Source organism: Streptomyces sp. NPDC096105 (genome assembly GCF_044763335.1).
GTDB lineage: Bacteria > Actinomycetota > Actinomycetes > Streptomycetales > Streptomycetaceae > Streptomyces.
Genome location: NZ_JBIWGC010000013.1, coordinates 1 through 112,450 on the forward strand (window position 1 = coordinate 1; position 112,450 = coordinate 112,450).

At 71.3% G+C, this 112,450-nt stretch carries 104 protein-coding genes, 4 tRNA genes and 1 riboswitch (1 of these 109 cut by a window edge); of the genes, 34 read left to right on the forward strand and 74 right to left on the reverse strand.

Annotated elements, in window-relative coordinates:
* Positions 1-460: 460 nt before the first annotated feature.
* Both ACIQ8B_RS20510 and ACIQ8B_RS20515 read left to right on the forward strand, forming a co-directional pair.
* Positions 461-1,021, forward strand: a complete 561-nt coding sequence (locus ACIQ8B_RS20510; RefSeq protein ID WP_290010890.1) for a Pycsar system effector family protein — start codon at positions 461-463, stop codon at positions 1,019-1,021.
* Between the two features lie 47 nt (positions 1,022-1,068).
* Positions 1,069-2,364 carry a M48 family metalloprotease gene (locus tag ACIQ8B_RS20515; protein ID WP_403548553.1) on the forward strand — a complete coding sequence of 432 codons (1,296 nt, stop codon included), beginning with the start codon at positions 1,069-1,071 and terminating at the stop codon, positions 2,362-2,364.
* 52 nt (positions 2,365-2,416) lie between these two features.
* On the opposite strand, the gene ACIQ8B_RS20520 is transcribed toward ACIQ8B_RS20515, so the two are convergent.
* The 11 genes from ACIQ8B_RS20520 to ACIQ8B_RS20570 form a co-directional block, all read right to left on the reverse strand.
* Positions 2,417-2,947: a DUF1707 and DUF4190 domain-containing protein gene (locus tag ACIQ8B_RS20520; protein WP_290010889.1), complete on the reverse strand. Its 531-nt coding sequence runs from the start codon at positions 2,945-2,947 to the stop codon at positions 2,417-2,419.
* A gap of 170 nt (positions 2,948-3,117) precedes the next feature.
* The gene (locus ACIQ8B_RS20525) at positions 3,118-7,029 is read right to left on the reverse strand and encodes a DNA-directed RNA polymerase subunit beta' (protein WP_106412917.1); all 3,912 of its coding nucleotides are present in this window, start codon (positions 7,027-7,029) and stop codon (positions 3,118-3,120) included.
* A 95-nt stretch (positions 7,030-7,124) separates the two neighbouring features.
* The gene (gene rpoB, locus ACIQ8B_RS20530) at positions 7,125-10,610 is read right to left on the reverse strand and encodes a DNA-directed RNA polymerase subunit beta (RefSeq protein ID WP_290005847.1); all 3,486 of its coding nucleotides are present in this window, start codon (positions 10,608-10,610) and stop codon (positions 7,125-7,127) included.
* Between the two features lie 580 nt (positions 10,611-11,190).
* Positions 11,191-11,580 carry a 50S ribosomal protein L7/L12 gene (gene rplL, locus ACIQ8B_RS20535; protein ID WP_106412919.1) on the reverse strand — a complete coding sequence of 130 codons (390 nt, stop codon included), beginning with the start codon at positions 11,578-11,580 and terminating at the stop codon, positions 11,191-11,193.
* A gap of 114 nt (positions 11,581-11,694) precedes the next feature.
* Entirely contained in the window at positions 11,695-12,225 is a 531-nt protein-coding gene (gene rplJ / locus ACIQ8B_RS20540; RefSeq protein ID WP_006130602.1) for a 50S ribosomal protein L10, read from the reverse strand.
* 336 nt (positions 12,226-12,561) lie between these two features.
* Complete coding sequence (locus ACIQ8B_RS20545) at positions 12,562-13,485, reverse strand: hypothetical protein (protein WP_403548557.1); 924 nt, start codon at positions 13,483-13,485, stop codon at positions 12,562-12,564.
* Between the two features lie 165 nt (positions 13,486-13,650).
* On the reverse strand, positions 13,651-14,376 hold the full coding sequence (gene rplA / locus ACIQ8B_RS20550) for a 50S ribosomal protein L1 (protein ID WP_106412921.1): 726 nt from the start codon (positions 14,374-14,376) through the stop codon (positions 13,651-13,653).
* A gap of 82 nt (positions 14,377-14,458) precedes the next feature.
* Positions 14,459-14,893, reverse strand: coding sequence for a 50S ribosomal protein L11 (rplK, locus tag ACIQ8B_RS20555; protein WP_006130605.1), 435 nt, complete (start codon positions 14,891-14,893; stop codon positions 14,459-14,461).
* 177 nt (positions 14,894-15,070) lie between these two features.
* Complete coding sequence (gene nusG, locus ACIQ8B_RS20560) at positions 15,071-15,892, reverse strand: transcription termination/antitermination protein NusG (RefSeq protein WP_290005840.1); 822 nt, start codon at positions 15,890-15,892, stop codon at positions 15,071-15,073.
* A gap of 80 nt (positions 15,893-15,972) precedes the next feature.
* Entirely contained in the window at positions 15,973-16,239 is a 267-nt protein-coding gene (secE, locus tag ACIQ8B_RS20565; protein WP_403548560.1) for a preprotein translocase subunit SecE, read from the reverse strand.
* Positions 16,240-16,347: 108 nt separating this feature from the next.
* Positions 16,348-16,420: transfer RNA gene (locus ACIQ8B_RS20570), tRNA-Trp, on the reverse strand.
* Positions 16,421-16,703: 283 nt separating this feature from the next.
* Between ACIQ8B_RS20570 and ACIQ8B_RS20575 the strand changes: the two genes are divergently transcribed.
* Entirely contained in the window at positions 16,704-17,930 is a 1,227-nt protein-coding gene (locus ACIQ8B_RS20575; protein ID WP_106412924.1) for a pyridoxal phosphate-dependent aminotransferase, read from the forward strand.
* Positions 17,931-18,054: 124 nt separating this feature from the next.
* Positions 18,055-19,128: an adenosine deaminase gene (locus ACIQ8B_RS20580; RefSeq protein WP_290005835.1), complete on the forward strand. Its 1,074-nt coding sequence runs from the start codon at positions 18,055-18,057 to the stop codon at positions 19,126-19,128.
* Here the strand turns inward: ACIQ8B_RS20580 and ACIQ8B_RS20585 are convergent.
* The 7 genes from ACIQ8B_RS20585 to ACIQ8B_RS20615 form a co-directional block, all read right to left on the reverse strand.
* Positions 19,073-19,792, reverse strand: coding sequence for a hypothetical protein (locus ACIQ8B_RS20585; protein ID WP_403548562.1), 720 nt, complete (start codon positions 19,790-19,792; stop codon positions 19,073-19,075). The two genes, ACIQ8B_RS20580 and ACIQ8B_RS20585, sit on opposite strands and share 56 nt — an antisense overlap.
* A gap of 83 nt (positions 19,793-19,875) precedes the next feature.
* A complete protein-coding gene (locus ACIQ8B_RS20590) occupies positions 19,876-20,931 on the reverse strand; it encodes a UDP-N-acetylmuramate dehydrogenase (protein ID WP_403548564.1) in 1,056 nt (351 codons plus the stop codon).
* A 55-nt stretch (positions 20,932-20,986) separates the two neighbouring features.
* Entirely contained in the window at positions 20,987-21,415 is a 429-nt protein-coding gene (locus tag ACIQ8B_RS20595; protein ID WP_290005868.1) for a MaoC family dehydratase, read from the reverse strand.
* 8 nt (positions 21,416-21,423) lie between these two features.
* Complete coding sequence (locus ACIQ8B_RS20600) at positions 21,424-21,876, reverse strand: MaoC family dehydratase N-terminal domain-containing protein (RefSeq protein WP_106412928.1); 453 nt, start codon at positions 21,874-21,876, stop codon at positions 21,424-21,426.
* A 119-nt stretch (positions 21,877-21,995) separates the two neighbouring features.
* The gene (gene rpmG / locus ACIQ8B_RS20605; protein ID WP_003948671.1) at positions 21,996-22,160 is read right to left on the reverse strand and encodes a 50S ribosomal protein L33; all 165 of its coding nucleotides are present in this window, start codon (positions 22,158-22,160) and stop codon (positions 21,996-21,998) included.
* Positions 22,161-22,248: 88 nt separating this feature from the next.
* Positions 22,249-22,321 (reverse strand) — tRNA-Met (locus ACIQ8B_RS20610).
* Positions 22,322-22,367: 46 nt separating this feature from the next.
* Positions 22,368-22,440: transfer RNA gene (locus ACIQ8B_RS20615), tRNA-Thr, on the reverse strand.
* 210 nt (positions 22,441-22,650) lie between these two features.
* Between ACIQ8B_RS20615 and ACIQ8B_RS20620 the strand changes: the two genes are divergently transcribed.
* Together ACIQ8B_RS20620 and ACIQ8B_RS20625 are read left to right on the forward strand one after the other, a co-directional pair.
* Positions 22,651-23,919, forward strand: coding sequence for a hydrolase (locus ACIQ8B_RS20620; RefSeq protein ID WP_403548567.1), 1,269 nt, complete (start codon positions 22,651-22,653; stop codon positions 23,917-23,919).
* Positions 23,920-24,038: 119 nt separating this feature from the next.
* Positions 24,039-24,695 (forward strand): NAD(P)H-binding protein, encoded by a 657-nt coding sequence (locus tag ACIQ8B_RS20625; protein ID WP_290005828.1) that lies wholly within the window; start codon positions 24,039-24,041, stop codon positions 24,693-24,695.
* Positions 24,696-24,713: 18 nt separating this feature from the next.
* On the opposite strand, the gene ACIQ8B_RS20630 is transcribed toward ACIQ8B_RS20625, so the two are convergent.
* Positions 24,714-24,926 carry a hypothetical protein gene (locus tag ACIQ8B_RS20630; RefSeq protein ID WP_106416290.1) on the reverse strand — a complete coding sequence of 71 codons (213 nt, stop codon included), beginning with the start codon at positions 24,924-24,926 and terminating at the stop codon, positions 24,714-24,716.
* An 839-nt stretch (positions 24,927-25,765) separates the two neighbouring features.
* On the opposite strand from ACIQ8B_RS20630, the gene ACIQ8B_RS20635 reads away from it, so the two are divergent.
* Positions 25,766-26,338, forward strand: coding sequence for a hypothetical protein (locus tag ACIQ8B_RS20635; RefSeq protein WP_403548570.1), 573 nt, complete (start codon positions 25,766-25,768; stop codon positions 26,336-26,338).
* 704 nt (positions 26,339-27,042) lie between these two features.
* On the opposite strand, the gene ACIQ8B_RS20640 is transcribed toward ACIQ8B_RS20635, so the two are convergent.
* Positions 27,043-27,124: transfer RNA gene (locus ACIQ8B_RS20640), tRNA-Tyr, on the reverse strand.
* Between the two features lie 236 nt (positions 27,125-27,360).
* On the opposite strand from ACIQ8B_RS20640, the gene ACIQ8B_RS20645 reads away from it, so the two are divergent.
* Positions 27,361-27,849 carry a YajQ family cyclic di-GMP-binding protein gene (locus ACIQ8B_RS20645; protein WP_106412932.1) on the forward strand — a complete coding sequence of 163 codons (489 nt, stop codon included), beginning with the start codon at positions 27,361-27,363 and terminating at the stop codon, positions 27,847-27,849.
* A gap of 92 nt (positions 27,850-27,941) precedes the next feature.
* Here ACIQ8B_RS20645 and ACIQ8B_RS20650 read toward each other — a convergent pair whose 3' ends face one another.
* A complete protein-coding gene (locus ACIQ8B_RS20650; RefSeq protein WP_290005813.1) occupies positions 27,942-28,208 on the reverse strand; it encodes a GlsB/YeaQ/YmgE family stress response membrane protein in 267 nt (88 codons plus the stop codon).
* 93 nt (positions 28,209-28,301) lie between these two features.
* Here ACIQ8B_RS20650 and ACIQ8B_RS20655 point away from each other — a divergent pair, with 93 nt between their 5' ends.
* Complete coding sequence (locus tag ACIQ8B_RS20655) at positions 28,302-29,576, forward strand: APC family permease (protein WP_403548572.1); 1,275 nt, start codon at positions 28,302-28,304, stop codon at positions 29,574-29,576.
* Positions 29,577-29,792: 216 nt separating this feature from the next.
* Here ACIQ8B_RS20655 and ACIQ8B_RS20660 read toward each other — a convergent pair whose 3' ends face one another.
* The 12 genes from ACIQ8B_RS20660 to ACIQ8B_RS20715 form a co-directional block, all read right to left on the reverse strand.
* Complete coding sequence (locus ACIQ8B_RS20660) at positions 29,793-30,188, reverse strand: YccF domain-containing protein (protein ID WP_106412935.1); 396 nt, start codon at positions 30,186-30,188, stop codon at positions 29,793-29,795.
* A complete protein-coding gene (gene htpX, locus ACIQ8B_RS20665; protein WP_106412936.1) occupies positions 30,185-31,045 on the reverse strand; it encodes a zinc metalloprotease HtpX in 861 nt (286 codons plus the stop codon). Before htpX ends, ACIQ8B_RS20660 begins: the two co-directional genes overlap by 4 nt.
* Before the next feature lie 228 nt (positions 31,046-31,273).
* A complete protein-coding gene (locus tag ACIQ8B_RS20670) occupies positions 31,274-32,788 on the reverse strand; it encodes an NADH-quinone oxidoreductase subunit N (RefSeq protein WP_403548575.1) in 1,515 nt (504 codons plus the stop codon).
* Positions 32,785-34,359 (reverse strand): NuoM family protein, encoded by a 1,575-nt coding sequence (locus ACIQ8B_RS20675; RefSeq protein ID WP_403548577.1) that lies wholly within the window; start codon positions 34,357-34,359, stop codon positions 32,785-32,787. Before ACIQ8B_RS20675 ends, ACIQ8B_RS20670 begins: the two co-directional genes overlap by 4 nt.
* A 6-nt stretch (positions 34,360-34,365) precedes the next feature.
* Complete coding sequence (locus ACIQ8B_RS20680) at positions 34,366-36,360, reverse strand: NADH-quinone oxidoreductase subunit L (protein WP_403548579.1); 1,995 nt, start codon at positions 36,358-36,360, stop codon at positions 34,366-34,368.
* On the reverse strand, positions 36,357-36,761 hold the full coding sequence (nuoK, locus tag ACIQ8B_RS20685) for an NADH-quinone oxidoreductase subunit NuoK (RefSeq protein ID WP_403548581.1): 405 nt from the start codon (positions 36,759-36,761) through the stop codon (positions 36,357-36,359). Before nuoK (ACIQ8B_RS20685) ends, ACIQ8B_RS20680 begins: the two co-directional genes overlap by 4 nt.
* A complete protein-coding gene (locus ACIQ8B_RS20690) occupies positions 36,761-37,426 on the reverse strand; it encodes an NADH-quinone oxidoreductase subunit J (protein WP_366253184.1) in 666 nt (221 codons plus the stop codon). The genes nuoK (ACIQ8B_RS20685) and ACIQ8B_RS20690 overlap by 1 nt, the downstream gene beginning before the upstream one ends.
* The gene (locus tag ACIQ8B_RS20695) at positions 37,423-37,980 is read right to left on the reverse strand and encodes a NuoI/complex I 23 kDa subunit family protein (protein WP_403548584.1); all 558 of its coding nucleotides are present in this window, start codon (positions 37,978-37,980) and stop codon (positions 37,423-37,425) included. The genes ACIQ8B_RS20690 and ACIQ8B_RS20695 overlap by 4 nt, the downstream gene beginning before the upstream one ends.
* Positions 37,980-38,948 carry a complex I subunit 1 family protein gene (locus tag ACIQ8B_RS20700; RefSeq protein WP_106412943.1) on the reverse strand — a complete coding sequence of 323 codons (969 nt, stop codon included), beginning with the start codon at positions 38,946-38,948 and terminating at the stop codon, positions 37,980-37,982. Before ACIQ8B_RS20700 ends, ACIQ8B_RS20695 begins: the two co-directional genes overlap by 1 nt.
* On the reverse strand, positions 38,945-40,351 hold the full coding sequence (locus ACIQ8B_RS20705; protein WP_403548586.1) for an NADH-quinone oxidoreductase subunit C: 1,407 nt from the start codon (positions 40,349-40,351) through the stop codon (positions 38,945-38,947). The genes ACIQ8B_RS20700 and ACIQ8B_RS20705 overlap by 4 nt, the downstream gene beginning before the upstream one ends.
* Positions 40,348-41,034, reverse strand: a complete 687-nt coding sequence (locus tag ACIQ8B_RS20710) for an NADH-quinone oxidoreductase subunit B (RefSeq protein WP_403548588.1) — start codon at positions 41,032-41,034, stop codon at positions 40,348-40,350. The genes ACIQ8B_RS20705 and ACIQ8B_RS20710 overlap by 4 nt, the downstream gene beginning before the upstream one ends.
* A complete protein-coding gene (locus ACIQ8B_RS20715) occupies positions 41,025-41,417 on the reverse strand; it encodes an NADH-quinone oxidoreductase subunit A (RefSeq protein ID WP_106412946.1) in 393 nt (130 codons plus the stop codon). The genes ACIQ8B_RS20710 and ACIQ8B_RS20715 overlap by 10 nt, the downstream gene beginning before the upstream one ends.
* 240 nt (positions 41,418-41,657) lie before the next feature.
* Between ACIQ8B_RS20715 and ACIQ8B_RS20720 the strand changes: the two genes are divergently transcribed.
* The 5 genes from ACIQ8B_RS20720 (at position 41,658) to ACIQ8B_RS20740 (ending at position 48,445) form a co-directional block, all read left to right on the forward strand.
* Positions 41,658-42,878, forward strand: a complete 1,221-nt coding sequence (locus ACIQ8B_RS20720) for a sensor histidine kinase (protein ID WP_403548590.1) — start codon at positions 41,658-41,660, stop codon at positions 42,876-42,878.
* A gap of 110 nt (positions 42,879-42,988) precedes the next feature.
* The gene (locus ACIQ8B_RS20725) at positions 42,989-44,353 is read left to right on the forward strand and encodes a sensor histidine kinase (protein WP_403548592.1); all 1,365 of its coding nucleotides are present in this window, start codon (positions 42,989-42,991) and stop codon (positions 44,351-44,353) included.
* Positions 44,354-44,653: 300 nt separating this feature from the next.
* A complete protein-coding gene (locus tag ACIQ8B_RS20730) occupies positions 44,654-45,313 on the forward strand; it encodes a LuxR C-terminal-related transcriptional regulator (RefSeq protein WP_403548789.1) in 660 nt (219 codons plus the stop codon).
* Between the two features lie 149 nt (positions 45,314-45,462).
* Complete coding sequence (locus ACIQ8B_RS20735; RefSeq protein WP_403548594.1) at positions 45,463-47,394, forward strand: 2-oxoacid:acceptor oxidoreductase subunit alpha; 1,932 nt, start codon at positions 45,463-45,465, stop codon at positions 47,392-47,394.
* A complete protein-coding gene (locus ACIQ8B_RS20740) occupies positions 47,387-48,445 on the forward strand; it encodes a 2-oxoacid:ferredoxin oxidoreductase subunit beta (protein WP_403548596.1) in 1,059 nt (352 codons plus the stop codon). The genes ACIQ8B_RS20735 and ACIQ8B_RS20740 overlap by 8 nt, the downstream gene beginning before the upstream one ends.
* 79 nt (positions 48,446-48,524) lie before the next feature.
* On the opposite strand, the gene ACIQ8B_RS20745 is transcribed toward ACIQ8B_RS20740, so the two are convergent.
* Complete coding sequence (locus ACIQ8B_RS20745; protein ID WP_403548598.1) at positions 48,525-49,748, reverse strand: FG-GAP-like repeat-containing protein; 1,224 nt, start codon at positions 49,746-49,748, stop codon at positions 48,525-48,527.
* A 205-nt stretch (positions 49,749-49,953) separates the two neighbouring features.
* Between ACIQ8B_RS20745 and ACIQ8B_RS20750 the strand changes: the two genes are divergently transcribed.
* From ACIQ8B_RS20750 to ACIQ8B_RS20760, 3 genes are all read left to right on the forward strand, one after another.
* On the forward strand, positions 49,954-50,808 hold the full coding sequence (locus tag ACIQ8B_RS20750; RefSeq protein ID WP_403548600.1) for an SDR family oxidoreductase: 855 nt from the start codon (positions 49,954-49,956) through the stop codon (positions 50,806-50,808).
* Positions 50,809-50,986: 178 nt separating this feature from the next.
* Entirely contained in the window at positions 50,987-52,003 is a 1,017-nt protein-coding gene (rarD, locus tag ACIQ8B_RS20755; RefSeq protein WP_403548602.1) for an EamA family transporter RarD, read from the forward strand.
* A 46-nt stretch (positions 52,004-52,049) separates the two neighbouring features.
* Positions 52,050-52,523, forward strand: a complete 474-nt coding sequence (locus tag ACIQ8B_RS20760; protein WP_106412954.1) for a VOC family protein — start codon at positions 52,050-52,052, stop codon at positions 52,521-52,523.
* Between the two features lie 22 nt (positions 52,524-52,545).
* Here ACIQ8B_RS20760 and ACIQ8B_RS20765 read toward each other — a convergent pair whose 3' ends face one another.
* A complete protein-coding gene (locus tag ACIQ8B_RS20765) occupies positions 52,546-54,138 on the reverse strand; it encodes a tetratricopeptide repeat protein (RefSeq protein WP_403548604.1) in 1,593 nt (530 codons plus the stop codon).
* 159 nt (positions 54,139-54,297) lie between these two features.
* Here ACIQ8B_RS20765 and ACIQ8B_RS20770 point away from each other — a divergent pair, with 159 nt between their 5' ends.
* Positions 54,298-54,804 carry a DUF6668 family protein gene (locus tag ACIQ8B_RS20770; RefSeq protein WP_403548606.1) on the forward strand — a complete coding sequence of 169 codons (507 nt, stop codon included), beginning with the start codon at positions 54,298-54,300 and terminating at the stop codon, positions 54,802-54,804.
* Positions 54,801-55,967: an amidase family protein gene (locus ACIQ8B_RS20775; protein WP_403548608.1), complete on the forward strand. Its 1,167-nt coding sequence runs from the start codon at positions 54,801-54,803 to the stop codon at positions 55,965-55,967. Before ACIQ8B_RS20770 ends, ACIQ8B_RS20775 begins: the two co-directional genes overlap by 4 nt.
* Here ACIQ8B_RS20775 and ACIQ8B_RS20780 read toward each other — a convergent pair.
* The 4 genes from ACIQ8B_RS20780 to ACIQ8B_RS20795 all read right to left on the reverse strand — a co-directional run bounded on the left by ACIQ8B_RS20780 (position 55,957) and on the right by ACIQ8B_RS20795 (position 60,357).
* Positions 55,957-56,853 (reverse strand): ABC transporter permease, encoded by an 897-nt coding sequence (locus tag ACIQ8B_RS20780; protein WP_403548610.1) that lies wholly within the window; start codon positions 56,851-56,853, stop codon positions 55,957-55,959. The genes ACIQ8B_RS20775 and ACIQ8B_RS20780 overlap by 11 nt on opposite strands.
* Entirely contained in the window at positions 56,840-57,820 is a 981-nt protein-coding gene (locus ACIQ8B_RS20785; protein WP_290005780.1) for an ABC transporter ATP-binding protein, read from the reverse strand. Before ACIQ8B_RS20785 ends, ACIQ8B_RS20780 begins: the two co-directional genes overlap by 14 nt.
* Before the next feature lie 44 nt (positions 57,821-57,864).
* Positions 57,865-59,091, reverse strand: coding sequence for an outer membrane lipoprotein carrier protein LolA (locus tag ACIQ8B_RS20790; RefSeq protein ID WP_403548612.1), 1,227 nt, complete (start codon positions 59,089-59,091; stop codon positions 57,865-57,867).
* Positions 59,092-59,346: 255 nt separating this feature from the next.
* Complete coding sequence (locus ACIQ8B_RS20795) at positions 59,347-60,357, reverse strand: polyprenyl synthetase family protein (RefSeq protein WP_106412961.1); 1,011 nt, start codon at positions 60,355-60,357, stop codon at positions 59,347-59,349.
* 526 nt (positions 60,358-60,883) lie between these two features.
* Positions 60,884-61,052, forward strand: a riboswitch (cyclic di-AMP (ydaO/yuaA leader).
* Positions 61,053-61,057: 5 nt separating this feature from the next.
* Between ACIQ8B_RS20795 and ACIQ8B_RS20800 the strand changes: the two genes are divergently transcribed.
* Positions 61,058-61,525, forward strand: coding sequence for a transglycosylase SLT domain-containing protein (locus tag ACIQ8B_RS20800; RefSeq protein WP_403548615.1), 468 nt, complete (start codon positions 61,058-61,060; stop codon positions 61,523-61,525).
* Here the strand turns inward: ACIQ8B_RS20800 and ACIQ8B_RS20805 are convergent.
* The gene (locus ACIQ8B_RS20805; RefSeq protein ID WP_403548617.1) at positions 61,489-62,361 is read right to left on the reverse strand and encodes an HAD family hydrolase; all 873 of its coding nucleotides are present in this window, start codon (positions 62,359-62,361) and stop codon (positions 61,489-61,491) included. The two genes, ACIQ8B_RS20800 and ACIQ8B_RS20805, sit on opposite strands and share 37 nt — an antisense overlap.
* A 262-nt stretch (positions 62,362-62,623) precedes the next feature.
* Here ACIQ8B_RS20805 and fahA point away from each other — a divergent pair, with 262 nt between their 5' ends.
* Together fahA and ACIQ8B_RS20815 are read left to right on the forward strand one after the other, a co-directional pair.
* Positions 62,624-63,838: a fumarylacetoacetase gene (gene fahA / locus ACIQ8B_RS20810; RefSeq protein ID WP_403548619.1), complete on the forward strand. Its 1,215-nt coding sequence runs from the start codon at positions 62,624-62,626 to the stop codon at positions 63,836-63,838.
* 157 nt (positions 63,839-63,995) lie between these two features.
* Complete coding sequence (locus ACIQ8B_RS20815; RefSeq protein ID WP_403548622.1) at positions 63,996-64,934, forward strand: M56 family metallopeptidase; 939 nt, start codon at positions 63,996-63,998, stop codon at positions 64,932-64,934.
* A gap of 18 nt (positions 64,935-64,952) precedes the next feature.
* Here the strand turns inward: ACIQ8B_RS20815 and recQ are convergent, their stop codons facing one another.
* The 15 genes from recQ to ACIQ8B_RS20890 form a co-directional block, all read right to left on the reverse strand.
* Positions 64,953-66,929, reverse strand: coding sequence for a DNA helicase RecQ (gene recQ / locus ACIQ8B_RS20820; protein ID WP_403548624.1), 1,977 nt, complete (start codon positions 66,927-66,929; stop codon positions 64,953-64,955).
* Positions 66,930-67,129: 200 nt separating this feature from the next.
* Complete coding sequence (gene nuoN, locus ACIQ8B_RS20825; RefSeq protein WP_290005770.1) at positions 67,130-68,782, reverse strand: NADH-quinone oxidoreductase subunit NuoN; 1,653 nt, start codon at positions 68,780-68,782, stop codon at positions 67,130-67,132.
* On the reverse strand, positions 68,779-70,350 hold the full coding sequence (locus ACIQ8B_RS20830) for an NADH-quinone oxidoreductase subunit M (protein ID WP_403548626.1): 1,572 nt from the start codon (positions 70,348-70,350) through the stop codon (positions 68,779-68,781). The genes nuoN and ACIQ8B_RS20830 overlap by 4 nt, the downstream gene beginning before the upstream one ends.
* A 5-nt stretch (positions 70,351-70,355) precedes the next feature.
* A complete protein-coding gene (gene nuoL / locus ACIQ8B_RS20835; protein ID WP_403548628.1) occupies positions 70,356-72,320 on the reverse strand; it encodes an NADH-quinone oxidoreductase subunit L in 1,965 nt (654 codons plus the stop codon).
* A gap of 14 nt (positions 72,321-72,334) precedes the next feature.
* Positions 72,335-72,634, reverse strand: coding sequence for an NADH-quinone oxidoreductase subunit NuoK (gene nuoK / locus ACIQ8B_RS20840; protein ID WP_004927567.1), 300 nt, complete (start codon positions 72,632-72,634; stop codon positions 72,335-72,337).
* Positions 72,631-73,473 carry an NADH-quinone oxidoreductase subunit J gene (locus ACIQ8B_RS20845; RefSeq protein WP_403548631.1) on the reverse strand — a complete coding sequence of 281 codons (843 nt, stop codon included), beginning with the start codon at positions 73,471-73,473 and terminating at the stop codon, positions 72,631-72,633. Before ACIQ8B_RS20845 ends, nuoK (ACIQ8B_RS20840) begins: the two co-directional genes overlap by 4 nt.
* The gene (nuoI, locus tag ACIQ8B_RS20850; RefSeq protein ID WP_093550543.1) at positions 73,470-74,111 is read right to left on the reverse strand and encodes an NADH-quinone oxidoreductase subunit NuoI; all 642 of its coding nucleotides are present in this window, start codon (positions 74,109-74,111) and stop codon (positions 73,470-73,472) included. Before nuoI ends, ACIQ8B_RS20845 begins: the two co-directional genes overlap by 4 nt.
* On the reverse strand, positions 74,104-75,477 hold the full coding sequence (gene nuoH / locus ACIQ8B_RS20855) for an NADH-quinone oxidoreductase subunit NuoH (RefSeq protein WP_403548633.1): 1,374 nt from the start codon (positions 75,475-75,477) through the stop codon (positions 74,104-74,106). Before nuoH ends, nuoI begins: the two co-directional genes overlap by 8 nt.
* Positions 75,474-77,978, reverse strand: coding sequence for an NADH-quinone oxidoreductase subunit G (locus ACIQ8B_RS20860; protein ID WP_403548635.1), 2,505 nt, complete (start codon positions 77,976-77,978; stop codon positions 75,474-75,476). Before ACIQ8B_RS20860 ends, nuoH begins: the two co-directional genes overlap by 4 nt.
* The gene (gene nuoF / locus ACIQ8B_RS20865) at positions 77,975-79,321 is read right to left on the reverse strand and encodes an NADH-quinone oxidoreductase subunit NuoF (RefSeq protein WP_403548637.1); all 1,347 of its coding nucleotides are present in this window, start codon (positions 79,319-79,321) and stop codon (positions 77,975-77,977) included. The genes ACIQ8B_RS20860 and nuoF overlap by 4 nt, the downstream gene beginning before the upstream one ends.
* A complete protein-coding gene (gene nuoE, locus ACIQ8B_RS20870; protein ID WP_403548639.1) occupies positions 79,321-80,283 on the reverse strand; it encodes an NADH-quinone oxidoreductase subunit NuoE in 963 nt (320 codons plus the stop codon). The genes nuoF and nuoE overlap by 1 nt, the downstream gene beginning before the upstream one ends.
* Positions 80,280-81,602 carry an NADH-quinone oxidoreductase subunit D gene (locus tag ACIQ8B_RS20875; RefSeq protein ID WP_290005753.1) on the reverse strand — a complete coding sequence of 441 codons (1,323 nt, stop codon included), beginning with the start codon at positions 81,600-81,602 and terminating at the stop codon, positions 80,280-80,282. Before ACIQ8B_RS20875 ends, nuoE begins: the two co-directional genes overlap by 4 nt.
* Complete coding sequence (locus ACIQ8B_RS20880) at positions 81,599-82,348, reverse strand: NADH-quinone oxidoreductase subunit C (RefSeq protein WP_290005752.1); 750 nt, start codon at positions 82,346-82,348, stop codon at positions 81,599-81,601. The genes ACIQ8B_RS20875 and ACIQ8B_RS20880 overlap by 4 nt, the downstream gene beginning before the upstream one ends.
* Positions 82,345-82,899, reverse strand: a complete 555-nt coding sequence (locus tag ACIQ8B_RS20885; protein ID WP_290005751.1) for an NADH-quinone oxidoreductase subunit B family protein — start codon at positions 82,897-82,899, stop codon at positions 82,345-82,347. Before ACIQ8B_RS20885 ends, ACIQ8B_RS20880 begins: the two co-directional genes overlap by 4 nt.
* Before the next feature lie 13 nt (positions 82,900-82,912).
* Positions 82,913-83,272, reverse strand: coding sequence for an NADH-quinone oxidoreductase subunit A (locus tag ACIQ8B_RS20890; protein ID WP_007490928.1), 360 nt, complete (start codon positions 83,270-83,272; stop codon positions 82,913-82,915).
* 896 nt (positions 83,273-84,168) lie between these two features.
* On the opposite strand from ACIQ8B_RS20890, the gene ACIQ8B_RS20895 reads away from it, so the two are divergent.
* Positions 84,169-85,014 (forward strand): C40 family peptidase, encoded by an 846-nt coding sequence (locus ACIQ8B_RS20895; protein ID WP_403548642.1) that lies wholly within the window; start codon positions 84,169-84,171, stop codon positions 85,012-85,014.
* A gap of 285 nt (positions 85,015-85,299) precedes the next feature.
* On the opposite strand, the gene ACIQ8B_RS20900 is transcribed toward ACIQ8B_RS20895, so the two are convergent.
* Both ACIQ8B_RS20900 and ACIQ8B_RS20905 read right to left on the reverse strand, forming a co-directional pair.
* Entirely contained in the window at positions 85,300-86,994 is a 1,695-nt protein-coding gene (locus tag ACIQ8B_RS20900; protein WP_403548644.1) for a hypothetical protein, read from the reverse strand.
* Positions 86,995-87,170: 176 nt separating this feature from the next.
* Positions 87,171-88,454 carry a geranylgeranyl reductase family protein gene (locus tag ACIQ8B_RS20905; protein WP_403548646.1) on the reverse strand — a complete coding sequence of 428 codons (1,284 nt, stop codon included), beginning with the start codon at positions 88,452-88,454 and terminating at the stop codon, positions 87,171-87,173.
* A 98-nt stretch (positions 88,455-88,552) separates the two neighbouring features.
* Between ACIQ8B_RS20905 and ACIQ8B_RS20910 the strand changes: the two genes are divergently transcribed.
* Together ACIQ8B_RS20910 and ACIQ8B_RS20915 are read left to right on the forward strand one after the other, a co-directional pair.
* On the forward strand, positions 88,553-89,059 hold the full coding sequence (locus ACIQ8B_RS20910) for a GNAT family N-acetyltransferase (RefSeq protein WP_403548648.1): 507 nt from the start codon (positions 88,553-88,555) through the stop codon (positions 89,057-89,059).
* 111 nt (positions 89,060-89,170) lie between these two features.
* Positions 89,171-89,530 carry a PASTA domain-containing protein gene (locus ACIQ8B_RS20915; protein WP_106416293.1) on the forward strand — a complete coding sequence of 120 codons (360 nt, stop codon included), beginning with the start codon at positions 89,171-89,173 and terminating at the stop codon, positions 89,528-89,530.
* Here the strand turns inward: ACIQ8B_RS20915 and ACIQ8B_RS20920 are convergent.
* From ACIQ8B_RS20920 to ACIQ8B_RS20940, 5 genes are all read right to left on the reverse strand, one after another.
* Positions 89,517-90,212 (reverse strand): demethylmenaquinone methyltransferase, encoded by a 696-nt coding sequence (locus tag ACIQ8B_RS20920; RefSeq protein ID WP_290005743.1) that lies wholly within the window; start codon positions 90,210-90,212, stop codon positions 89,517-89,519. The genes ACIQ8B_RS20915 and ACIQ8B_RS20920 overlap by 14 nt on opposite strands.
* A 66-nt stretch (positions 90,213-90,278) precedes the next feature.
* Complete coding sequence (locus tag ACIQ8B_RS20925) at positions 90,279-90,878, reverse strand: imidazolonepropionase-like domain-containing protein (protein ID WP_106412982.1); 600 nt, start codon at positions 90,876-90,878, stop codon at positions 90,279-90,281.
* A 7-nt stretch (positions 90,879-90,885) separates the two neighbouring features.
* Positions 90,886-92,085 carry a cyclic dehypoxanthinyl futalosine synthase gene (mqnC, locus tag ACIQ8B_RS20930; protein WP_106412983.1) on the reverse strand — a complete coding sequence of 400 codons (1,200 nt, stop codon included), beginning with the start codon at positions 92,083-92,085 and terminating at the stop codon, positions 90,886-90,888.
* A gap of 68 nt (positions 92,086-92,153) precedes the next feature.
* Positions 92,154-92,891, reverse strand: coding sequence for a prepilin peptidase (locus tag ACIQ8B_RS20935; protein ID WP_403548651.1), 738 nt, complete (start codon positions 92,889-92,891; stop codon positions 92,154-92,156).
* A 13-nt stretch (positions 92,892-92,904) separates the two neighbouring features.
* Complete coding sequence (locus ACIQ8B_RS20940) at positions 92,905-95,874, reverse strand: BTAD domain-containing putative transcriptional regulator (RefSeq protein ID WP_403548653.1); 2,970 nt, start codon at positions 95,872-95,874, stop codon at positions 92,905-92,907.
* A gap of 482 nt (positions 95,875-96,356) precedes the next feature.
* On the opposite strand from ACIQ8B_RS20940, the gene ACIQ8B_RS20945 reads away from it, so the two are divergent.
* Positions 96,357-96,701: a hypothetical protein gene (locus ACIQ8B_RS20945; RefSeq protein WP_403548655.1), complete on the forward strand. Its 345-nt coding sequence runs from the start codon at positions 96,357-96,359 to the stop codon at positions 96,699-96,701.
* A 30-nt stretch (positions 96,702-96,731) separates the two neighbouring features.
* Here ACIQ8B_RS20945 and ACIQ8B_RS20950 read toward each other — a convergent pair whose 3' ends face one another.
* The 11 genes from ACIQ8B_RS20950 to ACIQ8B_RS21000 form a co-directional block, all read right to left on the reverse strand.
* Positions 96,732-96,965 carry a hypothetical protein gene (locus tag ACIQ8B_RS20950; RefSeq protein ID WP_403548657.1) on the reverse strand — a complete coding sequence of 78 codons (234 nt, stop codon included), beginning with the start codon at positions 96,963-96,965 and terminating at the stop codon, positions 96,732-96,734.
* Positions 96,966-97,342: 377 nt separating this feature from the next.
* Entirely contained in the window at positions 97,343-97,483 is a 141-nt protein-coding gene (locus ACIQ8B_RS20955) for a hypothetical protein (protein WP_290005730.1), read from the reverse strand.
* Between the two features lie 4 nt (positions 97,484-97,487).
* Complete coding sequence (locus ACIQ8B_RS20960; protein ID WP_290005864.1) at positions 97,488-97,949, reverse strand: Tad domain-containing protein; 462 nt, start codon at positions 97,947-97,949, stop codon at positions 97,488-97,490.
* Between the two features lie 32 nt (positions 97,950-97,981).
* Positions 97,982-98,428 carry a TadE/TadG family type IV pilus assembly protein gene (locus ACIQ8B_RS20965; protein ID WP_403548659.1) on the reverse strand — a complete coding sequence of 149 codons (447 nt, stop codon included), beginning with the start codon at positions 98,426-98,428 and terminating at the stop codon, positions 97,982-97,984.
* Positions 98,428-98,877 (reverse strand): TadE family protein, encoded by a 450-nt coding sequence (locus tag ACIQ8B_RS20970; RefSeq protein WP_106412989.1) that lies wholly within the window; start codon positions 98,875-98,877, stop codon positions 98,428-98,430. Before ACIQ8B_RS20970 ends, ACIQ8B_RS20965 begins: the two co-directional genes overlap by 1 nt.
* Positions 98,878-98,906: 29 nt before the next feature.
* Positions 98,907-99,158, reverse strand: coding sequence for a hypothetical protein (locus ACIQ8B_RS20975; protein ID WP_106412990.1), 252 nt, complete (start codon positions 99,156-99,158; stop codon positions 98,907-98,909).
* A gap of 85 nt (positions 99,159-99,243) precedes the next feature.
* Positions 99,244-100,155: a type II secretion system F family protein gene (locus tag ACIQ8B_RS20980; protein WP_290005862.1), complete on the reverse strand. Its 912-nt coding sequence runs from the start codon at positions 100,153-100,155 to the stop codon at positions 99,244-99,246.
* 14 nt (positions 100,156-100,169) lie between these two features.
* Complete coding sequence (locus ACIQ8B_RS20985) at positions 100,170-101,126, reverse strand: type II secretion system F family protein (RefSeq protein ID WP_290005861.1); 957 nt, start codon at positions 101,124-101,126, stop codon at positions 100,170-100,172.
* A gap of 124 nt (positions 101,127-101,250) precedes the next feature.
* Complete coding sequence (locus ACIQ8B_RS20990) at positions 101,251-102,558, reverse strand: CpaF family protein (RefSeq protein ID WP_290005716.1); 1,308 nt, start codon at positions 102,556-102,558, stop codon at positions 101,251-101,253.
* On the reverse strand, positions 102,555-103,421 hold the full coding sequence (locus ACIQ8B_RS20995; RefSeq protein ID WP_403548662.1) for a hypothetical protein: 867 nt from the start codon (positions 103,419-103,421) through the stop codon (positions 102,555-102,557). The genes ACIQ8B_RS20990 and ACIQ8B_RS20995 overlap by 4 nt, the downstream gene beginning before the upstream one ends.
* A gap of 17 nt (positions 103,422-103,438) precedes the next feature.
* On the reverse strand, positions 103,439-104,170 hold the full coding sequence (locus ACIQ8B_RS21000) for a hypothetical protein (protein ID WP_403548664.1): 732 nt from the start codon (positions 104,168-104,170) through the stop codon (positions 103,439-103,441).
* Between the two features lie 523 nt (positions 104,171-104,693).
* Here ACIQ8B_RS21000 and ACIQ8B_RS21005 point away from each other — a divergent pair.
* The 8 genes from ACIQ8B_RS21005 (at position 104,694) to ACIQ8B_RS21040 (ending at position 111,467) form a co-directional block, all read left to right on the forward strand.
* On the forward strand, positions 104,694-105,587 hold the full coding sequence (locus ACIQ8B_RS21005) for a hypothetical protein (RefSeq protein ID WP_403548666.1): 894 nt from the start codon (positions 104,694-104,696) through the stop codon (positions 105,585-105,587).
* A 721-nt stretch (positions 105,588-106,308) separates the two neighbouring features.
* Positions 106,309-106,983 (forward strand): hypothetical protein, encoded by a 675-nt coding sequence (locus tag ACIQ8B_RS21010; RefSeq protein WP_403548668.1) that lies wholly within the window; start codon positions 106,309-106,311, stop codon positions 106,981-106,983.
* Positions 106,971-108,014 (forward strand): hypothetical protein, encoded by a 1,044-nt coding sequence (locus ACIQ8B_RS21015; RefSeq protein WP_403548669.1) that lies wholly within the window; start codon positions 106,971-106,973, stop codon positions 108,012-108,014. The genes ACIQ8B_RS21010 and ACIQ8B_RS21015 overlap by 13 nt, the downstream gene beginning before the upstream one ends.
* An 89-nt stretch (positions 108,015-108,103) precedes the next feature.
* Positions 108,104-108,391, forward strand: a complete 288-nt coding sequence (locus ACIQ8B_RS21020; protein ID WP_403548671.1) for a hypothetical protein — start codon at positions 108,104-108,106, stop codon at positions 108,389-108,391.
* A gap of 129 nt (positions 108,392-108,520) precedes the next feature.
* Positions 108,521-109,771 (forward strand): hypothetical protein, encoded by a 1,251-nt coding sequence (locus tag ACIQ8B_RS21025; protein ID WP_403548672.1) that lies wholly within the window; start codon positions 108,521-108,523, stop codon positions 109,769-109,771.
* 13 nt (positions 109,772-109,784) lie between these two features.
* Complete coding sequence (locus tag ACIQ8B_RS21030; RefSeq protein ID WP_106412999.1) at positions 109,785-110,195, forward strand: hypothetical protein; 411 nt, start codon at positions 109,785-109,787, stop codon at positions 110,193-110,195.
* Complete coding sequence (locus ACIQ8B_RS21035) at positions 110,185-110,853, forward strand: hypothetical protein (RefSeq protein ID WP_403548674.1); 669 nt, start codon at positions 110,185-110,187, stop codon at positions 110,851-110,853. Before ACIQ8B_RS21030 ends, ACIQ8B_RS21035 begins: the two co-directional genes overlap by 11 nt.
* A complete protein-coding gene (locus ACIQ8B_RS21040; protein WP_403548676.1) occupies positions 110,850-111,467 on the forward strand; it encodes a hypothetical protein in 618 nt (205 codons plus the stop codon). Before ACIQ8B_RS21035 ends, ACIQ8B_RS21040 begins: the two co-directional genes overlap by 4 nt.
* Positions 111,468-112,329: 862 nt before the next feature.
* On the opposite strand, the gene ACIQ8B_RS21045 is transcribed toward ACIQ8B_RS21040, so the two are convergent.
* On the reverse strand, positions 112,330-112,450 hold the 3' portion of the coding sequence (locus ACIQ8B_RS21045) for a WXG100 family type VII secretion target (protein WP_006133193.1). It continues 179 nt past the right edge of the window; the window shows 121 of its 300 coding nt (coding positions 180-300); its start codon lies off the right edge, out of view — the gene reads right to left on this strand; it ends in the stop codon at positions 112,330-112,332.

Sequence of the window (112,450 nt, forward strand, 5' to 3'; positions counted from 1 at the left end):
GCGGGCCCGGGGGCGGGGGTCCTCCCCCCGGGGGGGGGTCTCCGCGGGGGCGGCCAAGGGGGGGGCGGGGCGCCCGGCGGGCGCCGCCCCCCGGGGCGCCGGGCACCCCGCCTGCACCTCCGGCCGCGCCCTTCCCGCCTCCACCCGGCCCGCCGTACGCGCCCCCGCCCGGCCCGTACACACCTCCGCCCGGCCCGTACGCGCCCGCGTCCGGCCCGTACACGCCCGTGCCCGGTCCCCCGTACACGCCTCCACCCGGGGCGCCCAGCACCCCGCCGCCCGGCTCGTACACGCCACCCGCGCCCCCGGCCGGGGCGTACCCGCCGCCGCCCGCGAGCCCCGCATGGCAGCCGCCCCCGGGTTACGGCCAGACGCCGGCCGCGCCCCCGCAGGAGCCGCCCGCCACGCCCGGCCCTGCGGATCCCGACCCGGCGGAGCCCGCGGAGAAGGAGCCGGGGTCATGACGGCCGTCGACCCGGGCGCCTCCTCCACGCCCCCGGCCACTCCGCCGTCCCCGGCACCCCCCTCCCCCGCCCGCACCCAGGTGTGCGAACGGCTGCTCGCGGACCTGCGGACCGAGATCGCCCGTGCCGACAGCAAGGCGGCCGTGCTGGTCGCCGCGCTCGGCATCACCGCGGGCGTCTTCAGCGGTCTGCTCGCCGGGCGGGACTGGTCGCCGGACGCGCTGTCCGCCTCCGGGGCCGTGGTGTGGTGGGCCGGGATCCTGGTCCTCGCCCTGTCCCTGCTGGCGCTGCTCCTGGCCGTCCTGCCCCGCTACCGCAACGGGTCCTGGGCGCCGGGACAGCCCCTGTCGTACTTCGGCGACATCCGGCGGGCCGTGGAGGCGGGCCGGCTGGACACCGCGCTCGCCGACACCGAGGCCGACCCGATGGCCGCCCTGACGACGGCGCTCACCGAGACCAGCCGGATCGCCTGGCGCAAACACCAGTGGATCCGCACCGGCCTGATCGCCTTCTGCACCGGCACGCTCCTGCTGCCGGCCTCCCTGCTGATCGGCTGACCCCCGGGGGGGGCGGCCACCCGCGCACGTCGAGTGAAGGAAGCACCATGACCCAGCCACCGCCGGCCCCGCCGGAGTACCCCGAGCCGACCGGCCGGCCCGCTCAGCCCGGAGCGGCCCAGGTCCCGCCGCAGGCGCCGCCCTGCCCGCAGCCGCCCGGCCCGGCCACCCCGCCGTACATCCCCCAGCAGGCCGCCCCGCCCCCCTGCCCCATGAGCCCCGGCGCGCAGCCACCCCCCTGTCCCGCAGGCCCTGGCTCGCGGCCCCCGCAGTACCCCACGTCCGCTCAGGCCCCCCAGTACCCGGCGGCCCCCCAGCCCCCGTACCCGCACGCGGCGGCTGCCCCGCCCCCGTACCCCCAGGCCACGGAGGTCCCGCCGCCCGGCTCCCCGCTCCACCCGCACCACATCGACACGGGGCGCCGCGGGCGCGTCCACGTCTCGAACCAGCAGCGGCACACCGACGCCACCGCCTTCGGCAACCTGCTCCTGCACCTGCCGAACTTCCTGTGCAGCCTGGTCGTCGTCGCCCTGGTCTCGCTGGTCTTCGGCGACCTGGGCTTCCTGGTGATACTCGCCTGGCTGGCCAGCGGCGCACTCGTGTTCCACCGGCCCACCGAGAGCGCCCTCGCACGCCATCTGCTCCGTCTGCGCTACCCCACTCCGCAGGAACGAGCCGCACTCGAACCGGTCTGGCGCGAGGTCACCGCCCGCGCCGGCGTCGAGGGCCGGAACTACGAGCTGTGGGTCGAGGACAGCGACAGCCTCAACGCGGTCGCCGCGGCCGGACACATCGTCGGCGTCACGAGCTTCGCCCTCAACCGGCTGCCCAACGGCGAGCTGGCCGCCGTCATGGCGCACGAGCTGGGCCACCACGTCGGCGGGCACGCCTGGTCCGGGCTGCTCGGCTACTGGTACGCGCTGCCCGGCCGGATCGCCTGGCGGCTGCTGCGCGCCGTCACCGGTTTCCTGTTCCACGTGTCGCGGGCGTTCTCCTGCATCGGCGTCGCCTTCTTCGGCCTGTGCGTCGGCGGCATCGCCTTCGCCACCATCAGCACCCTGTACGGTCTGCCGCTGCTGCTCCTGGGCATGCCGTACGCCCTCGCCGCCGTCGGCCGCCGCTCGGAGCTGCGCGCCGACCGGCACGCGGCGGCGCTCGGCTTCGCGCCGATGCTGGCGGCCGTGCTGGAGAAGCTGCACCAGCAGGAGCAGGAGCAGCTCGCCGCGGCCGGCCAGGGCGGCGACCGGATGACCGGGACGGCGGCGAGCAGGCTGCTGTCCTCGCACCCCGACTACCACACCCGGCTGCACCACCTGCGGCAGTACCTCCAGCCGTCCCGCTGAAGCCGGGGCCCGCCGGAGTCAGACCCTCCGGTCCGGGAACCGCCGGACCGGGTCAGCCCACGGGCGCCACCGCGGCCAGCAGACCGACCAGCCCCAGGAACATCACCCAGCCGGCCACCGACAGCCAGCCCAGCACCAGCCCGGTCAGCGCCATCCCGTCGCCGCTCTCGCCGGTACGGCGTATCTCCGACTGCGCCATGTGTCCGAGGATCACGGCCGGGAGCCCGGTGAGGCCGCCGGTGACCACGCACAGCACCCCGCACACCAGGGACCCGACCGCCTTGCCGTTGGTGCGGGGCTGCGGCCGGGGCAGGAACGCCGGCGGGACGGGGCCGTGGGGCGTCATCGGCTGGGGCATCGGACCCTGCGGCAGATCGGCCACCAGCAGGGAGAGCTCGCCCACCGTGCGCGCGGAGTAGGCGCGCGCGACGCGCTTCTCGAACTCCGGGTGGTCGAGGCGGCCCTCGCCGTACCCGGCGCGCAGCACGTCCACCGCGCGCTCGCGGTCCGCGTGGGAGGCCAGCATCGACGGCACGCCGGGTCCCTGCAGGGGAGGGCCCTGCCACGGAGTCGGATACGACACGGCTGCCTCCCCAGGGCCCGGGACGGACGATCCCAGTATGAGCGTTTCACCCACTTGAACGCAGCACACGGGGCGTTCGGTTCCACGGTGTCCCGAGGCCGTACGCCCCCGGACACGCCGCAGGGCGGCCACCCCGTACGGGTGACCGCCCTGCGGTTCAGTCGACTCGCTCACTGGTTGTACGGACCGTAGTCGTAGTCCTCCAGCGGAACGGCCTGGCCGGAGCCGGTGCCGAACGGCGAGTAGTCGATGTCGTCGTAGCCGACGGCCGAGTACATCGCGGCCTTGGCCTCCTCGGTCGGCTCGACCCGGATGTTGCGGTAGCGGGACAGACCCGTACCGGCCGGGATGAGCTTACCGATGATGACGTTCTCCTTGAGGCCGATGAGCGAGTCGGACTTGGCGTTGATCGCCGCGTCCGTGAGGACTCGCGTCGTCTCCTGGAAGGACGCCGCCGACAGCCAGGACTCCGTGGCCAGCGAGGCCTTGGTGATACCCATGAGCTGCGGACGACCGGAGGCCGGGTGACCGCCCTCCTGGACCACACGACGGTTCTCGGTCTCGAACTTCGACCGCTCGACCAGCTCGCCGGGCAGCAGCTCGGCGTCGCCGGACTCGATGATCGTCACGCGGCGCAGCATCTGCCGGATGATGATCTCGATGTGCTTGTCGTGGATCGACACGCCCTGCGAGTTGTACACCTTCTGGACCTCGCCGACCAGGTGGACCTGGACGGCACGCTGACCCAGGATGCGCAGCACGTCGTGCGGGTTGGTGGCACCCACGGTGAGCTGCTGGCCCACCTCGACGTGGTCGCCCTCGGAGACCAGGACCTTGGCGCGCTTCGAGATCGGGTACGCCGTCTCGTCGCTGCCGTCGTCCGGGGTGACGACGATCTTCTTCGTCTTCTCCGTCTCCTCGATCCGCACGCGGCCGGAGGCCTCGGAGATCGGGGCGACACCCTTCGGGGTACGGGCCTCGAAGAGCTCGACGACACGCGGCAGACCCTGGGTGATGTCGTCACCGGCCACACCACCGGTGTGGAAGGTACGCATCGTCAGCTGGGTGCCGGGCTCACCGATGGACTGGGCGGCGATGATGCCGACCGCCTCGCCGATGTCGACCAGCTTGCCGGTGGCCAGCGAACGGCCGTAGCACATGGCGCAGGTGCCGACGGCGGACTCGCAGGTCAGGACCGAACGGGTCTTGACCTCCTCGACGCCGCGGGAGACGAGCTCCTCGATGAGGACGTCGCCCAGGTCGGTGCCGGCCGGGGCCAGCACCTGGCCGTCGACCACGATGTCCTCGGCGAGGCAGCGCGCGTACACGGACGTCTCGACGTCGTCCGCCTTGCGCAGCACGCCGTCCGCGTCACGGTTCGCGATCTTGAGGCGCAGACCGCGGTCGGTGCCGCAGTCCTCCTCGCGGATGATGACGTCCTGGGAGACGTCGACCAGACGACGGGTGAGGTAACCCGAGTCGGCGGTGCGCAGAGCGGTGTCCGCCAGACCCTTACGGGCGCCGTGCGTGGAGATGAAGTACTCCAGCACGGACAGGCCCTCACGGAACGACGCCTTGATCGGACGCGGGATCGTCTCGTTCTTCGCGTTCGACACCAGACCACGCATACCGGCGATCTGACGCATCTGCATCATGTTGCCTCGTGCACCCGAGTTCACCATCATGAAGATCGGGTTGGTCTTCGGGAAGTTGTCGTTCATCGCCTCGGCGACCTCGTTGGTCGCCTTGGTCCAGATCGCGATGAGCTCCTGCGTGCGCTCGTCCTTGGTGATCAGACCGCGCTCGTACTGCTTCTGGACCTTCTCGTCCTGCGCCTCGTAGCCCTGGACGATCTCCTTCTTCGCCTCGGGGACGACGACGTCGGAGATCGCGACGGTGACGCCGGAGCGGGTGGCCCAGTGGAAGCCGGCCGCCTTCAGGTTGTCGAGCGTCGCCGCCACGATGACCTTCGGGTAGCGCTCGGCGAGGTCGTTGACGATCTCGGAGAGCTGCTTCTTGCCGACCTCGTAGTCGACGAACGGGTAGTCCTCGGGCAGCAGCTCGTTGAAGAGCGCCCGGCCCAGGGTGGTCGTCAGGCGGAACGGGTCCCCCTGCTGCCACTCGGAGCCGCCCTCGGCCTCGCCGTCCTCGCCCACCGGCGGGGTCCAGCCGCGCGGCGGGATGGTGCCGACCGGGAAGCGGACGTCGATCTTCGACTGGAGCGACAGCTCGCCCGCGTCGAAGGCCATGATCGCCTCCGCGACCGAGGAGAAGGAACGGCCCTCGCCCTTGAGGTCGCGCATCTCGCCGTCGGTGGTGAGGAAGAACAGACCGAGGACCATGTCCTGGGTCGGCATCGTCACCGGACGGCCGTCGGCCGGCTTGAGGATGTTGTTCGAGGACAGCATCAGGATGCGGGCCTCGGCCTGCGCCTCCGCGGACAGCGGCAGGTGCACGGCCATCTGGTCACCGTCGAAGTCCGCGTTGAACGCGGTGCAGACGAGCGGGTGGATCTGGATGGCCTTGCCCTCGACCAGCTGCGGCTCGAAGGCCTGGATGCCGAGGCGGTGCAGCGTGGGCGCACGGTTCAGCAGAACCGGGTGCTCCGCGATGACCTCTTCCAGCACGTCGTACACGACCGTGCGGCCGCGCTCGACCATGCGCTTGGCCGACTTGATGTTCTGCGCGTGGTTCAGGTCGACCAGGCGCTTCATCACGAACGGCTTGAACAGCTCCAGCGCCATCGCCTTCGGCAGACCGCACTGGTGCAGCTTGAGCTGCGGACCGACGACGATCACGGAACGCGCGGAGTAGTCCACACGCTTGCCGAGCAGGTTCTGGCGGAAGCGGCCCTGCTTGCCCTTCAGCATGTCGCTGAGGGACTTCAGCGGACGGTTGCCCGGACCGGTGACCGGCCGGCCACGACGGCCGTTGTCGAACAGCGCGTCCACGGCCTCCTGGAGCATGCGCTTCTCGTTGTTCACGATGATCTCGGGCGCGCCGAGGTCGAGAAGCCGCTTCAGGCGGTTGTTGCGGTTGATGACACGGCGGTACAGGTCGTTCAGGTCGGAGGTCGCGAAGCGGCCACCGTCCAGCTGCACCATCGGACGCAGGTCCGGCGGGATGACCGGGACGCAGTCCAGGACCATGCCCTTGGGGCTGTTGGAGGTCTGCAGGAACGCGGAGACGACCTTCAGCCGCTTCAGGGCGCGGGTCTTCTTCTGGCCCTTGCCGGTGCGGATGATCTCGCGGAGCTTCTCGGCCTCCTCCTCGAGGTCGAAGGACTCCAGGCGCTTCTGCAGCGCCGCGGCGCCCATCGAGCCGTCGAAGTACGTGCCGAAGCGGTCACGCAGCTCGCGGTAGAGCAGCTCGTCGCCCTCGAGGTCCTGGACCTTGAGGTTCTTGAAGCGGTTCCACACCTCGTCGAGGCGGTCGATCTCGCGCTGCGCGCGGTCGCGCAGCTGCTTCATCTCACGCTCGGCGCCCTCGCGCACCTTGCGGCGCACGTCGGCCTTGGCGCCCTCGGCCTCCAGCTCGGCCAGGTCGGTCTCGAGCTTCTTGGCTCGGGCCTCCAGGTCGGCGTCCCGGCGGTTCTCGATCTGCTGACGCTCGACGGAGACGTGGGCCTCCAGCGACGGCAGGTCGCGGGTGCGGCGCTCCTCGTCCACGTACGTGATCATGTACGCGGCGAAGTAGATGACCTTCTCGAGGTCCTTGGGAGCCAGGTCGAGCAGGTAGCCCAGCCGGCTCGGGACACCCTTGAAGTACCAGATGTGCGTGACGGGAGCGGCCAGTTCGATGTGGCCCATCCGCTCACGGCGCACCTTGGCGCGAGTGACCTCGACGCCGCAGCGCTCGCAGATGATGCCCTTGAAGCGGACACGCTTGTACTTGCCGCAGTAGCACTCCCAGTCCCGGGTGGGACCGAAGATCTTCTCGCAGAAGAGCCCGTCCTTTTCCGGCTTGAGGGTGCGGTAGTTGATGGTCTCGGGCTTCTTGACCTCGCCGTGGCTCCACTGACGGATGTCGTCAGCGGTGGCCAGGCCGATCCGGAGCTCGTCGAAGAAGTTGACGTCGAGCACTATGCGTCAATCCCTCTCAGGGTCGTAAGTCTTGGGGTCTGATACGGGGGTCCTGGGGCGGGCGGCCCGGGGTTCACCGGGCCACCCCACTCCCGTCAGACCTCTTCGACGCTGCTCGGCTCGCGCCGGGACAGGTCGATGCCGAGCTCCTCCGCAGCGCGGAAGACGTCCTCGTCGGTGTCACGCATCTCGATGGACATACCGTCGCTGGACAGCACCTCCACGTTCAGGCACAGGGACTGCATCTCCTTGATGAGCACCTTGAAGGACTCGGGGATGCCGGGCTCGGGGATGTTCTCGCCCTTGACGATGGCCTCGTAGACCTTCACGCGGCCGGTGACGTCGTCGGACTTGATGGTCAGCAGCTCCTGGAGCGCGTAGGCGGCGCCGTACGCCTCGAGTGCCCACACCTCCATCTCGCCGAACCGCTGGCCACCGAACTGAGCCTTACCGCCCAGCGGCTGCTGGGTGATCATGGAGTACGGACCGGTCGACCGGGCGTGCAGCTTGTCGTCGACCAGGTGGTGCAGCTTCAGGATGTACATGTAGCCGACCGAGATCGGGTCCGGGAACGGCTCACCCGAGCGGCCGTCGAACAGCCGCGCCTTGCCGGACGGCAGGACCATGCGGTCGCCGTCGCGGTTCGGGACGGTGTGCTCCAGCAGACCGGCGAGCTCGTCCTCGCGGGCGCCGTCGAAGACCGGGGTGGCCACGTTGGTACGGGGCTCGACCTTGTCCGCGCCGATCGCCTGGAGGCGCTGGGCCCACTCGTCCGCGAGGCCGGAGACGTCCCAGCCCTGGCTGGCGAGCCAGCCGAGGTGGATCTCCAGGACCTGTCCCGGGTTCATGCGGGACGGCACACCCAGCGGGTTGAGGATGATGTCGACCGGGGTCCCGTCCTCGAGGAACGGCATGTCCTCGATGGGCAGGATCTTGGAGATGACGCCCTTGTTGCCGTGGCGGCCGGCGAGCTTGTCACCGTCGGTGATCTTGCGCTTCTGCGCGACGTAGACGCGCACCAGCTGGTTCACGCCCGGGGGAAGCTCGTCGCCCTCCTCGCGGTCGAAGACGCGGACGCCGATGACCTTGCCGGTCTCGCCGTGCGGCACCTTCAGCGAGGTGTCACGGACCTCACGGGCCTTCTCACCGAAGATCGCGCGCAGCAGGCGCTCCTCGGGGGTCAGCTCGGTCTCGCCCTTCGGGGTCACCTTGCCGACGAGGATGTCGCCGGCGATGACCTCGGCGCCGATGCGGATGATGCCGCGCTCGTCGAGGTCGGCGAGGACCTCCTCGGAGACGTTCGGGATGTCCCGGGTGATCTCCTCGGGGCCGAGCTTGGTGTCACGGGCGTCGACCTCGTGCTCCTCGATGTGGATCGAGGAGAGGACGTCGTCCTGCACGAGGCGCTGCGACAGGATGATCGCGTCCTCGTAGTTGTGACCCTCCCACGGCATGAACGCCACGAGCAGGTTCTTGCCGAGCGCCATCTCGCCGTTCTGGGTGGCCGGGCCGTCGGCGAGGACCTGGCCCTCGACGATCCGGTCGCCCTCGGCGACGATGACCTTCTGGTTGACCGAGGTGCCCTGGTTGGAGCGGGAGAACTTGGCCAGGCGGTACGTGATGTACGTGCCGTCGTCGTTGGCCGTGGTGATGTAGTCCGCGGAGACCTCCTGGACCACACCCGCCTTCTCCGCCTTGACCACGTCACCGGCGTCGACGGCGGAGCGGTACTCCATGCCGGTGCCGACGAGCGGGGCCTCGGACTTGATCAGCGGCACGGCCTGGCGCATCATGTTCGCGCCCATGAGGGCGCGGTTGGCGTCGTCGTGCTCGAGGAACGGGATCATGGCGGTCGCGACCGACACCATCTGGCGCGGCGAGACGTCCATGTAGTCGACCTCGTCGGCGGGGACGTAGTCGACCTCACCGCCGCGGCGGCGGACCAGGATGCGGTTCTCGGCGAAGCGCATGTCGTCGTTCAGCGGCGCGTTGGCCTGAGCGATGACGAAGCGGTCCTCCTCGTCGGCGGTCAGGTAGTCCACCTCGTCGGTGACCTGGCCGTCGACGACCTTGCGGTACGGCGTCTCGATGAAGCCGAACGGGTTGATCCGCCCGTAGGAGGCGAGCGAACCGATCAGACCGATGTTCGGGCCTTCCGGCGTCTCGATCGGGCACATGCGGCCGTAGTGCGAGGGGTGCACGTCACGGACCTCGAAGCCGGCCCGCTCACGGGAGAGACCACCCGGGCCGAGGGCGTTCAGACGACGCTTGTGCGTCAGCCCCGACAGCGGGTTGTTCTGGTCCATGAACTGGGACAGCTGGCTGGTGCCGAAGAACTCCTTGATGGAGGCGACGACCGGCCGGATGTTGATCAGGGTCTGCGGCGTGATCGCCTCGACGTCCTGGGTGGTCATGCGCTCGCGCACGACGCGCTCCATACGGGCGAGACCCGTACGGACCTGGTTCTGGATCAGCTCGCCGACGTTGCGGATGCGGCGGTTGCCGAAGTGGTCGATGTCGTCGGTCTCGACGATGATCGTGCGGCCCGACTCGCCCGTCGTCTCGGTCTCGCCGGCGTGCAGCTTCACCAGGTACTTGATGGTGGCGATGATGTCGTCGGTGGTGAGCACGCCGGCGTCCAGCGGCTGGTCGCCGCCGAGCTTCTTGTTCACCTTGTAGCGGCCGACCTTGGCGAGGTCGTAGCGCTTGGGATTGAAGTAGAGGTTCTCCAGCAGCGTCTGCGCGGCCTCACGGGTCGGGGGCTCGCCCGGGCGCAGCTTGCGGTAGATGTCGAGCAGCGCGTCGTCCTGGCCCTGGGTGTGGTCCTTCTCCAGGGTGGCGCGCATGGACTCGTACTCGCCGAACTCCTCGAGGATCTGCTCGGTGGTCCAGCCGAGCGCCTTCAGGAGGACGGTGACGGACTGCTTGCGCTTGCGGTCGATGCGCACACCGACCATGTCGCGCTTGTCGATCTCCATCTCCAGCCAGGCGCCCCGGGACGGGATGATCTTGGCGGAGAAGATGTCCTTGTCGGACGTCTTGTCGATGGAGGAGTCGAAGTAGACGCCGGGCGAGCGCACCAGCTGGGACACCACGACACGCTCGGTGCCGTTGATGACGAAGGTGCCCTTGTTCGTCATGAGCGGGAAGTCGCCCATGAAGACGGTCTGGGACTTGATCTCGCCGGTCTCGTTGTTGGTGAACTCGGCCGTGACGAAGAGCGGGGCGGCGTACGTGAAGTCGCGCTCCTTGCACTCGTCGATGGAGTTCTTCGGCGGCTCGAAGCGGTGGTCGCGGAAGGTCAGCGACATCGACCCGGAGAAGTCCTCGATCGGGGAGATCTCTTCGAAGATCTCCTCCAGACCGGACTTGGTGGGGACGTCCTGCCCGTTCTCGAGAGCCTCCTCGACGCGAGCCTTCCACGCGTCGTTGCCGAGCAGCCAGTCAAAGCTCTCGGTCTGCAGCGCGAGAAGGTTCGGAACCTCGAGGGGCTCCTTGATCTTTGCAAAGGAGATGCGCAGCGGGGCGGTGCTGGCGCCGTTGTTCGTATTCGCGGTCGAGGCGTTGCGCGAGGCGGCCAAGAGGGGGTCCTTCCGAGGGCTCGGACTCACTACGCGCGTACCGGCCCCCCACTGGGCGCAGAGACGGACATTCCAGGTCGGAAGTGATCCGGTCGTCCATGCTCGAGTGAGGGCATGCCCCTGGTGACGGGCAGGGGACAGCTAACAGGCAGCGCAAAGGGTCAGTGTAGCCACTTGGCCCACTGATGTCCAGTGCGGTGTACGAGACCGGGTGGAGGCCCTCGTTGTCATCAACTCCTGCGGCAAGGCGCTGCCCTCAACGCACGGTGATACTGCCCTCTTTGCCGTCGATCCATGCCTCGGATTCGGATCCTTGTGACGACGCGTCCTGAGAATTGCGCGCTGCGTGCGGTTCGTCAAGGGCTCCCCTTGCCCGAACCGCGGCCGTCCGGCTCATCTCCGCGGCCCTCGGAGGCACAACGAAGATCACCATACCCCCCGCCGTCCCGGGTGCAAGGCAGCCGCCGCCGACCCCCCGGTACGCCGAAGAGCGACCACCCGGATGGATGATCGCTCCTCGGTGCTTGAGCGTTACACGCCTCCAGAGGCGCGTGACGGATCCCTGCGGACCCGGAAGGTCTTACTTGACCTCGACGGAGGCGCCGGCGCCCTCGAGGGCCTCCTTGGCCTTGTCGGCGGCTTCCTTGTTGACCTTCTCGAGGACCGGCTTCGGGGTGCCGTCGACGAGGTCCTTGGCCTCCTTCAGACCCAGGGAGGTCAGCTCGCGCACGACCTTGATGACCTGGATCTTCTTCTCGCCGGCGCCGGTGAGGACGACGTCGAACTCGTCCTTCTCCGGCTCGGCCTCGGCGGCGGCGCCACCGGCGGCACCACCGGCGACGACGACCGGGGCGGCCGCGGCGGCGGTGACGTCGAACTTGTCCTCGAAGGCCTTCACGAACTCGGAGAGCTCGATGAGGGTCATCTCCTCGAACTGGGCCAGCAGCTCGTCCTGGGTGAGCTTCGCCATGATGGCGGTCCTTCCACTAAATCGGCAGGTGCCGGGTGTACTGGGTGAGGCGGGCGTTACTCGGGCCCGCATCGGCCCTCACCTCACGCGGCGAGGGCCGGAAAGCGAGCCGAATTACTCGGCACCGCCCTGCTCGTCCTGCTTGGCACGGAGCGCGTCCACGGTGCGGACGAGCTTCGACGGCAGCGCCTGGAAGACGGAGGCAGCCTGGGACTGCTTCGCCTTGAAGGCACCGGCCAGCTTGGAGAGCAGCACCTCGCGGGACTCGAGGTCCGCGAGCTTCTTGATCTCGTCGGCGGACAGCGCCTTGCCGTCAAGGACACCGCCCTTGATGACGAGATTCGGGTTGTCCTTGGCGAAGTCACGAAGACCCTTCGCCGACTCCACCGGGTCACCGGTGACGAAGGCGACCGCCGTCGGGCCAGCGAAGAGCTGGTCGTCGAGCGTGATCCCGGCCTCGTTGGCCGCAATCTTGGTCAGCGTGTTCTTCACCACGGCGTACTGGGCGTTCTCACCGAGCGAACGACGCAGCGTCTTGAGCTGCGCCACGGTGAGACCGCGGTACTCGGTCAGCACGGCGGCGTTGGAGCTGCGGAACTTGTCCGTCAGCTCGGCAACCGCGGCAGCCTTGTCGGGCCTCGCCATAGAGCCTCGGCCTCCTTCCGGGTGATTCGGACCGCGCGGACCCGAAGGAGGACTGGGGAAAACGAAACGCCCCGGGCGCAGGCGCACGGGGCGAAGCTCAACCGGTTCTCCACGCCTCGCGGCGGCGGTCTCCCGGGAACTCTTCCACTGTCACCTGCGCGGGTCGTCCGCAGTTCAGCGGATCCTTCGGCCACCGCGCCCTCTTACGAGCGCACGGCAACGACCAGCGGTCTTTGGCTTCCGTGGAAGCGTACGCGACCGGATCGGCGTGAGGCAAATCGGCCGATCGGGGGCTTCCGGCGCGGGGTGTGACGCGCCGGAAGCCCCCGCCGAGAACTAGGCGGCCGAGCCGGCGCCCGCGCCCAGCGACTCCAGCTCCTTCAGCATCTCCATGAAGTCGAAGGTCTCGCCGGCCGGCGGGGCCTCGACGTCGACCTCGGCGCCGTAGTCCGAGAAGTGCGAGGTCATCTTCATCGTGCCCTGGGCCGTGGTCATGCCGACGACCATCTTGGCCGGGTAGTCGTCCTCGTTGACCCAGATCTCGGTGTCGTAGCCCTTGAGGCCCGTCTTCTTCATGTTGGCGACGAGCTGCTCGCGCTCCTGCTCGGTGAAGAGGTCGTCGAGCGCCTCGTTGGCGTCGAGCATCTCCTCGACGCTCAGCGTGCCCTTGTAGTGCTGCGTCTCGACGCCGTCGACCTTCTCGGGGCCGACGTGCTTCAGGCTCGGCGACCCGAGCAGCACGGCGAGCTGCCGGGCCGGGTCCTGGTTCATGTTCTCCAGGCTGCCGGTCATCTGCTTCCGCAGCTCCGCGTCCCCGGACGCGTCCGCCATCGCGCCGAAGTCCATCTTCATCCAGCGCTTGCCGTCCATCTGGGCGGCCTGCGCGGCGCCCATGTCCATGTACAGGGCCTCGTCCAGCATGATCATGCGCACCTGCTCGGGTGCGTCGGGGGCGCCGGCGGTGAAGGCGGATCCCTTCATCGTGACGTCCATGACCGCCGGGTCCCAGCCCTGCACGCCGGACATCTCCATGGTGCCGCCGCCCTCCATGCCGGCCGGCATCGCGATGGTCATCCGCACCTTCGAGGACTTCGCCTCCGAGGTCTTCTTGAAGGCGGCCTGGAGCACCTCGGCCGCCTCCGTCTGCGTCTGCGCCCCGGCCTTCCCCCCGTCGTCACCGTCCTGGCACCCCGCGAGGCCCGTGACGACCGCCACGGCCGTCAGACAGACACCCGCGCGCTTCCATGCGGCCATGACCATCAGATTCCCACCCCTGCTGTATCGCTGTGCTGTGCGTGATCGCTGTGAACGGTAGCCCACGCCACTGACACAGGCGTACGAAAAACCCGCCCCCGCGCCCGGATTGGGAGCGAGGACGGGTTTTCGACGCGTGCGCGCACCGGCCCGCCGGCCGGCTCACCCGGCTCAGACGGCGGCCGGGTCCTCCTCGACGAGGAGGTTGCGGGTGCGGTTCGGGTCGAGCGGAACGCCGGGGCCCATCGTGGTGCTGATGGCGGCCTTCTTGATGTAGCGGCCCTTCGCGGCGGACGGCTTCAGACGGAGGATCTCCTCCAGGGCCGCGCCGTAGTTCTCCACCAGCTTGGTGTCGTCGAACGACGTCTTGCCGATGATGAAGTGCAGGTTCGCGTGCTTGTCGACACGGAACTCGATCTTGCCGCCCTTGATGTCGTTGACAGCCTTGACGACGTCCGGGGTCACGGTGCCGGTCTTCGGGTTCGGCATCAGACCACGGGGACCGAGCACGCGGCCGAGGCGGCCGACCTTGCCCATGAGGTCCGGGGTGGCGACGACGGCGTCGAAGTCCAGACGGCCCTTCGACACCTCGTCGATCAGCTCGTCGGCGCCGACGATGTCGGCGCCCGCGGCGCGTGCGGCCTCGGCACGGTCACCGGTCGCGAAGACCAGGACCCGGGCGGTCTTACCGGTGCCGTGCGGGAGGTTCACGGTGCCACGGACCATCTGGTCGGCCTTGCGCGGGTCGACACCCAGACGGAAGGCGACCTCGACGGTGCCGTCGAACTTGGTCGTGGACGTCTCCTTGGCGAGACGGACGGCCTCGAGCGGGGCGTACAGCTTCTCCCGGTCGATCTTGGCGTCCGCAGCGCGGAGAGACTTGCTGCGCTTGCTCACTGAAAGCTCCTGTGCGTTCGAGGAGTCGTGGTCCGGGCCGAGCAGGCCCTGCCACTACTGCTTGGCTTGACGGGGGTGGAGGTCAGCCCTCGACCGTGACGCCCATGGAACGGGCGGTGCCGGCGATGATCTTCTCGGCGGCGTCCAGGTCGTTGGCGTTGAGGTCGGGCATCTTGGTGGTGGCGATCTCACGGACCTGGTCACGCGTGATCTTCGCGACCTTGGTCTTGTGCGGCTCGCCGGAGCCCTTCTCCACGCCCGCGGCCTTGAGGATCATCTTGGCGGCCGGCGGGGTCTTGGTGATGAAGGTGAAGGAGCGGTCCTCGTAGACCGTGATCTCCACCGGGATGACCCAGCCGCGCTGCGACTCGGTCGCGGCGTTGTAGGCCTTGCAGAACTCCATGATGTTCACGCCGTGCTGACCCAGCGCGGGGCCGACCGGCGGGGCCGGGTTCGCGGCACCGGCCTGGATCTGGAGCTTGATGAGCCCCGTGACCTTCTTCTTCTTGGGAGGCATGGCTCTCCGGGTCCTTTCGGTTCGGGTCCTGCCGGCGTCCCGGGGACAACCAGGACGCAGGCATACCGCACAACGATAACGGGTATAGATGCGCGGCCAAAAACCGCGCAGGTCAGACAAACGCGCGAGCGTTCGCCTGACCTGCGCGGAAGCGGTGTATCAGCCGGTCCGGAAGGGCTAGTTCTTCTGGATCTGGTCGAAGGAGAGCTCGACCGGCGTCTCACGGCCGAAGATCTCCACCAGGCCCTTGACCTTCTTGGAGTCGGGGTTGATCTCGTTGATGGTCGCCTGGAGCGTGGCGAACGGGCCGTCGGTGACGGTGACCGAGTCGCCGACCTCGAAGTCCAGCACCTGGACCTCGACCTTGCGCTGCGGCGCCGGCTTGCCCTCGGCCTCGGCGGCCTCGCGGGCGGCCTTCTCCTCGGCCTCCGGGGCGAGCATCTTGACGATCTCGTCCAGCGTCAGCGGGTACGGGTCGTAGGCGTTGCCCACGAAGCCGGTGACGCCGGGGGTGTTGCGGACGACGCCCCAGGACTCGTTCGTCAGGTCCATGCGGACCAGGACGTAGCCCGGGAGCTTGTTCTGCTTGATCGTCTTGCGGTCGCCGTTCTTGATCTGGACGACCTCTTCCTGCGGCACCTCGGCCTGGAAGATGTAGTCCTCGACGTTCAGCGAGACGGCGCGCTGCTCGAGGTTGGTCTTCACGCGGTTCTCGTAGCCCGCGTAGGTGTGGATCACGTACCACTCGCCGGGCAGGGACCGCAGTTCCTCGCGGAGCTTCTCGACCGGATCGCGGTCGTCCTCCGGCTCGGCCTCGTCCGCGGCCTCGGCGACCTCGTCCTCCGCGGTCCCGCCGTCGGTGGTGCCGGCAGCCTCGGCCTCGGCGGAGGCCTCGGTGTCCTCGACGTCCGCGCCCTCGACGGCGGCGAGCGCGTCCTCGGCGGACTCGGCCCCTTCGCCGTAAGGCTCGACGGCGTCGTTCACGTTCGGGTCAGACACGGTGGCTGCTTCTTCCTGGATACATGGGGGTGGAACATGCGAAAGGAGCGCCGGGTACCTCGGCGCTCTTCGCTCGGGGATCAGCCGAAGACGTACTTGGCGGCGTGGCTGAGGCCATAGTCGATCAGAGTGATCAGGCCGATCATCAGGACCACGAAGATGATCACTGCGGTCGTGTACGACGTCAGCTGGTTGCGAGTGGGCCAGACGACCTTGCGGAGCTCCGCGACGATCTGGCGGTAGAAGAGCGCGAGACGCTTCAGAGGCCCCTTCTTGGCCCGCTTGCCGCCCTTGCGAGGCTTCTCCTCGGCATCAGGCATGTCGATGGAGCCCACGGCGTCCGTCACTCGTCCTCACCTGATTCCGGGTCGTGGCCGTGCCGCGCCCGGTTTGAGCCGCACGGCGGTGCATTGCTGTACGTACATGCGCACACATCCTGGCGAAGGTGTGTGTAGCAGGGCCGGAGGGACTTGAACCCCCAACCGCTGGTTTTGGAGACCAGTGCTCTACCAATTGAGCTACGACCCTTTGTGCGTCCCCCAACGTACCGCATCCGGCCGGAAGCGTGGTGTGCACCGGCTGAGCGCGGGCCGCTGAAGGCCAACGAGGTGAGAGTGTACGTGTTCCTGGGCCGGGCGTCGAACAGAAAGTGCCTGAGAGGGACCGCACCGGCCGCGGAACGGCCGGTGATCGTCCTGGCCACGCCGCCCTCGGACGCGCGAACCGGACTGGTGTTCCGCCCTTGCCCGGTGCTGCTCAGTCCGTGAAACCGCTGTGCCGGCCGTGTTTCGCGTCTGGAACGATGGGCCTCATGAGCGCTGCAACCCCTCCCACCGAGCGCCGGGTCTCCGCCCGAGTCGGCGCGATCTCCGAATCCGCCACCCTCGCCGTGGACGCCAAGGCCAAGGCCCTCAAGGCCGCCGGGCGACCGGTGATCGGCTTCGGCGCCGGTGAGCCCGACTTCCCGACGCCGGACTACATCGTCGAGGCCGCGATCGAGGCCTGCAAGAACCCGAAGTACCACCGGTACACGCCGGCCGGCGGCCTGCCCGAGCTGAAGCAGGCGATCGCCGCCAAGACGCTGCGCGACTCCGGCTACGAGGTGGACCCGTCCCAGATCCTGGTCACCAACGGCGGCAAGCAGGCCATCTACGAGGCCTTCGCCGCGATCCTCGACCCGGGCGACGAGGTCATCGTCCCGGCGCCGTACTGGACCACGTACCCCGAGTCGATCCGGCTCGCGGGCGGTGTCCCGGTCGAGGTCGTCGCCGACGAGACCACCGGCTACCGGGTGAGCGTGGAGCAGCTGGAGGCGGCCCGCACGGAGAAGACGAAGGTCGTGCTCTTCGTCTCCCCGTCGAACCCGACCGGCGCGGTCTACGGCGAGGCCGAGACCGAGGCCATCGGCCGCTGGGCCGTCGAGCACGGCCTGTGGGTGCTCACCGACGAGATCTACGAGCACCTGGTGTACGGCGACGCCGTCTCGGTCTCGCTGCCCGCGCTCCTGCCCGAGCTGCGCGACAAGTGCGTCGTGGTCAACGGCGTGGCCAAGACGTACGCGATGACCGGCTGGCGGGTCGGCTGGGTCATCGGCCCGAAGGACGTCGTGAAGGCCGCGACCAACCTCCAGTCGCACGCCACGTCGAACGTGTCGAACGTCGCCCAGGCCGCCGCCCTCGCCGCCGTCTCCGGCGACCTGGACGCGGTCGCGAAGATGCGCGAGGCCTTCGACCGCCGGCGCCGGACGATCGTGCGGATGCTCAACGAGATCGACGGCGTGGTCTGCCCCGAGCCCGAGGGCGCGTTCTACGCCTACCCGTCGGTGAAGGCGCTGATCGGCAAGGAGATCCGCGGCAAGCGCCCCCAGGACACCGTCGAGCTGGCCGCGCTCATCCTGGAGGAGGCCGAGGTCGCGGTGGTCCCCGGTGAGGCGTTCGGCACGCCGGGCTACCTGCGGCTGTCCTACGCGCTGGGCGACGAGGACCTCGTCGAGGGCGTGAGCCGCGTCCAGAAGCTGCTGGCGGAGGCGCGGGACTGACGGGCCTTCCCTTTCGCGACGGGGGCACCCGGGACCGCCCGGGCGCCCCCGTTCGTCCGTGCGAGCAAGATCCCGTACGGGGAAGCGCTACCGGGACGGCCGGAACGTGCGGCAGGATCCTGGGATGCTGAGCTTTTCAGGGGGGCGCCCCCCGAACCCCCCGCGTGTACGTGATGTCTCTGAGCTGCCGAAGGCCCATCTGCATCTGCACTTCACCGGATCCATGCGGCCCAGCACCCTGCTGGAGCTGGCCGACAAGTACGGGGTGCGACTGCCCGAGGCGCTGACCGACGCCCTGACCGGCGGGGAGCCGCCCCGGCTGCGGGCCACGGACGAACGCGGCTGGTTCCGCTTCCAGCGCCTGTACGACGCCGCGCGCTCGTGCATCAGATCGGCCGAGGACATCCAGCGCCTGGTGCGGGAGGCGGCCGAGGAGGACCTGCGGGACGGCTCCGGCTGGCTGGAGATCCAGGTCGACCCGACGTCGTACGCGCCCCGGCTGGGCGGGCTGATCCCGGCGCTGGAGGTCATCCTCGACGCGGTGGACTCGGCGTCCCGCGACACCGGGCTCGGCATGCGGGTGCTGGTGGCCGCCAACCGCATGAAGCACCCCCTGGACGCCCGCACGCTGGCCCGCCTCGCCGTGCGCTACGCCGACCGGGGGGTCGTCGGCTTCGGCCTCTCCAACGACGAGCGGCGCGGGATGGCCCGCGACTTCGACCGGGCGTTCGCCATCGCGCGGAGCGGCGGGCTGCTGTCGGCCCCGCACGGCGGCGAGCTGGCGGGACCGGCGTCGGTCCGGGACTGCCTGGACGACCTGGACGCGCACCGGATCGGCCACGGCGTGCGGGCGGCGGACGATCCGCGGCTGATGAAGAGGCTCGCGGACCGGGGCGTCACCTGCGAGGTGTGCCCGGCGTCGAACGTCGCCCTCGGCGTCTACGACAAGCTGGCGGACGTGCCGCTGCGCACGCTGTTCGAGGCGGGTGTGCCGATGGCGCTGGGCGCGGACGACCCGCTGCTGTTCGGCTCCCGGCTGGCGGCGCAGTACGAGATCGCGCGGCGGCACCACGGCTTCACCGACGCGGAGCTCGCCGAGCTGGCCCGGCAGTCGATCCGGGGCTCGGCGGCGCCGGAGGACGTCAAGGAGAAGCTGCTGTCGGGCGTCGACGCCTGGCTGACCGCCCCGGTCGCCTGAAGTGGGCGAGGGGCGGGTACGCCTGGAAGCCGATGTCCAGCTCCGTCCCCCGCCCCCGGGTCAGGGGCAGCAGCGTGGTGAGCGAGGCGCTGAGCACGTCGTGCCCCTGGTCCGCCCCCTTGCCGAGCGGGCCGTAGCCGGCCGCCCGGCCGAGTCGCAGGGACGCGGCGGCGAAGGTGTCCCGCGCGCCGAACAGGAACAGCGTCCGGGCGTGGACGGCGGGCCGGACGCGGCCGGCGCGCGGCAGGCGGTCCCAGCGCCGCTCCCAGAGCTCCTCCCAGGCGGAGCCGTGGCGCGCGGTGCGGCGTTCGTCGGTGCGGACGGTGCCCGGGGCGCCCCGGGTGAGCCCGCGGCGCAGGGCGGGCCACACGGAGGGCCGCAGTCCGAGCGGCTGGTGGGCGAGCACCAGGTCGACGGGCACGCCCCGCGGGTACTGCCGGGGGACGCTCTGCCGGAGCGGCACGTGGACGACCGTGCACGGGGAGTACGCCGCGAAGGGGAACAGCCCGGCGAGGCGGGACAGGCCGTCGTGGTCCCCGACCAGGTGGCCCCAGTCGCGCACCGGGTCGTTGAGCGTGGTGTGCCGCAGCGCGGGACGCGGCTGGACGACCCGGAAGGCGTAGCGGCCGGCGCGCGGCCGGAACTCGTCGGCCCTCAGCCGCACGGAAGCTCCCTCATGGCCTCAGGGATACGCGCGGCGGGCGGGGCACGGCAACGGAATTGCGCCCCGTCGCCCGTACGGGCCGTTCAGAGGCCGACGCCGACCATGACCGGCTCGTTCACCAGGGTGATCCCGAACGCGTCGCGGACGCCCGCCACGACCTCGCGGGCCAGCGCCAGCAGGTCCTCCGTGGTGGCGTCACCGCGGTTGGTGAGCGCGAGGGTGTGCTTGGTGGAGATGCGGGCCGGCCCGCTCCCGTACCCCTTGGTGAAGCCGGCCTTGTCGATCAGCCAGGCCGCGGAGGTCTTGGTGCGCCCCTCGCCGGCGGGGTAGGCGGGCGGCTCGACGCCCTCCCCCAACCGCTCCCGCACACGTGTACGGAATGCGGCGAACGTCTCGTCGTCCAGGATCGGGTTGGTGAAGAAGGAACCGGCCGACCAGGTGTCGTGGTCCTCCGGGTCCAGCACCATGCCCTTGCCCGCACGGAGCTTCAGCACCGTGTCGCGGGCGGTGGCCAGCGACACCCGCTCGCCGGGCGCGACACCGAGCACGCGGGCCGTCTCGGCGTACTTGACCGGGCCGGACATCCCGCCGGCGTCCTCCAGCCGGAACCGCACGCGCAGGACCACGTACCGCTCGGGGTCGGCCTTGAAGCGGCTGTGCCGGTAGGAGAAGGCGCACTCCTCGTTGGAGAGCGTGACGGTCTCACCTCTGCGCCGGTCGTAGGCGACGACCTCGGTGAGCGTGGAGGAGACCTCCTGGCCGTACGCCCCCACGTTCTGGATGGGGGTGGCGCCCGCGGAGCCGGGGATGCCGGCCAGGCACTCGATGCCGGCCAGCCCGGCCTCCACGGTGGCCGCGACGGCGTCGGTCCACACCTCGCCGGCGGCCAGCTCCAGGCCGGTGCCGTCGAGGGTGACGCCCTTGGTGGCGACGACGAGGGCGGTGCCGTCGAAGCCCTTGTCGCCGATGACCAGGTTGGAACCGCCGCCGATGACCAGCAGCGGGGTGCCGGCGGCGTCGGCCTCGCGGACGGCGGCGATCACCTCGTCGTCGGTGGTCGCGGTGACCAGCCGGGTCGCGGGGCCGCCCAGCCGGAAGGTGGTCAGCGGGGCGAGGGGGGCGTCGTGGAGTTCCTGCACGGGCTCAAGACTACGAGACGGCGCCGCCGCCCCCGCTCCCCGCCGCTGCGACGGCTCAGGCCAGCCGCACGACCGCCCGCGAGGCGCCGAGGACCTTCTGGCCGGCGCTGGTCGCGGTGAGGTCCACGCGGACCGTGTCGTCGTCGAGCTTGGCGGCGACCTTGCCGCTGACCTCGATGACGGCGCCCTTGTCGTCGTCGGGCACGACGACCGGGCGGGTGAAGCGGACGCCGTACTCGACGACCGCGCCGGGGTCGCCCGCCCAGTCGGTCACCACGCGGATCGCCTCGGCCATGGTGAACATGCCGTGCGCGATGACGTCGGGCAGCCCGACCTCCTTGGCGAACCGCTCGTTCCAGTGGATGGGGTTGAAGTCGCCGGAGGCCCCCGCGTACTGGACGAGGGTGGCGCGCGTCACGGGGAACGTCTGCGCGGGCAGCTCGGTGCCGACCTCGACGTCGGCGTAGGAGATCTTCGCCGTCATGGTGTGGTTCACGCCTCCTCGGCCGCGCGGGCCACCAGCTTGGTCCAGGCGGTCACGACGTGCTCGCCGTCCTGGTCGTGCACCTCGCCGCGGATGTCCAGTATGTCGTTGCCCGCCATGGACCGGATCGTCTCGATGGTGGACGTGACCGTGAGCCGGTCGCCGGCGCGCACCGGGCGCCTGTAGGCGAACTTCTGGTCGCCGTGCACCACCCGGCTGTAGTCGAGGCCGAGCTGCGGGTCGGCGACGACCTGTCCCGCGGCCTTGAACGTGATGGCGAACACGAACGTCGGCGGGGCGATCACATCGGGGTGGCCGAGCGCCTTGGCCGCCTCCGCGTCCGTGTACGCCGGGTTGGCGTCGCCCACCGCCTCGGCGAACTCGCGGATCTTCTCCCGGCCCACCTCGTAGGGCTCGGTGGGGGGATAGGTCCGCCCCACGAAGGACTGGTCGAGCGCCATGCGCGCGGCACCTCCTGTGTCGGTCCAGGACCGACGTGTCTCACAGTGTGTGGTGTCGGTGGGGAAACGACACGAGGCCGCCCCCCGAGTGGGGGGACGGCCTCGTGTACGAGCCTGATTTATCGCGTCTCGCGGTGCGCGGTGTGCGCATTGCAACGCGGGCAGTGCTTCTTCATCTCAAGACGGTCCGGGTTGTTACGCCGGTTCTTCTTGGTGATGTAGTTCCGCTCCTTGCACTCCACGCAGGCCAGCGTGATCTTCGGGCGGACGTCGGTGGCAGCCACGTGAGTGCTCCTTGACGAACGGATGGACTTGATTAACGCAAGAAGAGTAGCCGATCGAAGGACCGACCCCGCAATCGGCTACTGACAGTAGCGGTGACCGGACTTGAACCGGTGACACAGCGATTATGAGCCGCTTGCTCTACCGACTGAGCTACACCGCTTTGATGCGATCGGGCCCCGCCTCGCGACGGGAACCTCTCACACCAGAGCCCCAAAACGGAATCGAACCGTTGACCTTCTCCTTACCATGGAGACGCTCTGCCGACTGAGCTATTGGGGCGAGCGATGAAGACATTACACGGTCCGCCGCCGTTCGCCCAAATCCGTTCCCGGTCCCGTCCCCCCTCCCGGGCCGACGGGCCGCACCGGTACGACTATTGCGCTCCTCCCGGCGCGGGGCAGGGGGGCCGTCCTAGGCTCGACTCACTCTGCGTGATCTTGTCTCAGCGTGACGTGCGTTCTCGTGCGCAGCCCGAGCCCCAGGAGCGCGATGCCCGACAACCGGCCGCAGCCACCGTCCCGCCCGTGGTCCTCGCCCTCCGGTTCGGGCCCGGCCGGCCCGGCCCCGCTCCTGCTGTGCGGCGCCCGGCTCACCGACGGCCGGACCGTGGACGTCCGGCTGGGCGGCGGGCGCATCGAGGCCGTCGGCACGGCGGGCAGCCTCACCGCGGACGCCACGCGCGCGTGCGTCGCCCGGCTCGACCTCACCGGCTACCTGCTGCTGCCGGCCCCCGCCGAACCGCACGCCCACGCGGACACCGCCCTGACCGCCGACGAGCCGGGCCCCGTCTCCCTCGACCCGCGGGACGTCCAGCGCCGCGCGACGGAGGCGGCGCTGCTCCAGCTCGGGCACGGCGCCACGGCTCTGCGCGCGCACGTGCGCGTGGGGGACACGGCGGGGCTCGGCGTGCTGCGGGCCGTGCTGCGCGCCGCGCGTTCGCTGCGCGGGCTGGCCGGGCTGACCACGGTGGCGATGCCCCGGGTGCTGACGGGGGCGGCCGGGGCGGACGGGCTGGCGGTGCTGCGGGACGCCGTGAAGATGGGCGCGTCCGTGGTGGGCGGCTGCCCGGACCTCGACCCCGACCCCACGGGCTATGTGGAGGCGGTGCTGGAGACGGCCTCCGAGCACGGCCTGCCCGTCGACCTGCACACCGACGCGTCCGACCCGGCCCGGCTGGCCCGCCTCGCGGCGATGGCGGGCGGCCTGCGGGCAGGGGTGACGCTCGGCCCGTGCGGGGGCCTGTCCGCCCTCCCCCCCGATGTCGCGGCCCGTACGGCGGACCGGCTCGCGGCGACCGGGGTGACGGTGGTGTGTCTGCCCCAGGGCGGCTGCGGCGCGGCGGACGGCCGGGGCGCCGCGCCGGCACGGCTGCTGCAGGCGGCGGGCGTACGGGTCGCGGCGGGCAGCGGGTCGCTGCGGGACGTGTCGAACCCGGTGGGCCGGGGCGACCCGCTGGAGGCGGCGTACCTGCTGGCCTCCTGCCAGGGTCTGTCCCCCGAGGACGCGTACGCGGCCGTGAGCGCTCAGGCGCGGGCGGCGATGGGGTTGCCGGAGGTGCGGGTGGAGGCGGGGTTCCCCGCCGACCTGCTGGCGGTCCGGGGCGACGGCCTGCCGGCGGCGCTGTCCCTGGCGTACAGCCGGATCGTGGTGCACGGGGGCCGTGTCGTCTCCCGGACGAGCGCGGTGCGGGAGTACTGCGACTCGGCGGCGGCCGGCACGGGGCCGGGACTGCCGCGGCAGGGGCGGGGGACGGCGTAGGGGCGGTGTGGAGTGGGGCCGGCGTGGGGCGGGGCCGATGTGGGGGTGCGCCTGAGGCTGCGCGTGCCGGGGGCCGGGTCGCGCGGCGGACAGGGCCGGTGCGGCGTACGGTCGAAGACATGCGCATTGTCATCGCTGGTGGTCATGGTCAGATCGCGCTGCGGCTGGAGCGGTTGCTCGTCGCGCGCGGGGACGAGGCGGCGGGCATCATCCGCAAACCCGAACAGGCGGACGACCTGCGGGAGCTGGGTGCGGAACCGATCGTGCTCGACCTGGAGTCCGCTCCCGTGGAGGAGGTCGCGCAGTACCTGGAGGGCGCGGACGCGGCGGTGTTCGCGGCGGGCGCCGGTCCGGGCAGCGGCGTGGGCCGCAAGGACACGGTGGACCGGGCGGCGGCGGTCCTCTTCGCGGACGCGGCCGTACGCGCGGGCGTACGGCGGTTCGTGATCGTCTCGTCCATGGGCGCGGACCCGGAACACCAGGGGGACGAGGTCTTCGACGTGTACCTGCGGGCCAAGGGCGAGGCGGACGCGTACGTGCGGAGCCTGGACGCCCTGGACTGGACGATCCTGCGGCCGGGGCAGCTCACGGACGAACCGGGCACGGGCCTGGTCCGCCTGGAGGCCCGCACGGGCCGCGGCGCGATCCCCCGCGACGACGTGGCCGCCGTCCTGGCGGAACTGGTGGACACGCCCGCGACGGCAGGCCTGACCCTGGAACTGATCAGCGGCTCCGCGCCGGCGTCGGTGGCGGTGAAGTCGGTCGCGGGCAACTGAGCGGGGCGCGGGCCTGGTTCAGAAGAGGGACATCTGCCCGGGGAAGTCCGGCACGACGTAGCCGTCCAACGACGGCTGCTCAGGCCCTGTCCGGGCGTGCCGGCGGGACCCCGGGCAGGAGGTCAGCTCTCCGCTGCCACGGGCGCCGGGCGGATCGTGCCGCGCGTACCGCCCGGCGACGACGGCGATCTCACGACGGCACTCGGGACACGGACGACGACGCGACGACATGCTCCCAGTGTGCCCGGCAGCGCTGTGCCGCCCCTGGCCCGGCATGCCGGGGCACGGCCACCGGCCGCCTCGCCTCCTGGAGTGACCGGCACCTGCGACTCCTCACGGACATCAGCGGACGCGAGGATGACGTCCGATTTCCTGGTTCCGCCCCGTCGCCGGGCCGTCGGACAATGCGTCGCGTTTCCCCTTCGCGGTCCGGCATCGTGCCGCGACGGTCTTGTCGGCCTTCAGTCGATTCCCGTCCTCGGGGCCGCGGAGGGCGGAATTCCGGAAATTGCCGAACACGCGGCGTGCGGTGCGGCATTCGCCATGATTCGGCATGCGGCACGCCCCGCGACTCGGCTGCGGCATTCATGACGATTTGGCGTGCGACACGCGCAACGGCTCATGGGCGATGTCGCCGACGACCACGGCGTCGACCGCCGGGCGATGAGGCAACGGCCGTTCAGGTCCAGGGACTTCACCGGGCCGAGCAGGGCCGGTTCGGGCCGGCGCAGGGTGGTCTGTGGTACCGGGGAACCGCGCTCACCGAGTCCGCCCGGACGGGGAAGCGACGAAAGGCATTTCCCTGGTGGAAACATGCCGGGTTCGAAGGAACAACTCGGCGGAGAACGCCGCTACTTACTCCTGCGGCGCCAAGTGACAGCGGTGATTTCGCTGCCTGTACCGTTCTCGCGAGGGGCAGTGACGCCGAGACGGGACCGTCAGGTTCCCCGGAGACATATGTGCACGTCACTCCTGCCGAGATGCACGGAAGGGCGATAGAGACAGTGTTATTGAGCGGTATGAGGAGAAGCGTCGCCGGGGCGGCCGGGGGCGTGTTGATGGCGGCGGTCATGACCCTCACGGGGTGCTCGAGCGGCTCGGACGACTCCGAGAAGGAGACGGGTCCGAGCAACTCGCCGGCCGCCGATTCCGAGAAGGCGCCGGGCAGCGAGCAAGGGGACGCCTCGGATACGGGGCAGGACTCGTCCGCTGACCAGTCCACCGCCGAGAGCGCGGTCGCGGCGTGGGTCACCGCAGTCGTCAAGAACCAGCCGAAGGAAGCGTGCCTGCTGATGGGCGAGGCCGCCACCGGCTCGAAGCCCGCGCGCGCCGGCACGGAAGCGACGTGCGCCAGCAACTCGCCCGAAGGCGCGAAGATCCTGGGGAGCATAGGGAAGTTCCGGGAGTCGTTCACCCCCGATCCGCCCTCGGCCGACCCGGAGGTGGAGGTCGCCGAGACCCCGGCCGCCGGGGACGAAACGGTGGTCCCCGCAGAGAAGATCACCGTTGACGGTCAGACCCTCGACAAGATCATTCTTTCCCACTCCACAGGCGTGGAAGCCGGTCAGCTGGACATCCAGGTCCACTCCAGCAAGATCGACGACAGGTGGTACGTCACCAACATCGGCTTCGACATCGGCTGACCCGGCACTCCGGACGGCGCCGCCTCGACGACCACGGCTCCCCGTGCCGGCGGGGCGGCACGTGCCGCCGACGCCGGCATGAGCGCAGCCACTTCCACTGCTGAGCCTCAGCCGTCGCCACGCCCGGCTCTCCGCCGGATGACAGCGGCTGCCCACTGGCCGACCACCACGCTCACCGTCAACGTCAGCGCGAACGAGAACGAGTCGCCCCACGACTTGCCCCTCACCCAATGCCACACCACCGCACCGAGCCCGAACACCGCACCCGCACAGGCCCACACCACGAGCCATCGCACGAACCGGTGTCGGCGCCATGGAGCGGCAGAGGTCTCCTCACTCGTGCACTGACGATCCGTCATACTGCGGCGCTTACCCGCCCACGGCTACGCCAAGAGCGGCTCTCCGTCCCGCCGGCGACCGGGGCTGCGAGGCGCCCGTTCCGCCGGAGCCGGCGTTCCCGCTCCGCGGCTACGTCGGATTCCTCAGCGACGGCGACGAAGCTGCCACTGCGAAGACCTCGGCGCGACTGCGACAGAGTGGCCGAACGGGCTCGGAAGCCTGTCCACGGGCACGGGTCGCCCACGTGCTCCGAGGCAGGGCGTTCAGGCACGAGACGGAGTGAGACAGTGGGCCGCCTCCGGGGTGGCATGACGAAGGGCCCGTGACCTGCTGCGTGAGCAGGTCACGGGCCCTTCGTTCCCGTGTGGCGGCGCCAGGATTCGAACCTGGGAAGGCTGAGCCGGCAGATTTACAGTCTGCTCCCTTTGGCCGCTCGGGCACACCGCCGGGTTTGCTGCACTGAACCCCGCCTTCCGGCGGTGCTCGCTGGCAACGACGTAAACAATACCCGATGGACAGGGGTGCTTCGCCACCCGATTGATCGCCACCCCCGGGCCGGGGGGTGACTAGGCTGGTCCGGATGCGGTCCGGGACCGATGCCGGGCTCGGTGGCCGCCTCAAGTACGCCGGTACGCATCCGGTGCGCAGCCCGATACGCACCCCGAATCAAGGAGCCACAGGACATGGCCGACTCCAGTTTCGACATCGTCTCGAAGGTCGAGCGGCAGGAGGTCGACAACGCCCTCAACCAGACCGCCAAGGAGATCTCGCAGCGCTACGACTTCAAGGGCGTGGGCGCCTCGATCTCGTGGTCCGGGGAGAAGATCCTCATGGAGGCCAACTCCGAGGACCGGGTGAAGGCTGTCCTCGACGTCTTCCAGTCCAAGCTGATCAAGCGGGGCATCTCCCTGAAGGCCCTGGACGCGGGCGAGCCGCAGCTCTCGGGCAAGGAGTTCAAGATCTTCGCGTCGATCCAGGAGGGCATCTCCCAGGAGAACGCGAAGAAGGTCGCGAAGATCATCCGCGACGAAGGCCCGAAGGGCGTGAAGGCCCAGGTCCAGGGTGAGGAGCTGCGCGTCAGCTCCAAGAGCCGGGACGACCTCCAGGCCGTCATCACGCTGCTCAAGGGCAAGGACTTCGACTTCGCCCTGCAGTTCGTGAACTACCGGTAGAACGGCCGGCGCGCCGGACGGCCGCAGGAGGGTGGGCGCCGCTCGGGCGCCCACCCTTTTCGTGCGCGCGGCGGCGCCGCACGCGTGTCGCGTCAGTCGCGCGAATGACCGAAGAGGATGCGGTAGGCGATCAGCAGGACCAATGAGCCGCCGATCGCGGCCAGCCACGTGGCGCCGTCGTAGAAGTCCTTGCTGATCGGGTGGTCGAGCCAGCGGGACGAGATCCAGCCGCCGGTGAACGCGCCGGCGACGCCGATCAGGGTCGTGCCGACGAGGCCGCCCGGGTCGCGGCCGGGCAGCAGGAACTTCGCGATGGCACCGGCCAGCAGGCCCAGAATGATCCAGCTGATGATCGTCATGCCGAGTACCTGCCCCTTCCCGTCGGCCTGTGCACCATGGAGGACGTCACGAGTACACCTTCCGGTTGCCCTTGATCAGTAGGGTGCGGCCTCATGACGAACACCCCCGCCGGCCCCGGCGGTCCTGCACTGCGCCGCACCCTCGGCGCGGGCGACGCCGTCGTCGTCGGCCTGGGCGCGATGCTCGGCGCGGGCATCTTCGCCGCGCTCGCGCCCGCCGCGCGGGCCGCCGGTTCCGGGCTGCTCCTCGCGCTGGCCGTCGCCGCCGCGATCGCCTACTGCAACGCCGACTCGTCGGCACGCCTGGCCGCTCTGTACCCGGCCTCGGGCGGCACGTACGTGTACGGCAGGGAGCGGCTCGGGGAGTTCTGGGGCTACCTGGCCGGGTGGGCCTTCGTCGTCGGCAAGACCGCGTCCTGCGCGGCGATGGCGCTGACCGTCGGCGCGTACGCCTGGCCGGGACAGGCGCACGCCGTGGCCGTCGCCACCGTGGTGCTGGTCACGGCGGTCGACTACGGCGGGGTGCAGAAGTCCGCGTGGGTGACGCGGGCCGTCGTGGGCGTGGTCCTGGCGGTCCTCGCTTCCGTGGTGGTCGTGTGTCTGACGTCGGGGGATGCCGACCTCGGGCGGCTGGACGCGGGCGCGCCGGGCGGGACCGGCGGGGTGCTCCAGGCGGCCGGCCTGCTGTTCTTCGCCTTCGCCGGGTACGCGCGGATCGCGACCCTCGGCGAGGAGGTGCGCGATCCCGCGCGCACCATCCCGCGGGCCGTCCGGGTGGCCCTGGGTGTCGCGCTCGCCGCGTACGTGGCTGTCGCTGTCGCCGTCCTCTCCGTTCTGGGGGCGGAGTCGTTGGGCGGGTCCGTCGCGCCGCTCGCCGACGCGGTGCGGGCGGCCGGGGCGCCCGGACTCGCGCCGGTGGTGCGCGTGGGTGCGGCGGTCGCCGCGCTGGGGTCGCTGCTCGCCCTGCTGCTCGGGGTGTCACGGACGACACTGGCCATGGCCCGGGACGGGCACCTCCCGGGGCCGCTGGCGGCCGTCCATCCGCGGTTCCACGTGCCGCACCGGGCGGCACTGGTCGTGGGCGGTGTCGTCGCCGTCCTGGCCGCCACCGTCGATGTGCGGGGCGCTGTCGGGTTCTCCTCCTTCGGGGTGCTGATGTACTACGCGGTGGCGAACGCCTCGGCCTGGACGCTCCGTCCGGCGGCGGGGGCCCGGGTGGCGCCGGCGGTGGGGTTCGCCGGGTGCCTGGCGCTGGCGTTCTCCCTGCCCTGGACCTCGGTTGCCGTGGGCGCGGCGGTGCTCGGTGCGGGTGCGGTGGCCTACGGCGTGCGAAAGGCGCGGCGGCGGGGGGCTCCGGGCGGGCAGTGACCGCTCCCCTGCGCTGCCCAGGCCTGAGGCGCCCGGACGTGGGTCAGGGGCCGCGGCGTATGCGGTGCGGCGGCGCCGTCCGCTCGTACCGCTTCTCGTGCTCGGTCATGGGTTCATGATGCGCGGCGGCGGCGAAGCGTGTGCGGGGCTGTGGACGACCTCGGAGCTGTGGACGACTTCCCGCCCGACAGCCCGCGGCGAACACCGCGGCTCACCTCACCAGCGGTCCGTGAACGCCCGGTCCGTGCGGACGATCTCGCGGCCCAGCGGGAACAGCGAGACCGGGATCAGCTTGAAGTTGGCGACGCCGAGCGGAATGCCGATGATCGTCACGCACAGGGCGAGGCCCGTGACGATGTGGCCGAGGGCGAGCCACCAGCCCGCCAGGATCAGCCACAGCACGTTGACGACGAAGGACGGGGCTCCCGCGTCGCGGCGCTCCACCGTCGTGTACCCGAAGGGCCACAGGGCGTAGACGCCGATGCGGAACGCGGCCACGCCGAACGGGATGCCGATGACCGTGATGCACAGCAGCAGGCCGGCGAGCATGTAGCCGAGGAACAGCCAGACGCCGCTGACGACGAGCCAGATGAGATTCAGGATGGTCTTCACAGGTGACCTGCCATCTTCTCGAGCCGGGCGATACGTTCCGCCATCGGCGGGTGGGTGGAGAACATCTTCGAGAATCCCTGCCCCGGACGGAAGGGGTTCGCGATCATCATGTGGCTCGCCGTCTCGATGCGGGGCTCGGGGGGCAGCGGGAGCTGCTTGGTGCCGAGCTCCAGCTTGCGCAGGGCGCTCGCCAGGGCGAGCGGGTCGCCGGTGAGCTGGGAACCGGAGGCGTCCGCCTCGTACTCGCGGGAGCGGCTGATGGCCAGCTGGATGAGGGACGCCGCGAGCGGGCCCAGAATCAGGACGAGCAGCAGGCCGAGAATGCCCGGGCCGTCGTCGTCGTCCGAGCGGCCGATCGGGATCAGCCAGGCGAAGTTGACCAGGAACATGATCACGGAGGCGAGGGCGCCGGCGACCGAGGAGATCAGGATGTCGCGGTTGTAGACATGGCTGAGCTCGTGGCCGATGACGCCGCGCAGCTCCCGCTCGTCGAGGAGACGCAGGATGCCTTCTGTGCAGCACACCGCCGCGTTGCGCGGGTTGCGGCCGGTGGCGAAGGCGTTGGGGGCCTCGGTCGGCGAGATGTAGAGGCGGGGCATGGGCTGGCGGGCCTGCGTGGAGAGTTCGCGGACCATCCGGTACAGGCCGGGGGCCTCGAACTCGCTCACCGGTCGGGCCCGCATCGCCCGCAGGGCCAGCTTGTCGCTGTTCCAGTACGCGTACGCGTTGGTGCCCAGCGCGACGACGACGGCGACGACGAGCCCCGTGCGGCCGAAGAAGCTGCCGATGACGATGATGAGCGCGGACAGTCCCCCGAGGAGGACCGCGGTCCTGAGCCCGTTGTGCCGGCGGTGCACGGTACGCCCTCCAAATCGTGCGGCAGGGGAACCCTTGCTGGTTGATCTTCCGTCTGACCTGCGCTGCCCACTGACACCGTGGTGCCACGTCCAGTGGACCCTCCCGTACCGGTCAACGCCAGGTGGGGGGCACTAGTTCCCTTGTGCGCGCGGTGGCGCGTGTCAACCGTCCGTGTGAAGGGGCGTGCGGGGCAGGACGAGCGGCCCCGCGCGTGAGGCGCCGGCCGGCTAGAAGAGCCCGGTCTCCGTGAAGCGCAGGACGAGTTGCGGGGCGCCGGACAGGACGATGCCGAGAACGCCGGTCAGGGCGAGCGCCGCGGTGAGCGGGGCAGGGAAGCGGTGGGGGGCCGCCGCCTCCCCCTCGGGAGCCGCCTCCGGCGCGCGGAACAGCAGCGCCGTCCAGCGCAGGTAGTACACCAGCGCGATCACGACGTTGACGGCCATGACCACGGCCAGCCAGCCCAGTCCCGCGTCGACGGCCGCCGCGAACACGGTGACCTTGGCGAAGAGGCCGATGACACCCGGCGGGAGTCCGGCGAGACACAGCAGGAAGAAGCCCATGAGCAGCGCGGTGAGCGGGCTCGCGGCGTACAGGCCGCGGTAGTCGGAGACCCGGTTGAGCCGGTGCGCGCGGCCGACGAGGGCGGCCACCGCGAAGGCCCCCAGGTTCACGGCGCCGTACATGAGGGCGTAGGCGAGAGTGGAGCCGGCCGACCTCTCGGGATCGCCGGAGTACCCGGCGGCGGCGATCGGCACCAGGAGGTACCCGGCCTGGCCGACGGACGACCAGGCGAGCAGGCGTACGGCGCTGTGCGCGCGCGTGGACTGCTGGCGCAGGGCGCCGACGTTGCCGACGGTCATGGTGAGCGCGGCGAGCACGGCCAGGGCGGGGGCCCAGGCGTCGGCGTACGAGGGCAGGGCGACGACGGTGACGAGGATGAGGCCGGAGAAGCCGACCGCCTTGCCGATGACGGACAGGTAGGCGGCGATCGGCAGCGGGGCGCCCACGTAGGTGTCGGGGACCCAGAAGTGGAAGGGGACGGCGGCCGTCTTGAACGCGAAGCCGACGAGGGTGAGGACGACGCCGGTCTGCGCGAGGGTGTCGAGCTGCCCGTCGACGTGCTGGATGCGTTCGGCGACGCGGGTGAGGTGGAGGGTTCCGGTCGCGGCGTAGACGAAGCTGATGCCCAGCAGGCTGACCGCGGTGGCGGTGACGGAGGACAGGAAGAACTTCAGGGCCGCCTCGGAGGACCTGCGGTCGCCGTGCCGCAGGCCGACCAGGGCGAAGGCGGGCAGGGACGCCACCTCCAGGGCGATGACGAGGGTCGCGAGGTCCCGGGAGGCGGGCAGCAGGGCCGCGCCGGCGGCGGAGGAGAGGAACAGGAACCAGTACTCGCCCTCGGGGAGCCGCTTGCCGGAGTCCTTCAGCGCGGTGACCGACAGCAGGGCGCAGAGCAGGGCGCCGCCGAGCACCAGGAACTGGACGACGAGGGTGAAGCGGTCCGCGGTGTAGCTGCACACCTCGGTGTCGCCGACCAGGCAGAAGGTGGCGCGGTCGGCGTCGAGGAGGGGCAGCAGCATGAGTGCGGCGGCGGCGAGTCCGGCCACCGCGATCCAGCCGAGCAGGGGCTTCCTGGTCTCGCCGACGAACAGGTCGGCGACGAGCACGACGAGTCCGGCGACCGCCGCGATGGTGGGCGGCGCGATGGCCAGCCAGTCGACGGACTGGACGAGGGAGCTCATCGGGTGCCTCCTGCGAGGAGCTGCTGCACGGCCGGGTCGGTCAGCCCGAGGAGGGCCTTGGGCCACAGGCCGGCGACGACGGTGAGGACGACGAGCGGGGTCCAGGCCGCGAACTCGTAGGAGCGCACGTCGGTGAGTGCCGGCGCGTCCTGCGGCGCGGCGCCCATGCAGACCCGGCGGACCACGATCAGCAGGTAGGCGGCGGTGAGCAGGGTGCCGAACGCGCCGATCGACATGAAGGTGAGGAAGGCCGGCCGGCTGAGCCCGTCGGCGGGGTCGAAGGCGCCGAACAGCGCCAGCATCTCGCCCCAGAACCCGGCGAGGCCGGGCAGGCCGAGGGAGGCGACGGCGGCGAAGGCGAGCAGGCCGCCGAGGCGCGGCGCCTTGCCGTAGAGGGCGGCTCCGGTCTCCTGGGCGAGGGCGTCGAGGTCGGTGCTGCCGGTGCGTTCCTTCAGTCCGCCGACCAGGAAGAACAGCAGGCCGGTGATGAGACCGTGAGCGATGTTGGCGAACAGGGCGCCGTTGACGCCGGTCGGGGTCATGGTCGCGATGCCGAGGAGGACGAAGCCCATGTGGCCGACGGAGGAGTAGGCGATCAGGCGCTTGAGGTCGCCCTTGGCGCCCTTCCTGGCCAGGGCGAGGCAGGCGAGGGATCCGTAGACGATGCCGACGACGGCGAACGCGGCGAGGTAGGGCGCGAAGGTGCGGAAACCGTCGGGCGCGGCCGGGAGCAGGATGCGGACGAAGCCGTACGTGCCCATCTTCAGCAGGACGCCGGCGAGCAGGACGGAGCCGACCGTCGGGGCGGCGGTGTGGGCGTCGGGCAGCCAGCTGTGCAGCGGCCACATCGGCGTCTTGACCGCGAGCCCGACGCCGACCGCCAGTACGGCGATGACCTGCACGGACGTGGTCAGCGACCGGCCGTTGTCAGTGGCGAGTGCCACCATGTCGAACGTGCCCGCCTTGATCCCGATCAGGAGCAGGCCGAGCAGCATGACCACGGAGCCGAGCAGCGTGTAGAGGATGAACTTCCAGGCGGCCTCGGCCCGGCCCTCGCCGCCCCAGCGGGCGATGAGGAAGTACATCGGGACGAGGACCGTCTCGAAGGCGAGGAAGAACAGGACGAGGTCGAGGACGGCGAAGGTCGCCAGGGTGCCGGACTCGAGGACGAGCAGCAGGGCGACGAAGCCCTTCGGGGACGGTCCCGCGGGCGGCTTGAAGTACGAGTGGAGGGCGCTGAGGAAGGTCAGCAGGGCGGTCAGGACCAGAAGGGGGAGCGAGATGCCGTCGATGCCGAGGTGGATCCGCACGTCGAGTGCGGGGATCCAGCTGATGTCGGTCGTGGCCTGCATCGTCGACGGCTGGTCGTGGTCGAAGCCGAGCGCCAGGACGATCGCCGCCGCCAGGATCGCACCGGTGACGGCGACGCCGTGGCGGAGCACGGCCTGCTCGGGCGACGTCCCCTTCAGTCCGGGCGGGGCCGGCAGCAGAGCGGCGGCGGCGCCGAGGAGCGGGCCGACGACGAGGAACGCCAGAAGGAACTGCATCACGGACTCGTTGATATCGATCACGCCTGCTCACGCTCCCGTGGCGACGAGGACGGCGGTCACCGCGAGGACGACGGTGCCGGCGAGCAGCGCGCTCACATAGGTCTGCAGATTGCCGGTCTGGGCCCGTCGTACGGCGGCGCCGAGCCAGCGGGGCAGGGTGCCCGCGCCGCGTACGTAGGTGTCGACGACCTCCCGGTCGAGGAACCGTACGAGGCTCGCGCCGGCCTGGACCGGGCGGACGAGGAGCGCCGCGTACACGGCGTCCAGGTGGAAGCCGACGGCGGCGTGCCGGTGCAGCGGGCCGAGCAGCAGCCGTCCGGGATCCGCGGGGTCGGCCGCGTGCGCGACGTTCCCGTAGGCGGGTTCGTGGCCGGCGATGGCCTCCGCCTCGACCCGGCCGGCGTCTCCCCCGGGGTGGGCGGCGACGGCGCCGAGCGGGTGGCGGGCCGCGTGCGCGGTGGTGTGCCGCCAGGTCGCGTAGGTGACGATGCCGCCGACCAGTGCCACGCCCGTGCCGAGCACGGAGGTGGTGAGCGTCGGGGTGAGGTCGTGGCCGTCGAACCAGTCGGGCAGCACCCGGAAGGCGAGGCCGCCGAGCGCCAGCGACGGCACGGCGAGCACCCACAGCACGGTGGTCATGGTCAGCGGCTGCCGGCCGTGGTCGGGCGCCTCCGTGCCGCTGCCGCGGAAGGCGAGCAGCCACAGCCGCGTCGCGTACGCGGCGGTGAGGAGGGCGGTGAGCAGACCGGCGAGGAGGACGATCCAGCCCGCGGCGGCGGGGGCGTGCTCGGTGTGGCCGGTGACGACGTGTTCGGCGACGCCGAGGACGGCCTCCTTGGAGAAGAAGCCGCTGAACGGCGGGATCGCGGCGAGCGCGAGGAGTGCCACGGTCATCGTCCAGTAGGCGTCGGGCACGCGGTCGCGCAGCCCGCTCATGCGGGACGTGGCGGCCAGCGAGTTGGTGCCGGCGGCGTGGATGATCACGCCGGCGGCGAGGAACAGCAGCGCCTTGAAGGCGCCGTGGGACAGGAGGTGGAAGACGGCGGCGCCGCGGTCGGCGACGGCGAGGGCGCCGGTCATGTAGCCGAGCTGGCCGATCGTCGAGTAGGCGAGGACGCGTTTGATGTCGTCCTGGGCGAGGGCGGCGAGCGCCGAGCCGGTCATCGTCACGGCGGCCATGACGGCGAGGACGGTCATCGCGGCCTGCGAGGCCTCGAAGAGCGGGAGGAGACGGGCGACGAAGTAGACGCCGGCGGCGACCATCGTCGCGGCGTGGATCAGCGCGGAGACGGGAGTGGGGCCCGCCATCGCGTCGGGGAGCCAGGTGTGCAGCGGGAACTGCGCCGACTTGCCGGCCACGCCCGCGAGGAGCAGCAGGGCGACGAGCGTGGGGTGGTCGATGCCGCCCTGCGCGACGGCGTCGAGGATCCGGGTGATGCGGAAGGACCCAGCGTCGGAGGCGAGGGCGAACAGACCGATGAGGAAGGGGACGTCGCCGAGCTTGGTGACCAGGAAGGCCTTCAGCGAGGCGGCGCGCGCCTCGGGGGTCTCCCAGTAGTGACCGACGAGGAAGTAGGAGCAGATGCCCATCACTTCCCAGCCGACCAGCAGCACCATCAGGTCGCCGGTGTAGACGACCAGGAGCATCGCGGAGGTGAACAGCGAGACGAGGGCGGCGTACGACGGGTAGCGCGGGTCGTCGCGCAGGTAGCCCGTGGAGTAGATCTGCACGCAGACGGCGACGGTGCCGACGACCACGGCGGTGAGGGCGGCGAAGCCGTCGATGTGCAGGGCGAGTTCGACCGGGACCGAGCCGGTGGGGGTGAGCCCGGTGACGGCGTCGACCGGGTCACCGCCGCCCTGGCGCGCGGCGACGGCGGCGGCGAGCAGGAGCGAGGCGAGCGTCGGCAGGACGGCGAGCGGGCGGACGAAACCGGGCGCGGCGCGGCCCAGCAGCAGTCCGGCGAGCGCGCCGAGGAACGGCAGGAGGGGGACGAGGACGGCGAGGGTGGTCGTGGTCACGCGGTGGCCTCGGCCTTCTCACCGGCGGCCGGGGCGGGGATCGCGCGGCCGGTGGCGTCGCTGTCGGGGTCGTCGGGGTCGTGGCCCTCGGCGGTGTCGCGGAGCCGGTCGATGTCCGAGGTGCCGCGGTTGCGGTACACGGCGAGGACGATGGCGAGGCCGATGCCGATCTCGGCGGCGGCGACGGCGATGGTGAACAGGGCCAGCGCCTGGCCGGAGTGCAGGGTGTCCTCGGCGGCCCGGCTGAGCCAGGCGTCGAAGGCGACCAGGTTGAGGTTGACGGCGTTGAGCATCAGCTCGACCGACATCAGCACCAGGATCGCGTTGCGGCGGGCGAGGACGCCGTAGAGGCCGGTGCAGAAAAGGAGGGCGGAGAGGACGGCGGGATAGGCGAGGTGCATCAGCGGGCCCCTTCCTGGTCGTCCCGGGTGTCCTTCGTGCGGGCCGCGGTGACGGCGGAGCCCGCGCCCGGCGCGCCGGGCGCGGCGCCGTTCCTGGCCTTGCGGGACAGGACGATCGCGCCGACGAGGGCGGCGAGGAGGAGGACGGACAGGGCCTCGAAGGGGAGGACCCAGTGCTGGAAGAGGCTGGCGCCGGTCACCTCGGTGGAGCCGGAGGGAGCTCCGTCCAGGTCGATCCAGGTGGTGCGGAAGGCGTCGACGACCACCCAGACCAGAGCGGCCGCCGCGGCGACCGCGACGGCGAGGGCGACCCAGCGGTTGCCGGAGTCGGCGTCCGGCGAGCGGCCGACGGGGGCGCGGGTGAGCATCAGCCCGAACAGGAGGAGGACGACGACGGAGCCGACGTAGATGAGGACCTGCACCCAGGCGATGAACTCGGCGGTGAGCAGCAGGTATTCGACGGCGAGTCCGCCGAGGGCCACCACGAGCCACAGGGCGGCGTGCACCAGCTGCCGGGTGGTGACGGTGACGACGGCGGCCCCGAGGGTGACCAGGCCGACGAGAAGGAAGGTGATCTCCACGCCGGTCGGGGACAGGAAGCCGGGCGACTCGGCCGCCCGGTGCGCGGTGCCGGCCGCGAGGGCGGCGGTCGCTGCGGTGCTCATGCGCGGCCCTCCTGACCGGGTTCGTCGGCCTGGGCGGCCGCGAGCTTGTCGGCGGCCTTGCGGGCGGCGGCGACTTCCTTCGGTTCCTCCGCACCGGCGTCGAGGGCGGGCGGGGCCGGGACGGTCCACATCCACTCGCGGAGCTTGTCCCGCTCGTGGGTGAGGTCACGGATGTCGGTCTCCGCGTACTCGAACTCCGGGGACCAGAACAGCGCGTCGAAAGGACACACCTCGACGCAGATACCGCAGTACATGCACAGGGCGAAGTCGATGGCGAACCGGTCGAGGACGTTGCGGCTGCGTTCCCGGCCACCGGGGGCGGCGGGCGGGACCGTCTCCTTGTGCGAGTCGATGTAGATGCACCAGTCGGGGCACTCGCGGGCGCACAGCATGCAGACCGTGCAGTTCTCCTCGAACAGGCCGATCACCCCGCGGCTGCGGGGCGGCAGTTCGGGCTGGATGTCCGGGTACTGCGCGGTGACGGACTTCCGCGTCATCGTCCGCAGTGTGACGGCCAGGCCCTTGGCCAGGCCGGAGCCGGGGATCGGGGCCATTACAGGAACACCACCTTGACGACGCCGGTGAGGGCGATCTGGGCGAGGGCGAGAGGGACCAGGAGGGTCCAGGAGAACTTCTGCAGCTGGTCCTCGCGCAGCCGTGGGTAGCTGACGCGCAGCCAGATGACGACGAAGGCGAGGACGGCGGTCTTCAGCAGGGTCCAGGCCCAGCCGAGGCCGTCGGCACCCCAGGGGCCGTGCCAGCCGCCGAGGAACAGGACGGTGGTCAGGCCGCACAGGACGACGATCCCGGCGTACTCGGCGAGGAGGAACAGGGCGAAGCGCAGGCCGGTGTACTCGGTGTACGCGCCGAAGATGATCTCGGAGTCGGCGACCGGCATGTCGAAGGGCGGGCGCTGGAGTTCGGCGAGGCCGGCGATGAAGAAGACCAGCGCGCCGGTGATCTGCCAGGGCAGCCACCACCATTCGAACGCGTCGAGGATGCCGACGAGGGAGACGGTCCCGGCGGCCATCGCCACGGAAGCGGCGGTGAGCAGCATCGGCAGTTCGTACGCGAGGAGCTGGGCGGCGGTGCGCAGGCCGCCGAGGAGGGAGAACTTGTTGGCGGAGGCCCAGCCGGCCATGAGCGAGCCGAGGACGCCCACGCCCATGACGGCGAGGACGAAGAACACGCCCGCGTCCAGCGCCTGCCCGACCGCACCCTCACCCGGCCCGATCGGGATGACGAGCAGCACGAGGAGATACGGCAGGAGCGCGACGGCCGGGGCGAGCTGGAAGATGCGGCGGTCCGCGCCGGCCGGGACGACGTCCTCCTTCTGCGCGAACTTCACGCCGTCGGCGATGAGCTGGGCCCAGCCGTGGAAGCCGCCGGCGTACATGGGGCCGAGGCGGCCCTGCATGTGCGCCATGACCTTGTGCTCGGCCTGGCCCACGAGCAGGGGGAAGGTCAGGAAGACGACGAACACGACGAGGAGTCGCAGAGCGACGTCGAGAACGTCGGTCACCGCGTGCCTCCTGAGGGGTCGTCGGGCGTGTTCGTGCGGGTATCGGGGCCGGGGTCAGGGCCGGGACCGGTGTCCCCGGGACGCGCTCCGGAATCCCGCTCGGACTGACCTTCCGGCTCCGGCTCCCCGAAGGCCGGCCGCGCGTGGTGCCACGGGGCGTCCGGGCTGCGCGGGGCGACGGGCGGCTTGCGGTCGCGCCGTTCCTCGGCGCCATCCGCCGCCGTGTCGTCCGCGCCCTGCGCCTGGTCCTGCGCCGCGCGCCGGCTCGCGGAGTCCTCGGACGCGGACCGCGCCCGGCGGGGGCCGCCCGCGGCGTCGGCCCGCTGCGACGCCGACCCCTCACTCGCGCTGCGCGACCGGCGTGCCGGGGTCTCCGCCCGCTGACTGGCGGACCCCTCCGACGCCGATCGCGCCCTGCGCGGCGCGCCCGCCGCCTGCGCGCCGCCCTCACCAGTACCAGTACCGGCACCGGCACCGGCACCGCCCGCACTCCTCTGGCTCACGGAGCCTTCGGACGCCGACCGCGACCGACGCGGCGTGACCGGTGGCTGCGCACCGCCCTCACCGGCACCGGCACTGGCACCGGCACCCGAGCCCCCCGCACTCCTCTGACTCGCGGACCCCTCCGACACCGACCGCGACCGACGCGGCGCGACCGGTGGCTGGGTCTCCCTCGCGTCAGCGCCTGCGTCAGCACCCGCGCCGGTACCCGCCCCCGCCGTCTGGCTGGCCGAGCCCTCGGAGGCGGAGCGGGTGCGGCGGGGCGGGCGTTCACCCGGGGTGCGGGCCGCCGCGGTGGCCGCGCGGCGGGCGGGACGGGCCGGGGCGGACGGGAGCCGGCCCTTGAGCGGACCCCACTCGTTCGGGTCGGGTACGCCCGGCGGCAGCATCTGGCGCCGCTTGGGGCCGCCGTGCTCGGACTCCCCCGGCTCCTTGGCGCCGGGCCACGCCTTGGCGACCCGGGCCGCGAGGACGAAGTCCTTGCGCAGCGGATGGCCCTCGAAGCCGTCCGGCAGCAGCAGATGGTCGAGGCCGGGGTGTCCGGTGAAGTCGACGCCGAACATCTCGTGGGTCTCGCGTTCGTGCCAGGCCGCGCCCGCGTAGACGTCCACGGCGGACGGCAGGACGGGGGCCTCGTGCGGCACCGTGGTGCGCAGCAGCAGTCGCCGTACCGGGGCGAGGGCGGCGACGTGCGCGGTCACCCGGAAGCCGGCGCCGGGTTCGTCGACCGCGCTCAGCCAGTCGAAGAAGGTACAGCCGAGGCGGTCACGGGCGGCTTCGAGGGCGGGGATCCAGGCGTCGGACGGCACGTCGACGGTGAGGACGTCGTACGCCTCCTCCGCCGTGGCCTGCGCGCCGAACAGTTCCTCGACGTCCGCGGGGAGCCAGCCGGCGGTGGTCATCCGGCCTCCCCCTCCCCCGTCGGCTCGTCCTTCGCACCGTCCTTCGGACCGTCCTCCGGCGCGTCCTTCGGCGCGGGCGGCCGGACCAGCCCGCTCTGCAGCGCCGCCGCCGGGGGACGCCCGGCGGAGGCGGTGCCGTACCGCTCCCCCAGGGACTCGCGGGCGATCTTCTCCTGGAGCTTGAGGATGCCCTGGAGCAGCGCCTCGGGCCGGGGCGGGCAGCCGGGGACGTAGACGTCGACCGGGATGATCTGGTCGACGCCCTTGGTGACGGAGTAGGAGTCCCAGTAGGGGCCGCCGCAGTTGCTGCACGCGCCGAAGGAGATGACGTACTTCGGCTCGGGCATCTGCTCGTACAGGCGCTTGATCGCGGGGGCCATCTTGTCGGTGACCGTGCCGGAGACGACCATCAGGTCGGCCTGGCGGGGGCCGGGCGCGAACGGGATGACGCCGAGGCGGATGAAGTCGTGCCGGGCCATCGACGCGGCGATGAACTCGATCGCGCAGCAGGCGAGGCCGAAGTTGAACACCCAGAGCGAGTAGCGGCGGCCCCAGTTGAGGACCACCTTCATCGGCTCGGGGGCGAGCCGGGCGAGCGCGCCGAGCCTCCCCCTGCCTTCGCCGGGGGGACCCCCGGGTTCCGGCAGCAGCACGGGCTCGGGGGCGGCAGGGTTCACGTCCATGTCAGGACGCCCTTCTTGTAGGCGTACAGCAGGCCCACGGCGAGGAAGCCGAGGAAGACGAACATCTCCACGAGGGTGGTGGCGCCGTAGCCGTCGGCGGCGAAGACGGTCGCCCAGGGGAAGAGGAAGATCGAGTCGACGGCGAAGATCACGTAGAGGAAGGCGTAGACGTAGTAGCGGACCTGGGTGTGGGCCCAGCCCTCGCCGACGGGGTCGACGCCGCACTCGTACGTCAGCAGCTTCTCCGGCGTGGGCACCACCGGCCGCAGCAGGCGGCCCGCGCCGAAGGCGACGACGACGAACAGCAGGCCGACGACGGCGAGCAGGCCGACGACCGAATAGGACTGGAAGTAATCCGCCGCGACGACGGTCGTTTCCCGCACGTCCGCCCCTCACTCCTCAGATCGGCGACCAGGCGTCCCCGCCTGTGCCCTGCCCTTGATCCGTGCCGGTGACGCCGGACGCCACGGTCCGACGATCTGTACGCACGGGAGTCTAGGCCCTGATAAAGGCACGGTAAGCAGTCCGTCGGGGCTTGGCACGCGGGGGGTGGGGTTTTCCTCAGTTCACCTTGGCGGTCCTCCTCATGGCGCGGGCCCCCCGGCTCCGGGCAGGCTGGGCCCATGACCGAACCGATCCCGCAGCCGGCCGGACCGGGCGACCGTCCGCCGCCGGCCCGCTTCGCCTACGACGCGCACACCTGGAAGGAGATCGCGCATCTCCTGACGAACCTCCCGGTGTCGATGGTGGGCTTCGTCTACACGGTGACCGTGCTGTCCACCGGCGCGGGCCTGACGGTCACGGTGATCGGTCTCCCCCTGCTCGCGCTCGGCCTGATGGGGGCGCGGCAGCTCGGCCGGTTCGAGCGGGCGCGCGCCAGATCGGCGCTCGGGGTGCGGGTGGACGAGCCGAGCCCGCTGCCGTGGCGCGGCGGGTTCTGGCCGGGGCTGTGGCAGGCGGTCAAGGACCCGGTGGGCTGGCGGACGTTCCTGTTCACGCTGATACGGATGCCGTGGGGCGTCCTCACCTTCACCGTCACGCTGACCGGGCTGTTCGTGCTGTGGCCGGTGCTGGCGTACGTGGTGCGGGCGATGGCCGACGTGGACCGGGCGATGGTGCGGGGTCTGCTGTCGCCGTCGGACGAGCTGGAGCGGCGCATCGCCGAGCTGGAGTCGGACCGCGGGATCGTGGTGGACACGGCGGCGGCGGACCTGCGCCGCATCGAGCGGGACCTGCACGACGGGGCGCAGGCCCGGCTGGTGAACCTGGCGATGGGGCTGGGCCTGGCCAAGGAGAAGCTGCTGGAGGACCCGGACGCGGCGGCGTCGATGGTCGAGGAGGCGCACGGCGAGGTGAAGCTGGCGCTGCAGGAGCTGCGGGACCTGGCGCGCGGCATCCACCCGGCGGTGCTCACCGACCGCGGTCTGGACGCGGCGCTGTCGTCGGTCGCCACGCGGTGCACGGTGCCGGTGACGGTCACCGTCGACCTGGACGAGCGGCCGGCGCCGGCGATCGAGGGCATCGCCTACTTCACGGTCTCGGAGCTGCTGCAGAACGTCAGCAAGCACAGCCGGGCGCGGTCGGCCTCGGTGGAGGTGTGGCGGTCGGAGAACCGGCTGTTCCTGCAGGTGCGGGACGACGGCGTGGGCGGGGCGGGCCTCGACGGCGGTACGGGCATGCGGGGGCTCGCCGACCGGCTGGGCGCGGTGGACGGCCTGTTCGTCGTGGACTCCCCGGAGGGCGGCCCGACGACGGTGACGGCCGAGCTGCCGTGGCGGGACCGTTCGGGCACTCCGGCGGGGGAAGCGCCGGGGAAGAGGGTGTCCGCCCGGGGCCGTAGGTAGGGAAAACCCCCCACCGAAGACTGCGACGGCCTTCATTCCCCGCCGACCTGCGGCGCAGCACTCTGGTGGTACGACAGCACACCCGCCGGACGAGGAGAAGGACGAAGCCGATGGCCACGGAGTACGGACAGGGCTACGGGCTCCCCACCGGGCCCGGACACGCGCGGGGCGTGGAGGGACGGCGGCACCGGATGCCGTCGGCGCTGCGGGTGCCGGTCGAGGGGCGTGCCTGGCGGGAACTGGCGTACGTGCTGCTGAGCCTGCCGGTCAGCATCCTGCTGTTCACCTACGCGGTCACGATGGTCTCGCTGGGGGCGGGCCTGCTGGTGACGTTCCTCGGGGTGCCGGTGCTGGCGGCGGCGCTCGCCGGGTGCCGCGGCATCGGGTCGGTGGAGCGGGCGCGGGCGCGCGGGCTGCTCGGCCTGGACGTGGGCGAGCCGGAGCCGCTGCGGCTGGAGCGGCAGGGCTTCATGGGGTGGGTCGGGGCCGTGCTGAAGAGCGGCGCCTCCTGGCGGGCGCTGCTGTATTCGGTGCTGCAGCTTCCGTGGGCGGTCCTCTCCTTCGCGGTGACCGTCACCTTCTGGACGCTGGGCTGGTCGCTGCTGACGTACCCGCTGTGGTTCTGGGTGTTCCCGATGCACGCGGGCCAGGGCGGCATACAGCTGTACGGCGACGAGCAGCACGCGATCTACCTGGACAACCCGTTCGAGATCGCGGTGACGGCGGGCGTGGGTCTGCTGTTCACGCTGGCCACGCCGTGGATCGTGCGGGCGCTGACGATGGTGGACCGGCTGATGGTGCACGGGCTGCTGGGCCCGTCGCGGCTGGCCACCCGGGTGGTGGAGCTGGAGTCGGACCGCGGGGTCGTGGCGGACACGGCGGCGGCGGACCTGCGCCGCATCGAGCGGGATCTGCACGACGGGGCGCAGGCCCGGCTGGTGAACCTGGCGATGGACCTGGGGCTTGCGAAGGAGAAGCTGCGGGAGGACCCGCAGGCCGCGGCGCGGATGGTGGACGAGGCGCACGGCGAGGTGAAGACGGCCCTGCAGGAGCTGCGGGACCTGGCCCGCGGCATCCACCCGGCGGTCCTCACCGACCGCGGCCTGGACGCGGCGCTCTCGTCGGTCGCCTCGCGCTGCGCGGTCCCGGTGCAGGTGGAGGTGGACCTGTCGGAGCGGCCGGCGCCCGCGATCGAGGGCATCGCCTACTTCACGGTCTCGGAGCTGCTGCAGAACGTCAGCAAGCACAGCCGGGCGACCTGGGCGGCCGTGGAGGTGTGGCGGTCGGAGGACCGGTTGATGCTCCAGGTGGTGGACAACGGCGTGGGCGGCGCGGACCTGTCGCGCGGTTCCGGGCTGGCGGGTCTGGCGGAGCGGCTGGAGGCGGTGGACGGGATCCTCGTCGTGGACTCTCCGGCCGGCGGTCCGACGCGGGTGACCGCGGAACTGCCGTGGCGTGCGGAGCGGACCCGATGACAACGGGGTGGGACACGCGGTCCGGCGGACGACACGCAGGCGGACACACGGGCGGGTGCGGGCCCCGGGCGCACGCCCACCCGGTGACGCGCCCCCGGTGACGCGCTCCGGGGAGGCGCACCTCCGCGGATCCGGACGGACCCGCGGCGACCGATGACGACAGCGATGACGGCAGCACCCCCGATCGCGTTGTCCCGGCCCGTCCTCCCCTGAATGCTGAAATGCTGGACCCGACGACCGGGCCCGCCACAGGGGCGGGCCCGGAGCGGGGCTTTGGGGGCCGACGACGTGGAGGACAGGGTGCGGGTGGTCATCGCCGAGGATTCGGTGCTGTTGCGGGAGGGCCTGACCCGGCTGCTGACCGACCGGGGGCACGAGGTGGTGGCCGGGGTCGGCGACGGCGACGCGCTGATCAAGACGGTCGACGACCTGGCCCAGCAGGATGAGCTGCCGGACGTGGTGGTCGCCGACGTGCGGATGCCGCCGACGCACACGGACGAGGGCGTGCGGGCCGCGGTGCAGCTGCGCAAGAGCCATCCGGGGGTCGGGGTGCTGGTGCTGTCGCAGTACGTCGAGGAGCGGTACGCCACCGAGCTGCTGGCCGGCTCCAGCAGGGGCGTCGGCTATCTGCTGAAGGACCGGGTGGCCGAGGTGCGGGAGTTCGTGGACGCGGTGGTCCGGGTGGCCGAGGGCGGCACGGCGCTGGACCCGGAGGTGGTGGCGCAGCTGCTGGGCCGCAGCCGCAAGCAGGACGTGCTGGCGAGGCTCACCCCGCGCGAGCGCGAGGTCCTGGGGCTGATGGCGGAGGGGCGGACGAACTCGGCGATCGCCCGGCAGCTCGTGGTGAGCGACGGCGCGGTGGAGAAGCACGTCAGCAACATCTTCCTGAAGCTGGGGCTGTCCCCGAGCGACGGCGACCACCGGCGGGTTCTGGCCGTGCTGACGTATTTGAACTCCTGAGGGGACGACGGCACGCCCCGGCTGCTGTCCACCGGCTGGATCTTCACTCGAATCCTTCACGGTGGACACCCCCGACGGTCGTAGGGTTTATGCGGGGAAGGCCTGCGGGAAGGCCGTCCCGGACAGCCGCCTCGAGGAGGTCCAGTTCAGTGACCAGCCAGGTCAGCAGCCCAGCGGAACAGACCGACGGAACAGTCGTAGGGGAGCAGCGCACAGCGGCGGGGACGAAGGGCGTCCGCCGGCTCGACCGAGTGATCATCAGGTTCGCGGGGGACTCGGGTGACGGGATGCAGCTTACCGGTGACCGTTTCACCTCGGAGACCGCGTCCTTCGGCAACGACCTCTCCACGCTGCCGAACTTCCCCGCCGAGATCCGCGCTCCGGCCGGGACGCTGCCGGGGGTGTCGTCGTTCCAGCTGCACTTCGCCGACCACGACATCCTCACCCCCGGTGACGCGCCGAACGTGCTGGTGGCGATGAACCCGGCCGCGCTGAAGGCGAACATCGGCGATCTGCCGCGCGGGGCGGAGATCATCGTCAACACCGACGAGTTCACCAAGCGGGCGATGCAGAAGGTCGGCTACGACGCCAGCCCGCTGGAGGACGGCTCGCTGGACGGCTACCACCTGCACCCGGTGCCGCTGACGACGCTGACGGTGGAGGCGCTGAAGGAGTTCGACCTCAGCCGTAAGGAGGCCGAGCGCAGCAAGAACATGTTCGCGCTGGGTCTGCTGTCGTGGATGTATCACCGGCCCACGGAGGGCACGGAGAAGTTCCTGCGGGCGAAGTTCGCCAAGAAGCCGGACATCGCGGCGGCGAACATCGCGGCGTTCCGGGCGGGCTGGAACTTCGGGGAGACGACGGAGGACTTTGCGGTCTCCTACGAGGTGGCGCCGGCGGTGACGGCGTTCCCGCCGGGCGTCTACCGCAACATCTCCGGGAACCTGGCCCTGTCCTACGGTCTGATCGCCGCGTCCCGGCAGGCGGACCTGCCGCTGTTCCTGGGCTCGTATCCGATCACTCCGGCGTCGGACATCCTGCACGAGCTGAGCCGGCACAAGAACTTCGGCGTGCGCACCTTCCAGGCGGAGGACGAGATCGCCGGGATCGGTGCGGCGCTGGGCGCGGCGTTCGGCGGGTCGCTGGCGGTGACCACCACCTCGGGCCCGGGGGTGGCGCTGAAATCGGAGACGATCGGTCTCGCGGTCTCCCTGGAGCTGCCGCTGCTGATCGTGGACATCCAGCGCGGCGGCCCGTCGACGGGGCTGCCGACCAAGACGGAGCAGGCGGATCTGCTGCAGGCGATGTACGGGCGCAACGGTGAGGCCCCGGTGCCGGTGGTCGCGCCGAAGACGCCGGCGGACTGCTTCGACGCCGCGATGGAGGCGGCGCGGATCGCGCTGGCCTACCGCACCCCGGTGTTCCTGCTGTCCGACGGCTACCTGGCCAACGGATCCGAGCCGTGGCGGATCCCGGAGCTGGAGGAGCTTCCGGACCTGACGGTGCAGTTCGCGCAGGGCCCGAACCACACGCTGGGCGACGGCACCGAGGTGTTCTGGCCCTACAAGCGCGATCCGCAGACGCTGGCGCGTCCGTGGGCCGTGCCGGGCACGCCGGGTCTGGAGCACCGCATCGGCGGCATCGAGAAGCAGGACGGCACCGGGAACATCTCCTACGACCCGGCCAACCACGACTTCATGGTCCGCACCCGGCAGGCCAAGATCGACGGCATCGACGTCCCCGGCCTGGAGGTCGACGACCCGGACGGCACCGCACGCCTGCTGGTGCTGGGCTGGGGCTCCACCTACGGCCCCATCACCGCGGCCGTACGGCGCCTGCGGAAGGCCGGGCAGCCGGTGGCGCAGGCCCACCTGCGCCACCTCAACCCCTTCCCGCACAACCTCGGCGAGGTGCTGCGCGGATACGACAAGGTGGTGGTCCCCGAGATGAACCTCGGGCAGCTCGCCACCCTCATCAGGGCGAAGTACCTGGTCGACGCCCGCTCGTACAACCAGGTCAACGGTATGCCGTTCAAGGCGGAGCAGCTCGCCGCGGCGCTGAAGGAGGCCATCGATGACTGACGCCGACACGCTGCTCCAGCTCGTGCCCAAGGCCGAGGCCAAGCAGACGATGAAGGACTTCAAGTCCGACCAGGAGGTGCGCTGGTGCCCCGGCTGCGGCGACTACGCGGTCCTGGCCGCCGTGCAGGGCTTCATGCCGGAGCTGGGCCTGGCCCGGGAGAACATCGTGTTCGTCTCCGGCATCGGCTGCTCCTCCCGCTTCCCGTACTACATGAACACCTACGGGATGCACTCGATCCACGGCCGCGCCCCCGCCATCGCCACCGGCCTGGCGACTTCCCGCCGGGATCTGAGCGTGTGGGTGGTCACCGGTGACGGCGACGCGCTGTCCATCGGCGGCAACCACCTCATCCACGCCCTGCGCCGCAACGTCAACCTCAAGATCCTGCTGTTCAACAACCGCATCTACGGGCTGACCAAGGGCCAGTACTCCCCCACCTCCGAGGTCGGCAAGATCACCAAGTCCACGCCGATGGGCTCGCTCGACGCGCCCTTCAACCCCGTGTCCCTGGCGATCGGCGCGGAGGCGTCCTTCGTCGCCCGCACCGTCGACTCCGACCGCAAGCACCTCACCGAGGTACTGCGCCAGGCCGCCGACCACCCCGGCACGGCTCTGGTGGAGATCTACCAGAACTGCAACATCTTCAACGACGGCGCCTTCGAGGTCCTCAAGGACCGCCGGCAGGCCGAGGAAGCGGTCATCCGCCTGGAACACGGACAGCCCGTCCGCTTCGGCGCCGACCGTTCCAAGGGCGTCGTCCGCGACCCCGCGACCGGCGACCTCGAGGTCGTCACGGTGACACCGGAGAACGAGGCCCGGGTGCTCGTGCACGACGCGCGCTCCGCGTCCCCGACGACCGCGTTCGCCCTGTCCCGCCTCGCCGACCCGGACACCCTGCACCACACCCCGATCGGGGTGTTCCGCTCGGTGGACCGGCCGGTCTACGACACCCTCATGGCCGACCAGCTCGACACCGCCGTCGACCAGCACGGCAAGGGCGACCTTGCCGCGCTGCTGGCCGGCGGGGACACCTGGACCGTCGTCGGCTGAGCACCGGCGGCTCGCGGGCGCAGGAAGGGCCCCGGCATCCGCGCGGATGCCGGGGCCCTTCCGCTCATGTGGAGTGTCCTCAGCAGAAGTCGCCGAGGCCCCACCACTCGCCGTGGGTCCGCTGCGGGCCGTACAGGGTTCCGCCGGCCCGTCCGCGGTAGGTGACCAGCCAGCCCAGGTGTCCCGGACCGCCGTCGATCACGTACTTCTCGTTGGTCACGGCGGCGAGGTCGGGACGTCCGTCGCCGGAGAAGTCGCCGACCGAGATCAGGTGTTCCATCGTGTTCCAGCCGCCGCTGCCGACGAGCTCGCGTGCGCCGAGCCGGGCGGTGGAGGCGCCCGGGTACAGCCACAGCTTGCCGGTGGCCTTCTCCCGGGCGTACAGGTCGGGACGTCCGTCACCCGTCACGTCGCCCGTGCCGGCCAGCGCGTTCATGCCGTTCCAGCCGCCCGAGCCGATGGTCTTGCGCGCGTCCAGCTTGCCGTCCGGGGCGCCCGGGTAGAGCCACAGCTTGCCGGTGGACTTCTGGACGGCGATCAGGTCGGAGCGGCCGTCGCCGGTCAGGTCGCCGTAGGCGGTGATGTGGTTCATCGAGTTCCACCCGCTCGCGCCCAGCAGCTTGCGCGTGCCGAGGGAGCCGTTGCCGGTGCCGGGGTAGAGCCAGAGCTTGCCGGTGGCCTTCTCCCGGGCGATGAGGTCCTCGCGGCGGTCGCCGCTGAAGTCGCCGTGCCGGGTCAGGGTGTCCATGGCGTTCCAGCCGCCCGCGCCGATGAGCCGGCCGGTGTCGTTCCCCGGGGTGAACCAGAGCCGTCCGGCCAGGTCACGGGTGATGACGTCGGCCCTGCGGTCGCCGTTCATGTCGCCGAACCCGGCGGCTGCGGGGGAGGTCTCGGAGACCCAGCCCGGGTAGGCGGGCTGACTGCACTCGCGCTCGGTGCGGACGAACTTGATGGAGCTGATGGTCGCGTCCGGGGAGCTGCTGAGTTCGCCGGGTGAGTTCGGATCCTGGGCCCAGTAGCCTCCCCACGGCACGTAGTCCTCGTCCTCGTACAGGCAGGCGATCGACTGCGTACGGTTCACGAACGAGCGGATCCTGTCGTCCCAGCTGCCCAGGTCCGCGAGGCTCTTGCCGGTCTTCCACATCGAGCCCTTGGCGCCCTCGCCCGACCAGCCGCAGAAGTAGCCGGACGGGCAGTCGTAGGAGCTCGCCGCCGCCGGGGCGGCGGTCGCGACGGTCAGGCCGGTGCCGGCCAGGGTGAGTCCGACCAGTGCCGCGATGCCCCGGTTGAAACGTTTCCGCATGTAAGTCCCCTCCCAGTGGTGCGCGTCCGCTCCTCGCGCCCCCCGATGCGGCGGCCCCCGACGGACGCCTGGGCCGTTCAGCGGCGACACACGCGAGGTGATCGTAAAGCAACGCGGGACCCCTCCCGCCCCACGTGCACTTTCTAAAAGTTAGCGCCTGCCGTACAGTTAGTACCTACACACACCCCCGAGGAGTTGTCGCATCATGAGCATCGTCGTCACCGGAGCCAGCGGGAAGCTCGGCCGTCACGTCGTGGAGCAGTTGCTGGAGAAGGTCCCCGCCGAGCAGGTCACCGCGGTGGTGCGCAGCCCGGAGAAGGCGGCGGATCTCGCGGAGCGCGGGGTGCGGGTCGCGGTCGCCGACTACAACGCGCCGGAGACCTTCGACGGCCTGTTCGCGGCCGGCGACAAGGTCCTGCTGATCTCGGGCAACGAGTTCGACAAGGGCCGGGTACGACAGCACACGGCCGTCATCGACGCGGCCGGGGCGGCCGGTGTCGCCCTGCTCGCCTACACCAGCGCCCCCGGCACCCTGACCGCCTCGCTCGCCGACGACCACCGGGGCACGGAGCGGGCGCTGCGCGATTCGGGCGTGCCGTACGTGCTGCTGCGCAACGGCTGGTACCACGAGAACTACACCGAGAACCTGGCCCCGGTGCTGGAACACGGCGCGGTGGTCGCGGCCGCGGGCGAGGGCCGGGTCTCCTCCGCCTCCCGGGCCGACTACGCGGCCGCCGCCGTCGCCGTGCTGACCGGCGAGGGCCACGAGAACACGACGTACGAGCTGGGCGGCGACGAGGCGTGGAGCTTCGCCGAGTACGCGGCCGAGCTGAGCCGGCAGACCGGCCGGGAGATCGTCCACCGCCCGGTCACGCCCGAGGAGCTCACCGGCATCCTGGCCGGCGCGGGGGTGCCCGAGCCGATGGCGGCCGTCCTCGCCGGTGTGGACGCGGCGATCGCCGAGGGTGAGCTGGTGGTCGACAGCGGCGACCTGTCCCGGCTGGCCGGCCGTCCGACCACCCCGCTCGCCGAGGCCGTCGCCGCCGCGCTCAAGAACTGATCCCGGGCCCCGGTTCACGCACGGGGAGCACGCTCCACCCCGGCCCGTCATGACCGTATGACGGTACGGACATGACACATGGGGGTGTGCGGCGTTACCGTCGTCCGGGTGGGTTCCGCACGCGCGTCGGCGGTCCCGCGCACGACCACGGGACGCGTCGGACACGAAGGAGAGGCCCGTGACCGGGAAGCCGGCCGCAGAGCGGCGCATAGGACTGCTGAACGGTTTCGCGGCGTACGGGATGTGGGGGCTCGTCCCCCTGTTCTGGCCCCTGCTCAAGCCCGCCGGCGCGGTGGAGATCCTGGCCCACCGGATGGTGTGGTCCCTGGTCTTCGTCGCCGCCGCACTGGTCGTGATCCGCCGCTGGGCGTGGATCGGCGAGCTGGTGCGGCAGCCGCGCAAGCTGGCCCTGGTCACGGTGGCCGCCGCGGTCATCACCGTCAACTGGGGCGTCTACATCTGGTCGGTGAACTCCGGGCACGTCGTCGAGGCGTCCCTCGGCTACTTCATCAACCCGCTGGTCACCATAGCCATGGGCGTCCTGCTGCTGAAGGAGCGCCTGCGGCCCGCCCAGTGGGCCGCCGTCGGGATCGGCGCCCTCGCGGTGGTCGTCCTGACCGTCGGCTACGGCAGGCCGCCGTGGATCTCCCTGTGCCTCGCCTTCTCCTTCGCCACCTACGGGCTGGTGAAGAAGAAGGTCAACCTCGGCGGCATCGAGTCGCTGGCCGCCGAGACCGCGATCCAGTTCCTGCCCGCGCTGGGCTACCTGGTGTGGCTGGGCACCCGGGGCGGGTCCACCTTCGGCGGCGAGGGCACGGGACACGCGCTGCTGCTCGTGGCGACCGGCATCGTCACCGCGCTCCCCCTGGTCTGCTTCGGCGCCGCGGCGATCCGCGTGCCGCTGTCCACCCTGGGACTGTTGCAGTACCTGGCGCCGGTCTTCCAGTTCCTGCTCGGCATCCTCTACTTCAAGGAGGCCATGCCGCCGGAGCGCTGGGCCGGGTTCGCCCTGGTGTGGCTGGCGCTCACGCTGCTCACCTGGGACGCGCTGCGCACCGCGCGCCGTGCCGCCCGTGCGCTGTCCGGCCGGACGGCCGGTGCGCGCGACACCGCCGCGCCGGGCGCCGGAGGATCCGTGCCGGCCGCCGCGCCGGTGAGCGAGGCGGAGGCCAAGGCCCTGGAGACCAGGCCGTAGCGCGCGGCGGGGCGGCGTTGTCCGTGCCGTCCCCTATAACGGGCGCATGACGCAGACACCCACACCGGCCACGCCGGTGCACTGGAAGGTCGTCATCGACACGGCCGACCCGCACGCCCAAGCGGACTTCTGGGCCGCCGCCCTGCACTACGTGGTCGAGGACAACAGCGCGCTCATCGAGAAGCTCCTCGCCGCGGGGGCCGTCCCCGAGGCGCTCACCGTCGCGTCGCACGGCCGCCGCGCCTGGCGCGACCTGGCCGCCGTACGGCACCCCGACGACCCCTACGAGGAGGAGAGCGGCACCGGGCGCGGCCGGCGGCTGCTGTTCCAGCGGGTGTCCGAGGAGAAGACCGTGAAGAACCGGCTCCATCTCGACCTGCACCCCGGCGTGGACCGCCGCGACGAGGAGCTGGCCCGGCTGGAGGGGCTCGGCGCCCGGGTGCTGCGGCGGGTGGAGGAACCCTCCGGGGGCTGGGTCGTGATGGCGGACCCGGAGGGGAACGAGTTCTGCCTCCACTAGCGGGCGTCCCCGGGGAGGCGGCTCAGTTCTGCGGGCCGCGGGCGCGGGCGGTGAGGCGGTCCATGCGGGCGCGCACGGAGTCCAGTTCCTCCGCCTCGTCGGCTGCGGGGCCGCCCTCGGCGGCCAGCTCGGTCCACAGCGCCGTCAGCTCGCGGCCCAGTTCCAGCCCGAGCAGGGGGTCGCGCACCCCGCGCCATGCGGTGGCCGCGCTGCGGACGTTTCCGTAGGCGGCCTCCGCGTCGCCCGCGCGGCGGCAGACGACGGCGAGGTCGAGGGAGAGCCGGAAGGCACGCAGCGGTTCACCGGCCAGGTAGGCGATGTACGCGGTGAGCTCGCGCAGGCGCAGCACCTCCGGGTGCTCGGCCCCGAGGGTCCGCGAGGCGTGCTCCAGGGTGTCGTGGGCGAGGCGGGCGGCCGTGTCGATCCTGCCCGCCCGCACGGCGTCGCTGATGCGCTCCATGGGGTCGGCGAGGGGGCTGCCGGCGGGGGCGGCGGGCTCGTCGCCGAGCACGGCCTCCGCGACGGCGTCGAAGCCGCGCGGCGGGACGGGGCGGGGGTCCGGGGCGGCGTCGAGCGCGGCCGCGAGGTCGGGTTCGGGCGCCGTGTCGCGCCCCTCGCCGGGGTGCGGCCGGGCGTTCATGTCCGGGGGCGGCCCGAAGACGCCCAGGGGCGGCGCGACGGTGCCGGGCGGGGCGCCGCCGGCCGACGGCGGCGGCGTCACCTTCCGCAGCCGGAAGGTGGGCGGGGAGTCGAAGGAGGCTTCCGTCCCGGGGAGGGGACGCACGGGGAAGGCGGGGGTGGCCTCCCGTACGGGGGCGGGGGGTGCCGGGGTTCCCGGCTCCGGGGCACGGGGCGCCGCGACGGCGCCGGGGGCCGTCGGGGTGTCGGACGCCCCTGGGGCGGGGGAAGCCGCCTGGGCCTCGGGCTCCGGTACGGGAGCGGAGGTGTCCGGAGCTTCCTGCTCCGGGGCGGAGCCGGGGGCCGGCGGGGTTTCGGGCCCGGAGCGGAAACGGTCAGGAGCCGCCTGGGACCCGGGACCTTCGCCGGCGTCAGCGGTCGCCGGTCCCTCAGGCGCCGGGGAGTGACGGAGCGCCTGCGGGGCTTCGGATTCCGGGACCGGGCGGAACAGGTGGGTCGTGCGGTCGGTGTCCGTCCCGGAGGCCGACGACCGGGGCGCCGCGTGCTCCCGCTCGGGTGACGGCCGCAGGGGCGTCTCCGGAGCCGGCGGCGTGCCGGGGGCCGGCGACCTGGGGGCCGGCGTCCCGGGGGACGCCTCTCCCCGTGCGAGCGGGCCGTGCAGCTGGACCGGCTGGGCCGTGAAGGTGCTGGAGCCGTCCGGGGCGACCCGGAGCGGGACGACGTACCCGATGCGTTCGTCGCGCACGGTGGCGTGGACGGCGCGGCCGGAGGCGACGGCGATGCGGTGCAGGCGGTTCAGCACCGCCTGCTGGATCTCCTCGCCGGGGCCCGCGATCACCCGCACGCCGTCGACGAGGGCGCCCGGCCCGCCCGACCCGTCGGCCGGGACACGGACGTCGACCGGCACCGGCGCACGGTGCGCCGCGTCCGTGGCCTGCTGCTGTTCCCGCTTCTTCTCGCGGCTGAGTCGAGACATCGTTCCCTCATTCGGGTCGTCCACCTACCGCCGAGTGTGTCCGCTCGCGCGCTCTGTGCACGTCACCGCGTTGTCACAGGCTCGTCCCAAGGGCCGTCGGCCCCCGTCCGGTGCCGGGCGCGGGGCATGGACGATCGAGCCGGCGAGCAGGAGAGGGACATGCGAGCAGGCACGGGACAGGGACCGGAGATCTGGCTGCGAGGGCCGGTGACGGCACCGGAGGCGGACCCTCCGGAGCCGCTGCCTGCCCGCGCGACGGCCCGGCGCTTCTCCTGGGTCGGCCTGCACGGCGGCGCGGGCGTCTCCACGCTCGCCGCGGTCTACGGCGGGCACGACTGCGGACGCTCCTGGCCCGGGCCCGGCGCCCCCTCCTCGGTGCTGCTCGTCGCCCGCACCCATGCGGCCGGGCTGGACGCGGTGCCGCCGGCCGTCGCGCTGTTCCGGCGCGACGAGGCCCCGCACGGGCTCGGCCTGGACGCCGTCGTCCTCGTCGCGGACGCGCCGGGACGGCTCCCGCGTCCCCTCGCGCACCGGGTGCGGCTGGTCGAGGCGCTGATCGACGTGTACCGGGTGCCGTGGGTGCCCGGCTGGCGGCTCGGCGACCTGGGCGGCGGGCCGCCGCGCGGGACGGAGCCGCTGGCCCGTCTCACCGGCGCCCTGCGGTGAGCGGGGACGGCGCGCGGGAGATCGCCGCCGCCGTGCGCGCGGGCGCGTGCCGGGCCGTGGACGTGGTCGCGGAGGCGCTCGCGCGGATCGAGCGCGCCGATCCGGTGCTGTGCGCGTTCCTCGACGTGTGGGGCGAGGAGGCGCTGCGGCGGGCGGCGGAGGTGGACGCGCGGGTCGCCGCCGGGGAGCGCCCGCCGCTGGCCGGAGTGCCGGTCGCGGTCAAGGGGCGGCACGGCCGGCGCGCGGCGGGGCCGCTGCTCGCGGCCGGTGCGGTCGCCGTGGGCGCCACCTCCGTGCCGGGTCCGGGGACGCCCTGGCGGACCTGGGGACTCGGGGCGCGCGGCCGTACCGTCAACCCGTGGCGGGCGGACCGTACGCCCGGCGGGTCCTCGGCCGGGGCGGCGGTGGCGGTCGCGACCGGGCTGGTGCCGCTGGCGACGGGCGCCGACGGCGCGGGCTCGGTGCGCATCCCGGCGGCGTGGTGCGGGGTGCTGGGGCTGAAGGCCACGGGCGGCCGGCTGCCGTCGGGCGACCGTACGGGCCTCGCCGCGCCCGGGATCCTCGCGCGTACGGCGGTGGACGCGGGTCTCTGGTGGCAGGTCGTTTCCGAGCGGGCCGGGTCCCCGGCGCCGCCCCGCTTCCCCGTCACCGCCGTCTGGTCGCCCGACCTGGGCTTCGCCTCCCCCGACCCCGGGCCCGTCGCCCTGGCGCGGGAGGCGGCCGAGCGGCTCGTCGAGGCCGGGGTGGTACGCCTGGTGCGGCCGCCGGAGCCCCCCTCCCTCCTCGACCCCGGCCCGGCCTGGCTGGCCCTGCGCACCCCGGGCGCCGACCCCGCCGGCGCCCACCGCGTCCGAGCCGCCAACGACCGCCGTCTCCGCGGTCTCCTCACCCACGCCGACCTGCTGCTCACCCCCACGGCGCCCACCGCGCCGCACGGCCACGACGGCCCCGGCGACACCTACTCCACCGCGCTCGCCTGGGCGTTCAACCTCAGCGGTCACCCCGCGCTGAGCCTCCCGGCCGGTGTCGGCGCCGACGGCTGCCCGGCGGGGCTGCACCTGGTGGCGGCCCACGACCGGGAGGACCTGCTGCTGGCGGCCGCCCGGGAGGCGGAACGACGCGGAGCCGCCGCCGCGCTCACCCCGCCCGCCTCTACGCCGTGACGTCCTTCGTCGTGAACCGTGCCCAGGCCGCCGAGCCGAAGACGGCGGCGTAGAGGGCCTGGAGGCCCAGGTTCTTGGTGAGGCCGTCCCAGTGGACGGGCTCGCGCAACAGGTCGGCGAAGGACAGCCAGTGGTGGGAGAACAGATACGGGTGCAGGGCGTGCAGCTGGGGGATCTGGTCGAGGATCTGGACGGTGATGAGCAGCCCGACCGTGGTGGCCATCGCCGCGATGCCGCTGTCGGTCAGCGTGGAGACGAACAGGCCGAGCGCCGCCACCCCGAGCAGGGACGCGGCGACGACCAGGGCGATCAGCAGGGCCCGGGCCAGTCCCTCGCCGAAGCCGATGCGGGTGCCCGAGATGGTGGTGACGTCGCCCAGCGGGAACAGCAGCGCGCCCACGGCCAGCGCCGACCCGGCCACCACCAGGGTGGCGGCCAGGCAGAACACCACGACCGTCGCGTACTTGGTGAGCAGCAGCCGGGTGCGGCCTGCGGGGGCGACCAGGAGGTAGCGCAGGGTGCCGGCGCCCGCCTCGCCCGCCACGGCGTCGCCCGCGATCACGCCGACCGCCATGGGCAGGAAGAACGGCAGGGTCGCGGCGAGCGCGGTGAAGACGAGGAACAGGCCGTTGTTGGTGATCTGCGAGACGAACGCGGGTCCCCCGCCGCCGCTCCCGGCGGACGGTCCGTCGCCGGTCTCGATCCGCACGGCGATCCCGACCAGCACCGGCACGGCGGCCAGCACGCCCAGCAGGGCGAGGGTGCGCCAGCGGCGGAAGGTGGTGCGCAGTTCGTCGCGGAACAGCCCGAGGGTCCACCGCCAACGCGTTCGCACGAACGCCTCCGCTCCCGCGCCCGTCCCGCTCACCGTCTCAGCCCGCGACATCGAACCCCTCCCCGGTCAGCGCCACGAACGCGTCCTCCAGCGAGGCCCGTTCCACCCCGAGGCCGCGCACCCGCACCCCCGCCGTGACCAGGGCCGCGTTGACCTCGGCGAGGTCCCGCGCGGGCGGATCGGCGCTCACCCGGTCGCCGTCCGCCACGACGTCGGCGAGCCCCTGTTCCTTCAGCAGCCGCGCCGCGTCCGCCGGGTCGGGCGTGGTGACCACCAGGCGGCCCCGGGCGCCCGCGGCCAGCTCGGCGACCGGCCCCTGCGTGATCAGCCGGCCCCGCGCCATCACGGCGGCGTGCGTGCAGACCTGCTCGATCTCGTCGAGCAGGTGGGAGGAGAGGAAGACGGTCGTGCCGTCGGTGGCCAGTTCGCGGACGAGGGAGCGGATCTCCCGCATGCCCTGCGGGTCGAGGCCGTTGGTCGGCTCGTCCAGCACCAGCAGCCGGCGGGGCCGCAGCAGGGCGGCGGCGAGTCCGAGGCGCTGCTTCATGCCGAGGGAGTACGCGCGTGCCTTCCGCCCGGCCGCGGCCGTGAGGCCCACCCGGTCCAGGGCGGCGGCGACCCGCGCCTTGCGGGTGCGCGGATCGGCGGTGGGGTCGGCGGCGTCGTGGCGGAGGAGGTTGTCGCGGCCGGAGAGGAAGCCGTAGAGGGCGGGGCCCTCGATGAGGGCCCCGACGTGCGGGAGGACGGCGCGCGCGGAGCGGGGCATGGGGCGCCCCAGCACGTGCGCCGTCCCGGAGGTCGGCTCGATCAGGCCCATCAGCATGCGGATGGTGGTGGTCTTGCCGGAGCCGTTGGGGCCGAGGAAGCCGAAGACGCTGCCCGCCGGGACGGTCAGGTGCAGGTCGTCCACGGCGAGCTGTCCGCCGCGGTACCGCTTGGTCAGTCCGCGGGTGACGACGACGCCGTCGCCCGCGGACCGCCCGTCGCGCGTCTGCTCCGTGGTGGACGTGGCGTCCATCGGCTCCCCCGTTTCCCTCGGTACGGCGGCGGGCGCGGGGCCTGCTACTCGCCCGCGTCGGCCGCCTTCACCAGCGCGTCCTTGGTGACCGTACCCACGTAGACCGTGCCGTCCTCGGTGAGCAGGGCGTTGACCAGACGGGTGCCGAACACCGTGCCGGTGCCGAAGTCGCCCTCGACCTGCTCGCCGAGCGAGCCGAGGAAGCCGTCGAGGTCGCCGCCCGCCTCACCGGTGGGCAGGCCGCCGCCGGAGCCGGTGTCGAAGGTGGCGATCGTGTTCCAGCCCTCGCCGAGCATCTTCAGCCCGTCGAAGCCCTTGGCCAGGTCCTCCTCGGACTTCGGGCCCCGCTCCGGCTTCCCGAAGTCGCCGCGCTCCCGGTCCTGTTCGGTGTCCTCGGTCACCTTGGCGCCCTTCGGCGGGGTGAACTCGAACGTGGAGGCGTCCGGGCGGTCGAAGCTCACCTCGGTGAAGCCGACGTCCACGACGGCCGAGCCGCCGCTCGACGGGGTGAGCGTGAACTTCAGCGGCAGGCCCGTCTCGTGGTCCACGGCGATGCTGACGGCGCCGACGGTGGAGCCGGACTGCTTGGGCTCGACCACCAGTCGGTAGGCGGCCCGGCCGGCCACCTGGGCGGTGCCGTCGACCTTCACGGACGTGGTGTCGTCGACCGCCTTCAGCGCCTCCTCCGCGAAGTCCTGCGGGGTGGCCGGGGGCCGCTGTTCGCGCCGCTCGGACGCGTCCGGCCCGTCGACGGTGGCGTGGTAGACCTCGTTGGACGCGCTGTCGTAGCCCCAGACGTCCTTGCCGTTGTGGATGAGGCTGTACTCGGCCGCGTTCTCCAGCAGTGACAGCTTCTGGCGGTCCGGCCCGTCGGCGGCGACGCGCAGGGTGTGCGTGCCGGACGCCAGCTCGGTGAGCCGGCCGGACGGGTCGGCGGACGAACCACCCTCGCCGTCCCCGCCCAGCGCCCCGGACGCGAGGCTGCTCTCCAGGCCGCCGAGGTTCGGCAGCCCGAGGTCGGTGGTGATCCTCACGGTGCCGGACAGCCGCTCCACGTCCGACTGCGCGATCTTCTCGATGAGCTGTGCGGCGGTGATGTCCGGCAGGTCGGGGTCGCCGGAGTCGGCGAGCGCCGGGACGAGTCCGATCGTCGCGGCCGCCACGCCCATCACCGTGACGGGGACGACGTACCGCGCTGCCCTGCGGCGGCCGGCGCGCGGCTCCTCGACCTCCCCGGCAGTCGTCGTGTCGTCGGATGCGTGCGGTGCCATGTGTGCCCTCCGTCGTCGGCGGCGGCTTCCGTCCCGTGTCCTCGCACCAGTTCGGCCCGAGCCGCCATTCTCACCCGAACCGGTGAGAAGTGGTGTTGTCCGTCGTGGTCCATCTGACCGCATTCGCGGGGCGGATACGTCAGACCGCGGGCTCAACTGCGCGTACTGCTGCGGTATGACACGGCACGGCGCCGCCTCACCCGCCCCGTAGGGGTCGTCCGGGTCCGGGAGGCGTACGGGGGACGGCCGGGCGGGTCAGCCGGCCCGGTGCACCACGGCGTCGCACATCTCGACGAGCGCCGTCTTGGCGGGGCCGTCGGGCAGCGGGGCGAGCGCGGCGCGCGCCTCCTCGGCGTAGCGCACGGTGTCCCGGCGGGCCTGGCCCAGCGCGGGATGGGCGCGCAGCAGCCGCAGCGCCTCGGCGTGCCGGGCGTCGTCGGTGAGGTCGGAGTCGAGCAGCTCGCACAGGGCGACGTCCTCGGCGAGGCCCAGCCGGGCCGCCCGCTCGCGCAGCCGCAGCACGGGCAGGGTGGCGATGCCCTCGCGCAGGTCGGTGCCGGGGGTCTTGCCGGACTCGTGGGAGTCGGAGGCGATGTCCAGGACGTCGTCGGCGAGCTGGAAGGCGACGCCGAGCCGCTCGCCGTACTGGGTGAGGATGTCCACCACCGTCTCGTCGGCGCCGGACATCATCCCGCCGAACCGGCAGGAGACGGCGACCAGGGAGCCGGTCTTGCCGCCGAGCACGTCCAGGTAGTGGTCGACCGGGTCGCGGCCGTCCTGCGGGCCCGCGGTCTCCAGGATCTGGCCGGTGACCAGCCGCTCGAACGCCTCGGCCTGGACCCGCACCGCCTCCGGGCCGAGGTCGGCCAGGATGTGGGAGGCGCGGGCGAAGAGGAAGTCGCCGGTGAGCACGGCGACCGAGTTGCCCCAGCGGGCGTTCGCGCTCGCGACCCCGCGCCGCACCTCGGCCTCGTCCATCACGTCGTCGTGGTACAGCGTGGCCAGGTGGGTGAGCTCCACCACGACGGCCGACGGCACGATGCCGGGCGCGTAGGGGTCGCCGAACCGGGCGGAGAGCATCACGAGCAGCGGACGGAACCGCTTGCCGCCGGCCCGCACCAGGTGCTGGGCGGCCTCCGTGATGAAGGGCACCTCGCTCTTGGTGGCTTCGAGCAGCCCTTCCTCGACAGCCGTCAATCCGGCCTGGACATCGGCTTCCAGAGCCTGGTCCCGCACGCTCAGCCCGAACGGCCCGACGACGGTCACGAGGGGTCTCCTGTCTGCTGGTGTCTGCTGGCGGTTACACGGTTTGTCGATAGGTCGCTGTCACCACTCGAGTCAGCGTATCCGGTCATGTTTCGATCACCGCCAGGGCCCGGGGTCACAAGCAAGGCGATACGGGAGCAGAAGCGGAGTGTTTTTGATCGGGCGATGACAACGGACATACCTCGACTTCCCGGACGCGGTGGCCCGTGAACCATCCTGCCCCACCCGAGAGTCCGATTTACCGCGATCGCTCCGTTAATTCCCCTTGGCCGCACATGTGCTCACGGTCGCCGCCCCGTGAAGTGAGTCACGCGCACGCCGGCCGCCCGGTCACCCTCGCACACGCCCGTCATCCCGCTCCACGCAACGGACTTGACTCTGACCGGCCACAAAGGATCAAGCACCCGAAATCGCCCATCTCAAGATCAAACGGGGCTTTGTGTGATCGTCGCACTTGTTTCCGGCATGTGCTCTCGCATACGTTCCGGGCCTGCCGGGTGGACGCCTAGTCCTGCCGCCACCCGCATCACACCCGACGACGAACTCACGCACGGCAGGAGCGGGGGACCCAGGTAAGCCGCCGTACCGGACACCGCGCCGGGACGGCTCGGGGTGAAGCCATGCCCGCAGGGGCACGGCCGGGCACTCTCCCGCCCGAACCCGACAGCTCACCTCGCAGGCGTAGGAGAGGAACCCAGACATGCCCGCTTCCGCTTCGTACCGCCGCCTCGTCCGCTCCCTCGCCGTCGCCGGCACCGGCGTCGCCGTGGTCGCGATGCCGCTGTTCGGCGCCACCAGCGCCGCGGCCGCCCCCACGGCCCAGGCCGCCACCTCCACGACCGCGTACCCGGACAACCTCGACGGCTGGATCCGCGAGGCGATGGACGTCATGGCGCAGAACGGCATCCCCGGCTCCTACGACTCCATCCACCGCAACATCATGCGGGAGTCGTCCGGCAACCCGGCCGCCATCAACCTGTGGGACTCCAACGCCGCGAAGGGCACCCCGTCGAAGGGCCTGCTCCAGGTCATCGACCCGACCTTCCAGGCGTACCACGTGCCCGGCACCGCCTTCGACCCGTTCGACCCGGTCGCCAACATCGCCGCGGCCTGCAACTACGCCGCCGACCGCTACGGCTCGATCGACAACGTCTTCGGCGCGTACTGAGCCGACCTCTGACGGGCCACTCCGGCCGTCCGCCCGAACAGCCGCTCGAGGACGACGGCCACGCCGTCGTCCTCGTTCGACAGGGTGACCTCGTCGGCCACCGCCTTCAGCTCGGGGTGCGCGTTGGCCATGGCGACGCCGTGGCCCGCCCACCGGAACATGGGGACGTCGTTCGGCATGTCCCCGAAGGCGACCGTGTCCTCGGGGCGCAGCCCCAGGTGCTCGGCGGCCAGCGCCAGCCCGGTCGCCTTGGTGACCCCGCACGGCTGGAGCTCCACCGTGCCCGGCCCCGACATCGTGACCGTGGCCAGCGAACCGACCACGGACCGGGCCGCCGCCGCCAGCGCGTCGTCCGACAGCTCCGGGTGGCGCAGCAGCACCTTGCTGATCGGCCGCGCCCACAGGTCGTCGCGCCGCTCCACCCGCACCGACGGGAGCGTCGGGTGCGGCATCCGGTAGCCCGGCTCGATCAGCGTCAGCCCGTCGGCCCCGTCCTGGTCGACCGCGGCGTACACCTCCCCCACCTCGGCCTCGATCTTGCCGAGCGCGGTCTCCGCCAGCTCCCGGTCCAGCCGGACCGACCACAGCATCCGGTGCGTGGCGGCGTCGTAGACCTGCGCGCCCTGTCCGCACACCGCGAGCCCCGTGCAGCCGAGGTCGTCGAGCAGCGACCGCACTCTGGGGGCCGGGCGCCCCGTCACCACGAGGTGCCGGGCGCCGGCCCGCTCCGCCCGCGCGAGGGCGGCGAGGGAGCGGTCGGAGAGGGTGTCGTCACCGCGCAGCAGCGTCCCGTCCAGGTCGGTGGCGATGAGAAAACAATCGGTGGGTGCGGCCATGATCAGAGAATACGGACAGGAGGACCGTCCGATTCGCCGCGCCCGTATGCCCTCGCATTGGGTGCGTTTTGCCTTCTTACACCGCCGGATCGCGACCGGTTGGGACCTCTTTCCCGTTTTGACCGGAACAGGGTGCGCTCCGGCGGACCCGGGCCCGGGAAGTCGTCCGTGTACAAGAGCTCACCGGGGCGCGACCCCGTAACGTGTGGCACGGCCACGGACACGTGGCGCACCCGCGCACACGAAAGCGAGGCAGCACCCGATGCCCCCCTTCGATGTCCCCGAGGGCGATCCCTTCGGCCCGCACAACCTGCCGTACGGCGTCTTCTCGCTCCCCGGTTCGCCGGAGCGCACCGTGGGCGTCCGGCTGGGCGACCACGTCCTCGACGCCGGCGCGGCGGCACACGCCCTGGGCTCCCCCTACGCCTCCCTGCTCGCCCGCCCCACCCTCAACCCCCTGCTGGCGGCGGGCCGTACGGCCTGGTCGGACGTGCGGCGCGCGCTCACCGCGTGGGTGACGGTCCCGGCGCACCGGGAGACCGTCGAGCGGTTCTTCCACCCGCTGTCCGAGGTCACCCTGCACCTGCCCTTCGAGGTCGCGGACTACGTCGACTTCTACGCCTCGGAGAACCACGCCCGGAACGTCGGGCAGATCTTCCGCCCCGACGCGGCCGACTCCCTGACCCCCAACTGGAAGCACCTGCCGATCGGTTACCACGGCCGCTCCGGCACCGTCGTGGTGTCCGGCACCGACGTCGTACGCCCCTCCGGGCAGCGCAAGGCGCCCGCCGACGCCGCCCCGGTGTTCGGCCCGTCCGTGCGGCTGGACATCGAGGCCGAGGTCGGCTTCGTCGTCGGCGTCCCGTCCGAGCGGGGCCGGCCCGTGCCGCTGAACGCCTACCGCGACCACGTGTTCGGCCTGTGCCTGCTCAACGACTGGTCCGCCCGCGACATCCAGGCCTGGGAGTACGTGCCCCTCGGTCCGTTCCTCGGCAAGTCCTTCGCCACCTCCGTGTCGGCGTGGATCACCCCGCTGGACGCCCTGGAGGAGGCCCGCACCGCCCCGCCCGAGCGCACTCACCCGCTGCTGCCGTACCTCGACGACTCCGGTGAGGAGCCCGGCGGTTACGACCTGCGCATCACCGTCAGCCTCAACGGCCAGGCCGTCTCCGAGTGCCCCTTCTCCACCATGTACTGGACGGCCGCCCAGCAGCTCGCCCACATGACGGTGAACGGCGCCTCCCTGCGCACCGGCGACCTCTACGGCTCCGGCACGGTCAGCGGCCCCGCCGAGCGCGAACGCGGCTCCCTGCTGGAACTGACCTGGAACGGCCGCGACCCGCTCGAACTCCCCGACGGCGAGCGGACGTTCCTGGAGGACGGCGACGTGGTGACACTGTCCGCCTGGGCGCCGGGCCCGGACGGGGTGCGGGTGGGCCTCGGCGAGGTGACGGGACGGGTGGTCCCCGCGTCCTGACCCCTCCGGCCCTACCGAACCGACCGAGCACGCTGACTCGCACCGTCCCTCGCCGTCATACTTGGCGTCGGGCGGTGCGTCGTCCTCTCACGCCGCGCGCCCCGCACCACCGCACGCCCCCGAGCCGCCCCTTCCGACAGGATCCGGAGCCCGTGGCATGACGTACTGCCTGCTCCTGCTGAGCGTGGTCGCCGTGACCGCCGCCGTACCCGTCCCCCGCGCGCTGACCCGGGCGAAGTGGCCGGAACGGGAACCGGTCGTCGGCCTGTGGGTGTGGCAGTGCCTGGTGGCCACCGTCCTGCTGTGCTGCCTGACCGCCCTGGCGCTGGGCGCCGCCGCCGTCTTCGGCACCGTCCGCGCGCAGTTGTTCGCCCCGGCGCCGCCCGCCGTGACCGCCGCGTACGACCTGTCGTCCGCCTCGCCGTGGACGACCGTCCTCACCGTGCTGCTGGCCTGCGGCGCGGCCTGGACCGCCGCGATGCTGGGGCGGGAACTGGTCGAGGCCCGCCGGCGTCGCGCCCGCGCCCGCGCACACCTGCGGGACCGCGCGCCCGACCTGCCGGCGGGGCTGCCCGAGGGACGGGGGCCGCTGCTGGTGCTGGAGGAGGAGTACCCCGACGCCTGGTGGATGCCGGGCAGCCCGCCCCAGCTGATCGTCACGACCGGCGCGCTGCAGCGCCTGACCGGCCATCAGCTCGACGCGGTCCTCACCCACGAACGCGGCCACGCCCGGGCCCGCCACGACTGGCTGCTGCATCTGTCGGCTGCGCTGGCGGCCGGCTTCCCGCGCGTCCCGCTGTTCGCCCACTTCTGCGAGCAGACGCACCGTCTGGTCGAGCTGTCCGCCGACGACACGGCCTCCCGCCGCTGCGGCCATCTGACCACCGCGCTGGCGCTGATCGAGCTCAACCAGCACCGGGGCGTGCTGTCCTGCTCCTCCAGCCACCGGCTGCTCGGCGAGCGCGTCGACCGGCTCCTCGAGCCGCCGCCGCGTCTGGGCCGCCGTCACCGCGCCCTGACCACGGCCGCGGCGTCGCTGGTGCCCTTCCTCCCGCTCCTCATCACCTTCGCGCCGGGACTGACGGCGCTGCCGTAGCGGACCGGCCGGGGGCGCTCAGGTCCAGTCGGGCTCCTCGTCGGGCCAGTCCTCCTCGGGCGCCGGGGCCTCACCGGCCGGGTCGGGAGCGGCCGGGCCGAGAGCGACCTCGCCCGGCGCCGCCAGTCCGGCCAGCACCGCCACGACCCCCTCGCCGTACGTCGCCCGCTTCTTCTCGCCGACGCCGCTGATGCCGCCCAGCTCCTCCACCGAGGCGGGCCACACCGTGACGATCTCCCGCAGCGTGGCGTCATGGAAGATCACGTACGCCGGGACGCCCTGCTCCTTGGCCTGCTCGGCGCGCCAGGCGCGCAGCGCCTCGAACGCCGGCTGCAGCTCCTCGGGCAGCTCGGCGGCGGCCGCCTTGGCCTTGCGCTCGCCGCGGCCCGCTCCGCCGCCCGAACGGGAGGCGGCCGGCTTCTCGGGCTCCTTGCGCAGCGGCACCTCACGCTCGCGCCGCAGCACCGGCCCGCTGGCCTCGGTCAGCACCAGCGTGCCGTACTCGCCCTCGACCGCGAGCAGTCCCTGGGCGAGCAACTGGCGTACCACGCCACGCCATTGCACCTCGCTCAGCTCCTCGCCGATCCCGAACACGGAGAGCTGGTCGTGGTCGAACTGGATCACCTTGGCGGTGCGGCGGCCCAGCAGGATGTCCACGATCTGCACCGCGCCGAACTTCTGTCCGCGCTCCCGCTGCAGCCGCACCACCGTGGACAGCACCTTCTGCGCCGCGACCGTGCCGTCCCAGGTCTCCGGCGGGGCGAGGCAGGTGTCGCAGTTGCCGCAGTTCTCCCCGGACGGCTCCTGGCCGAAGTAGGCGAGGAGCTGGCCACGGCGGCAGCGCACGGTCTCGCACAGGGCGAGCATGGCGTCCAGGTGCTGATGGGCCCGCCGCCGGAACGCCTCGTCGCCCTCGCCGGACTGGATCAGCTTGCGCTGCTGGATGACGTCGTTCAGCCCGTAGGCCATCCACGCGGTGGACGGCAGGCCGTCGCGGCCCGCGCGGCCGGTCTCCTGGTAGTAGCCCTCCACCGACTTGGGCAGGTCGAGGTGGGCGACGAAGCGGACGTCCGGCTTGTCGATGCCCATGCCGAAGGCGATGGTCGCCACCACGACCAGGCCCTCTTCACGCAGGAAGCGCGCCTGGTGCGCGGCGCGCGTCCCCGCGTCGAGCCCCGCGTGGTACGGCACCGCCTCGATGCCGTTGCGGGAGAGGAACTCGGCGGTCTTCTCCACCGAGTTGCGTGACAGGCAGTACACGATGCCCGCGTCCCCGGCGTGCTCCTCGCGCAGGAAGGCGAGGAGCTGCTTGCGGGGGTCGGCCTTGGGCACGATCCGGTACTGGATGTTGGGCCGGTCGAAGCTGGCCACGAAGTGCCGGGCGTCCCGCAGGCCCAGCCGCTCGGTGATCTCCCGGTGCGTGGCGTCCGTGGCCGTCGCGGTGAGGGCGATGCGGGGCACGTCCGGCCACCGCTCCCCCAGCACGGACAGGGTGAGGTAGTCCGGCCGGAAGTCGTGCCCCCACTGGGAGACGCAGTGCGCCTCGTCGATGGCGAAGACGGAGATCTTGCCGCGTGAGAGGAGGTCGAGGCTGCTGTCCAGGCGCAGCCGCTCCGGCGCCAGGTAGAGCAGGTCGAGCTCGCCTGCCAGGAACTCCGCCTCGACCGTGCGCCGCTCGTCGAAGTCCTGCGTGGAGTTGACGAAGCCGGCCCGCACGCCGAGCGCCCGCAACGCGTCCACCTGGTCCTGCATCAGCGCGATCAGCGGGGAGACCACCACGCCCGTGCCGGGCCGGACCAGCGCCGGGATCTGGTAGCAGAGCGACTTGCCGCCGCCGGTCGGCATGAGCACGACCGCGTCGCCGCCCGCGATCACATGGTCGACGACCTCTTCCTGCTCACCGCGGAAGGCCTCGTAGCCGAAGACCCGGTGCAGCGCCGCCAGCGCCTCACTGTCCGTCACTGCCATCCCGGCGACACCGTCCGTCCCGTGCATCGTCCCGTCCCCCGCGGCCGTACCTCGGCCACTGCGTCCACCATAGGCGTCCGGACCGACAGTCCAGGAGTTGTCCACAGGCCCGCACGGAACCGCCCGGGTCCTGTGCGCGACGGCGCCCGCCGCGACCGGGAACGGCCGCGGCCCGGCGCCCCCGCGCGGGGGTGCCGGGCCGTGTCCGTACCGGGGCAGGGGGCGCGTCAGCGCACGAACACCCCCGCGTCCCCGGCCAGCTCCAGGAAGTACTGCGGCGCCACACCGAGCACCACCGTGACCGCCACACCGACCGCGATCGCCGTCATCGTCAGCGGCGACGGCACCGCGACGGTCGGGCCCTCCGGGCGCGGCTCGCTGAAGAACATCAGCACGATGACGCGGATGTAGAAGAACGCCGCGACCGCCGACGAGATCACACCGATCACGACCAGCGGGACCGCGCCGCCCTCCGCCGCCGCCTTGAACACGGCGAACTTCCCGGCGAAGCCCGAGGTCAGCGGGATGCCCGCGAAGGCGAGCAGGAACACCGCGAACACCGCCGCCACCAGCGGGGAGCGCCGGCCCAGGCCGGCCCACCGGGACAGGTGGGTCGCCTCGCCGCCCGCGTCCCGCACCAGCGTGACCACGGCGAAGGCACCGATCGTCACGAAGGAGTAGGCCGCCAGGTAGAACAGCACCGACGAGATGCCCGACGGCGTGGCCGCGATGACGCCCGCGAGGATGAAGCCCGCGTGCGCGATCGACGAGTACGCCAGCAGCCGCTTGATGTCGGTCTGGGTGATCGCCACGATCGCGCCGGCCAGCATGGTGACGATGGCGACGCCCCACATGACCGGCCGCCAGTCCCAGCGCAGGCCCGGCAGCACCACGTACAGCAGGCGCAGCAGGGCGCCGAACGCCGCGACCTTGGTGGCCGCCGCCATGAAGCCGGTGACCGGGGTGGGCGCGCCCTGGTAGACGTCGGGCGTCCACATGTGGAACGGCACCGCGCCGACCTTGAACAGCAGGCCCATCACCAGCAGCGCCGCGCCGATCAGCAGCAGCGCGTCGTTGCCCATGGTGTCGGCGAGCGCCGGGGTGATCTCCGGCACAGTGCCGTCGACGACCTGCGCGATCGTCGCGTACGACATGGAGCCCGCGTAGCCGTACAGCAGGGCGATGCCGAACAGCGTGAACGCGGAGGCGAAGGCGCCGAGCAGGAAGTACTTGACCGCCGCCTCCTGCGACATCAGCCGCTTGCGCCGGGCCAGCGCGCACAGCAGGTACAGCGGGAGGGACAGGACCTCCAGCGCCACGAACAGCGTCAGCAGGTCGTTGGCCGCCGGGAAGACCAGCATGCCCGCGACCGCGAAGAGCAGCAGCGGGAACACCTCGGTGGTGGTGAACCCGGCCTTGACGGCCCGCTTCTCGCTGTCGCTGCCGGGGACGGCCGCGGCCTGCGCGGCGAAGGAGTCGACGCGGTTGCCGTGCGCCTCCGGGTCGAGCCGGCGCTCGGCGAAGGTGAACAGGCCCACCAGCGCCGTCAGCAGGATCGTGCCCTGGAGGAAGAGCGCCGGTCCGTCGACGGCGATCGCGCCCATCGCGGCGATGCCCGCCTTGGTGGTGGCGTACCCGTCCGCGGCGAGCGCCACGACCGCGGCGAACGCGGCGGCCAGCGCGACCGCGGAGACGGACACCTGCGCGTGGTAACGGGACCTGCGCGGCACGAACGCCTCGATCAGCACCCCGACGAGCGCCGCGCCGACGACGATCAGCGTGGGCGCGAGCTGCCCGTACTCGATCTCGGGTGCGTCGATCTTGGCGATCGGATCGGCCGCGGTTGTCCACAAGCTGTGGACGACTGCTGTTGCGCTCACTTGGCCGCCTCCACCTCGGGCTGGGGGTCCTTCTTCTGTACGTCGGACAAGGTCTGCTCCACCGCCGGGTTCACGACGTCCGTCACGGGCTTCGGGTAGACGCCCAGGAAGACCAGCAGCACGACCAGCGGCGCCACCACCGCGATCTCCCGCACCCGCAGGTCGGGCATCGCGGCGACCTCGGGCTTCACCGGGCCGGTCATCGTCCGCTGGTACAGGACGAGGGTGTAGAGCGCGGCGAGCACGATGCCGAAGGTGGCGACGATGCCGATCACCGGGTAGCGCGTGAACGTGCCGACCAGGACCAGGAACTCACTGACGAAGGGCGCCAGCCCCGGCAGCGAGAGGGTGGCCAGACCGCCGATCAGGAAGGTGCCGGCGAGCACCGGGGCCACCTTCTGCACACCGCCGAAGTCGGCGATGAGCCGGGAGCCGCGCCGGGAGATCAGGAAGCCGGCGATCAGCATCAGCACGGCGGTCGAGATGCCGTGGTTGACCATGTAGAGCGTCGCCCCGGACTGGCCCTGGCTGGTCATCGCGAAGATGCCCATGACGATGAAGCCGAAGTGCGAGATCGAGGCGTAGGCGATCAGCCGCTTGATGTCGCGCTGGCCGACGGCGAGCAGCGCGCCGTAGATGATGCTGACGACCGCCAGCACCAGGATCACCGGGGTCGCCCACTTGCTGGCCTCCGGGAAGAGCTGGAGACAGAAGCGGAGCATCGCGAAGGTGCCCACCTTGTCGACCACCGCCGTGATCAGCACGGCGACCGGGGCGGTGGACTCCTGCATGGCGTTGGGCAGCCAGGTGTGCAGCGGCCACAGCGGCGCCTTCACCGCGAAGGCGAAGAAGAAGCCGAGGAACAGCCAGCGTTCGGTGCTGGTCGCCATCTCCAGCTCGCCGTTCGCCCGGGCCTGGGCGATCTCGGTGAGGGAGAAGTTCCCCGCGACCACGTACAGCCCGATCACGGCGGCCAGCATGATCAGACCGCCGGCCAGGTTGTAGAGGAGGAACTTTACCGCCGCGTACGACCGCTGGGTCGCCGCCTTCTCCTCGCCGTCCTTGTGCGCACGGTCCCCGAAGCCGCCGATGAGGAAGTACATCGGGATGAGCATGGCCTCGAAGAAGATGTAGAAGAGGAAGACGTCGGTGGCCTCGAAGGAGATGATCACCATCGCCTCGACGGCCAGGATCAGGGCGAAGAAGCCCTGCGTCGGCCGCCACCTCTTGCTTCCCTTCTCCATCGGGTCGGCGTCGTGCCAGCCCGCCAGGACGATGAAGGGGATCAGCAGCGCGGTCAGCGCGATGAGCGCCACCCCGATGCCGTCGACGCCCAGTTCGTAGCGGACGCCGAAGTCGGCGATCCAGGCGTGCGACTCGGTGAGCTGGTAGCGCTCGCCGTCCGGGTCGAAGCGGACCAGGACGGTGATCGCCAGGGCGAGGGTGGCCAGCGAGAACAGCAGGGCCAGCCACTTGGCCGCCGTGCGCTTCGCGGCCGGCACGGCGGCCGTGGCGATCGCCCCGATGGCCGGGAGCGCCGCCGTCGCTGTCAGGAGAGGAAAGGACATCGGTATCAGACCGCCCTCATCAGCAGGGTCGCGGCGACGAGGACCGCCGCGCCGCCGAACATCGAGACCGCGTAGGACCGCGCGAAGCCGTTCTGCAGCCTGCGCATCCGCCCGGACAGACCGCCCATGGAGGCGGCCGTGCCGTTGACGACCCCGTCGACCAGGGTGTGGTCGACGTACACCAGCGAGCGGGTGAGGTGCTCGCCGCCGCGGACTAGGACCACGTGGTTGAAGTCGTCCTGGAGCAGGTCGCGGCGGGCGGCCCGGGTGAGCAGCGAACCGCGCGGGGCGACGGCCGGCACCGGACGCCGTCCGTACTGCGCCCAGGCGACCGCCACACCGATGACCATGACCGCGACCGTGGACAGCGTCACCGTCAGCGCGCTGACCGGCGGGTGCCCGTGGGCGTGCCCGGTGACCGGCTCCAGCCAGTGGATGAAGCGGTCCCCGATGCTGAAGAACGCACCGCCCGCGACCGATCCGACGGCCAGCACGATCATCGGGACCGTCATGGTCCTCGGCGACTCGTGCGGGTGCGGCGGCTCGTACTCCCCGCGCGTCTCGGCGGCCAGCTCGACGTCCGGGGCGGCCGGGGACGGCGTGGGCGCGTTGCGCCAGCGCTCCTCGCCGAAGAACGTCATCAGCATCACGCGCGTCATGTAGTACGCGGTGACGGCCGCGCCCAGCAGGGCGCAGGCGCCGAGGATCCAGCCCTCGGCGCCGCCCTTGGCGAACGCCGCCTCGATGATCTTGTCCTTGGAGAAGAAGCCGGACAGGCCCGGGAAGCCGATGATCGCCAGGTAGCCGAGCCCGAAGGTGACGAACGTGACCGGCATGTACTTCCTGAGGCCGCCGTAACGGCGCATGTCGACCTCGTCGTTCATGCCGTGCATGACCGAACCGGCGCCGAGGAAGAGGCCGGCCTTGAAGAAGCCGTGCGTCACCAGGTGCATGATCGCGAAGACGTAGCCGATCGGGCCGAGGCCCGCGGCCAGCACCATGTAGCCGATCTGCGACATGGTCGAGCCGGCCAGCGCCTTCTTGATGTCGTCCTTGGCGCACCCGACGATCGCACCGAACAGCAGCGTGACCGCGCCGACGATGGTCACGACCAGCTGGGCGTCCGGGGCGCCGTTGAAGACGGCCGCGGAGCGGACGATCAGGTAGACGCCCGCGGTCACCATGGTCGCGGCGTGGATGAGGGCCGACACCGGGGTCGGGCCCTCCATCGCGTCCCCGAGCCAGGACTGCAGCGGCACCTGGGCGGACTTGCCGCACGCGGCGAGCAGCAGCATCAGGGCGATCGCGGTCAGCTTGCCCTCGCCCGCCTCACCGGCGAGACCGGCCTCCCCGTGGCCGCCGAGCACCGGCCCGAAGGCGAAGGTGCCGAACCACAGGAACATCAGCATGATCGCGATGGACAGGCCCATGTCACCGACGCGGTTGACCAGGAAGGCCTTCTTCGCGGCCGTGGCCGCGCTGGGCTTGTGCTGCCAGAAGCCGATCAGCAGGTAGGAGGCGAGACCGACGCCCTCCCAGCCGACGTACAGCAGCAGGTAGTTGTCGGCGAGGACCAGGATCAGCATCGCCGCGAGGAAGAGGTTCAGGTAGCCGAAGAAGCGGCGGCGCCGCTCGTCGTGCTCCATGTACCCGATGGAGTAGAGGTGGATCAGCGAGCCGACGCCGGTGATCAGCAGCACGAACGTCATCGAGAGCTGGTCGAGCCGGAAGGCGACGTCCGCCTGGAAGCCCTCCACCGGGATCCAGCTGAACAGGTGCTGCACGACCGTGCGGTCCTCGGCGCCCCTGCCCAGCAGGTCGGTGAAGAGCACCAGGCCGAGCGCGAAGGAGACGGCGGCCAGGGCCGTGCCGATCCAGTGGCCGACGGCGTCCAGCCGGCGTCCGCCGCACAGCAGGACCGCCGCTCCGAGCAGAGGCGCCGCCACCAGCAGCGCAATCAGGTTCTCCACGATTCAGCAGCCCCTCACAGCTTCATCAGGCTGGCGTCGTCGACCGAGGCCGAGTGGCGGGAACGGAACAGGGACACGATGATCGCCAGCCCCACCACGACCTCCGCGGCGGCGACGACCATCGTGAAGAACGCGATGATCTGGCCGTCGAGGTTGCCGTGCATGCGGGAGAAGGCGACGAACGCGAGGTTGCAGGCATTGAGCATCAGCTCGACGCACATGAACACCACGATCGCGTTGCGCCGGATCAGCACACCGGTGGCGCCGATGGTGAACAGCAGCGCCGCCAGGTACAGGTAGTTGACGGGATTCACTTCGACGCCTCCTCGGGCCGCTTGAAGGTCGGCGGCTCGATCGCGCGGCGCTCCAGGCGCTCCTCCGCGCGCTGCTCCATCGCCCGCAGGTCGTTGATCGCCTCCCGCGACACGTCACGGACCTGGCCCCGTTCCCGCAGCGTCTTGCTGACGGTGAGGTCCGACGGGGTGCCGTCGGGCAGCAGGCCCGCGATGTCCACCGCGTTGTGCCGGGCGTAGACGCCGGGCGCGGGCAGCGGCGGCAGGTACGTGCCCTCGCGGACGCGCTGCTCGGCCAGTTCGCGCTGGGTCCTGGCCCGCTCGGTGCGCTCCCGGTGGGTGAGCACCATGGCGCCGACGGCGGCCGTGATGAGCAGCGCGCCGGTGATCTCGAAGGCGAAGACGTACCGGGTGAACATCAGGGAGGCGAGGCCCTGCACATTGCCCCCGGCGTTGGCCTCGCCGACGCCGCTGAACTCGTTCAGCGAGGCGTTGCCGATGCCGCCGACCAGCAGGATGCCGAAGCCGAGGCCGCACAGCAGGGCCAGCCAGCGCTGGCCCTTGATGGTCTCCTTCAGGGAGTCCGCGGCCGTGACGCCGACCAGCATCACCACGAACAGGAACAGCATCATGATCGCGCCGGTGTAGACGACGATCTGCACGACGCCCAGGAAGTAGGCGCCGTTGGCCAGGTAGAACACCGCAAGGATGATCATGGTCCCGGCGAGGCAGAGCGCGCTGTGCACGGCCCGCCGCATGAAGACGGTGCACAGGGCGCCGATCACGGCGACGGTGCCGAGGATCCAGAACTGGACGGCCTCGCCGGTCGAGGTCGAGTAGGCGGCGAGCTGCTCGGTCATCGCCCGATCACCTTCTCCGATGCCGGCTCCTCCGGGCCGAACGTGGACTCGGCCTCCTGGACCACCTCGCCCTTGGAGTGGGCGACCTGACGCTCCGTGCCGGGCGCCGCCTCGGTCACCAGGCCGCGGTAGTAGTCCTGTTCGTCCGTGCCCGGGTACATGGCGTGCGGGGCCTCGACCATGCCCTCCTCCAGGCCGGCGAGCAGCTGCTCCTTGGTGTAGATGAGGTTCGCCCGGCTGGAGTCGGCCAGCTCGAACTCGTTGGTCATCGTCAGCGCGCGCGTGGGGCACGCCTCGATGCACAGGCCGCACAGGATGCAGCGGGCGTAGTTGATCTGGTAGACGCGGCCGTACCGCTCGCCGGGCGAGTAGCGCTCCTCCTCCGTGTTGTCCGCGCCCTCGACGTAGATCGCGTCGGCGGGGCAGGCCCAGGCGCACAGCTCGCAGCCGACGCACTTCTCGAGACCGTCCGGATGGCGGTTGAGCTGGTGCCGTCCGTGGAAGCGCGGAGCGGTGGTCTTCTGCTGCTCCGGGTACTGCTCGGTGAGCCGCTTCTTGAACATGGCCTTGAAGGTCACGCCGAAGCCGGCCACGGGGTTCAGGAAACCGGGCTTGGTGTCCTTCGGTTCCTCAGCCATCGGACGCCTCCTTTCCATCCGTAGATCCGCCCTGTGGTTCGTCACTGTGAGTATCGGGTCCGCCACTGACGACGAGCTCCCGCTCGTGGCGCGGACGGCGCCGCGGCACCGGGGGCAGCTCCTGTCCGGGCAGCGGCGGCACGGGGAACCCGCCCGCCATCGGGTCGAACGGAGGCTGGTCCGCGGGCTGTGCGGCGTCCTCGCCCCGGCCGCGGAACATGTCCGCCACGAAGGAGAGCAGCAGCAGGACGAGGACGCCGGCGGCGATGTAGAGCGCGATGTCGGCGAACGCGTAGTTCTCGTTGCGCAGCGCCCGCACCGTGGCGACCGCCATCAGCCACACCAGGGAGACCGGGATGAGGACCTTCCAGCCGAGCTTCATCAGCTGGTCGTAGCGGACCCGCGGGAGCGTGCCGCGCAGCCAGACGAAGCAGAACAGCAGGGTGAGCAGCTTGCCGGTGAACCAGAGCATCGGCCACCAGCCGTGGTTGGCGCCCTCCCAGAAGGTGCTGACCGGCCAGGGGGCCCGCCAGCCGCCCAGGAAGAGGGTCACCGCGACCGCCGAGACGGTCACCATGTTGATGTACTCGGCGAGCATGAACATCGCGAACTTGATCGACGAGTACTCGGTGTTGAAGCCGCCGACCAGGTCGCCCTCGGACTCCGGCATGTCGAACGGGGCGCGGTTGACCTCGCCGACCATCGTCACGATGTAGATGAGGAACGACACCGGCAGCAGCAGCACGTACCAGCGGTCGGCCTGCTGCCCGACGATCGTCGACGTCGACATCGACCCCGAGTAGAGGAACACCGAGGCGAACGCGGCGCCCATGGCGATCTCGTAGGAGATCATCTGGGCGCAGGAGCGCAGGCCGCCCAGCAGCGGGTAGGTGGAGCCGGAGCTCCAGCCCGCCAGGACGATGCCGTAGATGCCGACGGAGGCGACCGCGAGGATGTACAGCGCCGCGATCGGCAGGTCGGTGAGCTGCATCGTGGTGCGCTGGCCGAAGATCGAGATCTCGTTGCCGGCCGGCCCGAAGGGGATCACCGCGAACGCCATGAAGGCGGGGACCGCCGCGACGATCGGCGCGAGGACGTACACCGCCTTGTCCGCGCGCTTGACGACGACGTCTTCCTTCAGCATCAGCTTCACGCCGTCGGCGAGCGACTGGAGCATGCCCCAGGGGCCGTGCCGGTTGGGGCCGACGCGCAGCTGCATCCAGGCGACGACCTTGCGCTCCATGACGATGCTGAGGAGCACGGTCACCATCAGGAAGGCGAAGCAGAACACCGCCTTGAGGGCGATCAGCCACCAGGGGTCGCGGCCGAACATCGAGAGGTCTTCAGCGGCGAGGTACGGGCTCATGCCTCCACCTCCTGGGGAGCCTCGCCGGCGAGGGTCGCCGGGCCGATGCGGACGAGGGAGCCGGGGAGCGCCCCGGTGCCGGAGGCGACCCCGCCGTCCGTGGAGTTCAGCGGGAGCCAGACCACCCGGTCGGGCATCTCGGTGACGGACAGGGGCAGTTCGAGCGTCCCGGCGGGACCGGTCACCGCGAGCGGGTCGCCGTCCTTGACGCCGACCTCGGCGGCCGTGGCGGCCGACAGCCGGGCGAGAGCGGCGTGCCGGGTGCCGGCCAGCGCCTCGTCGCCCTGCTGCAGCACGCCCAGGTCCAGCAGGAGCCGGTGGCCGGCCAGCACCGCCTCGCCGGCGGCCGGCCGGGGCAGGGCGCCCGCGGTCTCCGCCGGGTCGGCGGCGCGCGGGCCGTCCCACAGGCCGAGCCGGTCGATCTCCGAGCGGATCGTGCGCAGGTCCGGCAGGCCCAGGTGCACGTCCATGGCGTCGGCGAGCATCTGCAGCACGCGCGCGTCGGTGGGCGCGACCCGCCGGGTCATCTGGTCGGGCTTGAGCGCCGCCTCGAACAGCCGCACCCTGCCCTCCCAGTTGAGGAAGGTGCCGGCCTTCTCGGCGACCGCGGCCACCGGCAGCACCACGTCGGCGAGCTCGGTGACCTCGCCGGGCCGCAGCTCCAGGGAGACCACGAACCCGGCCTCGGCGAGCGCGGCCCGCGCACGGGCCGGGTCGGGCAGGTCGGCGACCTCCACGCCCGCCACGAGCAGCGCCTGCAGGTCGCCACGCGCGGCCGCCTCGACGATCTGGGCGGTGTCCCGGCCGTAGCGGTGCGGGAGTTCGGCGACGCCCCAGAGGGCGGCCACCTCCTCCCGGGCGCGCGGGTCGGTCGCCGGGCGGCCGCCCGGCAGCAGCGACGGCAGCGCGCCCGCCTCGATCGCGCCCCGCTCCCCGGCCCGGCGCGGGATCCACACCAGCCGGGCGCCGGTCGCGGTGGCGAACCGCACGGCCGCGGTGAGCCCGCCCCGTACGGCGGCCAGCCGCTCGCCGACGACGACCACCGCGCCCTCGGCGCGCAGCGCCTCGGCGGCCGCGGCGCCGTCGCCCTCCAGGCCGACGCCGCTCGCCAGCGCGTCCAGCCACTCGGTCTCGGTGCCGGGGGCCGCCGGCAGCAGCGTGCCGCCGGCCTTGGTCAGGCCGCGCGTGGCGTGCGTGGCCAGGGCGAAGGTGCGCTGCCCGTGCGCGCGCCGGGCCTTGCGCAGCCGCAGGAAGACGCCGGGCGCCTCCTCCTCGGACTCGAAGCCGACGAGCAGCACGGCCGGCGCCTTCTCCAGGGAGGTGTAGGTGACGCCCGTGCGGTCCAGGTCGCGGCCGCGGCCCGCGACGCGCGCGGCGAGGAAGTCGGCCTCCTCGGTGCTGTGCACGCGCGCCCGGAAGTCGATGTCGTTGGTGGCGAGCGCGACCCGGGCGAACTTGCTGTACGCGTACGCGTCCTCGACGGTGAGCCGGCCGCCGGTCAGCACCCCGGTGCGGCCCCGCGAGGCGAGCAGGCCCTGCGCCGCGATCCGCAGCGCGTCCGGCCAGGACGCCGGTTCGAGGTCGCCCTCCGCGTTGCGCACCAGCGGGGTGTCGAGCCGGTCCCGCTGCTGCGCGTACCGGAACGCGAAGCGGCCCTTGTCGCAGATCCACTCCTCGTTGACCTCGGGGTCCTCGGCGGCGAGCCGCCGCATGACCTTGCCGCGCCGGTGGTCGGTGCGGGTGGCGCAGCCGCCGGAGCAGTGCTCGCACACCGACGGCGACGAGATGAGGTCGAAGGGCCGGGAGCGGAACCGGTACGCGGCCGAGGTGAGCGCGCCGACCGGGCAGATCTGGATGGTGTTGCCGGAGAAGTACGACTCGAACGGGTCGCCCTCGCCGGTGCCGACCTGCTGCAGCGCGCCCCGCTCGACCAGCTCGATCATCGGGTCGCCCGCGATCTGGTTCGAGAACCGGGTGCAGCGGGCGCACAGCACGCACCGCTCGCGGTCCAGCAGCACCTGCGTGGAGATCGCGACGGGCTTCTCGTAGGTGCGCTTCTTGCCCTCGAAGCGGGACTCGGCGTTGCCGTGCGACATCGCCTGGTTCTGCAGCGGGCACTCGCCGCCCTTGTCGCAGACCGGGCAGTCCAGCGGGTGGTTGATGAGCAGCAGCTCCATCACGCCCTTCTGGGCCTTCTCCGCGACCGGCGAGGAGAGCTGCGTCTTCACCACCATCCCGTCGGTGCAGGTGATGGTGCAGGACGCCATGGGCTTGCGCTGGCCCTCGACCTCCACGATGCACTGGCGGCAGGCGCCGGCCGGCGCGAGCAGCGGGTGGTCGCAGAACCGGGGGATCTCGATGCCGAGCTGCTCGGCGGCGCGGATGACCAGGGTGCCCTTGGGCACGCTGATCTCGGCGCCGTCGATGGTCAGCGTCACGAGGTCCTCGGGCGGGACCGCCGCCTCTCCCCCTCCGGCGGGAGCGTTGGTGGTCACAGTCATGCGTGCACCTCCGTACGGTCGGCCCAGGCCGTCGACGCGGCCGGGTCGAAGGGGCAGCGACGGTCCGTGATGTGCTGCTCGTACTCCTCGCGGAAGTACTTGAGCGACGAGAAGATCGGCGAGGCGGCGCCGTCGCCGAGGGCACAGAAGGACTTGCCGTTGATGTTGTCGGCGATGTCGTTCAGCTTGTCGAGGTCGGACATCCGGCCCTTGCCGGCCTCGATGTCGCGCAGCAGCTGGACGAGCCAGTACGTGCCCTCGCGGCAGGGGGTGCACTTGCCGCAGGACTCGTGGGCGTAGAACTCGGTCCAGCGGGTGACGGCGCGGACCACGCAGGTGGTCTCGTCGAAGCACTGCAGCGCCTTGGTGCCGAGCATCGAGCCCGCGGCGCCGACCCCTTCGTAGTCGAGGGGGACGTCGAGGTGCTCGTCGGTGAACATCGGCGTGGAGGAGCCGCCCGGCGTCCAGAACTTCAGCCGGTGGCCCGGCCGCATCCCGCCGCTCATGTCGAGCAGCTGGCGCAGGGTGATGCCGAGGGGCGCCTCGTACTGGCCGGGGCTCGCGACGTGGCCGCTGAGGGAGTAGAGCGTGAAGCCCGGGGACTTCTCGCTGCCCATCGAGCGGAACCAGTCCTTGCCCCGGTTCATGATGGCGGGAACCGACGCGATGGACTCGACGTTGTTCACCACCGTGGGGCAGGCGTAGAGGCCCGCGACGGCGGGGAAGGGCGGACGCAGCCTGGGCTGGCCGCGGCGGCCCTCGAGGGAGTCGAGCAGCGCGGTCTCCTCACCGCAGATGTACGCGCCCGCGCCCGCGTGCACGGTGAGTTCGAGGTCGAGTCCGCTGCCCAGGATGTCCTTGCCGAGGAAACCGGCCGCGTACGCCTCGCGCACGGCCTCGTGCAGCCTGCGCAGCACGGGGACGACCTCGCCGCGCAGATAGATGAAGGCGTGCGACGACCTGATGGCGTAGCAGGCGATGACGATGCCCTCGATGAGGCTGTGCGGGTTGGCGAAGAGCAGCGGGATGTCCTTGCAGGTCCCGGGCTCCGACTCGTCGGCGTTGACGACGAGGTAGTGCGGCTTGCCGTCGCCCTGCGGGATGAACTGCCACTTCATGCCCGTCGGGAAGCCGGCGCCGCCGCGTCCGCGCAGTCCGGAGTCCTTGACGTACGCGATGACGTCGTCCGGCGACATGGCGAGCGCCTTGCGCAGGCCCTCGTAGCCGTCGTGCCTGCGGTAGACGTCGAGCGTCCAGGACTTCTCCTCGTCCCAGAAGGCCGACAGCACCGGCGCGAGCAGCTTCTCCGGGCTCGTGTCCTTCAGTTCGGGTGCCAAGGTCATCACTCCCCCTCCTCGGCGGCGGGACCCGACGGTCCGGAGGGGCGAGGCGCGGCCTCTCCGTCACGGGCGGTGGTGGGCGACGGATCGGAGGGGCGAGGCGCGGCCTCTCCTGCACGGGCGGGGGTGGGTGACGGGTGGGCCGGGTCGGAGGCCGACGTCTTCTGGGGCGCGTCGTGCGAGCTGAGGTGCTCGGCCGGTGACGGCTCGTGCGGCGGGGCGTCGCGCGGCGCCTCGCCACGGGGGTGCACCACGCGCGCGGGGGCGGTCTCCCCCTTGGCCAGCTTCAGGCCGGTCAGGGAGGCGGGACCCGCGCTGCCGGTGGCCTCGACGGCGCCCTCCCGCTCGTCGGGGAAGCCGGCCAGGATGCGGGCGGTCTCCTTGAAGGTGCACAGCGGCGCGCCGCGGGTGGGCGCGACCGGGCGGCCGGCGCGCAGGTCGTCGACCATGCGCTTGGCGCTCTCGGGGGTCTGGTTGTCGAAGAACTCCCAGTTGACCATCACCACGGGCGCGTAGTCGCAGGCCGCGTTGCACTCGATGTGCTCCAGGGTGACCTTGCCGTCGGCGGTGGTCTCGCCGTTGCCGACGCCCAGGTGCTCCTGGAGCTCCTCGAAGATGGCGTCGCCGCCCATGACCGCGCACAGGGTGTTGGTGCACACCCCGACCTGGTAGTCGCCGCTCGGGCGGCGCCGGTACATGGTGTAGAAGGTGGCGACCGCGGTCACCTCGGCCGTGGTCAGGTTCAGCATCTCCGCGCAGAACCGCATGCCGGTGCGCGTGACGTGGCCCTCCTCCGACTGCACCAGGTGCAGCATCGGCAGGAGGGCGGACCGGGAGTCCGGGTAACGGGCGATGATCGCCCGCGCGTCGGTCTCCAGCCGGGCCCGGACGTCGTCCGGGTAGGCCGGCGCGGGCAGTTCCGGCATGCCCAGGCTGACGCCCCGCTCGGAAGAAGAGGTGGTCACCGGTCGACGCCTCCCATCACGGGGTCGATGGACGCGACGGCGACGATGACGTCGGCGACCTGGCCGCCCTCGCACATCGCCGCCACGGCCTGCAGGTTGGTGAAGGACGGGTCGCGGAAGTGGACCCGGTAGGGGCGGGTGCCGCCGTCGGAGACGACGTGCACCCCGAGTTCACCCTTGGGCGACTCGACGGCCGTGTACGCCTGCCCGGGCGGGACGCGGAAGCCCTCGGTGACCAGCTTGAAGTGGTGGATCAGGGCCTCCATGGAGGTGCCCATGATCTGCTTGATGTGGTCGAGGGAGTTGCCCAGTCCGTCGGGCCCCAGGGCGAGCTGGGCGGGCCAGGCGATCTTCTTGTCGGCGACCATGACCGGTCCCGGCTCCAGCCGGTCCAGGCACTGCTCGACGATGCGCAGCGACTGGCGCATCTCCTCCAGCCGGATCAGGAAGCGGCCGTAGGAGTCGCAGGTGTCGGCGGTGGGGACGTCGAAGTCGTACGTCTCGTAGCCGCAGTACGGCTGCGCCTTGCGCAGGTCGTGCGGCAGGCCGGTGGAGCGCAGGACGGGGCCGGTGACGCCGAGGGCCATGCAGCCGGCCAGGTCCAGGTAACCGACGTCCTGCAGACGGGCCTTGAAGATGGGGTTCCCGGTGGCGAGCTTGTCGTACTCCGGGAGGTTCTTCCGCATCTTCTTGACGAGCTCGCGGATCTGGTCGACCGCGCCGGGCGGCAGGTCCTGGGCCAGTCCGCCGGGGCGGACGAACGCGTGGTTCATCCGCAGGCCGGTGATCAGCTCGAAGACGTCGAGGATCAGCTCACGGTCCCGGAATCCGTAGATCATGATGGTGGTGGAGCCGAGCTCCATGCCGCCGGTGGCGAGGCACACCAGGTGGGAGGAGAGCCGGTTCAGCTCCATCAGGAGCACCCGGATGACCGAGGCGCGGTCGGGCACCTGGTCCTCGATGCCGAGCAGTTTCTCGACCGCGAGGCAGTACGCCGTCTCGTTGAAGAACGGCGTCAGGTAGTCCATGCGCGTCACGAACGTGGTGCCCTGGGTCCACGTGCGGTACTCGAGGTTCTTCTCGATGCCGGTGTGGAGGTAGCCGATGCCGCAGCGGGCCTCGGTGACCGTCTCGCCGTCGATCTCCAGGATCAGCCGGAGCACCCCGTGGGTGGACGGGTGCTGCGGACCCATGTTGACGACGATCCGTTCGTCGTCGGTCCGGGCCGCGGCCTCGACGACCTCGTCCCAGTCGCCGCCGGTGACGGTGTAGACGGTGCCCTCGGTGGTTTCACGGGGGGTTGCGTGCGACGTGCTCACGAGTACGACCTCCGCTGGTCCGGAGCCGGGATCTGGGCGCCCTTGTACTCGACGGGGATGCCGCCGAGGGGATAGTCCTTGCGCTGCGGATGGCCCTGCCAGTCGTCCGGCATCATGATCCGCGTCAGGGCCGGGTGACCGTCGAAGACGATGCCGAAGAAGTCGTACGTCTCGCGCTCGTGCCAGTCGTTCGTGGGATAGACCGAGAACAGCGACGGGATGTGCGGGTCGCTGTCCGGCGCGCTGACCTCCAGGCGGATCACCCGGTTGTGGGTGATCGAGCGCAGGTGGTAGACGGCGTGCAGCTCGCGCCCCTTGTCGTGGGGGTAGTGCACGCCGCTGACGCCGGTGCACAGTTCGAACCGCAGCGCCGGGTCGTCGCGCAGGGTCTTCGCCACCCGCACCAGGTGCTCGCGCTCGATGTGGAAGGTGATCTCGCCGCGGTCGACGACCGTCCTCTCGATGGCGTTCTCCGGAAGCAGGTCCTGCTCCTCCAGGGCCCCCTCCAGTTCGTCGGCGACCTCGTCGAACCAGCCGCCGTAGGGGCGGGTCGCCGGTCCCGGGAGCCGGACCGAGCGGACCAGGCCGCCGTAACCGGAGGTGTCGCCGCCGTTGTTCGCCCCGAACATGCCGCGCTGGACGCGGATCTCCTCGCCGCCCTGTCCCCGCTGGCCGGGGAGGTTCTCGGCGGAGAGCTCCTTCTCGGGGTTCACACCACCGCCCGCGGTGTCGTTCGCGTCGCTCATCGCAGCAGCCCCTTCATCTCGATCGTGGGCAGGGCCTTGAGCGCCGCCTCCTCCGCCTCGCGGGCCGCCTCCTCGGCGTTCACACCGAGCTTGGAGCTCTGGATCTTCTGGTGGAGCTTGAGGATGGCGTCGATCAGCATCTCGGGGCGGGGCGGACAGCCGGGGAGATAGATGTCGACCGGGACGACGTGGTCGACGCCCTGGACGATCGCGTAGTTGTTGAACATGCCGCCCGAGGAGGCGCAGACCCCCATGGAGATCACCCACTTGGGGTTCGGCATCTGGTCGTAGACCTGCCGGAGCACCGGCGCCATCTTCTGGCTGACCCGCCCGGCGACGATCATGAGGTCCGCCTGCCGCGGCGAGCCGCGGAAGACCTCCATGCCGAAGCGCGCCAGGTCGTAGCGGCCCGCGCCGGTGGTCATCATCTCGATGGCGCAACAGGCGAGACCGAACGTGGCGGGGAAGACGGACGACTTGCGCACCCAGCCCGCGGCCTGCTCGACGGTGGTCAGCAGGAATCCGCTCGGCAGCTTTTCTTCGAGTCCCATGACTTGTGGCCCCTCAGTCCCATTCCAGGCCGCCGCGCCGCCATACGTACGCGTACGCGACGAAGACGGTGAGCACGAAGAGCAGCATCTCCACGAGCCCGAAAAGCCCCAGGGCGTCGAAGGTGACGGCCCAGGGGTAGAGGAAGACGATCTCGATATCGAAGATGATGAAGAGCATCGCCGTCAGGTAGTACTTGATGGGGAAGCGCCCGCCGCCGGCCGGCGTGGGGGTCGGCTCGATGCCGCACTCGTAGGCCTCGAGCTTCGCCCGGTTGTACCGCTTCGGACCGATCAGCGTGGCCATGACCACGGAGAAGATCGCAAAGCCTGCCCCGAGGGCTCCCAGTACGAGGATGGGCGCATACGCGTTCACCGCTCCTCGCTCCTCTCAGTCGGCACTGACTGCATGGGGGTCCCCCCTGGTCGAGCGAAGCCGAGACCTAGGGGGAGGTGTGCATCGGGCTCGCTCGCGCCCCGCACGCCCCTCGAACCACGCCCGCCCCGGCGAAGATCGAGAACATGTGAAGCAGGTCACAAGCCCAACTGCTCCGCATCTTATGCCTGTGGGTCTGTGATCTGCGACACGGGGTCTTCCACAAGCTTTGTGATCTCCACCACCTGACGAACGATCATGAAGTCGGATGAGCGGTGATCTTCACACTCCAAGCGTCCGCGCGATCACCAAAGGTGACATCTTGACCCTTCGGTGCAGCTCAGAGGGGTCTCGAGGGAAGCGTCTCCATATCAAGACGATTCCTCTGCATGCAAATTGGCGTTGGACGGCCCGTCTTGGTAGAGGCGGCGTTCACACCTCCGGGGGGTCGCGGAACGCGATGTGGACGTGTGCGCGCGTTCACGAAGTCCGGAGCGCCGGATCCGGCCGACGGGCCCGCCCCGCCGCCGGCTCGGCGGACGGGCCGGCGACTCGGCCGGACAATCGGGGCACTTCCCCCGCGAGGGACACCTCAGGAGCCGCGAACCGGACAAGCGGCCCCCGTGACGCGGCACGCAGGACCGGCGGACGCCCTGAGAGCTCCGATCGTTCCGTGACCTCCGTCACACTTCTGAGAGGCCCTCAGGAGCGGGGCTTGGCCAACCACCCCAACCAGTGGTAGGCGGGGAGCAATTCGGGCGTAACGATGAAAGTACGTGATCACGGCCCGGTCACGACCGCCCGCAATGTCCGTTGTGGCGTCAATGGAGAGGGCTGTGCGGGGGATTTGGGCGCTGGATTGAACAACTGTGGCGCAGCCCACGTTTCTTGAAGATATGAAGCAGCCCCTGGTACCGGTTGTTCCCATGTCCCACACCGCTCACATACGCAGCCACCGGAAGCCCCGCCGCACCGCGACCTCCACGATCGCAGTGCGGGCCGGAGTTGCCGGTGGCGTCCTCAGCACCCTGGCAGTGGCCGGGGCGTCCGGCTCGGCCAACGCCGCCGAGCCGGTGACGCAGACCCTCGAACTGCCGACCCTGACGGCTGACCTGGCCGCTCAGGTCGCCCAGTCCGCGGACGCCACCCAGCAGGCGGCCGCCAACTACCAGCTGCGGGCCGAGCGTGACGCGGCGGCCGCCGAGGCCGCGAAGCAGGCCAAGGCGGACCTGGCCGAGGCCAAGAGGAAGGCCGAGGCGAGGGAGAAGGCGGCCGAGAAGGCCCGCCAGGCGGCCGCCGAGCGCGCGGCGCGCGACGCCGAGCGTCCCTCGCTCGCCACGGAGACCACGACCGCTTCCGCTTCCGCCGCCGTTTCCGCGCCGGCCGGCGGCAGCGTCGCGACGGTCCTCTCCTTCCTCCACGCTCAGGTGGGCGACGCCTACGTCATGGGCGCCACCGGGCCCAACGCCTGGGACTGCTCCAGCCTGGTGCAGGCCGCGTTCAAGCAGGTCGGTGTGGACCTGCCGCGCGTCTCCCAGGACCAGTCGATGGTGGGCACCGACATCCCGCTGTCGCAGATCCAGCCCGGCGACATCCTGTACTGGGGCGGCAAGGGCTCCGCGTACCACGTGGGTGTGTACATCGGGAACGGCCAGTACCTGGACGCCGCCAACTCCGCGAAGGGCGTCGTCATCCAGGACCTCTCCGGCTACCCGGCGTCGGGTGCGGTGCGGGTGCTCTGACCCGCGCCCCCACGGACGGAAGGGCCGCTGCCTCGACGAGGCGGCGGCCCTCCGCGTCTCCCGGCCTCCCCCGGCCTCCCTGCGTCTCCCGGCCCCTTGGGGAGGCGAGATCACCGTATTGCCCCGATCGCCCCGCCGCGGCGCGCGCCGGAAGCGCGCGGGGTGCCGCCGCGGCCCTCACCGCGCCCCGTGACGGGCCCTCACGGGACCCGGAAACGCCACGGGGGCCGGGAAGCCGCCGTGGCGGACTCCGGCCCCCACAGGGGCGTCACAGCGACGCGTGGGTCAGGCGGCCGCCCCGGCGCCGCGGGCGCGACGCCGCTGGAGCGCCACGAGGGCCGCGCCGAGCCCCAGCGCGAGCAGCGCCGCGCCGCCGAGCAGGCCCACGCCCTGCGCGCCGGTGAGCGCCAGACCGCCGTCGGCGTCGTCGCCCGCACCGCCGCCGGACGCGCCGTCCGCGCCGTCCGAGTCGTCCGTGCCGGTGCCGTCGCCGGAGCCGTCCCCGTCACCGGAGCCGGGTGCGGACGGGGCGTCCGAGGGGCCGCCGGCCGAGCCGCCCGTGCCGTCGTCGACCGGCACGCCGGGGGCGTTCAGCACGATCCACGCGACGTCGTTCGACGGGTCGGAGTCGAAGGGGTTGTCCCAGTCGGGCAGCGCCACCCGGCCCTTGGCGCCCTCCACGACCCGGTCGACGCGCAGCTCGAACGGGAAGGTCACCCGCGCGTCCTCCAGCATCGGGGTGGCCACCGAGCAGCGGTGACCGGGCTCGCTGCCGTCGACGGTGACGGTCCGGCACTGCTTCGGCGCCGAGGTGACGGTCGATCCCTCGGGCGCGACCACCGTGAAGGAGAACGGCTCGCCGCCGGAGCGCAGCGCGCTGATCCAGGCCGGCCCGTTGTTGCGGATCCCGATCTCCGCCGTGACCGTGTCCCCGGCCGCGCCGGACGCCGAGGCGCCGGTGAGCTCCAGGTCGTAGGTGTTGGTCGTCGGGAGGTCCAGCTCGGCGTACCGGGCGTACTGCGCGGGGTCGGCGTCCCCGGCCGCCCGCCGCAGCGTCAGGTCCGGTCCGCTGCCCCGCCGGCGCCCCTCGCCCTGGTGCAGCGTCTTCTCCTCGCCCGGCGCCAGAGGCCGGAACGAGTAGGAGAAGATGTCGTGCAGCGCGAAGTCCGCGGCCTTCACCCGCACCGGCCGGGACAGGGCGTACGCCGCCCCCGCGTCGAGGGTGTCCGGGAAGGTGCAGAGCACCTCGGTGTGCTGCCGCAGCAGCGGGCCGGTGTTCACCTCGGCCGACGAGCAGTTGCCGTGGTCGTCCGGGAAGGACAGTCCGCGCGAGCCGTACAGCCGCAGCACCGCGCCCTCGGACGGCAGCCCGCCGACGTTCATCACGCCCAGCGGCGGCTCGAAGGTGCCGCCGGCCTTCAGGTCCTCGGGCAGGGGGAGTGCGCGGTTGAGCAGCTCGGGGCCGCCGACGCGCACGTCGATGGTGAGCGGCGTGAAGTCCAGCCCCTCGCCCTCGCCGGTGACGACGATGCTGCCGGTGTCCCCGGACTCGCTGTCGTCGGCGAGGTCGAGCCGGATGCCGCCGACCCGGTTGTACGTCGTCCCCGCGTACAGGTCGTAGCCCGTGCAGACCGCGACCGGGCCGTCGGCCTCGCAGGGCAGGTCGGCCCGCGCGACGCCCTCCAGCCCGCGGGCGTCGATGCGGATCGTGTAGTCCCCGAGGTGCACCGGCGGGATGTCGCCGTCGCCCTCGAACTCCTTGCCCGGGACGTCGAGCCGCAGGTCGACCTGCGGCTCGGTGGGATCGCCGTTGTCCGAGTGGAGGGACAGGTCCACCCGGTCCTCGCCCGTGATCACCACCGGAAGGGGGGCGTCGGCCGCGTGGGCCGTGCCCTGGACCCCTGCGGCGGCCAGCGCCGTGGCCCCCACCGCTCCCAGCGCCGCGAGCCGCGCGCGCAGCCGTCTCGCCTGCTGTGTCATGAAAGGCTCTTTCGTCGAACTTCGTCGAACGGAACGTGCCCGGCTGGGTCACGTCCCGTTCGACACCGCCCGGAGCCGATCAGTTGCTCACGGATGCGTCACACGACGATCACGATCGGACACCGCGCCCGGAGATGCCGGACATGCCCGCCGGCTCCGGTCACCCGCCCGGTGGTTCACGCCTTCGGCGCCACCTTGCTCAGGCCGTTGATGATGCGGTCCATCGCGTCGCCGCCCGTGGGGTCGGTCAGGTTGGCGAGAAGCTTCAGCGTGAACTTCATCAGCATGGGGTGCGTGAGGCCGCGCTGGGCGGCGATCTGCATGATCTTCGGGTTGCCGATGAGCTTCACGAAGGCGCGGCCGAGCGTGTAGTAGCCGCCGTAGGTGTCCTTCAGGACGCGCGGGTAGCGCTGGAGGGCGATCTCCCGCTGGGCCGGGGTGGAGCGCGCGTGCGCCTGGACGATGACGTCGGCGGCGATCTGCCCGGACTCCATCGCGTAGGCGATGCCCTCGCCGTTGAACGGGTTCACCAGGCCGCCCGCGTCGCCGACCAGCAGCAGCCCGCGCGTGTAGTGCGGCTGGCGGTTGAAGGCCATGGGGAGGGCGGCGCCGCGGATCGGGCCGGTCATGTTGTCCGGGGTGTAGCCCCAGTCCTCCGGCATGGACGCGCACCAGGCCTTGAGGACCTCGCGCCAGTCCAGCTCCTTGAAGGAGTCGGAGGTGTTGAGCACGCCGAGGCCGACGTTGCTGGTGCCGTCGCCCATGCCGAAGATCCAGCCGTAACCGGGCAGCAGCCGGTCCTGCGGGCCGCGCCGGTCCCACAGCTCCAGCCAGGACTCCAGGTAGTCGTCGTCGTGGCGGGGCGAGGTGAAGTACGTCCGCACGGCCACGCCCATCGGGCGGTCCTCGCGCCGGTGCAGCCCCATCGCGAGGGACAGCCGGGTGGAGTTGCCGTCGGCGGCCACCACCAGCGGGGCGTGGAAGGTGACCTCCCGCTTGTCCTCGCCGAGCTTGGCCCTGACGCCGGTGATGCGGCCGGTGCGGTCGTCGACGACCGGCGCGCCGACGTTGCAGCGCTCGTACAGCCGGGCACCCGCCTTCTGCGCCTGCCGGGCGAGCTGCTCGTCGAAGTCGTCGCGCTTGCGCACGAGTCCGTAGTCCGGGAAGGAGGCGAGATCCGGCCAGTCCAGCTGGAGGCGGACGCCGCCGCCGATGATGCGCAGGCCCTTGTTGCGCAGCCAGCCGGCCTCCTCGGAGATGTCGACGCCCATGGCCACGAGCTGCTTCACGGCGCGCGGGGTGAGGCCGTCGCCGCACACCTTCTCACGCGGGAACTCGGTCTTCTCCAGCAGGAGCACGTCGAGGCCGGACCGGGCCAGGTGGTAGGCGGTGGTGGAGCCGGCTGGCCCCGCGCCCACGACGATCACGTCGGCGGTGTTGTCGGAGAGGGGCTCGGTCACGGCGGGATCTCCCCAGAGTTCGGAATCTTCGTGCCGACCGGCACTGGACACAGGCAGTCTATTCAGCGGACGTGATCACCCGGCTGAAGGGCTGCCCCGTGAACCGAGCACTCCCCGCCGTACGGCTGCGGGTTCCCACCGACGAGGACGCCGTCACCTGGCACCGCATCTTCGCCCACCCCGACGTCATGGAGTTCCACGGCGGCCGGCCGGCGGAGCTGTCGGTCTACGAGGAACTCACCGCCCGCCAGCGCCGGCACGACGCCGAGCTGGGCTTCTGCCTGTGGAGCGTCCTCGACGAGAACGGGCAGGTCATCGGCTTCACCGGCGCCCAGCCCTGGGAGCGTGAGTGGGGTCCCACCGGCGAGGTCGAGATCGGCTGGCGGCTCGCCCGCGAGCACTGGGGCAAGGGCTACGTCACGGCGGCGGCCCTGCAGACGCTGGACCGGGTGCGCGCGGCGGGTCTGACGGGCGTGGTGGCGATGGTGAAGGCCCGCAACACCCGCTCGATCGCGGTGACCCGGCGGCTGGGCATGCGTCTCGCCGAGACGCTCACCCTCCCCACCACGCGGGAGGAGTGCCACTGCTACCGCCTCGGCCTCTGACGACCCCCGCGACCGGCTACTCCGCGTAATAATCCGTCACGGATCCTCACGGAGTGCTTCCGTCGGACGCGCCCCCGGCCTACTCTGCCGGTACCGCTGGGGGTGACGTCCATGCGCAGGACAGCCGAGGGACACGGGACCGGCGACGTGCGCGTGCCGCGCCTGGTCGGGCTGATGGCCGTCGACGCGCGCGAGTCGGCCCGCGCGCGGGGCCTGTCCGTCGACGCGCCCGGCCGTCCGGACTTCCCGCACGCCGTCGTGGACCACGTGGTCCGCCAGTACCCGCAGCCCGGCACCCCCGTGCCCCGCCACTCCGTGGTGCACGTGTGGCTGGACTTCGACGAGGACGAGGGCGAGGGCGGCGGAGGGGTGCGCGTGCCGCGCGCTCCGCTGCCGCCGCCGGGCGGGCCTCGGCGCGAGCTGGAGGAGCCGGGCGCCGGGGCGCCCGTCGTGGTGCTCAGCTCTCCTTGAAGCCCCGGTGCAGGGCCACCACACCGCCGGTGAGGTTCCGCCAGGCCACCTTGGACCAGCCGGCGCCCCGCAGCCGTTCGGCCAGCGCGGGCTGGTCGGGCCAGGCGCGGATGGACTCGGCGAGGTAGACGTACGCGTCCGGGTTGGACGACACCGCGCGGGCGACCGGCGGCAGGGCGCGCATCAGGTACTCGGTGTAGACGGTGCGGAACGGCGTCCAGGTCGGGTGCGAGAACTCGCAGATGACGATGCGTCCGCCGGGCCGGGTCACCCGGTGCATCTCGCGCAGCGCGGCGTCGGTCTCCTGCACGTTGCGCAGGCCGAAGGAGATGGTGACGGCGTCGAACACGTCGTCCTTGAACGGCAGCCGGGTCGCGTCGCCGGCCGTGTACGGCAGCCAGGCGTTGTTCCGCTTGCCGACCCGGAGCATGCCCTGGGAGAAGTCGCAGGGCACGACGTAGGCGCCGGTGCGGGCGAAGGGCATGGAGGAGGTCCCGGTGCCGGCCGCCAGGTCCAGGACCTTCTGCGCGGGCCGCGCGCCGACCGCCTTCGCGACCTCCTTGCGCCAGCGCCGGTCCTGTCCGAGGGACAGCACGTCGTTGGTCAGGTCGTACCGTTCCGCGACGTCGTCGAACATCGAGGCGACTTCGTGCGGCTGCTTGTCCAGGGATGCGCGGGTCACGGGCCCATTCTTGCAGCCGCGCCTCCGCCCGCCCGCGGCGGCGTACCGGTACGGGCGCGAGCGGTCTCAGCGCCGGCGGTGGACCAGGCGCCCGCCGACCACGGTGGCCACGCAGGTGGACGCGCCCTGCCGGACCAGTCCGTCGCGGTCGGGCACGTCGAACACCGCGAACCGCGCGGGGCTCCCGGCGGTGAGGGCCGGCAGCAGCACGAGCGGCACCGGGGAGAGCGCCGGGGGCCCGGGCAGCGCGGGCGGACGCCCCGCCAGGGCGAGTCCGGCCCGGCGCACGGCGTCCAGGGCCTCGCGGCCGCGGATCTCACCGGCGACGGCGACCGTGCCGTGCGCCAGCAGGCGCTGCACCCCGCGCCGGGCGCTGGCGCCCCGCGCGGACGGCGCGGAGGCGAGGAGGGCCCGCGCCCGCAGCCCGAACAGCGGCTCGGTGCCGAGCCGGTCCGCCTCGCGCGGGTCGGGGTGGTAGGCCTGCTCCAGCAGCTCCGGACCGTACGGGTTGAGCAGTCCGGGCGTCAGGATGCCGGGCCACCGCCGCAGCCGGGCGTCCGGGCGGGCGGCGGCCAGGTCCTCGTACGGGCCGACGGCGGCGATGTGCGCGCCGTCGACCAGCACGGCCGTGTCGGGCGAGGCCTCGGCGACGTGAAGGGTCAGCACGCGGACGTCAGTTGGCGGGCAGGAGCTTCAGCTCCGGGTGGGCCGTGCCGCCCTCGATGGCGGTGGACGAGATGTGCGAGACCACGCGGTCGTCGACCGGGTCGTTCGCCGGGTCGTCGTGCACGACGAGGTGCTCGTACGTCGTGGAGCGCTGCGCCGGGACCCGGTCCGCCTTGCGGATCAGGTCGATGATCTCCAGCCGGTTGGAGCGGTGCTTGGCGCCGGCGGAGGAGACCACGTTCTCCTCGAGCATGATCGAGCCCAGGTCGTCCGCGCCGTAGTGCAGGGAGAGCTGGCCGACCTCCTTGCCGGTGGTCAGCCACGAGCCCTGGATGTGCGCCACGTTGTCCAGGAAGATCCGGGCGATGGCGATCATCCGCAGGTACTCGAAGAGGGTGGCCTGCGTGCGGCCCTTCAGGTGGTTGTTCTCCGGCTGGTAGGTGTACGGGATGAACGCGCGGAAGCCGCCCGTGCGGTCCTGCACGTCCCGGATCATCCGCAGGTGCTCGATCCGCTCGGCGTTGGTCTCGCCGGTGCCCATCAGCATGGTGGAGGTGGACTCCACGCCCAGGTTGTGGGCGATCTCCATGATCTCCAGCCAGCGCTCGCCGGACTCCTTCAGCGGGGCGATGGCCTTGCGCGGGCGCTCCGGCAGCAGTTCGGCGCCGGCGCCGGCGAAGGAGTCCAGCCCGGCCGCGTGGATCCGCTGGATCGCCTCCTCGACGCTCACCTTGGAGATCCGCGCCATGTGCTCGACCTCGCTCGCCCCCAGGCTGTGGATGACGAGCTGCGGGAACTCCTTCTTGATGGCCGCGAAGTGCTTCTCGTAGTACTCGACGCCGTAGTCCGGGTGGTGGCCGCCCTGGAACATGATCTGCGTGCCGCCCAGCTCGACCGTCTCCGCGCAGCGGCGCAGGATGTCGTCGAGGTCGCGGGTCCAGCCCTTGGCGGTGTCCTTGGGGGCCGCGTAGAACGCGCAGAACCTGCACGCCGTGACGCACACGTTCGTGTAGTTGATGTTCCGCTCGATGATGTACGTGGCGATGTGCTCGGTGCCCGCGTACCGGCGCCGGCGGGCCGCGTCGGCGGCGGCGCCCAGCGCGTGCAGCGGGGCGTCCCGGTAGAGGACCAGGGCCTCTTCGGGGGTGATCCGCCCACCGGCGGCGGCACGGTCGAGGACGGGCTGAAGGTCGGCCTTCTCGGTCACCGGTGTCCCTTTCTCAGGGGTGTGGACGGACGGAATCAGCGTACGTCAGCCGTCCCCGCGCGCCGGCGTCAGGCCGCGTACGCACCGATCAGCAGCCCCGCGAAGGCCCCGCCGATCAGGAACGGACCGAACGGGATCGACGTCTTGCGCCCCGCCTTCCGGGCGACCACGAGCGCGCCCCCGTACAGCGCCCCGCACAGGAACCCGGCGAGGGTGCCGAGCAGCACGGTGGGCCAGCCGTACCAGCCGAGGACCGCGCCCGCGCCGAGCGCCAGCTTCACGTCGCCGAAGCCCATGCCGGCCGGGTTGACCAGGAACAGCACGAAGTAGCCGGCGCCGAGCGCGAGCGCGCCCAGCAGGGCGGTGCTCCACTCCCCCGCGTGCTCGGGGACCAGCGCGGTCAGGCCCAGCAGCACCAGGGCCGTCGCGGCGAACGGCAGGGTGAGCGGGTCGGGCAGCCGCTGCACCCGGAGGTCGACCGTCGCGAGCAGCACGCCCGCGGGCGCCAGCAGCAGCCACACCGCCAGCTCCGGCCGGGTCCCGGTGGCGGCGGCGAGGGCCGCGCAGACCAGCGCGGTGACCGTCACGAGGACGGCGGCGCCCTTCCCGTACGGGCCTGACGCGCACGCCCGGCAGCGGGCCGGGCCGAGCCAGCCCGCCAGCGGGTGCCCCTGCGGGCACGCCGTGCGCCACTCCTCCCCGGCGGGGACGGAGAACCGGTGGGCGGCGCGGGGCAGCAGCGCACCGGCCGCCCCGCCCCACAGCGCGGCGACGGCGATCAGCACGGCCTCCGGTGCGTCGGTCATCCCGTCCGGCCGCTCAGCCCGCCGCCGCGACCGCGTCGCGCCACGCCGGCAGCAGCTCGTCGAGCAGCGCCTCGGTGCGCGGCGGCAGCCCGCGGGCCCCGCTGCGGGCCACCAGGTCGGACGCCAGGGCGGTGAGCCGCCCGGGGTCGTCCAGGGCGTGGGTGGCGCGCAGCAGTTCGTTCCACAGCCGCTCGTCGGCCGGGGCGGTGCGCAGCGCGGCGTTCAGCGCCTCGATGGCCTTCTCCGCGCGGTCCTTCTCCATGTGGAACGCGGCGAGCGCGAGACCGGTGTCCGCGACGAGCAGCGGGAGCTGCGCGTCGACGATCTCGTGGGTGAGCCAGCGGTAGCGGCCCTCGGGCCGGTCCGCCAGCAGCGGCCCGCGCACCAGCACCAGCGCGTCGGTGAGCAGCCGCCCGCGCACCGCCCGGCTGTCGACGCCCTTGCCCTGCGTCGCCTCGTGGTACAGCGAGCGCAGCACGTCCAGGTCGGACACCACGGACTTGGCGAGGGTGAGCCGGCCGGTGTCGTCGGTGCGCAGCCGCGGGGCACCGTCGGGGTCGGTGCCGAGCCAGTCCCGCAGCCGGTCGATCAGCGCCTCGCGCACGTCGTCGGTGACGCCGCGCGGCCACAGCGCGGAGGACAGCACCCGCGGGTGCACGCCCTCGCGGTGCAGGAGCAGCAGCGCCAGCGCCTCGTGCAGCAGCGCGCTGCGCTCGCCGTCCGGCGTCTCGAGGCCGATGATCTCGTACGGCCCGACCAGGCGCGCGTACACGGCGGGCCGGCCCTGCTCGCTGATGTCGACGAGGAACGGCGGTGTGGCGCCCGGCCCGTCGGGGCCGCGCTCCGGGTCGGTGTCGGTGAACAGCTCGACGACCGCGCGCCGTTGGGCGGCGGGCAGCAGCTGGGCGTCGAGTTCCAGGCCGAGCAGCGGGGCGAGCAGCCTGCCCGCGCCGGTGATCTCCATCTCCCAGGCGGCGCCCGGCAGATCGCCGCTGCCGGTGCCGACGAGGTAGCCGATGCCGAGGCGGCTCGCGTCGGCGGCGAGCTCGGCGAGCGTCAGGGCGTCCTCGGGGGACGGCTCGGCGGCCAGCAGCACCAGGTGCGGGGCCCAACGGGTGTGCCGGGCCGGGCCGGTGCGGCCGGTGAGCACGGAGTCGTGGCCCGCGGCTCCGAGCGCGCCGCGCCGCTGCCGGGTCTCCGCCTCCATCGTCTCGATCAGCGCCTCGACGCCGTCGAGGTGGCGCAGCCGGCTGGGCGCGAGGGCGGTGAGGTCCTCGCCGAACCCGACGAGGGTGATGGTCATCCGGTCCGACCAGCCGTTGGTGGCCAGTTCGGCGGCGACGGAGGCGAACACCGCCGCCCGGTCCTCCTCACGGCCGCTCAGCGAGACGATGCCGGGGACGGACTCCAGGTTGAGCAGCAGCCGGGAGTCGTCCATGGTGCCGAGGCTGACCAGGCCCGGGTAGGGCGCGGCGGTGTCGGCGTCCTCGTACTGCTCGGCGTCGGCGCGGGCCAGCATCCAGAACGTCTGGTCCTGCCCGAGCCGCCACGGGGACGGCGGCTTGCCGGACGGCTGGGCGAGCTGGAGGTGCAGGTCGCCGTTGCTGAGCCAGGCCGCGTAGACCGTGGGCAGCGGACGGGACTCGGCGGCCAGCGACGCGGCCAGCCCGCGCAGCGACCGGTCCAGCAGCCGTACGCCCTCGGGATCGGCGCCGACCAGCAGCGCGTCCTGCACGTCGAGGGCGTCGCCGGCGGGCGTCGGCGGCTCCATGCCGCGCCGCCCGCCGACGCCGGCGAACGCCGACTGCCACAGCGCCTGACGGCGCCGGTGGCCGAGCGCCCCGAGCAGACCGGCGGCCAGCAGGGGAGCGGCCAGCAGGGCCTCGGGCAGCCCGAAGGACGAGGAGTCCCGGGCGGGCGTGGCGGCCTGCTCCGGGGCGGGGCGCCGGAGGTCGGCGTGACCGGTCCCGGGGACGGGCGCGGGCCGCTGCTCGGGCACGTTCACGTGGGCGGTCCCGCCGCCACTGCCGCTGCCCCCGCCGCCCCGCGCCTGGTCGCCGCCGCCGGCCGCGCCGTCACCGGTCTTCGCGTAGTCGCTGATCTGCTGCCGCACCTCCGGCGACACCTCGGGGGCGTCGTCCGGCATCTCCACGAGGTCGCCGCCGCGCGCGTCGCCGGGCATCTCCATGATCCAGCCGGGCCGGATCAGGCTGGCCTCGGACAGCCGCGAACCGTCGGGCTGCACCCGGTCCTTGTTGAGCTCGAAGATCTCCTTGTAACGGCGGCCGTCACCGAGGTGCCGCTCGGCGATCTCCCACAGGGAGTCGTGGTGACGCCCCTCCGGCGGCTGGATCCGGTAGAACTTCGTGTCGCCCTGCTGCTTGGCGGCGGGGGCCGCCTCGGTGTGCGAGGCCTGCTCGGCGACCGCTGCGGCGGCGCCGGCCGCCTGCTCCTGGTGCTGGGCGAAGAGACCCGGCGTCTGCTGGGCGGCGGCCACGGTGGGCCGCTGGTTGTCGTCGAGGGTCTGCCCGAGCTGCGCGAGCGACGGCGTGAAGCTGGCGGCGGTCGCGCCGACCAGCAGCAGCGCGGCGACGAGCTGACGGGCGAGCAGCTGGCTGGGCCCGGCGCCGGGCACCCGCCCCGGCACCCCGACCCCCGACAGCGCGGCCTTCATCTCCACCAGCACACAGGCGGTGAACTGCGCCCAGGCGAGCCAGACGACGAACGTCAGGATGGAGAGGAAGGTCGAGACGGAGATGTCCTGCCTGAGCCACTCCATCGGCTCGAACGTCTCCGGGAACGGCCAGCCCGCCCTCATCGCCAGCGCCACCGGCACCCCGACGAGCAGCACCGCCAGCGCCACGAACGCGAGGAACGCCTTCACGAAGTCCCCGAACGTCCGCTGCCGCACCCGGACCGGCTGCGGCGTGCGGTTCCTCGGAGCCGTCGAGCTGGACGGGCTGGGACTGCGGCGTCGCGGCATGGCGGGTGTCCTGAGGGGTGGGAGGAAGGGGTCATCGGGGCTACGGGGATCTTATTGACTCGGAGGGCCGCAGTCGAAGGGTGCGGCCCGTCCCCGCCGGGCGGCGGCCCCGCGACACCGTCCGTCGGCTCCGAAGCCGACGAGCCGCCGGCCCCGGACCACGCGGCGGCCGCCCGCGCACGCGACGAACTCCCCGCGGGCGCTGGACCACGGCATCACGCAACGGGCCCCGGACGACCCGGCGTACCGGTCCCACCCGGCCGCCGGGGCGGCCCGTCACACGAAGTCCCGGATCAAGGAGTGACAAGGTCGCACCACGCGTACGTGCCCCGGCTGCCGTCCCGGGCACGGGGGCCGCCCCGGGCGTTCGTCGGGGCCCTGAAGGCGGACGGTTCCGGCGCCGGGCGCCCTGGACCACCGGCCCGGTGGCGGCCGTACCCTGCGTAGGGTGCGCAGTCAGTCGCCGGCCGAGGGGGAATCACATGGGTGAGGGCACGTCCGATCTCGCGCTTCCGCTGTCCGACCTGGAGGACTACGGGCGCCGGCTGCGGTCGGTCAAGAAGCGGATGAACCACACGAAGAAGCTCTTCGACTCGTACAAGGACGACATCGGCGACAGCACGGTGAACGACGCGCTCGCCGACTTCGAGTCGAACTGGGAGGACGGGCGCGAGGACATCACGCAGCAGCTCGACGCGCTCGCCGACATGTCCGACGCGGTGGTCCGCGAGTTCAACAAGCTCGAGAACGAACTCACCAAGCAGGTCAACGAGAAGATGAAGGTCGAGGACAAGCGCCCGGGCAAGGGGGCCGGGGCCGAGAAGTGACCTTCCCGGCCCCGGGCCCGCGTCGCCGGCTCAGTACAGCGACGCGTGCAGGTGGCCGTCCGCCGAGACGCCCTGCGCGGAGAGCGAGACGCCCGCGCCGGCGGTGAGGGCGAGGTTCCCGGACTCGGCGTGGACACCGAGGGCGCCCGCCTCCGCGTGGACGCCGAGGTCGAGGCCGGCGCAGCCGCCCGCCTGGCCGCCGGAGACGAGGTCCAGGTCGGCGTCGGAGAGTTCGGCGGTTTCCACCCTGGGTGCGAGATGCATGGGGCGCGTTTCCCTTCGTATCGGACATGCGTCGCGGCATGTTCGCCGATTTCCGTCACGGAACGCCGGAACACCGGAACACCGGAACGGGAAATCACCGGTCCGCGACGAACAGCACCACTCGGTCACAACATGCGGGGACACGGGCGGCCAGCGGCGTCCGGACGGCGGTCCGCCCCCGCGCGCCCCGCACGTCACAGGTGTGACGGGAACGCCGGGAAAAGGTCGCGGTTTCTTCACGCCGGGCGGAGCGGAATCCACTTCACCGCAGCCCCGCCGAGGGAATCCGGCGGCTGCCGTGAACGCCCTGAGGCGCACCCGTGAACCCTGTGCCGATTCACCGAATCCTTCGGCCGGACGGCCGGAAGACCGGACGGTCAGAGCCTCAGCGTGCGCGCGATGCCGTCCACGATGGCCTCCAGGGGTTCGTCGAGGACCGGTTCGGTCCAGGACACCATCAGGGTGACGGCCGCGTCCGGGTCAGCGAGGAGGCGATGGCGTCGAACAGCCCGGGGCACGGCGTCAGCCGACCTCGTTCTCCGCGATCGCCTGACCGCGCACCACCACGTCGCCGCCGTAGAACATCCCCGTGAACACGGGCGAGTACGTGAGCTGGACCTCGACCTCGACCGCGTCGACCGTCGCCGTCACGCAGTGGGTGGCGGCGATGTCCGGGCCGGACATGTCCATCTCGCGGGCGAAGGCCTTCACCCGGGCGTCGCAGTTCTCGTAGTTGATGGGGGCGGGGCCGCCCTCGTTGTCGTAGAGGGCCTCGCGGTCGATGTCCTGGGCGGCGTAGCGGGCCGCCTGTTCCGCGATGTCCGCCGCGCGCTCCCGCTTGGAGATCGACATGCCGCCGTCGATGACGAACGCCGCCAACGACAGGAACACCAGCGCGAAGACGATCACCGCCCCGGCGCCCGAACCGCGGTCGTCCAGCCGCCCGGCGCGGTCCGCGCACCGGGCGCGGACACGTGCGCGCAGGCCCGGGACGCCGCCCTCGGATACACGTGCCGTCACGCCGTCCTCCGGTACGGGTCGAGCGGCGAGCTGAAGCTCGCGGTCAGCGTCGTCGGGATGTCCAGGCCCAGCATGGCGAGACCGCGCACCTCGCAGCTCACCCGGACGCTGAACAGGGTGTCCGGCTCGAAGCCCTGGCTGGTCTGGACGACGGTCACCGGGCCCGAGCAGATGTCCTGAAGGTTCGCCTCCGCCGCCGCACGCGCCTCGGCCATCGCCGTGGTGTGGTCCTTCTGGATCGACCCCGCACGGGCCGCGTCCCGCGCCGCACCGTCCAACGCGCCGCGACCGTCGACCAGTTGGCCGAACGCCACCAGGACGAGGATGAACAGGATCATCACGGGGGCGAGAATGACGACCTCGACGGTGGACAGACCCCGGTCGGCGGTGTCCTGCCGCCCCGCTCGCCACCGTCCGCCGAGAACGGAGACGGAACGGCGCATCAGTTCTCCCCCTCCTGCACGAACCGCTCCACCGGCCCCACCGACTGCGCGTGCACCGTCAGGTCCAGGCCCGGGAACACCGTCGGGATACGGGCCGTGATCTCCACGCCGACCGTGTTCTGCTCCGGCTGGAGCATCTTCACGTCCGGGGCGATGACCAACTGCGGGCCCAGCTGCCGGATGTAGCTGTCCACCACGTCCCGTGCCTCGCCCCGCCAGGCGCCCGGCTCGGCGTCCGCCGTGGCCCGCGCCTTGCGCGCGCCCGCCTGCGCCGCCGCCTGGGCGACATGATCCGCGAAGAAGTACAGCGCGAACTGCACCGTCGCGAAGATCATGAAGAACAGGACGGGCGTGAGGAACACGAACTCGATCGCGGTCATGCCGGAATCGCCGCGGGCGGAGGCGGCCTCCACCCGTCGGCGTACCCAGCCGCGTACGCGCACCGGCATCCCCGTGGACGTCGAGAAGGTACGTGCGGTCAGCAGGTCTTGCCCGCGTCCGCGCCCTTGATGCAGTCGCCGACCTTGTTGGCGCCCTCGCTGAGCGCGGCGTTGATGATCGCGGCCACCACGCCCACGATCGCCACGACGACGGCCGAGATGATGACCCACTCGACCGCGGAGGCGCCGCGGTCCAGCTCGCCGGAGCGCGCCCGCTCGACACGGGCCCGCAGGAAGGTGACCAGGAAGTCGACGGCGGGGACGCCGGTGTGGAAGGTACGTCCGTTCATGACGCGTTGTCCTCTCGAATTCGGTTCACGGAAGCTCTGACGTACGGCGCGCGGTCCGCGGTTCGTGGCGCACTCGTCCGGTCTCTCACACCTGGAACACCCGCATCGCCGCCGGAAAGATCAGGAACACCAGGAACCCCGCGCACAGCAGCAGCTGCGCCACGAGCATCGACTGGGACTTCTCACCCGCGCTGCCCTCGATCTCGGCGAGTTCGCGGTGGCGCATGGTCTCGGCGCGCGAGGCGAGGGACTCCCGCACCTTCGCGCCGTCGTCCGCGACCAGCGCCAGCGAGGCGGAGAGGTCCTTGAGCTCCTCCACGCCCAGCTCCTCGCCGAGCTGCCCCAGCGCCTGCCACTGGCTGACACCGGTGATCCGGGCGTCGGCGAGGGCGTTGCGGATCCGCTGCGTGGCCCAGCCGTCGGACACCTCGGCCGCCGCCATCAGCGCCTCCGGCAGACCCCGGCCGCCGGCCAGGCTCATCGACACCAGGTCCAGGTACGCGCCGATCACCCGGCGCAGGTCGCGCCGCTTCTCGGCGGCGTCCCGGCGCACCTCCAGGTCGGGCAGCACGAAGAACAGCACCGCGCACAGCAGCGCCAGCCACACCGGGATCACCGGGCTGCTGCCGAAGCCGAGCTGCCAGACGATGGCGAACAGGAACGGCCCGAAGAACAGTCCCGCCACCGCCAGCAGCACCTTGGTCGCCAGGAACTTCTCCCAGCTGCGCTCCAGCACGGCGAGGTCGGCGCGCAGCGACCGCTGCTCCCAGCCCTGCTGCCGGTAGACCTCGGCGACCTTCTCGCCCACCTGGGCGCGCAGCGCGGCGAAGCGGCCGGAATCCGTGTCCGTGGGCCGTGCCGACTCGTACGCCGTGCCGCGGGCCCGCATCGCGTCGATCCGGGCGACCTGGGAGAGGGCGCTGCGCTTGGCGGGCATCAGCGCGCGGACCAGGACGTAGACGCCCAGTCCGACGACCGCGCCGACGACCACCGGCATCGTCAGTCCGTCGTTCACCGGCGCACCCCCTCCTCCGGCTGGAACGGCGACTGCTGCGCGGGCGCGGCGCCCGGGGTGCGGGGACGCACCAGGCGCACCGACGACTCGTCGCGCACCAGGAAGCGTTCGGGCGTCTCGATGGTGGACAGCTTGCGCAGCCACCAGAAGCCGAGCGCGAACAGCCCGCACACGCAGGCGAGGACGACCTGGCCGACGGCCGTGCCGTACGGCTCCACGAAGTCCCGGTTGAAGATGGACAGTCCGAGCACGAACGCGATCGACACGGCGACCACGATCTGCACCGAGCGGCGCGTGGACGCGCGCTGCGCCATCACGCGCTGCCGCATGTCGACCTCCTCGCGCGCCGACTTGGCGAGCGCGCCGAGCACCTGCCGCAGACCGGGGCCGCGCAGGCGGGCGTTGAGGATGAGGGCGGCGACGATGATGTCGGCGGAGGCGTCGTCGATCTCGTCGGCGAGCTGCTGCAGCGCCTCGGGCAGCGGGGTGCGGGCGCGCAGCCGGTCGACCAGCGCGTCGAGGTGGGGGCGCAGCACGGGCGCGGCGGCCCGCGCGGACGCCGGGATGGCCTGCTCCAGACCGACCGCGCCGGCGATGGTGTCGCGCAGCGACTCCGTCCACGAGGCGAGCGCCTCCACGCGGCGCATCGCGGCCCGCTCCTCGGAGGCGCCGCCGAAGAGGCGGTCCCAGAAGAAGACGAGGACGGCGGAGGCGACACCGGCGACGGCCCAGCGGGTCATCAGCAGCACGGCGAGGCCGACGAGCACGGCCAGCGAACCGCGCCGCCCGGCGAACCGCATCAGCTCGCCCGCCCGCTCGCTCGCCTTCTGCTTCTCGTGCTCGGGCTTCGCGGGCAGACCGCGTACGGCGACGAGGAGCAGCGCGAGACCGCCGCCGACGGCGACACCGCAGCCGAGCGCGTACAGCACGGTGGTGGAGAACAGTCCGCCCATGGTGCCGACCGAGCCGAGCGCGGCCAGGTCGGCGGTGGCGGGCACGGGGGCGGTCAGGGGCGTGGTCACGGATGCGGTCAAAGGGGTGCTCACGGATGCGGTCACGTGCTCGGGCGTCATCGGCTCACCCCCACGTTCCGCTGGGCCGGTAGCCGTGGGCCATCAGATCCTCCAGGCAGGCTATGGGGGCGTGCGGGACCACCCGGCCGTCGGGCGTCTCGGCGAAGACCTCGCTGGACAGCACGCGCCCGTCCACGCCGTTGACCTCGCGCACCGAGGTGACCATGCGCTGGAGGCGGCCGCCGCTCTGGTAGCCGTTGCGCCGCTGGATGAAGACGACGAAGTTCACCGCGCCGGCGATGAGCATCTGGCTGGCCTCGATGGGCAGCCGCTCGGTGGCCTGGAGGGCGTAGGTGGAGATGCGGTTGAACACCTCGCTGGAGCTGTTGGCGTGGATCGTGGACAGCGAACCGTCGTTGCCCTGGGACATCGCGTTCAGCATGGTCACGATCTCGTCGCCGAGCACCTCACCGACGATGACCCGGGAGGGGTTCATGCGCAGCGACCGGCGCACCAGCTCCGCCATCGAAATGGCGCCCTGCCCTTCGGAGTTGGGCAGCCGCTCCTCGAACGCCACCACGTTGGGGTGCAGATCGGGGAACGTGTCCAGGCCGAGCTCCAGCGCGCGTTCCACGGTGATCAGACGCTCGTGCGGGGGGATCTCGTTGGCGAGGGCGCGCAGCAGCGTGGTCTTGCCGGCGTTGGTGGCGCCCGCGATCATGATGTTCTTGCGGGCGCGGACCGCGCAGGCCAGGAAGTGCCCGAGCTCCGGCGTCAGCGTGCCGTTGCCCACCAGGTCGGAGATGAACACCTTGCCCATGCGGGCCCGGCGGATGGACAGCGCGGGCCGGCGGGCCACGTCCATGACGGCCGACAGACGCGAACCGTCCGGCAGCCGCAGGTCGAGCTGCGGGTTGGCGGAGTCGAAGGGCCGGGACGACAGACCCGAGTAGGCGCCCAGCACCTGGATCAGCTCGATGAGCTCCTCGTCGGTCTCGGCGACCGGCTCGCCGCGCACCTCGCGCCCGTCGGAGTAGCCGACGAACACCTGGTCACAGCCGTTGATGTCGATGTTCTCGACCTCGGGGTCGTCGAGCAGCGGCTGGAGCCGGCCCACCCCGAACAGCGCCGCGTGCACCGCGGCCGCGTACTGCTCCTCGGTCTCCGCGTCCAGCGGCGTACGGCCCGCGTTGATCTCGGAGCGGGCGTGCTCCTCGAGGATCTGGGCTATGACGGCACGGGCGTACTGCCGCTCGTCCTCGCTGGACATCGGCGTGACGCCGTTGACCTGGTCGAGGCGGCGCTGCTCCGCGATCCGGTCACCGGCCTCCTGACGGAACCGCTTGACCAGGGAGTGGTCGACAGCGGTCATCGCCCGGCTCCGCGACCCTGGGGCGGCGGAGCGGCGTGCGCCTGCTGGGCCTGGGTCTGGGCGGCCCACGCGGCGCCGTACTGCTGGTACACGTCGGCCGTGACCTTGCGCGCCGAGCGGATCAGCAGCGACTTGTCCAGCCGGCCGCGGCGGCGCCCGGCGAGCTGCTCGGCGCCGGCCGGGTCGTCGGCGAGGGTGCCGACCACGCGGGCGCCGGTCCGGGCGTGCACGAGCATGTCGTTGACCTGGCCCGCCAGCTTGGCGGCGTTGCCCGGGTCGGCGACCAGGACGACCCCGATGACCGGGCTGTTCAGGGTGGCGGCGCCGCGCGGGCCGCCGTGCAGCTTGCCGGCCAGCGCCGCCGCCCGGTCCCGCACCCGGGCCAGCGACTCGGGCTCGGTGCGCGAGATCAGCAGCACGAGGGAGGCGTGCGGGAACAGCTCGGCGGCCGGGGTGTCACCGCTGATGCGGCCGCAGTCGGCGATGACGTCGGCGGGCGCGTTGGGCGAGTCGGCGAGGGCGGCGAAGGCGTGGCCGAGCGTGGGCCACAGTCCGGCCAGGCCGGCCGCCTGCTCGGCGATGCCCAGACCGACGAGGACCTCGAGTCCGCCGCTCAACGGCTGCACGTGGTCCCAGAGCTGATCGGGCACGAGGCCGCGCCGCGCGGTGGCGGCGATGGACAGCATGCCGGTGTTGGGATTGAGCGGGCCGCCGTGCGCGGCGGCACTGCGGTACACGAGGTCACCGCCCGCCGGGTCGGTCTCGGCGAGCAGCACGCGGCGCGGCCAGACCGCCGCGAGGGCGACGGCCGCGGTGGTGACGCCGGGGGAACCCTTGTCGGCGGCGAGGGCGATGAGGGCCATGGGTCGGGTGCCGCCTTCTAGTTGCCAGGGACGAGGACGAGCGCCACCTCGCCGTTGGAGGCGGCCTGGGTGAGCGCCGCGGCCTGCGCGTCGTCGACCAGCAGCGTCACGGGCCGGTTGGTGCTGCCGACGATGTCGTCGTCCCCCGCGTCCTGGACGTAGTTGACGACCGCCTTCTCCACGATCACGGAGTCACCGCCGCCGGTGGAGCCGGAGGAGCCGCCCTCACCGTCGCCGTCCGACCCGGACCGCGCGGCCCCGCCGACCCGGTACACGGCGACCGTGGCGCCCGACTTCAGCCCGGCCGGGTACTGTCCCTCCTTCAGGGACACCCCGACGAGGGCCTTGCCCTCGGGCACCTTGGCCTCCTGACCGAACATCTCGCCGACGGCGACCACGCCGCCGGGGATGGTGGTGACGGCCTTCAGCTTCTTCAGGGCGTCGAGCTGGGACCACTTCACGTAGTTGATGCCCGGGTCCTCGGCGACCATCACCGACGTGGTGTTGCTGTCGTTGACCGCCTGTCCGGCCGGGATCTCCTCGGTGATCTTGACGACCTCGATCCGGTCGCCGGCCTGCAGCACGAGCATGGTGGCGCCCAGCGCGCCCACCAGGATCAGTAGCACGGCCAGCGCGGCGAGCGCCGGCTTGCGCTCGCGGGGCGGAGTGGGAAGCCGCTCACCGACCGACGGCCCGGCCGGAGCCGCGGAACGACCCGCGCCCGCCCCCGTACGCTCCTGGATCTTCACGCAGCCGCTCCCCGTACACCCAAGATGATGTCTGCCAAGTTCCTTTGAAAAGCGGACACTTCACCAGCGTCCGCTCGCGCGCAGACATGCGGGACGTGCGGGACGCACCCACCCCGATCCGGGCAGATAGCCAACGCGTACGTGAGTGTCAAGCCATCGCACCGTATCAGCCGGGCATACGGCCCTCAAGACAAGTACATCCTCACCCGCCTCGGCCCGCTCACCGTTACTCATCTGCAATTTCATGCTTCAACAACCCAGTTGGGATCGGCCGCGGGACAACACTTCCGCTGTGCGGGCGCGAAGCTTCAACTCCCGCTTCTGGCCGTTTTTCGCGGCCACCCTCTCACCCGCCACACACGCCTTCCTCACCAACCGCTCACGAGGGCATCGGAGGCGCGTGCCATCATCGTGCCCCGGATCGGTGACCGTTCGGTCGCCCAGGGCGACGGGCATGACGCCGATCCCGGCATCGAGGGATGTCACCGAGCACGCGACGAGCAAGCATGCGGGGGAATCCACGGTGACGGAAGCACGAACGGTGACACCGCCGCTCGGCGGCGCCGCGTTTACGGCGGACTCACGCCTGTTGGAGGGGGTCTGTGCCGTCGGCGCGCGTACCGGGGTCGACTACACGGACGACGAGGCGGTGAGCGAACTGCTCGCGCGGCACCGGCGTGCCGTCGACCGGGCATCCCGCGGGCCCGCCGGATGGATCGGCGGTCTCGCTCTGGCGGCGGGCATGCTCTGGCCGTTCATCGGCCACACCGCCCCCGCGACGGCCGGCAAGCCACTGCTCGCCTACGCCCCCGCGGGTCCGCTGCTGGTCCTGGCCGTCGCATGCCTCACGCTGGCCCGCCTCCGCTGGAAGCGTGCTTTGACGCACAAGGAACTGGCGGGCTACCGCGAGGTGCTGGGCCTCGCCCGGGCCTACGGCATCGAACCGGCCCATGTGCCCGCGTGGCTGGAGGGACGCCGGGAGGACGGAGGCGGCAAGGGCGCCGCGCCGATAACGAGGTACGCACCGGCGGAACGGTCCGCCGAAGGCACCGGCACACTTTCGAAGGTGTCGCCTCCGCCGAAACCGGCCGCGGTGTCGGAGTACGAACGCGTCCCCGACCAGGGCGGCTGGCACGATGAGGTGGGCTGGCTGCTGCTGTTCGCCGGCGGGATCGGCGCCGCGGTGGCGATCAGTTCGGGCGAACCCCTCGGTCTCGCCGCGCTGGCGCTCGTACCCCTCGCCGTCGTCGTCTGGGTCGCGGGCACCGCCAGGGAAGCCGGAAGGCGGGCCTGCGGCCGGAGGCGGAGGCGTACGCCCGAGCAGTTGTGGCGGCCCGGGCGGCGGGAGTGGAGACTTCGGATCTTTCGCCTCAGCTGCGGGCGCTGCTCGACGACTGAAACTCTTAAGAGGCTTTGAGGAGCCCTTTGGTGAACCGTTCCGCCGCGGCCATGGGCGTCGTCGCGCCGTCCGAGCGGCCGACCCGGCTGATGGTCGCCTGCGCCGAGGTGAGGGGCTCCTCACTTCAGGAACACGATGACGAGGTCGCCCTGCACGAGTCTTCGTCGGCGTTGGCCGCCGACAGGTTGGCCTGTACGCCGCAGGTGCCTGAGACGACTCAACTGCCACTGAGCGAGCAGGAGGCAGTCATCGCACGGGCCTTGACCCCCGAACCCCAGGGTCCGACAGGTAGCCACCACGCTCACGTTCCCCCCACGTCGTCGCCGCAGCAGGAGACGATCGGCTTAACGCCGACGACGTCACCCCACAGCGTGTCCCGTACGCGCCACGCCCAGTTCGTCCGCGCGGGTGACGTTGTCAGCAACTGCGAGGACGCAGACCGCGAAGCTGAGGTGACACACCGCTCTGGTACACCCAGCCCAGCGCACTTCTGGCGCTCTTCGCACTGGCATCGAGGACCGAGCAGCGGGGCCGTTGGGTGGCGTGGCACACAGTGCGGTTTCCGAGGAACGATTCAACTGACGTGACCTGCATGCTTCGAAGATATTTCCGATCACTCCCGTTCAGCCCCACGTGCCGTGATCGCCCCCTTCGCGGGCCTCTTCGCCCTGGCGAAACCGGAAACGGCACCGATACCGTCTCTGCTCTCGACTGCACTTCTGTCTCACGGGGAGTCACTGTGAAGCGCCGATCTTTGCCCGTTGCTGTCGCGCTTGCGGCAACAGCAGCCCTGCTGCTGACGGCCTGCAGCGGCGGGGAGGACAGCTCAAATGACAGCGACAAGATCGCGGGTGCCGACAGCGGTGGCACCGCGCCGTCGACGTCGCCCACCGCATCAAAGAACGTTTCGGACATCAAGCGCCCGAAGCTGACCTTCCCCTCGGACTTCAGGATGGTGTTCGATCGCGCCGAGCCGTCCGACGCCAAACAGGCAGCGGCGCTCCATGACGCGGAGAACTTCGTGCGTGCCATCAACTACGGCATCGTCCAACAAGACGCAGAGCACTCGGCGTACAAGTTCTACTCCACACCCGGCGGCAGCGCTCAGGCGTATGCGAAGAAGCAGATCCAACAGTACGTCGACGGCGGCTGGACCATCACCGGTGTCCAGCGCTATACGCGGGCCAAGGTGGAGATGGCGGGTGACGGTAGCCGCGCCTCGGTTTCCTTCTGCAACGACGACTCGAAGTTCTACGGCAAAGAGGTCAAGACCCAGAAGGTCCTCAAGACTGAGCCCAGCGACAAGGACTACTACTTCTTCGAAATCGTCATGCAGGCATCCAAGGAGGCCAAGGGCCTGTGGACCGCTGAAACCATCGAGGTTCAGAAGGAGGCCACGCAGTGCAAAGCGTAGCCCTCCGCAGCGTGTGCACAGTTGGCCTCGCGACCACCCTCCTCCTGACAGCCTCCCACAGTGCGTTCGCCGGCGGCCCCGTCGACAAGGGCACGGACACCGGCGCCGGCCTCGAGGGCGACAACCTCTACGCCAGGGCCACAGCTATCTCGTACGACACCTCGAAGAACGGCTCCGGCCCCCACGTCGGGTCCGTGACGGTCGCAGGTGCCTCCTGGTCACCCCCGGCATGCTGGCTCGCGCCCAAGTGGACCGCAAAACAGTTCGCCAAGGAGACTGAGGCCGGCTACAAGAAGGTCTCCAACGACCCCCAACAGGCTCCTCACGCGAGAAAGGGATCGTACGAGTTCCGCCAGATGTATAAGGACGGAAAGTACAAGAACTACAACCTCGACAAGCAGGGCGAGGGAATGTGGTGGGGCCCAGTCGAAAACCCGAACGCTCCCATTCTCGAGCGTACCGCCTGCAATTCAACGCTTCCCTTCTGGGCCGAAAACGGCGGTACGCCGGACGTCAAGAACGCCATCACTCCTGAAACCCTTGCGGGCCTGGCGTATGAACAGATCAAAGTCCCCGGAACCGAGGTGACGCTCGCTCCCGAGGCTGTGACCAAGGTCAACCTCCCCACATGGGCTTGGCTGGACAAGGGTGAGTTCCAACCCGTGTCAGTCACTGCTTCGCTTAACACACCCGGTCTCGACATCCAGGCAACCACCACGGCCGAGCCGGTCTCCCTCAAACTGGCCCCAGGCACAGAAGATGCCGAGCTCTACCCCTCCTCCGGGGAGTGCCGGATCAACGGCGACGGCTCCATCGGAGAGCCATACGCCAAGGGTAAGGCCGACCGGACACCGCCCTGTGGTCTCAGATATCTACGGTCATCCGGCGACAGCACCTTCAAATTGCGGGCGACGATCACCTGGAAGATCACTTGGGCGGGAACCGGCGGCACAGGCGGCGACCTACCCGACGGCACCTTCGGCAACGATCAGGCAGTCACCGTTCAGGAGATCCAAGCAGTCAACCGTTGACCTGCAGAATGAACCTGCCTGCAGTTTGACCGACCACCCTACGTCTTTACGTAGCTCCGACACTCACCTCGACAACCTGGATGCCTTATATGTCCGACTTGACTGTCGACCTTGCACTTTTGAAGAAGTCGGCAAAGCAACTCAAGGAAATTCAAAAGGAATTCAGCGATCTCGGCGAGTGGAAAGGTGAGATCACTTCTGCAGTCGGGGCCACTGAACTCAAGAGCGCCATGACGGACTTCATTGAAAATTGGGACGACAACAGAAAGCGTCTACTTGAGTCTCTGGAGAACGTCGGAAAAATGGTTGAAGCGACACGCGACGCCTTCCAGGGACTAGAGGACGAGTTGACCAAGGCTGGCAAGAAAAAGAAGTAACAAATTAATCTGCATACGTCACACCTTCCCTGAGGGGCCAATATGGCAAGGCCTACGGACTGGCATCCACTACGCGAAAGCGACCCAGTACCTGGCGATCCGACTGAGATCCGCGAACAGGTCAAGCACATGAAGAAGATCGCCGAGTATTTGCGCACTCAGGCGGAGGCGCTCACCGCCATGGCGGATGCCGACAACCTGAAAGGCAAATATGCTGACGAACTAGCCGAAAGCGCCCGCGGGCTGGGGCGCAAACTCGATCTAGCAGAAGATCGATATCGCGAGGTGAAGGGGTACCTCTCCCACTGGGCTGACGAGCTGGAGGATTTTCAGAAGAGGGCGGACAAGGCACTCCGTGACGCACAGGAAGCCCAGCGGACCATCGAAAGCCGCTCCAAGAGCGACGATCATTTATCCGATGATCACAAGAAGGAGGAGGAGAAGAACGGTTCGAACGAAGATCCGGTCCTCAAACAGGCCAAGGAAGACCTAGAGGAGGCCCGTAAACGCCTCAACTCGGCAGAGGGAAGTTACGAGGAGCGCTCCGGCCACTTCGCCCGCGAAATTAGGTCGTCCATCGATGACGACATGAAGGACAGCTGGTGGAACAACGTCAAGGGCTGGGTGGCTGACGCAGACTGGCTAGGAGACATCGCTAACTGGGCCAGTTGGGCCGCAACCATTGTCGGAGCCGTGGCCATATTCTTCCCAGCCTTGGGTGTGATTGCACTTGCCCTCACGGCCGTTGTAGCGGCTATCCACATCGCGCAGGCTGTCACCGGAAACGGGTCTTGGTTCGATGTGGTGATGGACCTCGGTGCACTGAAATTGGCGCGTAACGGAATGAAAGCGGCGAAGGCCATCAAGACCTTGCAGCAAAACTCGCGCAAGGCGGCAGCAGGTCTTGCCAAAGAAAAATCTACCGCGCAGGCCGCGCAGGCCAACGCAGGGGCTCGGAAGACTGCAGCCAAGGCAGAGAGAAAGCGCGGCGGTGGTACGTCACGGAGAAACCGCGAGACCGCCCGAGCCAGACGGCTGCGCCTAGAGGCCAAGAACCGCGCTGCTGGGAAGCGTGCCGCCGACGAAGTGCGCGATGCCGAAATGCCGCAGGTTACCGCGAGCGACAAGGCGAGATCCATCGGGGATGAGAACCTTGCCAAACAGATCAAAGATATCAACAAGTGGCGTGACACGTACCCGAGCAGCTCCGAACTCGCCTCCAACGCTAGCCAAGCTCAACGCCACGCAGACGTGGTCCGGGGCTCATGGACGGTTTCCACTGTATTGGACGTGGGGGACAAGGGAGCGGACTCCATGACTGATGATGGTTACAGCAGAATGAAGGATCGCATGACCGCACCCGTAGGGTCCCAGTGGTGAAGGAGTCCGATCGATGACGGAACCTCGTCAGACCAAAGCAGATGACCAGAAAGTTCCTCTTCTCTCCTACTGCGTCGCGGGAGTGAAGGTGGTCTTCCTCCTGGCCGTTTTCCGAGTGCTGGCCGGCCCCTTCACCGAGGACATCTTCGGCGAGGAATTGCTTCCCATGCCTACCTGGGAATGGTTGGTGGTCACTGCCACACCGGTGATTCTCCTTTGGCTGGCGCGGCGTCCGGCCGACTGGGCGACACTGTCCAATGAGCGGATGTTCCTCAGGAGCGCGCTGGCGTTCTACCTCCTCTACGCACTGGCGTCCGCCCTGTTGCAAGGTGAATGGATACTTTGGCTAGGGGTGGTCGCAAGCCTGGGTGGGCTGTCAGGAGTTCACTATCTCAATCATAGGGAGTCCGCGCATGGACGCTGAGCAGACCGCGGCGGCGGATGAGAGCAGTAAGCCCGCGACAGGTTATCGCCTTTTGCTGCCTTCCCAGTGGGCTCAAGTACCCCTGCGGCAGGGCACGGAAGAAGCTGTCGGAAGCATCCTGAAGGGCTTGTTTTCACGCATCCCGGAACATCTTCCCCCGGACAAGGTCGGACCCTACAAGAGGGAAATATCGGCACGCTTTCGAAGCTCTGTCGCTCAGGCTCAGCAGAAAAACGGACTCGACCTATACGTTCCCGTGAAGCCTGTGGGTGATCAAAAATTCAACCTTGGCGCGTCAATCCTTGTGACGGAAACTACCCTACCGGAGCGCGAACCGGGAGCATCGTTTGCGGATCCCACCGACCTGGTGGTGCAGTTGCTGTCTCGGGAGGGGTCGAACGCTGATCTCAGTTCTGGAGAGGTCGACGGGTCAGTCGCCGTCCGGCGAGAGTTCGTGGCGGAGGCAGATCCCAACCACGGCGTAGGGGTCGCCTCACGCCGGGTCGAGTACATCGCATCCGTTCCCGGAAACCCTGCCCGGTGGTTTGTGGCCGCCTTCTCGACGGTCGGAGGAGGGAACCCGAGAGATGAACTGGCAGAGGTTCTCGTCGAATGGTTCGATGCAGTTATGGCAACCTTTCGTTGGAGGTTCGAATGAGCGGTATTTTCTGGCCAATCATCGACATCGAATACGTCGACTCCTATTCCTGGGTAATCGTCCCCCCGCGGTCAGGACCCTCAGCCCCCTTCGAGGAATGGGATGACATCAGATCCTGGTGCTTGGAACAGGCCGAAGACCTGTGGTCGGAACGAGAGCTCGATCCTGGCCGTAACGGCGTGGAGTTCGTAGGCGAAACTCTGTCTCGTTGCGCCGAATCCCTATGCCCTCCTGGGTCGGACCATTGGCTGTTTCTACATTTTGACCACCCAACAGATGTCCCGCTCCCGGTTTGCGCAGCAATCGGCCCGGCGAGAGAACCGCGCAACTCCACCCTGCGCGCTCTCACCGAGGCAGACGACCCGAATGCCGTTGAGCCACCTGTGGTGAAGACTTTCCACTCCGAACACCTGGGCGAAGGCATGACGACGTTTCGGTATGTCACCCAGAAAGATTCGTCGCATCTACTGGCGTGTGTTCGATATGCATGGCAAGTCACTGAACACGAGGCGGACGTAGTTGTTTGGACAGCCACCGAAGACGTTGCCAGAGTCATGCACGCTGCTGCTGACCTGGAAGAACTGGCGCGCTCACTCGCCATCTTCATTCCCTGATGTAGGTCATTGGGCGATTCACGAGATCCGGATGAGCTTTCTCTCTGTGGCATCGTCCCGATAAGGAGAGGACATCCCAGATGCAGGCACAAAGCGCTGCCAGCATCGACGCCCGAGCCAGCAAGGGCGCTGACAAAGACAATCTCTGCTGCCAGGAGCATCCGTGCCCAGTCCACTGCCTTGAGCGGAGCATCTTCACCGAGTGCAAGGTTCAGCACGCGGCACTGGTCAAGCAGATCTTCAGCGTCCGCGAACGTCGGCGCGATGCCGTCCACGGCCTTTTACATCTCCTCGGTCAGTCCGGGCACCGACCAGGTCGCCAACAGCAACACCACGGCATGCGAACCGGTCGGCAGAACCCCGTACGTGACAGTCTTCAACAGGCCCCCTGGAGCCGTGCCCGAGGCTCCGCTCATCGCCAGGTCTGGCGGATGCGTATGGCCGCACCAACCCGCAGTTCCGTGCGTGTGACCTTCGGCCCTCCGTGCTCGTTCGCGGAAATCTCGCCACAGTGTCCTCCGGTCCGACTCGTGGCCCGCTGCCCGGCCCCGTTCACACAGCGCCACCGCGGTGCTCTTCGCCCAGCTCTTCACGTCGTCCGACGGTTCCAGTGGCAGGGGAACCCGGTCGGTCGGAACGACGGTCCCGCACGTACGGATGTCACTCACCGCTGTTGCGTCGCACCCGCCAGCGTGATCGACGTCGCGCCCGGGACTTGGAACTCCGCTTGATGCGTCCGATGTCGGCACTCTGATCCGACAACATGTCCCCCACTGGGTGGTGTCACGGCACGGACCGGTGGGACGGGGAACCCTTGCTCACCCGCCCCACCGCCGATGTAACTCCGCCCAGCGGCCGGAGGTTACTTCCGCGCCGCCTTCGCCAGCTCGTCGTCGATCTGCTCGAACTTGTCGGCCGCCATGGTGAGGTAGTCGCCCATGCCGTCCAGGCCGTCCAGCGTGGTCTTCGCGCCGTTGGTGAAC

Bases quoted from the DNA above. Each gene is read 5' to 3' on its own strand.
- ACIQ8B_RS20965 (WP_403548659.1), bottom strand. From the start codon at position 98,428: ATGCGCCGTTCCGTCTCCGTTCTCGGCGGACGGTGGCGAGCGGGGCGG.
- rplL (WP_106412919.1), bottom strand. From the start codon at position 11,580: ATGGCGAAGCTCACCCAGGACGAGCTGCTGGCCCAGTTCGAGGAGATG.
- ACIQ8B_RS20900 (WP_403548644.1), bottom strand. From the start codon at position 86,994: ATGACACAGCAGGCGAGACGGCTGCGCGCGCGGCTCGCGGCGCTGGGA.
- ACIQ8B_RS20740 (WP_403548596.1), top strand. From the start codon at position 47,387: ATGACTGACGCCGACACGCTGCTCCAGCTCGTGCCCAAGGCCGAGGCC.
- ACIQ8B_RS20880 (WP_290005752.1), bottom strand. From the start codon at position 82,348: ATGAGCGACGCGAACGACACCGCGGGCGGTGGTGTGAACCCCGAGAAG.
- ACIQ8B_RS20915 (WP_106416293.1), top strand. From the start codon at position 89,171: ATGCGCAGGACAGCCGAGGGACACGGGACCGGCGACGTGCGCGTGCCG.
- ACIQ8B_RS20845 (WP_403548631.1), bottom strand. From the start codon at position 73,473: ATGACCGAGCAGCTCGCCGCCTACTCGACCTCGACCGGCGAGGCCGTC.
- ACIQ8B_RS20720 (WP_403548590.1), top strand. From the start codon at position 41,658: ATGACCGAACCGATCCCGCAGCCGGCCGGACCGGGCGACCGTCCGCCG.
- recQ (WP_403548624.1), bottom strand. From the start codon at position 66,929: ATGCACGGGACGGACGGTGTCGCCGGGATGGCAGTGACGGACAGTGAG.
- ACIQ8B_RS20975 (WP_106412990.1), bottom strand. From the start codon at position 99,158: ATGAACGGACGTACCTTCCACACCGGCGTCCCCGCCGTCGACTTCCTG.
- ACIQ8B_RS20625 (WP_290005828.1), top strand. From the start codon at position 24,039: ATGCGCATTGTCATCGCTGGTGGTCATGGTCAGATCGCGCTGCGGCTG.
- ACIQ8B_RS20750 (WP_403548600.1), top strand. From the start codon at position 49,954: ATGAGCATCGTCGTCACCGGAGCCAGCGGGAAGCTCGGCCGTCACGTC.
- ACIQ8B_RS20635 (WP_403548570.1), top strand. From the start codon at position 25,766: ATGACCCTCACGGGGTGCTCGAGCGGCTCGGACGACTCCGAGAAGGAG.
- ACIQ8B_RS20650 (WP_290005813.1), bottom strand. From the start codon at position 28,208: ATGACGATCATCAGCTGGATCATTCTGGGCCTGCTGGCCGGTGCCATC.
- ACIQ8B_RS20980 (WP_290005862.1), bottom strand. From the start codon at position 100,155: ATGCCGGTGGTCGTCGGCGCGGTCGTCGGACTGGGCGTCTACGTCCTG.
- ACIQ8B_RS20690 (WP_366253184.1), bottom strand. From the start codon at position 37,426: ATGAGCACCGCAGCGACCGCCGCCCTCGCGGCCGGCACCGCGCACCGG.
- ACIQ8B_RS20970 (WP_106412989.1), bottom strand. From the start codon at position 98,877: ATGCCGGTGCGCGTACGCGGCTGGGTACGCCGACGGGTGGAGGCCGCC.
- fahA (WP_403548619.1), top strand. From the start codon at position 62,624: ATGCCCCCCTTCGATGTCCCCGAGGGCGATCCCTTCGGCCCGCACAAC.
- ACIQ8B_RS21020 (WP_403548671.1), top strand. From the start codon at position 108,104: ATGTCCGACTTGACTGTCGACCTTGCACTTTTGAAGAAGTCGGCAAAG.
- ACIQ8B_RS20620 (WP_403548567.1), top strand. From the start codon at position 22,651: ATGCCCGACAACCGGCCGCAGCCACCGTCCCGCCCGTGGTCCTCGCCC.
- ACIQ8B_RS20600 (WP_106412928.1), bottom strand. From the start codon at position 21,876: ATGGCGCTCGACCAGTCCTTCGTGGGGCGGACCTATCCCCCCACCGAG.
- ACIQ8B_RS20895 (WP_403548642.1), top strand. From the start codon at position 84,169: ATGAAGCAGCCCCTGGTACCGGTTGTTCCCATGTCCCACACCGCTCAC.
- ACIQ8B_RS20630 (WP_106416290.1), bottom strand. From the start codon at position 24,926: ATGTCGTCGCGTCGTCGTCCGTGTCCCGAGTGCCGTCGTGAGATCGCC.
- ACIQ8B_RS20770 (WP_403548606.1), top strand. From the start codon at position 54,298: ATGCGAGCAGGCACGGGACAGGGACCGGAGATCTGGCTGCGAGGGCCG.
- ACIQ8B_RS20760 (WP_106412954.1), top strand. From the start codon at position 52,050: ATGACGCAGACACCCACACCGGCCACGCCGGTGCACTGGAAGGTCGTC.
- ACIQ8B_RS21025 (WP_403548672.1), top strand. From the start codon at position 108,521: ATGAAGAAGATCGCCGAGTATTTGCGCACTCAGGCGGAGGCGCTCACC.
- ACIQ8B_RS20990 (WP_290005716.1), bottom strand. From the start codon at position 102,558: ATGACCGCTGTCGACCACTCCCTGGTCAAGCGGTTCCGTCAGGAGGCC.
- ACIQ8B_RS20945 (WP_403548655.1), top strand. From the start codon at position 96,357: ATGGGTGAGGGCACGTCCGATCTCGCGCTTCCGCTGTCCGACCTGGAG.
- ACIQ8B_RS20710 (WP_403548588.1), bottom strand. From the start codon at position 41,034: ATGGACGTGAACCCTGCCGCCCCCGAGCCCGTGCTGCTGCCGGAACCC.
- ACIQ8B_RS20545 (WP_403548557.1), bottom strand. From the start codon at position 13,485: ATGGTCATGGCCGCATGGAAGCGCGCGGGTGTCTGTCTGACGGCCGTG.
- nuoF (WP_403548637.1), bottom strand. From the start codon at position 79,321: ATGACCTTGGCACCCGAACTGAAGGACACGAGCCCGGAGAAGCTGCTC.
- ACIQ8B_RS20935 (WP_403548651.1), bottom strand. From the start codon at position 92,891: ATGACCGACGCACCGGAGGCCGTGCTGATCGCCGTCGCCGCGCTGTGG.
- ACIQ8B_RS20950 (WP_403548657.1), bottom strand. From the start codon at position 96,965: ATGCATCTCGCACCCAGGGTGGAAACCGCCGAACTCTCCGACGCCGAC.
- ACIQ8B_RS20705 (WP_403548586.1), bottom strand. From the start codon at position 40,351: ATGACCACCGCCGGCTGGCTCCCCGCGGACGTCGAGGAACTGTTCGGC.
- ACIQ8B_RS20800 (WP_403548615.1), top strand. From the start codon at position 61,058: ATGCCCGCTTCCGCTTCGTACCGCCGCCTCGTCCGCTCCCTCGCCGTC.
- ACIQ8B_RS20645 (WP_106412932.1), top strand. From the start codon at position 27,361: ATGGCCGACTCCAGTTTCGACATCGTCTCGAAGGTCGAGCGGCAGGAG.
- nuoI (WP_093550543.1), bottom strand. From the start codon at position 74,111: ATGGCTGAGGAACCGAAGGACACCAAGCCCGGTTTCCTGAACCCCGTG.
- ACIQ8B_RS20595 (WP_290005868.1), bottom strand. From the start codon at position 21,415: ATGACGGCGAAGATCTCCTACGCCGACGTCGAGGTCGGCACCGAGCTG.
- ACIQ8B_RS21030 (WP_106412999.1), top strand. From the start codon at position 109,785: ATGACGGAACCTCGTCAGACCAAAGCAGATGACCAGAAAGTTCCTCTT.
- ACIQ8B_RS21040 (WP_403548676.1), top strand. From the start codon at position 110,850: ATGAGCGGTATTTTCTGGCCAATCATCGACATCGAATACGTCGACTCC.
- ACIQ8B_RS20780 (WP_403548610.1), bottom strand. From the start codon at position 56,853: ATGTCGCGGGCTGAGACGGTGAGCGGGACGGGCGCGGGAGCGGAGGCG.
- ACIQ8B_RS20830 (WP_403548626.1), bottom strand. From the start codon at position 70,350: ATGTCCTTTCCTCTCCTGACAGCGACGGCGGCGCTCCCGGCCATCGGG.
- ACIQ8B_RS20765 (WP_403548604.1), bottom strand. From the start codon at position 54,138: ATGTCTCGACTCAGCCGCGAGAAGAAGCGGGAACAGCAGCAGGCCACG.
- ACIQ8B_RS20815 (WP_403548622.1), top strand. From the start codon at position 63,996: ATGACGTACTGCCTGCTCCTGCTGAGCGTGGTCGCCGTGACCGCCGCC.
- ACIQ8B_RS20745 (WP_403548598.1), bottom strand. From the start codon at position 49,748: ATGCGGAAACGTTTCAACCGGGGCATCGCGGCACTGGTCGGACTCACC.
- ACIQ8B_RS20860 (WP_403548635.1), bottom strand. From the start codon at position 77,978: ATGACTGTGACCACCAACGCTCCCGCCGGAGGGGGAGAGGCGGCGGTC.
- ACIQ8B_RS20515 (WP_403548553.1), top strand. From the start codon at position 1,069: ATGACCCAGCCACCGCCGGCCCCGCCGGAGTACCCCGAGCCGACCGGC.
- ACIQ8B_RS20995 (WP_403548662.1), bottom strand. From the start codon at position 103,421: ATGGCCCTCATCGCCCTCGCCGCCGACAAGGGTTCCCCCGGCGTCACC.
- ACIQ8B_RS20790 (WP_403548612.1), bottom strand. From the start codon at position 59,091: ATGGCACCGCACGCATCCGACGACACGACGACTGCCGGGGAGGTCGAG.
- ACIQ8B_RS20785 (WP_290005780.1), bottom strand. From the start codon at position 57,820: ATGGACGCCACGTCCACCACGGAGCAGACGCGCGACGGGCGGTCCGCG.
- ACIQ8B_RS20655 (WP_403548572.1), top strand. From the start codon at position 28,302: ATGACGAACACCCCCGCCGGCCCCGGCGGTCCTGCACTGCGCCGCACC.
- ACIQ8B_RS20670 (WP_403548575.1), bottom strand. From the start codon at position 32,788: ATGAGCTCCCTCGTCCAGTCCGTCGACTGGCTGGCCATCGCGCCGCCC.
- ACIQ8B_RS20805 (WP_403548617.1), bottom strand. From the start codon at position 62,361: ATGGCCGCACCCACCGATTGTTTTCTCATCGCCACCGACCTGGACGGG.
- ACIQ8B_RS21035 (WP_403548674.1), top strand. From the start codon at position 110,185: ATGGACGCTGAGCAGACCGCGGCGGCGGATGAGAGCAGTAAGCCCGCG.
- ACIQ8B_RS20940 (WP_403548653.1), bottom strand. From the start codon at position 95,874: ATGCCGCGACGCCGCAGTCCCAGCCCGTCCAGCTCGACGGCTCCGAGG.
- nuoK (WP_403548581.1), bottom strand. From the start codon at position 36,761: ATGCACCTCGCCTATCCCGCCGTCCTCTCCGCCCTCCTTTTCTGCACC.
- ACIQ8B_RS20725 (WP_403548592.1), top strand. From the start codon at position 42,989: ATGGCCACGGAGTACGGACAGGGCTACGGGCTCCCCACCGGGCCCGGA.
- ACIQ8B_RS20510 (WP_290010890.1), top strand. From the start codon at position 461: ATGACGGCCGTCGACCCGGGCGCCTCCTCCACGCCCCCGGCCACTCCG.
- ACIQ8B_RS20885 (WP_290005751.1), bottom strand. From the start codon at position 82,899: ATGGGACTCGAAGAAAAGCTGCCGAGCGGATTCCTGCTGACCACCGTC.
- ACIQ8B_RS20580 (WP_290005835.1), top strand. From the start codon at position 18,055: ATGCTGAGCTTTTCAGGGGGGCGCCCCCCGAACCCCCCGCGTGTACGT.
- ACIQ8B_RS20575 (WP_106412924.1), top strand. From the start codon at position 16,704: ATGAGCGCTGCAACCCCTCCCACCGAGCGCCGGGTCTCCGCCCGAGTC.
- nuoH (WP_403548633.1), bottom strand. From the start codon at position 75,477: ATGAGCCCGTACCTCGCCGCTGAAGACCTCTCGATGTTCGGCCGCGAC.
- ACIQ8B_RS20985 (WP_290005861.1), bottom strand. From the start codon at position 101,126: ATGGGCGGACTGTTCTCCACCACCGTGCTGTACGCGCTCGGCTGCGGT.
- rplJ (WP_006130602.1), bottom strand. From the start codon at position 12,225: ATGGCGAGGCCCGACAAGGCTGCCGCGGTTGCCGAGCTGACGGACAAG.
- ACIQ8B_RS20695 (WP_403548584.1), bottom strand. From the start codon at position 37,980: ATGGCCCCGATCCCCGGCTCCGGCCTGGCCAAGGGCCTGGCCGTCACA.
- rplK (WP_006130605.1), bottom strand. From the start codon at position 14,893: ATGCCTCCCAAGAAGAAGAAGGTCACGGGGCTCATCAAGCTCCAGATC.